The sequence below is a fragment of the Glutamicibacter mishrai genome, from assembly GCF_012221945.1.
Classification (GTDB): Bacteria; Actinomycetota; Actinomycetes; order Actinomycetales; family Micrococcaceae; genus Glutamicibacter; species Glutamicibacter mishrai.
Window position 1 is genome coordinate 748,188 of the sequence record NZ_CP032549.1, and the last position, 115,343, is coordinate 863,530.

Below are 115,343 nucleotides of genomic sequence, written 5' to 3' on the forward strand. Positions count from 1 at the left end.
GCGCGGTGAACGAATCGGTGGAACATGAACGCCTGGAAGAGGTCGCTTTGGAATACGCCGCGGATATCGCCAAGCAGTCCCCTCAGGCCATCCGCATGCTGAAGTTCGCCTTCAACCTAGCCGATGACGGCCTGGCAGGCCAGCAGGTCTTCGCCGGCGAGGCGACCCGCATGGCCTACATGACCGATGAGGCAGTAGAAGGACGCGACGCGTTCCTGGGCAAGCGCGACCCCGACTGGTCTGACTACCCGTACTACTTCTAAGCGTCAGCACCGGCACAAGGACATCTACATGGACGCACTGCATCAAGAACTGCTCACAGCCCTGGCTAACGCCGCCAACGACAACGGACCAGCGGTGGAAGTCATCATCGATGGCTCCGCCGATGCCGGCTGGCGCATCGAGTACCTGGGCAAGGAAGACCTGCCCGGCTTCGAGCAGCCGATGGCCGTGGTCCGGACTTCCGGTTCCACCGGCCGGGCCAAGCGAACGGTGCTCAGCGTCGAGGCCTTGGCTTCCAGCGCCCAGGCTACCGCAGAATTCCTGGGCTTCGAAGGCCAATGGCTGCTGGCTCTTCCCGTGCACTACGTCGCCGGGCTCAGCGTGCTCACCCGCTCGCTCTTCGCCGGCACCAAGCCCGTGATCATGGACCTGGACGGAAGCTTTTCGGCTACCGCCTTCACCCAGGCCGCCAACCAGATGGTCGAAACCCGGCGTCTGACCTCGCTGGTGCCCACCCAGTTGGCTCGGCTGCTCGATAACCCGGACCCGGACACCTTGCAGGCGCTGAAGCGTTTTGACGCCATCTTGCTGGGCGGGGCACGAGCCAGCAAGGACCTGTTGGTCAGCGCGCGCCATCATGGACTGAAGATCTTCCAGACCTACGGTTCCTCGGAAACCTCCGGCGGACTGGTCTACAACGGCACAGCGCTTCCCGGCGTGCTTCTGGCCGAGCATGATTCGCGCATCTGGGTTTCCGGTCCGATGCTGGCCGACGGCTACGCCAATGCTCCGGAAGCCACCGATGAGCACTTCGTGGAACGTGATGGCCGGCGCTGGTATGTCACCGATGATCTGGGCACCGTTCAGGGGTCGCGCTTGAGCATCGTGGGCCGCGTTGACGATGTCATCAATACCGGCGGCGTCAAGCTGTCCGCTTCGAAAATCGAGGGGCTCTTGGAAGAGTTCTTCACCCAGGCCCTGGTGGTCTCCGTCCCGGATCCCCAATGGGGCCAAAGCGTTGGCCTGGCCTATTCCGGCCCCACCAAGACCGAAGATGCTTTTGATGCGGTGCGCCGCACCCTGGGCAAGGAAGCGGTGCCAAAGCACGTGCGCCACTACCCGCAGGGTCTGCCATTGCTGCCCAACGGCAAGTTCAATCGCCGCCTGATCATTGATGAATTAGCGGTCCGGGACTAGTCTCGATTCGCCTTGCCCGCCTAATCGCGGGAAACTAGAGGGTACGAGTTTTCTTTTGCCCTGAAAGGACTGAAAGTGGCCACACTTTCCCAATGGGTTTCCGGTGCCCGCCTGCGCACCTTGCCTATCGTCATTGCCCCGGTAGTCATCGGCACCGCGGCCGCTCTGGGCGAAACCGGAACCATTCATTGGATCCGCTTTGTTCTCGCTTTGCTGGTCGGCCTGCTGCTGCAGATCGGAGTGAACTACTCCAACGACTACTCAGACGGCATCCGCGGCACCGACGATGAGCGAGTAGGGCCGCTGCGCCTAACCGGTTCCAAGCTCACTGAGCCGAAGAACGTGCGCAATGTAGCCTTTGCGTGCTTCGGCCTGGCAGCTGCCTGCGGACTGGCCCTGGTGATCATCTCTTCATCGTGGCCGCTGCTGTTGGTGGGAGTGGCCGCGATCTTCGCAGCCTGGGGATACACCGGTGGCAAGAATCCTTACGGCTACCGCGGTTTGGGCGATATCTACGTCTTCATCTTCTTCGGGCTCGTAGCCACCTTGGGTACTACCTTCACCCAGATCAATGAACTGACCCTCACCTCGTTGTGGGGCGCCATCGGCACCGGCCTGATCGGCTGTGCGCTGCTCATGGCCAATAACGTGCGAGACATCCCCACCGATAAAGAGGTCGGGAAAATTACCCTGGCAGTCCGTTTGGGCGAAAGCAATGCCCGGCTCAGCTATGTCCTGATGCTCGCAGTGGCCATCTTGCTGCCATTGCTCTCAACCGGCACCTTCCCTTGGCTCTGGCTGATCTTGATTACCTTCATCCCTGCGATCGCCCCGTCCATGTTGATGCTGCGTGAACATGAGCTCCCCAAGCTGGTGCAGGTGCTGAAGCAAACGGGCATGCTGAACATGGTCTACGCCGTTCTCTTCGCGTTGGCGATCGTCCTCAACGTGTACTTCTAAGTCGTTTCGGATCTTTCCGAGCAGCAAAAAGCCTTGGCTTGTCAGTCCATTGAATTGGAACTGGCAAGCCAAGGCTTTTCTCGTTGTTCGTCAAAGCTGGCGGCAAAATCTTTAGGCAGGCGGCTGCGTCTTGCGCTGGGACTCATCAAATTCGTCTTCGATGGCTTCCTCCGCCAGCTGCTTGCTGGTCTTATTCGCGGAGGTCTTATTGAAGGCCCGGCGCACATCCTCGTTCGCCTTGAGCCGAAGCTTGTTGAAGAACAAGTAGGAAATGGCGAAGGCGAAAATCAGGCCAATGATTCCGGCAACAAAGATTGGCCAGTTCAGGCCAAGCCACAGGCCCAGGAACACCGCGCAGAAAATGCCCAGACGAAGAACTGTATATTTCAGAAACTGCATAGCTTCAAGTCTACCGATGAAGCTGTGAACCGGATTATCACTAGAATGGAATCATGGTCCGCATTCTCATATTCGCAGCAGTAGTTTCGGTCGCTTTGATGATTTACACGTTGATCGAATGCAGCCGTGCGCCGAAGCATCTCGTGCGCTCGCTGCCGAAGTCGGCATGGGCCGTGGTGATCATCATCCTGCCACTGGTCGGCGCTGTATTGTGGTTCATTTTGGGCCGGCCCATCAACGAGCGCAACCAGCAGGCAACACAGCAAACCGCGCCGGATGACGACGAGGATTTCCTTCGACAGCTCGAAGTCTGGCGCCGCCAACAGCAGCGCGAAGCCGATGCAAAAGCCCGTGAGCAAGAACTCAAATCCCAGGCCAAGGATTCGAAGGATAACGACTCCACCTCGAAGCCCAAGCCGGACGACTCAACCGGCTCCAACAAGCCTTCACCCAAGCCGGAGGACACCGACAGCGACACTCCCGACGCCAAGGCCTAGAACCCCCCTTCCACAGCTTGCGCAGGGCAACCTGTGCCGACAACCTCAGCTCTGGGGCCGTTCCAGGCTTGGCGTCCGACTCTGCTTAAAGCAATGAGCGATACCCCATCAGGGGTATCGCTCATTGCTTATTTACTGGGTTCTAAAACCTAGACTCCGGCGTAGGAGTGCAGGCCGTCGAAGAAGATGTTCACGATGGTGAAGTTGAAGATCACGCACAGGAAGCCGACAATCGACAACCATGCCGAACGCGGGCCAGTCCAGCCACCGGTGGCACGTGCGTGCAGGTAGCCTGCGTACACAACCCAGATCACGAAGGACCATACTTCCTTTGGATCCCAGCCCCAGTAGCGTCCCCATGCGGCTTCTGCCCAGATGGCGCCGGCCATCACGGTGAAGGTCCACATGACGAAGGCGATGGTGTTGATGCGGTAGGCGAAGTTCTCCAGCGCGCCAGCACCAGGGACCACGCGCATGAATGGCAGCTTGTCGCTCTGGCCTGCCGCCAAGCGGTTCATGCGGGAGTGCTGCAGAAGCTGGAGCACGTTCATGGCGAAGCTGATGGCAAACAGCGAGGAGGCCAGCACAGCGATGGACACGTGGATCACGATCCATGGCGACTGCAAGGCTGGGACCAGGTGGCCAACTGGGGTTGGGAAGCCGATGGTAGCAGCGCAGAGCATCAGGGTGACAAGACCGGAAATGAAGGAACCCATGAAACGCAGGTCCTTGATGATGAGCACCACCACGTACACCAGAGCCACTACGAAAGCGCCGGTGGTCAAGAACTCGTACATGTTGCCCCATGGCACGCGGTGTGCCGCCAGTGCACGCGAGACCACGCCGAAGCCATGCAGAGCCACGGCCAGCCACATCAGCACTACGGCGATACGGGCCATCGGACGCTTGGAAGAGAACTCGGTGTAGTTCATCTTGTCGGTCACGATGTCGTCGCTGATGTGGTCCGCGCGTTCAGATTGACCGCGACGCTTGCGTCCGCTTCCGGCGACGGCGCCGTTGGCGCCAACCAGCATTTCCTCGTCGCGCTTGAGCGCTGCGGAGTCCATTTCCGAGATCGACTTGTTGGTCTTGGCCAAGTCCAAGGCGAAGATGATGAAGACTACTCCGTAGACCATGGCTGCCAGCAGCATGAACAGCTGGCTGTATTCACCCAGCGATTCATTAATTGGTGCTAATGCCCCAGCGTTACCCATTTACTGCTCCTTGGTTTTGCTCCTGGCTTGCCAGTGGCCAAGCCTTGTCAAAGATCTTCTGTAGTTCTGCCGCTTCGCGTTCAAGCCGTGGATCCTCGCCACGGGCCAACAGCGCATATTCGATATTACGCTTGCCGTCTTCATGCTTCAGCTTGACCCAGACGCGGCGACGTGGAGTGAACAATGAAACTCCCAGACCGAGCAGGGCCAACCCTGCGAAGATGCCGATCGGCAGCTTGCCCGGATCGTAGTTAACGTCCAAGGCCACATAGCGTTTGAGGTCATCGAAGCTGATGCTGCCCTTGCCATCTGGCAGCTGGTAGGTCTGTCCGGCTTCGAGGATGATGCCGCCAGCATCCAGCTCTCGGCTATTGAGCTTCTTCATCTTCTCGGTGTCCAGGACGAAGACGTTCTGCGGATTGCCGTTATCCAGTCCCAGGTTCCCGTAGAACGAGTTCAGGTGCAGCTGCGGGTTGATCGCATTGGGGTCGCCGGAAATGCCGAATCCATTTTCATCCACCAGTGCGGTAGGAAGCAGGAAGCCCTGGAAACCGAGCTGATCCGGCTTGGCATCGGGAACCTTCAAAACGAACATCGAGGTGTAGACCGAGTCCTGCGGAACCGAAACTGCCGGGCCCGAGTAGGAGACGTTGCCCTTGCCATCGCGCACCGTGATGACCGGGGCGTAGCCGTTGCCGACCAGGTAGACATCGGCGCCGTTGATGCGCAGCGGGTGGTTGACTTTCAGTTCCTGCTTGACCGGATCCGACTGCGCGGTTTTACGAACCTGCACGTGGGCGGTGAAATCCAGTGGCTGGCCGAAGTGCGACTCGGATTCGCGATCGAAGACGATATCGAACTTGTCCAGCTTCACCGAGTAGCCCGGGAGCTTGTCGGCGTTAAAAGTGTTACCCGGGGTGAACGAGTCATACGCCACCAGCGAGTTGACGAAGGTCTCCCCCTCGACCAGCACGCGCTGTCCGGTGTAGCCGAACGCGCCGCCGATCGCGGCCGAGACCAGCACGCCGATCAGCGAAATATGGAAGACCAGGTTGCCGATCTCGCGGGTGTAGCCGCGTTCAGCTGAGACGGACCGGCCGCTGGCATCATCGCGGCGTTCCACGCGGTAACCGCGTTTTTTCAGGATCTTGTATGAGTCCTCGATGACCTGGTCATCATCCGGGGTATCCGATTCGCCTTCGAGGATTTCATGCGATGCATACTGCGGCAGGCGATCGAGTCGCGCCGGGGTGCGCGGTGGCGGGGTGCGCAGCGCCTGTGCGTGCTTCTTTACACGCGGGATGATGCAACCCACCAGGGAGACGAACAGCAAGATGTAGATGGCGGAGAACCAGACGGAGGAATACACCTCGAACATCTGGAAACGGTCAAGCCATGGGCCGGCAACAGGGTGCTGGTCCAGATACTGCACTACCGTCTCGGGGTTGGATGCCCGCTGCGGGAAAATGGAACCCGGAACTGCGGCTACGGCCAGCAGCAACAGCAAGAACAATGCTGTTGGCATGGACGTCAGCTGGGTCCAGATCCAGCGCATGAACCCTACGAATCCCAACGCCGGAGCGTCCTGGGAGCCTTTGAGTTTCCGTTGTTGTTTCGCCATTAAATTGGCAACCTCACTTCATTGGCAAACCAGTTTTGCAGTTCTGAAACCCACGTACCCCACAGGCCGGTCACCATGACCAGGCCAAGGGCGATGAGCATAGCGCCGCCAAAACGCATGATGAACAACTGATGCTTCCGGAAGAATGCCAGTGCCTGCATTCCCCGCTGCAATCCCAGGGCAATCAGGATGAAAGGCAATCCGAGTCCGAGGCAATAGAACACCGTCAGCAGGGTTCCCCGGGCCACATTCGCATCGGTACCGGTGGACATGATCAACACCGCGCTCAGCGTCGGGCCGATGCATGGCGCCCAGCCCAAGCCGAAGGTCAGCCCCAGCACCGGTGCGCCCCACAGGCCTGCAGGCGGCTTCTTGTGGATCTTGCGGTCGCGCTGCATCCAGGAGAATCCGCCCATGAAGACAACGCCCATGAACACCACGACGAGTCCCAGAACCTGGGTGACCCACGAACCGTTGAATCTCAGCCACGCCGTCGCCTGGCTGAAGAGCACTCCGGCGGCAATGAAGACGACAGAGAACCCCAAGACGAAGAGCAGGATCCCCAGGATCACCCGCCCACGGCGGTGTTCCTTCAAGTCCGCGCCGGTCAGCCCGGTGACGTAACCGAGGTATCCAGGGACGAGGGGAAGTACGCAGGGAGAAAGGAATGAAACCAATCCCGCCAACATGGCCACGGGCGCGGCAAGTACGAGCGACCCGTCCAGGACGATGTCAGCAAATGGATTAGAACTCACCGCAGGGATCACAACTTTTCGGTCAAAGCGGTATCGATCAGCGACTTCAGCGTGCCCGGATCGACGGCGCCGATAACGCGCGCGCGGACCCGTCCCTTGCGGTCGAGAACCAGCGTGGAAGGCACGGCCTGCAGCGGCACGTACTTGGTCATGGCCAGCTGGACGTCTCCGTCGGTGTCCTGGATGGATTCGTAGGGAAGATCGAAGGTGCGCTCGAAGGCCTTGGCCGCTTCGGCTTCATCACGGACGTTAATGCCGATGAATTCAACCTTCTCGCCGTAGTTGTCGGCGATCTTCTTCAGGTCCGGCGCTTCAATGCGGCACGGCGCGCAGGCGGCGTACCAGAAGTTCATGACCACTGGCTTGCCTTCCCACTGGCTGAAGTCGACATCGGTGCCGTGGTAGGTCTTCGACTTGAGTTCCACCGGATCGGTGCGCTGGGCGACATCGTATTCTTCGACGGCGCCATCGCCGGCGATGTAGTTTTTCCCGTCACCGCTGTTGGCTTGCGCCGTCAAGGAGTCTTCCTTGCCGCTGCAGGCAGCCAGCGGAACAATGGCGGCTGCCACCATCAGCGAGCGCAGCATCGTGCGTCGGCTCAGATTGCGGGGATTAGTCACAGGATCAGTCATTTCCTTAGGCTCCTGGAATATTCGCGGCACCGGCCAATAGCTCGGGGCTTGGTTCGGTGTAACGCACGGAGACCAATTCGTCGCCTTCGAAATCAAAGCTGGTCACGGATGCCAGAGTGCATTCGCGCTGGCGCGGGTCATGCCACAGCGGCTTCTTTTCCGCGGCACGCCGGGTGACCCAGATCGGCAGCTGGTGGCTCACGATAATAACCTCGGAGCCTTCGCCATGTTCTGCCACCGCGGCGCGACGGTGCTCGTCCATGGCTTCGCGCATGCGCTGCACCTGCTGCGCATATGGCTCGCCCCATGAGGGCTTGAGCGGGTTGACCAGCAGCGGCCAGTACTTTGGCTGGCGCAGTTGGTCTGCCACCTTCGACAGGCCCTGCAGCTTGTTGCCGGCCTCGATGACGCGATCGTCAGAGTGAATTGGCAAGTTGAGCAGGCGGCTAACGGGGGCGGCGGTTTGCTGCGCGCGGATCAACGGCGAAGCGACCAGGCGGACCACGTTGGCCCCGTCTGCTTGGCGTTGTGCGAAGTACTCGCCGGCGGCATCAGCCATCTTGAAACCGAGCTCCGAAAGCCCGAAGCCGGGGATCCGTCCGTAGAGGATACGGTCAGGGTTGAAAACTTCCCCGTGGCGCAACAAATGGACGGTCGTTAAAGGCATGCTTCTAGTGTCTCAAATATTCGGTGCGAAATAGACATATTGTGTCCACCATCAACTATTCACAGCGCATGCATGGGATTCCCATATGGAAAAACCATCCTTTCGGAGGGCTTACTCACAAAGCCATGCCACTACTCTTAGTTGTAAAGGCAATTCGACCCAAAGGATGATGAAGCATGAGCAACTACGATCCGAATCAACCGGGCCAACCCTACAACCCGGAATCCGGGGGTCAGAACCCGAATCCGAACCCGTACGGTGAAAACCCCTACGCACAGCAGCCCTCCCCCTACGGCCAAAATCCTTACGGGCAGTCCCCCATGGCGCCAGGCTTCAATGAGTACCCGAACCAGGGAGGCTACGCAGCCGTGCAGCCTCCGGCCGAACGCCCGAAGACATTGCAGATCGCGTTCTTGCTGATCCTGCTTTCGGGCATTGTCGGTGCGATTGCCAGCTGGATGATTTCCACCTCGAACATGTTCGGCAACATGGTGTCCTCGCAGTGGGCCATGGTCGAGCAGGAACTGCAGACCCAGATGCAGTCATCGCCTGAGATGGCCCAGGACCCGACCCTGCAGCAGATGATGAGCAGCCCAGAGGCATTCATCTCCCAGGCCAACACCATGATGACCAGCTTCGCCTTGGTCGGTGCCGTGATCTCGGTGATCTTGTACTTCTTGGTCGGCTTCTTCGTGGGCCGTGGCGTGGGTGCCATGCGTATCATCGCCACCATCCTGGCGGCGCTCTCGCTCTTGGGCTTGTTCTCCTCGGTGCCAATGATCAGCATGTTTGCCGACAGCCAGGCTGGCGCGTTGAACGCGGTGTACATCATCGGCATCCTGCTCGGTGTAGCAGGCGTGGTCTTCGCCTGGTTGCGTCCTTCCTCGGAATACATCGCCCAGCGTCGCATGGCTCGTCGCGCCGGCTACCGGTAAAGAAAGGTCCGAAAGGTCCTCAAGGCAAGAAAAAGCGTTGTTGTTTTCGTCAGTCACGACGAAGACAACAACGCTTTTTGCGTATCCGGGAGGATCTAGCCCTGCACTGCCAGGTACGCCAAAATCTGCAATTCGGTCGACAGGTCAACCCGGCGCAAATTCATGCCGGCCGGTACCTTCAACGGCTTGGGTGCGAATGAGAGCACCGAACGCACCGAGAGGTCCGCGAGTGAATCAACCAGGTCCTGGGCTGCGTCGCCAGGCACGGCGAGAACGGCAATATTGATCTCTTCACGGGCAACCACCGTGGCAAGATCGCTGATCGATTCCACGCGCAAGTCGCCGACAGATTCGCCGATCAGGTTCGGGTCCACATCCAAGATGGCTTTGACGTTGAATCCGCGCGAGGTGAATCCGGCGTAGCCGCTCAGGGCTCGGCCGAGGTTACCGGCGCCGACAATGGCGACTTTCCAGTCCTGGTTCAGACCCAGGGTCCGGCTGATGTGCTCGGCTAGTTCGCGAACCACGTAGCCGACACCGCGAGTTCCGTAGGACCCAAGCCAGGACAGGTCCTTGCGCAGAATCGAAGGGTTCACGCCCGCTTCCTTGGCCAGCACTCCGGAGCTGGTCCGTTCCAGCCCTTGGGCTTCCAAGGCGTTGAGCGCACGCAGGTATTGAGTGAGTCGAGCCAATGTGGCTTCGGGCAGGACACGAGCTTCAAGCTCAGACATCTTGATTCTCCTGCACTTTCCATTGGGCTATTCGAGCGCGACGCGTCGTCATTCTTGTGGCTTCGACTAGTTGCTGAGCAGTCTTTCGAGGCGTTGCGGGTCGATAGTCCAGAAATCTCGAACTTGTCCGTCGATGAACAGCACCGGCACTTCTTCGTGGTGCTTGGCCAGAAGTTCGGGATGCTCGTCGATATCTAGTTCGGAGAATTCCATGTTCAATCGGCTCGTTACCTCAGCAACTGTGGCTCGTGCTGCATGGCATAGATGGCAGTCTTTTCGAACCAACAGCTGAATCTGATGCAATGTACTCACCTGACTATAATCTCACGAGCCGTAACCGCGCTTGAACTTTACGATGAAATAAACTGGGTCAAATGCCTTCCACCGATAACACCAGCGCTCAGCCTTCAGCCCAGGCACCCGGAACAGTTGCCGCTTTCTTCGATGTGGACAACACCTTGGTTCGCGGGGCCTCGCTGTATTTGCTCGCGCGCAAGCTGCGTGAGCACCGCTTCTTCCGGTTCCGGGAAATCCTCTGGTTCGCGTTGAAGCAACTGCGTTTCGCTGCCCGCGGCGAGCACCTGGGCGATATCCATCAGATCCGCGACCGTGCGTTGATGATGGTGCGCGGCATCCCGGTGGCTGAGATCGAGCAAATCGGCAATGAAATCTATGACGAGTACATCGAGCCGAAGTTGTGGTCGGGCACGGTGGCCATTGCCCGCCAGCATTTGCGTGTCGGCCGCGAGGTGTGGCTGGTAACCGCCACTCCCCTGGAAGTGGCGAATGTCATTTCACATCGGCTCGAACTTTCGGGCGCTTTGGGCACTGTGGTGGAAAGCCGAGATGGTTTGTACACCGGTGCATTGGCCAGCCCGATCCTGCACGCAGCTGAAAAAGCTCAGGCTGTCAGGACCCTGGCGAAGGCACGCGGGATCTCGCTGTCGCGCTCCTGGGCGTACTCGGATTCGTATAACGATGTCCCGCTTCTGGAAGCTGTCGGCCATCCTGTCTGCATTAATCCGGATGCCCGTTTGCGCGCCTACGCCAAGCGTCGCGGCTGGCAGGTCTATGACTTCCGCACGGGCCAGCGGGCCGCCAAGTTCGGCTTGCGTGCTGCTGGCGTGCTCGGGGCACTATGGGCTGCAAGGCGCTCAATCCTGCGCCGTTCCGGCTCTTAGCGGGTCACCGGCAGGCTGCGGATAAAGCAATCGCCACCGTTTGCAGTTGAACTGCGAATCGGTGGCGATGATTGCCTAGCGGCAAAGTGCTCGAAGTAGATTTACTTCTTGTTGCGACGCTGGTGGCGAGTCTTACGAAGCAATTTGCGGTGCTTCTTCTTGGACATACGCTTGCGGCGCTTCTTGATAACAGAGCCCATAATGGTTCCTCACAAACTAATTAAATGCGCCAACCTAAAGTATCTGCTTGCACGCAAGCAAAAGGGCAAGGTTGACCGGACGTTAAACGTTCCTTAATAGATTACCCGCTTTTCGGCCATGCTCTGACCATCGCGCGGACTATCGGCCGTAAGAACCGGTACCGTGCTGCGGATCAATAGCCGCAGCGCTGAGGTAGGATTCCACAGCGTTCTCTGGAACGCGATAGGAGCGACCGAACTGAACGGCAGGCAGATCGCCTGCGTGAATCAGCCGATAAACCGTCATTTTGGAAACACGCATCATGTCAGCCACTTCGGCCACCGTCATGAAACGGGCTCCTGCAAAATTCTGTTTATCCGTCATGCGGGATATTCTCCTGACGCTGATCTCTATTTCGTCGCGTTACTAGCGAAGGTGAACTTACACGACTTTGGATCAACATCGGCGATCTGGTTCACGTTCGCTTTGTCCTAGTCTAATCGCACTTTAGTAACTTTTGCATCACGAAACACTTCAGGACTCTTCAGAATCAAAATTTTGTTGCCGAAACGAGACAATCCGCACGGCAAGCCCCAGATCAACTAGGGGTGCCGCGCGGATCGTTGCAACTAAATTTCTTAGATCACGCCCTGTGCAAGCATGGCATCAGCGACCTTCACGAAGCCTGCGATGTTCGCACCGGCGACGTAGTTGCCTGGAATGCCGTACTCGTCAGCCGTGGCGGCACAGCTATCGTGGATGCCCACCATGATCTCGCTCAAGCGGCGCTCGGTGTGCTCGAAGCTCCAGGAGTCGCGGCTGGCGTTCTGCTGCATCTCCAATGCGGAGGTGGCCACGCCACCGGCGTTGGCAGCCTTGCCCGGGCCGAACAGCACGCCGGCATCCTGGAAGATCGCAGTAGCCTCTGCAGTGGTCGGCATATTGGCGCCTTCGGCAACCGCGACGGTGCCAGCGGCCACCATCTTCTTGGCCGCTTCCTCGCCCAGTTCATTCTGGGTGGCGCAAGGCAAAGCCACGGTGCCGGCCACGTCCCACACGCTGCCGCCTGCAACGTACTTGACCTTGCTGGTGCCCCGGCGCTGCGCGTATTCGGAAATGCGCCCGCGTTCGACTTCCTTGATCTGGCGCAGCAGCTCAAGGTCGATACCGCCCTCGTCCACGATGAAGCCGGCGGAGTCGGATGCGGTTACCACCTTGGCGCCCAGGCTCTGGGCCTTCTCGATGGCGTGGATGGCCACGTTGCCCGAACCGGAAACGATGACGCGCTGGCCGTCGAAAGACTGGCCGCGGGTCTTGAGCATTTCCTCGGTGAAGATCACCGCACCATAACCGGTGGCCTCTGGTCGAACTAGCGAACCTCCCCAGCTCAGACCCTTGCCGGTGAGCACACCGGATTCGTAGCGGTTGGTGATGCGCTTGTACTGGCCGAAGAGGTAGCCGATTTCGCGGCCGCCTACGCCAATGTCACCTGCGGGAACGTCGGTGTACTCGCCAATGTGGCGGTACAGCTCGGTCATGAAGGACTGGCAGAAGCGCATGACTTCGCCGTCGGATTTGCCGCGCGGATCGAAGTCCGAGCCACCCTTGCCGCCGCCAATAGGCATGCCGGTCAGGGAGTTCTTGAAGATCTGCTCGAAGCCCAGGAACTTCACGATGCCCAGGTAGACCGAGGGATGGAAGCGCAGTCCGCCCTTGTATGGGCCCAGTGCGGAGTTGAACTCGACGCGGAAGCCGCGGTTGATCTGGACGCGGCCTTGGTCATCCACCCATGGCACACGGAAAATAATCTGTCGCTCGGGTTCGCACAAGCGCTGCAGAATGGCGGCCTCGGCGTATTCGGGGTGCTTGAGCGAAACCGCTTCAAGGCTTTCGAAAACTTCGGTGACGGCCTGGTGGAATTCTGCTTCTCCAGGATTGCGGCGGAAGACTTCGTCGCGAATCGTAGCTAAATGCTTGTCCAAGTTTCTCTCCTCATCAGGTGGGACAGGAACAAGCGCCTGAGGAACCTCGCACCCGGCGTCACTGCCCCGTTCATGAGAATGCCACGCTGGGCACCGCGAGGAAAAATCCTCTGTTATAAATCAGAAACACGGCCGTAACGTGAATCACTGGCTATTTTGATCGGCGGTGCCCGCGAGGATAGGGCGATCAGCTAGCGGCGGCGCCCAAAACGGGGAAGCCGCTCCAAGAACTCCTGGGCCCGGCCGGTCACTTGCTCCAGTCCGCGCCCGACGCTGCGGCTGATTTGCTGGGCGGTCGGGTTGACTGCGGCAGAAAGCTGCGTGCTCGAATTCGGCTGCTGTTCGCCGGCCGGCGCTTCGGCTTCTGGCACTGGAACCAGATCAGCGCACCAGTGCACCAGGTCTTCGAGCGCAGAGGTGTCAATGCTGTAGATGCGGCGCTGGCCCGCAGCCGCCATGCTCACCAGCTGAGCCTCGCGCAAAACCTTTAAATGCTTGGAAACCGTAGGCTGCGAGATCTCCAGTTCGGTGACCAGGGTGCCTACGGCTTTTGGCTCGTTCTTGAGCGCTTCAATAATCTTGCGACGGGTCGGCTCAGCCAACGCCGAAAATACTTCATCAATTGCCACATACATAACCCTAACGGCATATGAGCATGAGGCCATTGATTTAGCGGCTGGTTCCGCAATGAAATTCCAGCCTCGAATAATTTCGGCTGAATTATCCCGGCTTAGTCAAACCAAGGATCGAGTCCGAAGAGCGGGAAAACTTCCTTGCGTGTGGCAATGATCGTGCGGTCCACAGGATCAGCAGGGTCGTACCCGACTTCCCAGTTCCGCCACCAAAGCTGAGCGTCATCGCCCATCAGGTACGGCATCGCGCGACCATAGCGTTCCAGAACATAGCGGCGGAAGGTCTCTGGCACATAAGTGCGCAGCGGTACCGGCTTGCCGGCAACAATCGCCGTCAAATGCGTCCAGGTTCGTGGCACCACGGCAGTGACGTTGTATCCGCCACCACCGGTGGCAAGCCAACGCCCCTCGCAGACATCATCGGCCAGCTGGGCAATGTCCAGCGCTGCCTGGCGCTGCGCATCAACTGACAACTTCAAATTGGTCATGTCATCATCCCGGTGGGCATCGCAACCATGCTGGGACACGATGATTTCCGGTTTGAAGGCGTGGACCAGCTGCGGAACAATCGCGTGGAATGCCCGCATCCACCCCGAATCCCCGGTCATCGCCGGCAAGGCGACGTTCACAGCGCTGCCCTGGGCCTGCTTGCCGCCAATATCGTTGGCGAATCCTGTCCCCGGGAACAGCGAAAGACCTGACTCATGCAGGGAAATGGTCATTACCCGCTCGTCATCCCAGAAGATGGATTCGGTGCCATCACCATGATGGGCATCAACATCGATGTAGACCACCCGCTGCGCGCCTTGATCCAGCATCCGCTGGATCGCCGCCGCGGCATCGTTATAGATGCAGAAGCCGCTTGCCTTGTTCTTGGCCGCATGATGCATTCCGCCAGCGAAGTTCACAGCTCGCACGGTATCCTGGTCCATGATTGCCTGGGCTGCGATGATGGAACCGCCCACGATGCGGCCGGCCGCATCATGCATTCCGGCGAAGACCGGATCATCCTCGGTGCCCAGGCCGAAATCCTCGGCAATCAGAGTCGGATCTTCGCTCACACGGCGCACTTGATCGATGTAGCTCTGCTCGTGAACCGTGCCGATCACCGCATCGCTGGCAATCTCCGGTGCGTGAATGCTCAAGTTATCGGCGTCCAGCACTTGCAGCTCGCTGCTGAGCCGATAGGTCAGTTCTAGCCTTGCCGGGTGCATGGGATGCCAGTCGCTGAATTTATACTTCAGGTACTCTTCATCCCACATGACCATGGTTGGCCGAGGGGCCTGTTGCGGATCTAACACTGTTTCAGGCTACCCGATAGTGATCTAACTCATGAATTTATGGCCCTTTCGGCGACCTTGCGATTCTTAAGGCCGGCAAGGCAAGCGTTTAGCGCCCGAAACGCGTAAATTACTAGAAGGACTTCAACTTCCGCTTTTGTTATCCACCTGTCCCGAAGAAACGGCGAGTTACAGATGAGCACTGCCAGTGATCTGGGCCCTCGGGCCCAGGCAGCTGAACTGCGCGAACAGCGTCGCAAAAGATGGCTGATGTTCCGCATGTCCATTGCCGACTTCACCGTGCGCTCCCCTGCGCGTCTGACGCTCGGGGTCTTCGTCCTGGCCATCACCATCTTCACTTCGCTGCTCGCTGCGCCGTTCTCCTCCGCCACCGGAGAAGCCACACCGCTGCACGACGCATTGTTCACCGCGGTTTCCGCCGTATGCGTCACCGGTCTCACGACCGTTTCCACGGCAGTGCATTGGTCATTTATCGGCCAGCTGATCATGCTCATTGCCGCCTTCATGGGTGGCCTGGGCATTTTGACCTTGGCATCGATCATGTCCTTGGCCGTTTCCCGCAAGTTGGGTGTCCGGGCCAAGCTCATGGCCCAGAAATCCATGGACAGCTCCGGCGCTTCCGCATTGGGCGAGGTCAGCTCGCTGCTGCGCATTGTCATTTTGACCGCCATCAGCCTGCAGGGGCTGATCGCTCTGTTCCTGATTCCACGTTTCTACGTGCTGGGCGAAAGCGTGCTGTCTTCCATTTGGCACGGCATCTTCTATGCGGTCTCGGCCTTCAACAACGCTGGTTTCACCCCGCACTCCGACGGCCTGGTCCCCTACGAAACCGACCTGTGGATCTTGATCCCGCTCATGGGCGGCGTCTTTGCCGGGTCACTGGGCTTCCCGGTCATCATGGTGTTGCTGGCTCATAAGTTCAACGTCAAGAAATGGAATCTGCATACCAAGCTGACCATGCTGGTCACCACCATCCTGCTCTTTGCCGGTGCCTTCCTCTGGCTCGTTTTCGAATGGTCGAACCCGCGCACCTTGGGCGATATGACCGTGGGCGACAAAGTCATCCACGCCTTGTTCGCCTCGACGATGACCCGTTCGGGCGGCTTCAATCTCGTTGACCAGAACGACATCCATCAGGTCACGGTCCTGCTCACCGACGCGCTGATGTTCGCCGGCGGCGGCTCAGCCTCCACTGCTGGCGGCATCAAGGTCACGACCATCGCCGTGATGTTCCTGGCCATCATGGCTGAAGTCCGAGGCGACACGGATGTGAAGGCCTTTGGCCGCCAGATCCCGCAGGGCACCATGCGCGTTGCGATCTCCGTGGTCGCCATGGGCGGTTCCCTGGTCATGGTAGCCACCGGCGCCTTGGTCACCATCGATGAATCGGTCGGGTTCTCGCGGGCGCTCTTCGAGTCCATTTCCGCCTTTGCCACCGTGGGCCTGAGTACCGGCGTGTCCCAAGAGATGCCGCCGGCAGGCAAATACGTTCTGAGTATCCTGATGTTTGCCGGACGTATTGGCAGCATCACCCTGGCCAGCGCATTGACCATGCGTCATCGCAATTCACTATTCAAGCTTCCGGAAGAAAGGCCGCTCATTGGCTGACAAGAATATTGATCACAATGCCCCAGTCCTCGTCATCGGACTGGGCCGTTTCGGCGCCTCCGTCGCTGAGACCCTGGTCAAGCAGGGCCGCGAAGTCTTGGCTATTGAACGCAGCCCGGAACTGGTGCAGCAGTGGGCCAGCACGTTGACCCACGTTGTTGCCGCGGATGCCACGAACATTGATGCGCTGCGCCAGCTCGGTGCCCAGGAATTCTCTTCCGCCGTAGTCGGCGTGGGCACCTCGATCGAATCTTCCGTGCTGATCACCGTGAACCTCGTGGATCTGGGTATCGAGCACCTGTGGGTCAAAGCCATCACTCCTTCGCACGGCAAGATCCTGACCCGCATTGGCGCCAACCACGTGATCTACCCCGAGGCCGATGCCGGCGTCCGTGCCGCGCACCTCGTGGGCGGGCGCATGTTGGACTTCATTGAATTCGATGACGGATTCGCCATCGTCAAGATGTATCCGCCAAAGGAAACCCAGGGATTCACCCTTGCCCAGTCGCAGGTGCGGTCCAAGTACGGCGTGACCATCGTTGGCGTGAAGTCGCCGGGCGAGGATTTCACCTATGCGGTCCCCGACACCATCGTGACCCGCAGAGACGTGCTGATTGTTTCCGGGCACGTTGACCTGCTCGAACGCTTCGCTGCAAGGCCGTAGGCTCCGTCCTCCAAAAACACCCGTGGCTGGTACTCCTGATTCAAGGAGTACCAGCCACGTTTTTAGTCAGCTTCCGGTTGGCCTTTAGCCAAGCTCGTCGCTCAGCTGGGCCGCGCGGGCCGCAGCTGCCTGCGTACCGGCGGCAATGATCTTCGGGATGCCCTGCTCGTCGAAGGTCTTGATGGCCTGCTCGGTGGTGCCTTTGGGGCTGGTGACGGCCTTGCGCAACTCGCCAGGGATGGCCTGCGGATCCGAAAGCATCTTGCCGGCACCTGCGACGGTGGCACGTGCCAGGTCGATGGCCAGCTTCTCATCCAGTCCCATGGCCACGCCGGCGTTAGCCATTGCTTCGGCAAGGTAGAAGGCGTAGGCAGGGCCGGAGCCCGAGATAGCCGACAGCGCGTTCTGCTGCTCTTCTTCGATGACGTGTACGTCGCCGGAGCCGGAGAGCAGTTCGGTTACCAGACGGGTCTGCTCATCGCTCACACTGGCAGCCGGGCTGATGCCTACGACACCTGCGCCAACCATCAATGGGGTATTCGGCATGGAGCGAATCACCGGCTGATCGGCAGGCAGATGCGCCTGCATGCTCTCCAGGGTGATGGCGGCGGCGACGGAAACGACGACCTTCTCGGCGGTCAATGCGCCGGAGATTTCGTCGCACAACTCGGTGATGCCCACAGGCTTCACTCCGAGGAAGATGATGTCGGTCGCTGCAGCGGCCTTGCGGTTGGCTTCCGGATCCTGCTCGCTGACAAGGACGTTGATGCCCAGTTCGCGTAGCTCCGCCGCGCGCTTATCGCTGCGCACAGTGGCGGTAATCAGCTTGGGGTCGTGACCCGAAGCGATGATGCCACGAAGGATGGCGCCATTCATCGAGCCAGCGCCGAGGAAGGACAGTTTCAGATTATTTGTTGCTTCACTCATGAATTCATTGTTTCATTGGATCGCGGTCTGAGCTCGCAGATAAGTGCTCGCGGGCGAATTCAAGGGTCTTTCCCAGCCATTCTTCTTTCTGGCCGGCATTCTTGGCTTTGCGCGTGGAAACTTCCACCGCCATGGTCCCTTCCCACTGGACATCTCGCAGATATTGCAGGGATTCCGCCACGCGTTGAGTGCCCAGACCAGGCACAAGATGTTCATCTTTTCCGTTATCCAAGCCGTCGCACAGATGCACGTGGGCCAGGCGATCGCCTAGGTCCTCCACGGCCTGCCGCGAATCCATATTGGCGATGGCAGCGTGCGAGAAGTCCCACGTGACGTGCTGGTAATTCTGCGAGACGGGATTCCAATGCGGAAGGTACATCTTGGCCTCTCGGCCACGAGCGCGCCACGGGTACATGTTCTCCACGGCAATTTTCATCCCAGTGGTGTCGATAAGGCGCTGCACGCCTTCCCCGAAGTCCTCGGCGTAGGATCCTTGCCATCTGAAGGGCGGGTGGGCCACCACGACATTGGCGCCCACTGCTTGGGCGAGGATCACCGAACGCTCGACTTTAGCCCAGGCCGAGCCCCACACCTGCTGGGTGAGCAGCAAGGTCGGAGCGTGGATAGCCATGATGGGCAGCTGGTATTTGTCCATCAGCTCCTTGAGCGCGCCGGCCGACTGGCTCGCAGCATTGCCGGTAACCAGCACTTCAATGCCGTCGTATCCAACGTCTTTGGCCATGGCGAAGGCATCATGAACACTCAGCGGATAGACTGACGCGCTGGACAAGGTGACTGGCACCTTATAAGAACTCTTCTGGTCTTCCATGCCCTGCCTCCTGTTACCGTGTCCCTCAATGAATGGGACACCTGTATCACCGGGAAAGTCTAGTTGCTCGGCTCGGCGAGAAATTGGTGTTTCTCATGAGCCAGCGCAACTTCCCCCACACCAACGCTACTACTGAGCGGTGTCGCAGAGTCAAACATCACGTGATCAAAGCGTCGCAACATCAAACCTTCACGAATTGCCCAGGGACAAATTCGCACAGATTTCAATTTCAGCGCGCTCATGGCTTCATGGGCGACAATCGCACCGGCCAGCAGCTGCGGAGCACGGATCTCCGACACGCCGGGCAGTTCCGCACGCTCGGCCCAGCTCATCGCGGTCAAGCGGTTGGTCCAGAGCTTGAGGGCTTCCCGATTCAAGACGCGCTTGACGTACGGGCCCTCATCGCTCGGAGCCGCACCAGTGATGCGGGCGAGCGAACGGAAAGTCTTTGACGTGGCGGTGGCCAAGGTCGGCTTGCCGTATTGGCGCAGCTCCGTCGCTGGGTCGCTGAGAACGTCACGGACGTAGGTGCGCAGTTCCTTCACTTCCTTGATGGAAGGCAGGTCGTTAGGCAGCCATTCGCGGGTCAGGCGGCCAGCGCCCAGCGGAACCGAAAAAGCCGCCTGCGGGAACTCATCGGTTCCCCACGCCAGTTCCAGTGAACCGCCACCCATATCCAGGTTCAGGATGGATTCGGAAGACCAGCCGAACCAGCGACGTACCGAGTAGAAGGTCATGCCGGCTTCTTCTTCGCCGGTCAGTTCCATCAGGCTCACGCCGGTCTCGGTTTTCACCCGGTCCAGCACGATTGCGCCGTTGGAGGATTCGCGGATGGCCGAGGTGCAGAAGGCCATGAAGTCCTCGACCTGGTGGCTGCCGGCGAACTTCACCGCTTCATTGATGAACGAAATCAGTTCTTGCTGGCCCTCTTCGGTGATCGCACCGTATTCGTTGAGGTAGCGCACCAAGGACAGTGGACGCTTGTGCGACGCGTAGGGAACCGGGCGGGCTCCGGGGTATGCATCGACGAGCAAAAGGTGAACGGTATTCGAACCGATATCCAGTACACCTAGTCTCATGGTGCGCTCCTCATTTGGCCGTGCAAGATCTGTTAGTCAGTCTTTTTTGCGGTGGTCTTCTTGGTCGTGGTCTTCTTCGCCGGGGCCTTCTTGGCCGGGGCCTTCTTGGCAGTGCGCTTGACCGGACCACGGGCTCGCTTATCGGCCAACAGCTCGATGGCCTTTTCGCGAGTCAGTTCCTCCAGCGAGGTTCCGCGGGGAACGGTGATGTTCGTGATGCCGTCGGTGATGTACGGACCGAAACGGCCATCCTTGACCACGATGTTCTTCTCGCTGGTTGGATCCACGCCGAACTCTGCCAGCGGCGGCACCGCGGCACGACGGCCACGCTGCTTTGGCTGCGAGTAGATCTCCAAGGCTTCATCCAAGGTGATCGTGAAGATCTGGTCTTCGCTTTCGATGGACCGCGAGTCGCTGCCCTTCTTCAGGTATGGACCGAAACGACCGTTTTGCACGGTGATCTCTTCGCCCTCGGCGTCAGCGCCCAGCACGCGAGGCAAGCTCATCAGCTTCAACGCATCATCCAGGGTCACGGATTCCACGGTCATCGACTTGAACAGCGATGCGGTGCGGGGCTTGACCTTCACAGGCTTCTTTGGCGGCTTCGGCTTGCCGTTCTTGTAGTACTCCACAGGCTGCGCAGCCAGTTCCTCAGCCGTTGGCTCCGGAATGATTTCGGTGACATAGGCGCCATAGCGGCCATCCTTCGCCACGATCTTCCGACCGGTTTCCGGATCGTTGCCCAGTTCCTTCTCGGCGACCTGCGAGGTGGCGAAAAGCTCCTCGGCCTTGGCCGCGGTCAGTTCATCCGGGGCCAGGTCTTCTGGCACGTTGGCGCGCTGCGGCTCGGTGCCTTCCGGGATGGCGCGTTCCAGATATGGACCGAACTTGCCCACGCGCAAGGTGATGTCATCGGTGACGCGAATCGAGTTGATGGCGCGGGCATCGATGTCGCCGAGGTTGTCGACCACGTGCTTCAGGCCCTCGGCGTCGGTTTCCGCTCCCTTGCCGAAGTAGAACAGGTTCAGCCAATCGGTGCGTGCACGGTGGCCCTTGGCGATTTCATCCAGGTCATCTTCCAACCGGGCGGTGAAGTCGTAGTCCACGTACTTGGCGAAGTGCTCTTCGAGCAGGCGGATCACCGAGAAGGCGATCCAGCTTGGCACCAGGGCTCCGCCGCGCTTGGTCACGTAGCCGCGATCCATGATGGTGGAGATGGTCGGGGCGTAGGTCGATGGACGGCCGATTTCGCGCTTTTCCAGCTCGGCGACGATCGACGCTTCGGTGTAGCGTGCCGGCGGGGTGGTCTCATGTCCCAAGGCCAGCAGTTCGTCGCCAGCCAGGTGCTGGCCGACGGTGAGCTGAGGCAGTCGGGTTTCGGCATCCTGGGCGGCTGCTTCCAGCGCCTGCTCGTCCTTGCCTTCCTCATAGGCGGCAAGGAATCCGCGGAAGGTGATCACGGTGCCCGAAGCCGAGAATTCGGCGACACGGCGATCGCTGGCGGTGCCCTGCAGCTTGATGGTGGCGGTGAAGCCCTTGGCATCAGCCATCTGGGAGGCGACGGTGCGCTTCCAGATCAGCTCGTAGAGCGCGTATTCGTCCTTGGACAGCGAGGAGCGCACGTCCTTCGGGCGGCGGAACATGTCGCCGGCAGGGCGAATGGCTTCGTGGGCTTCCTGTGCCGCGTCGGACTTCGCCTTGTAGACGCGTGGCTTGGACGGCACGGAGTCGGCGCCGTACAACTCGGTGGCCTGCTTGCGCGCCGCGGTGGTGGCTTCCTGCGAGAGGAAGACCGAGTCGGTACGCATATAGGTGATGTAGCCGTTTTCATACAGGCGCTGAGCGATCTGCATGGTGATCTTGGAGCTCCAGCGCAGCTTGCGGGAAGCTTCCTGCTGCAGCGTCGAGGTGGTGAATGGCGCTGCCGGGCGTCGGGTGTACGGCTTGTCCTCCACCGAGGTGACGGCGAAGTCGGTGTCCGAAAGGTTCGTCACCAGCGACTGGGCGGATTCCTGGTCAAGGTGTGCCAGCTTGTTGCGCGAGGACTTGAGCTGGCCGCGGTCATCGAAGTCGCGGCCGGAGGCTACACGGGCACCGTCAACGGCAGCGAGCTTGGCTTCGAAGGCTTCGCCGTTGTTCGTGGCAAAGTTTCCCTTGACGTCCCAGTATCCTGCCGGGATGAAGGCCATGCGTTCGCGTTCGCGCTCGACCACCAAGCGGGTGGCCACCGACTGCACACGGCCTGCGGACAGGCCACGGGCCACCTTGCGCCAGAGCACGGGAGAGATTTCGTAGCCGTAGAGGCGGTCCAGGACACGGCGGGTTTCCTGGGCATCAACGAGGTCGGTATCCAGTTCGCGCATGTTCTCCAGTGCGCGGGCGATGCCTTCCTTGGTGATCTCGGTGAAGGCAAGGCGGCGTACCGGAACCTTGGGCTTGAGCACCTGCAGCAGGTGCCACGCGATGGCTTCGCCTTCGCGGTCCGCATCGGTTGCGAGGTAGAGTTCGTCGGCTTCTTTGAGCTTGGCCTTCAGCTCGGAGACACGCTTCTTCTTGTCCGGATAGACCATGTAGTACGGCTCGAAGTCATTATCCAGATCAACCGCGAACTTGCCCACCGAGGTCTTCTTGAGCTCGGTCGGAAGTTCCGATGGCTGTGGAAGATCGCGGATGTGCCCCACCGAAGCATCAACGTCGAAGCCCTCGCCCAAATACTTGGCGATTGACTTCACCTTGGCAGGAGACTCTACGATTACGAGTTTCTTACCAGTCTTTTCCTTGGCCTTGGGGGGCACAGCACTCCTTTATACAGTACGGATTTTCAGGACCTTCGCCAGGCCCATATCCAATCCGCCATCACAGCTTCGTTCTTTGTGCCTACTCTATAGCCACATTTCCCGATGATCTTACACCGAAGAATTGCTGTGCTTTGAGCGAGGCATCTTATGCAGTTGCCTCCCCGGACGTCTGATATTCGGGAAGCAACGAGATTAAGTAGAACATACGACGCGAGTCAATACTGCGTTCCTCAGCAGTAGCCTTCGCCTCGTACTCGTAGACAAGGTCCAACATCCTGCGGTTGAACTCACGCTGTTTTTCCTCCGAGAGGAAGACCAGGCCGCTGGTGAGCATTGGCGGGCGATCCGGATCCGGGGTGATCCCGGCCTTCGCTTCAGCCTCGCGTCGCTGCACCTCAGCGTTCAGTCGCGTCCTGAATGCGTTTAATTGCACGTTGAGGTACGCAGTCTTGGCATTGGTCGAGTCGATCTGCGTGTTCAGCTCCAACCGCTCGCCGGCGGCGCGCCAGCGGCGTTCGCGAGCGTCCCCTTCGCTGGCGGCGCGAATCACATAGCCGTACTTCTCCAGAGCTCGCAGGTGATAGCTCATGGCGCTGGGCGTGAGCGCGCACAACGAAGCGAGTTCGGTTGCGGTACGCGTCGTCTGGGAAGCGAAGAGCTCATCCAAGACGATTAGTCGAGCGTCATGGGCCAACGCTCGAATGGCTTGCGGGTCGGTGATGGAGACCAGATGCGGAATTCCGCTCTCCACCGTCGAGGCAACCTCAGCCTGTTCCTCAATTGTGTTGCGTGTCATAGGCAAAAACTTTAGCGCTTGTTTCACATTTTACGAAGCATGCCGTGTAGCAAGAGGCGCTTCACTGCTTCATAAAGCAACTCGGCAAAGTCCTCTTGCCCCTCTCCGATCAACGATTCTAGCGCGTTGACTAGCTGAAACACCGATAAGTCGCCATCGCACGCCGAAACAAATCCTGCCTGCGCAGTATCAAGTAATTCAGTCCTGCGCAGCCCCGCCCCCTGGCGCAGCAGAATCACTCCAGGATGCTCGGCGCCAGGACGCTGATGGCGTTCTTCGGTGACGTCATCAGCCACCAGCAAATGCCATTGCTTGAAGTCTTCCCCGGCCTCGGCCAGCGCATCAGCCATCGTTATGTCGCGCTGCAAGGTAGGAGCCAATGGCTGCTCGACCGGGTGCGTGATCTGCTCATAGCTTTGGAGCACCGGGCGCTGGCCTTCAGGACGCCGGAAGTACACCAGGCCGAAGCCGATGGCAGCGACATTCCTCGACTCGAAATCGTCGAGGTAGGCGTTGTACGCGGCGATGTACGAGTTCTGGTCTTCGGTCTGCGATGAGTCGCGCAGCCAGGTTTCGGCATAGCCGCTGGGCGTGGTCTGCTCGCGTTCGATCACCCAGACATCCAGCTTGTCGCCGAACCACTGGCGCACCCGCGCATCCCATGCAGCATTCGAATCATCTTCTAGGCGAGGAATCTCCCAATTGGAGAGCATCTGCATCGAGCCACCGGGGTTCAGGAATTCAGGAGCCTTCTCGATCAGGGTGCTTACCAGCCGGTCCCCCGCCATGCCGCCATCGCGGTAGGTGAACCGGTCCTTGGCTCGCTCTGTGGAACTGCGCGGAGTGATAACGAACGGCGGGTTGCTGGCGATCAGGTCGAATCGCTGGCCGGCGACCGGTTCGAACAAGCTGCCCTGAAGCAGCGTGACCCGTGAATCCAGGTCCTGCGGATCGAGCTTGAGCGCGCGGTGGTTGAGCAGCAGGTTGAAGCGGGCGAATCCCAAGGCGCGCTTGGACAGGTCGGTGGCCGTGACGTGCCGGGTGTGCGAGAGCAAGTGGAAGAGCTGGATGCCGCAGCCGGTGCCTAGATCAAGGGCGCGTTCAGCGTCGGCGCGAATGGTCAGCTGGGCCAGCGTCAGTGACGCCTGCCCGATACCCAGAACGTGATCGGTGCGAAGGACCCCAGGCCGCTGATGCGCACCCAGATCATGGGCCACCCACAGTTCGCCATCGGCATCGGAGGAATGCAGCGCCAACGCGACGGTGGCACGGAACCCGTTGGCCCAGGACTCGATGAGCCCCAGCTTGAGCAGGCCCTCGGTTTTCAGTTCGCTGAAGGCGGTGTTGATGGCGGATTCAGCTGCTGTCTGGCCCAGCTGGAAGAGCCGCACCACGGTAACCAGGGCGGTATCCGGCTTCTGCCGGTCCAGGATCCGCAGCGCAGGATGAATCTGGTCTCGGGCGAAAGCCGCGGCTGCTTCCTCGCCGAGCAATTCGGCAACCGGCTCGTAGCGGTAGCCGACGTTGCCCAAATCCTTTGCAAGCAAGTCGAGCAGGGCTTGGTCGGCACTCTGAGGGGTATCGTCTAAGGCAGAAAATTCAGCGGCATTCACACCTTCCAGTCTACCTAGTCATGCAACCGCCGACAGATAGGCCATCGCGCCAAAGCGACACTAGGATATGGACATGACGCAAGTGACAGTAACCTTTCTCCAGCAGCTGAGCTCCAGCGAAGTCATCCCCGCTGCCAAGTCCCTGCCGGACACCGCCCGCATCGAACTGGCGGCCGGGATCACCCCGGAGTACTCGCGGTTCCTCTACCAATGCGTTGGCAGCGAATTGAACTGGGCCGACAGGCTGGATTCAACACGCGAACAATGGAATGAAGTGTTGCAGCGCCCCGGCTCAGAAACCTGGGTCCTGTATCTCGACGGCTCGCCCAAGGGATATTTTGAACTCGTGACCGCTAGCGGGCCCACAGGCAGCGAGGTCGAGATCTTCTACTTCGGGCTTTTCCCGGAAGCCACCGGCCAAGGCCTCGGAGGCGTACTGCTCACCGAAGCGCTGAACAGTGCTTGGAGCCTTGCAACGCGCTGGCCCGGGATTCCCGGCATCACCCGCGTGTGGCTTCATACCTGTTCCCTCGATGGGCCCGCGGCCCTGCCGAACTATCAGGCACGCGGGCTGAAGATCTATCGCACCGAAGTCGAGGATTCACAGGTGCGCGACGCTTCGCTGGGATTGTGGCCTGAACCAGCGGCATAATCCGCAAAAAGAAATCGGCACCAGCGATCCTGAATGAAAGCTGGTGCCGATGCACATTTAGTGGCGCTTTTTAGGCGTCGACGCTGCTGCAATCCGGGCAGCGGCGGAGGTTTTCGTCCTTCGCGCAGTCTTCGCAGAACAAGCGCAGGTTGCGGCAGGTTGGGTTCGAGCAGTTCTCGAACTTGTTCGTTGGGCCCTCGCAGCCCACGCATTTGCCGATGGTTGCCGCGTTCTCGGAGAACTCGGTGTGCATGCGCTTGTCGAAGACGTAGAGCGAGCCTTCCCACAGGCCTTCGTCGCCGTACTTCTCGCCGTAGCGGACGATGCCGCCCTGCATCTGGTAGACCTCCTGGAAGCCGCGCTTGACCATGAGGGCCGACAAGACTTCGCAGCGGATGCCGCCGGTGCAATAGGTGACTACAGGCTGGTCCTTCAGGTGGTCGTATTTGCCGGAGTCCAGCTCGGCCACGAAGTCACGCGTGGTATCCACCTCGGGAACGATAGCGTCCTTGAACTTGCCGATCTGGGCTTCGAAGGCATTGCGTCCATCGAAGAAGTGGACCTTTTCACCGGATTTCTTCTTGGTGTCCACCAGCTCGTGCAGTTCTTCGGGACGCAGATGCGTGCCGCCGCCGACAACACCGTTCTCATCAACTTCGAGCTCGCCTGGCGCACCGAAGGTGACGATCTCATCGCGGACCTTTACCGAGATGCGGGGGAAGTCTTCAGCGGAGCCTTCGGACCACTTGATATCCATCTTCTTGAAGGCAGGAAGCTCGCGGGTAGCTTTGACATAAGCCTTGACGGCAGAGATCTCGCCACCGACAGTGCCGTTGATGCCGTCTTTGGAGATGATGATGCGTCCGCGCAGTCCCCAGCGCTCCAGTAATGAGCGCTGCCACAAGCGGATAGCCTCTGGGTCAGGAAGCGGAGTAAATGCGTAATACAGAACAATGCGATGAATGGCCACCATACAATATTAGTAGCTTTTGGTCGCGAAACGCCGAGTAAAAGAGCAACGTCACACTGATTAGTCCCGTTTTTTCCGGTACTCCGGTAGTCCAAGAGTTTCAAGTAGGCAACGATTAGTTCAATGTCAGCAAATTCCTAGGAAAGACAAGGTAGGGTCAAATTATGGCATCAAACGCAAGCGATGAACTGATCGGCACCTGGGTAACCGGCTGGGCAGGAGCCCGTGGCTATGAAACTCGCAATGAGGGACGAGTCCATGCTGCTCTGCGCCACGACACTACTGAGGACTGGGAATACGTAATCTACGGCCCGTCCAAAGAAGAACTAGCCGCGGTCGCCGAAACCTTGAAGAAGCACCCTAATCGTCGACTGACCGCTTTCGACGCTTCTGCTGAGAACTTGGTCGCAATCGCCAACGAAGTTGGCTTGCAGGTCACCTCCGATGACGAAGCACTGATGGTCACCGAGCTAGCTGTGCACGACGTCGAGGTTCCACTGCCCGCTGACGGTTTCGTCTTCCAGATTGAACGCGACGGCACCCACGCGTACGTTTCACTGCACCCTGAGGACAACCAGGAAATTGTTGCTGCTTCGGGTCATGTATCTGCGGTCAGCGGCTTCGCCATCTTCGACCGCATCATCACCGGCGCCGACTTCCGCCGCCAGGGCCTTGGCACCTTGATCATGCGCGCTTTGGCTTCTTTGGCCCAGGAACACGACGTTGATGAAGGACTGCTGATCGCTTCGGTCGATGGACAGCAACTCTATGCTTCCTTGGGATGGACCTCCCTGGGCAAAGTCGTGATGTTCAAGGGCTAAGCCTTCCAGTATTTTTTCTCTCGCCGTATCCAGCGCATCAAACCGCTGGGTACGGCGATAGTCTTTAACTTCAGCAGTTCTTGGTTCCGAAAGGCGTCCACGTGAAGTCAGTGCGTTCTCTATTGGATCCGTATGACCGGAGCAATGACCCCGAGGCCGTGCTTCATCGCCGTTCCCGGGCCGCCAAGGATGAAATCACCAGCGACTGGCCTCAATGGTTGAGCCCTGAACTGGTCGAGACATTCCAGGGATTGGGAATCCAGAGCCCCTGGCTGCACCAGGCCCAGGCCGCCAATCTGATCCATGAGGGCCAGCACACCATAGTCTCCACCGGCACAGCCTCCGGAAAATCGATGGCCTACCTGATGCCAAGCCTGGATGTCTTGTTCAAGTCCCGGGACAGCGGATTCAATGACGCAGACTCCGCGGCATCAATCCTCTATATCTGCCCGACCAAGGCCTTGGCGGCGGACCAGCTTTCGGCGGTGCAGGCCCTCGATATCCCCGGTGTGCGCGCCTCCGCCTACGATGGGGACACGGACCAGGCGACAAGGACCTGGGTCCGCCAGCACGCGAACTTCGTTTTCACCAATCCCGATATGCTGCACCGAGGGATCATGCCGAATCATCCGGCCTGGTCGAGGTTCTTCAAGCGGTTGCGGTACATCATCATCGACGAGGCCCACTCCTACCGCGGCGTTTTCGGGGCGCACGTTGCGAACCTCATGCGCCGGTTGCGCCGGATCTGCGCACACTACGGCAACTCCCCTATTTTTATTGGAGCCTCCGCCACCAGCTCCGATCCGGAAGAATCATTCGGCCGGCTCATCGGGGCTCCAGCCCAGGCCGTCACCCATGATTTCTCGGCCAGCGGCGAACTTGTCATCGGTTTGTGGGAACCTCCGCTGACAGAACACCGCGGCGAAAACGGGGCTCCAGTGCGCCGCACGGCGATTGCCGAAAGCGCCTCGATTCTCACCGACCTCATGGCCGACCACACCCGGACCATCGTCTTCATCAAGTCGCGTCGAGGCGCCGAAACCATCGCCACGCTCACGCGCAAGCATCTTGAACGCTTTGCGCCCGAACTCTCGGTTCGCCTAGCGGCCTATCGTTCCGGCTACCTTCCGACTGAACGCCGTGAAGTCGAAAGGCAGCTTCGCAGCGGGGAGCTTCTTGGCGTGACCTCTACCTCGGCCCTGGAATTGGGCATTGATATCGCTGGGCTCGACGCAGTGGTGGTTGCGGGATGGCCGGGCACGCGTGCCTCGTTCTTCCAGCAAATCGGTCGCGCAGGCCGTTCCGGGCAGGATGCCCTGGCCATCTTTGTTGCCGGGGAAGATCCACTGGATACCTATCTTGCCCATCATCCCGAGGCTATTTTCGATTTGGGCGTCGAGGCGACGGTTTTTGATCCTCACAATAAATACGTGCTCAGCGGACATCTTTGCGCAGCAGCCCAAGAATCCCCGTTGCGTCCCGAGGAACTCGAGCTCTTCGGACCTCACACCGAAGAGCTTTTGGAATCACTGGTGCAACGCGGGTACCTCAGGCGGCGTCCGGCCGGCTGGTTCTGGACCCACCCCCAACATGCGGCGGCGATGTTCTCCATCCGTGCAGATGGCGGAGGCCCAGTGGACATCATTGACGCGGATACCGGCGCTTTGCTGGGAACCATGGATTCACCGCAAACTCATTATCAGGCGCACCCCGGGGCCATTTATGTCCATCAAGGCGCCAGCTACCACGTCGAAGAATTGGATGAGCAAAACCATGTAGTCGTGGTGACCCGGGTCAACCCCGACTACTACACCACAGCACGCGACCTGACTACTGTCGCCGTGGAAGCCGAGGAGCGCAAGAGCAGCCACCGAGATCTGAATATCCATTTCGGTGAAGTCACCGTCACCACCCAGGTCGTCTCGTTCCAGCGGAAGTCCGTCGCCTCCAATGAGGTGCTTTCCGAGGAGCCCTTGGAGCTGGAGGCCCGCGACCTGAACACCAAATCCGTATGGTTCACGATGACCGAGCAGCGACTGCTGCGCGCCGGGCTCATCGTCGACCAGTTCCCCGGTGCGCTGCATGCTGCCGAGCACGCGATGATTGGCTTGTTGCCGCTGGTTGCTACCAGCGACCGTTGGGATATCGGTGGCGTTTCCACGGCGCTGCATATGGATACCGGGCACCCGACCATCTTCGTCTATGACGCCCAGCCCGGTGGAGCTGGCTTTGCCGAGCGCGGTTTCGAACGATTTACCGATTGGGTCAGGGCAACACGGGACGCTATCGAATCATGCGAGTGCCAGCATGGTTGCCCTAGCTGCGTGCAGTCGCCCAAATGCGGCAATCGAAATAACCCGCTGGATAAAGCCGGAGCCATCATGCTCCTGGGTGCCGTCTTGGATGATGTGGAACCACGCCACCATCGGTAGTCATCTGACCTGTCTGCCTGGCTCAGCCTGATCCAGCGGAGGTGCTCCCGCCCGGGCCTTGGCCGTCGCTGAATAAAGCTCGAGGCCCAAGGCCTGGAATGACACCGGGACCTTGGCAGAGACCATGACAGTTTGCCCGTCGGGTTCGACAATGCAGGTTTCAAGGGACGCATGGTTCATCTGGGCCAAGGACCGGGCGACCTCGCAGGGATCGCCCGGACGCAATCCCCGCGCAGTGTCTGCCCCGGCCAAGGCAGCCAAATCGGCGGCGGCTGCCGCATTCATCGCCGCATGCACCGCAGCCACCCACGCGAGAGTAGCCCCGGCCAAAAGCAGAGCAACGATGACCAAGGCGGTCGTGGCAACAGTGCCGCTGCCCCGCTCAGATTTCAGAAGCGAAAAATACTGGTTCATTCGACTGCCACACTCGCCTCGCCATGGATTTGGACTCCTCCCACGATCGGGATCCGCACCGTTTTGCGAACAGTGGCCTTGGCAAACCCGCCACCTTGGGAGATAGAGAAACTGGCTTTGTCCCCTGCCAGTCGAACTCCGCTGGAGCGTGCGGTTGCCTGGTCTTCGCCGCGGGCCAGTTCCCTGGCCATGGCGCCCGCGGCCTGTTGCACCTGGATTTGTTGTATGCCCAACGTCCCCAAACACAACAGCAGTGAAAGCATCAACGCGACCGCGGGGAGCAGCACCGCGAACTCCGCGGTGCTGCTCCCCTTGTCGTCACTGAACTTCATGGCCTACAGCGACAAGGCTTTAGTGATCAAGCCCATCAGCATTCCACGCACATCACCGCTGGAAAGGATGCTGATCAACAGCCCGGCGAAAGCCACGGCTGCCAGGGTGACCATAGCGAATTCGGCCGTGGTGGAGCCTTGCTCGTCCTCCAGCTGATCCATGATCTCGCGGAATTGTCGGTTCATTGTTTTGACCTTTCTTGATTTTTCTTGTCGACGGCCTGGATACCGTTGACGATGTAATCCCACTGTCAGCCAGTTGCGGGATATCCCTCTGCGCTTCGCAACGATTTGGGTATAACTTCTTCGAGCAACCTCCGGCTGGGCACTACATGCTGGGGAACAACGCGATGATCAGCGGCACAACGCCTAAGGCGATGAACGCTGGCAAAGCGCAGGCACCTAGAGGCAGCACGAGCCGTGTGCCGAACTGCGCACCGAGCCGCGCCACCTTTTGGGTGTGTTCCCTGCGCTGCAGGGCTGCGGTATTGCGCAGTAACGTCGCGGCCGGAGCTCCAGTGGTATGAGCGAAGTGCAAGGCCTTTTGCAGGGGCGACAACCATTCAGGCGCGGCTTCCCAAGCTTTGTCCCATGACAGATTCATTTCCAGGCATCTGGCTACGCTGCGAAGGACCCGGCACTGCTCGATGCTGCTGCCAAGCAGGTCGAGGATGTCCGTGATGGGCATTCCGGAATCCAGAAGGCTGGCGCTCAAGTCCAGCACCAATTCGATGGGCTGGGGCTCGGATTTATGCTGACGCACAGGATTTATCGGACTCCCCAGCTTCGACGTTCGCCCTGAAAAACCCACGCCAAAGGCCAGGACACCGGCGAGCGCAACGCAAAGGATAATCAGCAGGTTCATGACAGAGCCTGCGCCGTCGTTGTCCGCATCAGACGCTGGCACCACACACGGTTCGCTGCCCACAGCCCAGCTCCAACAGCGACGCTCAATTGCGCAGCCCATGAAGAAGCCAGGGTCCCCAGGACATCAATGCCAACGAGCAGGCCGAAGCCGAAGCCCACCAGCGGCAGCCAGGTCAACAGTTTCGTCGTGGCCTTGGGCCCGGCCATCGCCGCGTCGAAGGACTGCTGGGCCACCAGAGCAGACTCGAGATCTTCGGCCAGCCGTTCAAGCACGTCTGCCAAGCTCGCGCCGCTGCGCTGAGAAATCTGCAGGCACCAATGCAGCCGCTGCACCGCAGAATGCTCCGTTGACGTGTGAATAATTTGCTGGTTATTCAAGCGATGGGTTGCCTGAAGATCTTTGAGTGCTTGAACGATATGCCCCGAGTCATTTTCGACCTCCAAGAGCGCGTCCACGGCGGGATAAAAACCCAGGCCGCTGCGCAGCAATGCTGAAAGCTCGCGAATGACGCGCGCGTCTTCATCCAGGGAATGATGAGCCTGATGTGGTCGCCGGTCGGAGCCTTTCAAGATCCTCCAATTTTTCGCGAAGAAGTTTCCCTGTTCCTTGCCGGCCGGCAGCCAGAGCCACAGGGCCATGGCGCTCAAGATCAAAATCAGCATGGGCTCTCTCCCGTGCCGTTCAGCTTTAATAACTGCTCTGATAGTGCCGCGGTGAGCGTGGACCCGAATTTTTGCTCCAGCACCTGATGCGCGTCTGCAGATAATGGATTGTCGCTGTGCATGTTGATCAGCGTGCGCATGCGCATGCGCCCTGAGTCATCGGTTTCCAGAGAGCCCAAGGAAATCGGCCCACGCCGTCCCCGCTCGCCGCGGCTCATATGAATGACCAGGTCCAACGCGCTTGAAGCCTGCAACGACGTGGCTTGGACACTCCAGCCCGCTAGGGCGCCAAGCGCTGCGAGTCGCGCTGGGACAGAGGCCGGGTTATTGGCATGCAATGTTCCAGCTGCCCCTTGATGTCCGGTATTCATAGCGGCGAGGAAGTCCCTGATTTCTTCTCCGCGGCATTCCCCGACAATCAGCCGGTCTGGACGCATGCGCAAGGCTTGAACAACAAGGTCCTTGAGCTGAACGAGACCGGCTGCTTCCACATTCGCCGAACGGGTCTGCAGCGAGACAGCGTGCGGGTGGTTGATCTGCAGTTCTTGGGAGTCTTCAACCACCACCAGCCGCTGTTGCGCATCTGCCTCGGCGAGCATGGCTTGGAGCAAGGTCGTCTTGCCGCTGCCGGTTCCTCCGGTCACCAGGAAATTCATCTGCCTTTGGATGACGCTGCGCAGCAATGGCGTCCAGAATGGCGGCGAATATTGCAGGACTTCGTCAAGGCCCAGTCGGCTCGCATGCTTGACGCGGATCGAAATGAGAGGGCCTCGGGTGGCAATGGGCGGAAGCACTGCGTGGACTCGATAGTTTCTCAAGCTCATATCCATGAACGGGCTAGCTGCATCCAGCCGTCTTCCGGCAAGCGTGGCCAGATGCACTGCCAATTCCCGAACTCGTTCAGCGGAAGAGAACCTGAATTCCATTAGCTCCAAACCACGCGGTGAGTCCGTCCAGACCTGGCCCTGCCCGTCAACGAGCACATCAGTGACGTCAGGGATCCTCGCGAAGGGTTCCAGGACTGATAAGCCGGCGACCTCGTGTTGCAGGGACTCCAACGACTGTGCAGCGCCCTGTGCACCCAGCGCGGCTCCGGAATCATGGACGGCGCCCGCCAACGCAATGGCATCCAGTTGTCCGCCGGAGGCCAGCGCCCGCTCCCGGACCGATTCCAGGATCTTGGCGTTCAGGACATGAGCGGTGGAGCCGTTCTCGTAGTCTTCGCTGTGCTTTCCTGTGTTCATGAGTTCTGGCCTTGAACCTGCGGAATAAGACAAAGATTGGCCAGCGACTGCCGCACACGGCGAGACTTGAAGCTGTCAAGCAACTCACCTCTTTGATCCGCTTTGATGATGCGCGATGAGATGGGGAAGGAACCCAGTATTTCTGTGCTGATCGCTGGTTCACAACGTGCGCGTTGTTCCCCGCAGAGCACTGCTTCGCCACGCTGCGGGAGGCAGGAGGCCTGCGCGGTGAAGACCTGCCGGTCAATGAATTGATTGATCACTGATTGCAAGGGGTGCGGGTAGCGCCCGGTATCCAAGACCACCAGGTCAAAACCCTGGCGCGCAGCGGCGAGCAGCCGGATGATCAGCTGTTCCTCGACGGCCTCGTGCTCGCTGGTCCCTGACCAGGTCAGCACCGAGGTGTTGCGAAGTTGCGGCAGGGTTTCGGCAAGCTGATGCGCTGCAAGCCGGCCGCCGGAGTGTTGCAGCTCTTCCCAGCCGACACCTGTGGGCGGCTTTGTGCTGGCCCGTGGCCACAGGGTTTGGGAATGCGGATCCATGTCAATGACTACGCTGCGCAGGCCAGTCAGTGTTCCTGCATGGGCAACGAGCAGAGCCAAGGTGCTGGTTCCCAACCCTCCGGCGGTGGCCGTGAATGCCAGGGTATGGCCATGGCCTGCCCGCATGGCCCACAACCCCAGGTATTCCCCGAGCCACTGACCTGCAGAAGGCAAAAGGGCCACCCGGGCTTTGGGGAATCTGCTGGCCTGCGACCATAATTGGCTGCCTTCTGATTCGAGTCCCACCAGGACATCCACTCGATGCCCGTCGTTGTTCGCCAACCCGGCCAGGTCGCTGCCCCAGAGCACCGGACCGCTAGCGGTGAGCCGAAGCGTTTCAGGGTCGGTGCACTGGATGATGCGCACCGCGGCACCCACCGCAATGGCGGCACAGGATTCGACGATCCGCGGATCCGCGCTGACGATGGTGCATACCGGTTCCTGGGTGGTTGCCTGCTCGGCTGCGGGCGCCTGTTCTGTTGGCATGACGGAGACGAGGTCATCAAGGTTCGTCATCACGAAGCGATTGTTCTTCTGCGGCTCAAGAGCCAGTGGAGTGTCGGTTAGCCATTTCATTTCTTGAGCGTCGCATCGGTGCGCTGGGTCCGGTGCAGGCTTGGGCCCGAATGGGGATATCTGCTCTGGGCACGGCACAATGTAGTTATGAGTGCCCTTGCCTTCCTTGCATCTGATCCCGATGGCTACGCTCTCATAGATCTGCGGGACAGCGATTCGGCGCACCCGCTGCGTGAAGTCCTGTCGGTATCCCGTGAAGACTTCGCGCAAGTCGTGACGTGGATCGAGGCCGAATTCGAGCCTCGCTGGGCCATGCTTCGGACCACCCCGTGGATGCAGCCGTTGATTTCCGCCGGCGTTTTCCTCGCCAAGGCCTACGTGCTCTCATTGGCACAGCGCATCATGCACCGCACTCCGCTGGCTGCCGAACAGGTCGAGGATTTCGACCTGGAACGCCCCGTTCCAGCCACCGACCGCTTTAATCAGGATGCGCTGTTTGATACGCCGGCCTTTGGCGAATCCCTGGAAGATGTCATCGCACTTTACACCCAGCAGCGCCGTGCCCTGCCCCAGGACCCGGCAGCCCGCAAACGCCTGGAACTGCTGATCCATGCCGAATCGGTGGGGGCTCTGATCGCCTGCGAAATGGAGCATGCGGGACTGTCATGGGATGAAGCCGGGCACCGGGCCCTTTTGCGCGAGCAGCTCGGCGAGCGGGTTTCGGAGTACGCCCGCCCGCCGAAGCTGGCGGCCAAGGCCCAGGAATTAGCGGCCGCGCTGAAGACTCCCGGACTGAATCCCGACTCGCCCCAGGAACTGCTCAAGGCCCTGCACAAGGCGGGGTTCGCGGTGCGTTCGGTGCGCGCCTGGGAACTGGAGCAGATCAGCCACCCGGTGATCCAGCAAGTCATGGAGTACAAGAAGCTCTCGCGCCTGGCCAGCGCCCACGGCGACATGTGGCTGGAGCAGTGGGTGAAAAATGGCCGCTTCCACCCGCATTACGTCCTGGGCACCGTGGTCTCCGGGCGGTGGGCGGCCTCCGGCGGCGGCGCCTTGCAGCTGCCCCATGCCATCCGCCAGGTAGTGCGCACCGGGCCGGGACGCACCTTTGTCGTCGCCGATGGCCGGCAGCTGGAACCGCGCATCCTGGCGGCGATCTCCAATGACCAGCAATTGCAGCAGGCCGGCCAGCAGGATGACCTGTACCAGTGGCTCTTGGATGCAAAGCTGGTTTCGACCCGCCAAGACGCCAAACTGGGCATGCTCTCGGTGATCTATGGCGGTGGCGGCGGAGCCAGCGGCACGGTGGGCGCCGCGCTGACAAAGAGCTTCCCCACGGCCATGCGCTTTGTGGAGCAAGCGGCGCTGGCCGGGCAGCAGGGCGAAGGCGTTCGCAGCTTCCTGGGCCGTGGCTGCCCGCCGGCGGATGAGCAGTGGATGCGGGCCCAGCGCGATACCGCCGATGAGGCCTCCCAGCGCTCTGCCGATGCCGCGGCCCGGGCGCGTGGGCGCTTCACCCGGAATTTTGTGGTCCAGGCGACCGCGGCCGAATGGGCGCTGGTATGGATGGGCCATGCCCGCCACCTGATCCACCAGGCCGGGTGGGGCCGGGATTGCCAGCAGGTCTTCTTCGTGCACGACGAGCTCGTCTTCGAATGCCCCGAGGAGCTGGCCGAGCAGCTGCAGCGGCTGATCCAGCATGCCGCGCTGCTGGCCGGACGCACGCTCTTTGGCGCCGCGTCCCCGCACTTCCCGGTCAGCGTCGCGATTTCCGCCAATTACGGGGACGCCAAGTAGCGCATCTGGTTTCAGGCCATGCGCAGTTCGCGCTGCTGGTTCCATTCGCGGGTCCAGCCCAGGTCGGTGAACAGCCGGTCCAGCACGATCGCGGTGAATCCCCAGATGATGCGTTCGCCGAATTGGAAGGCGGGCGAGGTGAACTTCTGCCCGTTGCGCTGCACTACCCCGGTCAAACGGTTCTTCGGATCCAGCAGCTGGGATACCGGGGCGCGGAAGACGCCGGCGCTTTCCGCAGGGTCAACGGCGTGCACCGTGGATTCGGTATGCCACCAGCCCAGCACCGGGGTGACCAGGAAGTTGGAGACCGGCAGCTCGGTTTCGCTCAGATGGCCCAGCACCTCGATGCCGCTGGTATCCACGCCGGTTTCCTCCCAGGCTTCGCGCAGCGCGGCATCGGCGACGCTGGAATCCTCCTGGTCGATGCCGCCTCCGGGGAAGGCGATTTGTCCGGCGTGCTTGCGCAGGGTGGTGGCACGTTCCACGAAGAGCAGGTCCAGGTCCTGGGCGCCGGCTTGTTCGGCGAGCGGGGCGTTGCCGGCTGCGCCGAAGAGGATCAGCACCGCGGCCTTGCGCGCCGGGTTGCCCTCAAGATCCATGTCGATCCACTCATTGGGCAGTTTCTGGGTGGCCCCGGCGGTCACCGAATGCTTGGCGATAACCTGTTTCAACTCGCTGCGTGCGCTCATGCGTCTAGTCCATATCCTTCGGCTCTCAGTTGCCTCCGGGTCGCACCTGCCTGCATTTTTGCCAGTAGATCCTCTCGCCCGGGAGCAAGCTCATACTTAAGCAACTGTTTTGCCTTGGCTGGTATTTCCTCGCCGATCCCATTCGAGGGGCACAGCTTGGCTATCGGGCAGACGCCGCAGGCCGGTTTGCGAGCGTGGCAGATCCTGCGGCCGTGGAAGACCACGCGGTGGCTGAGCATGGTCCAGTCGCGTTTCTCGAACAGCTCCCCTACCGCATGCTCGACCTTCACCGGGTCGGTTTCATCGGTCCAGCCCAAGCGGTTGGCCAGGCGCCCGAAGTGGGTATCGACGGTGATTCCCGGGACGCCGAAGGCATTGCCCAGCACCACATTGGCGGTTTTGCGTCCCACCCCGGGAAGCTTGACGAGTTCGGCCAGTTTCGGGGGCACCTGCCCGTCGTGCCGTTGCACCAAGGCAGCGGACAAGCCCAGCAGCGAGTCGGTTTTGGCGCGGAAGAAACCGGTGGGACGGATCAGTTCCTCAAGCTCGGAGCGATCGGCTTGGCTCATGGCCAGCGCATCGGGGAACCGCGCGAAGAGGGCCGGGGTGATCGCGTTGACCCTCACGTCGGTGGTCTGGGCCGAGAGCACCGTAGCGACCAGCAGTTCGAAGGGGTTCTCGAAATCCAGTTCTGGGACGGCGTAGGGGTAGGTTTCGGCCAGTACCCGGTTGATCTTGCGCGCCCGTCGCTTGAGCCCTAATTCGGTTTCCATTTTCGCTTTATTCGCCACGCATAGATCGTGTCATGTGTGCGGGCACTTTTCACCATCGGACACCGCAAGTTGATGCTGTTCGTCGCAGTGCTTTGACCGTTGGGCGCAGAAATTACCCTGATTCCCGGTACTTGGTGACACAAACCACAATCAGCAGCCCTAAAGCATGTAACTTTGATCACAGAGAATATTTCTGACTACGCGGAAGGATGCGAAGCCCGTGAGTGATTCGAAGACCTTGGATAACCTGTCGAATGAAACCCGTGCCTTTGCCCCCAGCAAGGAGTTCAGGGACCAGGCGGTCGCCAACTCTGCCAGCTATGAGGCAGCCCAGGCCGATCGCTTGGGCTACTGGGCGGACCAAGCACGCCAGGTACTGACTTGGGACACCGACTTCACCGAAACCTTGGACTGGTCGCAAGCACCGGTAGCCAAGTGGTTTGTCGGCGGAAAGCTCAACGCGGCTTACAACGCGTTGGACCGCCACGTGGAGAATGGCCTGGGCGACCGGGTTGCCATCTACTTCGAGGGCGAGCCGGGCGATACCCGCACCTACACCTATGCGCAGCTGACCGAAGAGGTCAAGAAGGCCGCCAACGCTTTCGAGTCCCTGGGCGTAGCCAAGGGCGACCGCGTGGCTGTCTACCTGCCGATGATCCCCGAGGCGGTCATTACCATGCTGGCCTGCGCCCGCATCGGCGCCATCCACTCGGTAGTCTTCGGCGGCTTCTCCGCCGACGCACTGCGCAGCCGCATCGATGACGCGGATGCCAAGCTCGTGGTCACCGCCGATGGCACTTGGCGCCGTGGCAAGCCTTCGGCTCTGAAGGCCGCCGTGGACGGCGCGCTGGCCGCGCCGGGGCACACCGTGGAAAACGTCCTGGTGGTCAAGCGCAATGCCGAGCCAGTGGAATTCGGTCCACTGGATAAGTGGTGGCACGACGTGGTGGATGCGGCCTCGACCGAGCACACCGCAGTGGCCCACGACTCCGAGCACCCGTTGTTCGTGCTCTACACCTCGGGCACCACCGGCAAGCCCAAGGGCATCGTTCACACCACCGGCGGTTTCCTCACCCAGGGTGCTGTCACCCACCGCGATACTTTCGACCTGCACCCGGAAACCGATGTGTATTGGTGCACCGCCGATATCGGCTGGATCACCGGACACTCCTACGTCACCTACGCGCCGCTGATCAACGGCGCCACCCAGCTGATGTATGAAGGCACCCCGGATACCCCGCACCAGGGCCGCTGGTGGGAACTGGTGGAAAAGTACGGCGTCTCGATCCTGTACACCGCGCCAACCGCCATCCGCACCTTCATGAAGTGGGGCCGCGAGATCCCCGATGGCTACGACCTGTCTTCCCTGCGCGTATTGGGTTCGGTCGGCGAGCCGATCAACCCCGAAGCCTGGATGTGGTACCGCGATGTCATCGGCACCAACAACGGCAAGAACGGCGAACGCAAGGAAAACCCGACGCCGATCGTCGATACCTGGTGGCAGACCGAAACCGGTGCGCATATGATCGCTCCGCTGCCCGGTGTCACCCACACCAAGCCGGGTTCGGCACAGGTTGCCGTCCCGGGCATCAGCATCGACGTGGTGGATGAGGCCGGCGAGTCGGTGGGCAACGGCGAGGGCGGCTTCCTGGTCATCCGCGAGCCATGGCCATCAATGCTGCGAGGCATCTGGGGCGATGTGGAACGGTACAAGGAAACCTACTGGTCCCGCTTCGAGAACATGTACTTCGCCGGCGACGGCGCCAAGAAGGACGACGACGGGGACCTGTGGCTGCTGGGCCGCGTGGATGACGTGATGAACGTGTCCGGCCACCGCCTGTCCACCACAGAAATCGAGTCCTCCCTGGTGGCCCACCCGTATGTGGCTGAAGCCGCGGTGGTTGGCGCCAAGGACGAGACCACCGGTGAAGCCGTGGTCGCGTTCGTCATCTTGCAGACCGAACCGGCCGAGGGCGAGGATGTCGTGGCTACGCTGCGCAACCACGTGGGCAAGGACATCGGCCCGATCGCCAAGCCGAAGCACGTGCTGGTGGTTCCCGAACTGCCTAAGACCCGTTCGGGCAAGATCATGCGCCGCCTGCTCAAGGACGTGGCCGAGGGCCGCGAGGTCGGCGATGCGACGACCCTCTCGGATTCGACCGTGATGAGCCAGATCGCCCAATCCATGGGCAAGTAGCCAATACTCAATTACTGACACTGCCGCCGTGCCGAACGTGGTTAACGTTCTGCACGGGGGCAGTGTTTTTTCTCGTTCATCAATAAACAATTGCCGCGGTTGCCGGCGCTGTGCACTAGATTTGAGTCCATGACTGAGAACGCATCACGCACGATCTTGCTGCTCAATGGGCCCAACCTGAACCTGCTGGGCACCCGTGAACCGCAGATCTATGGACATGACACCCTCGCCGATGTTGAACAGTTGGCTCGTGATACCGCAGCCACCCATGGTTTCGAATTGCGCGCCCTGCAGTCCAACCATGAGGGGGTGCTCATCGACGCCATTCATGAGGCTCGCACCAGCGCGGCGGGCATCGTGATGAACCCGGGAGCATTCACGCACACCTCGGTGGCGATCGCCGATGCAATCAGCGGCGTGCAGCTGCCCCTGATCGAAGTGCACATTTCCAATGTCCACCAGCGTGAGGCATTCCGCCACCACTCGTATGTCTCCCCCGTGGCCAGCTCGATCATCGTCGGCGCCGGGGTCAACGGCTACAAACTGGCCGTCGAGCAGCTGGCCTACCTGCTAGGCAAGTAGTCCGCCGCGGCTAGTTGGCGATGCAGTCCCCGGTTTTCACCGTGCTGCGCTGCGAGCCGCCTAGCTCCATGGCGCGTTCCATCTCTTCGAGGCTCAGCGCGAAGCCGACCTGTTCGTCGCTGCGAGACTTGGCGAAGATCAATCCGACCGCGTCGCCGCTTTCATCCAGCAGCGGTCCCCCGGAATTGCCCTGGGCTACTTCGGCGGTGAGCTGGTAGACGGAGATCCGCGACGGATCGGTGCCGTAGATGTTGGCAATGGAGACATTGGCCCGCGAGGCGATAAACGCGCTGCGGATCTGCTGCGGGCCACCTGCCGGGTAGCCGATGAACGCAGCGGCATCCCCGCGGGTCAGATCATCATCGGCCAAATCGATGGCCGGAGTTTCAAGACCCTGCACGTAAAGCAGCGCAATATCGGTCTCGGGATCGAAATAAACCACTTTTCCGCGGTGAACTTCGTCACGACCTGTCTCCACTGTGGCGGAGCCTAAACCGGCTACGACATGGGCGTTGGTCATCACCATTTCGGGTGCCACGACAAAGCCGGAACCGGTCAGGTTCACGCCGCACTGCACCGCGGTGCCCGAGACCTTGGCTGCCGATTGCGCGGCGGCTCGCTGCAGGTCCGAAGCCTCCCAATGGGTGTCCACCGGCTGGTCCACCGATGGCGCGAAGGGCTCCAGAAACGCCGGCAGGGTTTCGGCGATGACCTTGGAGCGGGCGGTGGAAATCGCCGAGTTAACGAAGGCCGGGGTGGCTGAGCGAATCCCCTTGATCAAGTTGGACTTGCCGATCTCCAAGGACAGTCGCGGGATGCCCATGCTGGAGGTGGAAAAGGCCAGCGCCCCAATGATTGTGGCGGTAATCAGCACCGAGAGCACGCCACCGGCGAAGCGGTCAGCGGAGCGCAGGAAGTCGACATTCATCCAGTGCCGGATGCGGGTGGCGATGACCCGGCCAAGTGCCTGGCCCAGGATGATCAGCACGGCCGCGGTGGCGACCATCAGCGCGACACGCCACCAGGGATTAGTCGCGAAGGTGGAAACCAGCGGGATGGCGAAGAACGCTGCAACGCCTCCCAGGATGAGGCCCACCATGTCGCCTACGGTCAAAAGGAAACCGCGGCGGAGTCCGATGATGAAAAAGGTCAGCAAAACAGCGCAGATGACTACGTCGAGCCAGCTGAAAATTCCGAGCACCAAGACTCCAATGCGTTCAAGTACTTTGTATTAACCCAAGGTACCCTTAGAAGCTGATGGATTTCTGCGAGCATATTCGCGAGTTTTGGCCGAATGAGCGTGACGTTCAACATTTTCTCGGTAAAACCACGTGTGGAAACTGTCACATTGTTACTGAATACGGCACAATGAAGTAAGCGCCTACTACTGTTGACAGGAGATTTAATGGATATCGAGGTACTGCGTCGCGCGCCACTGTTTGCGTCGCTTGGTGATGAAGTATTCGCCGCGCTCACCGAAGAATTGACCGAGGTTGATCTGTCCCGCGGTGCATCGGTGTTCCGTGAAGGCGATCAGGGCGACCGCCTGTACTTCATCGTTTCGGGCAAGATCAAGCTGGGTCGCACCTCTTCGGATGGTCGCGAAAACCTGATTGCTGTTCTTGGCCCAGGCGAACTGTTCGGCGAGATGGCCCTATTCGATCCACACCCACGCAATGCAACGGCAACCGCTGTGTCGGAAACCCGACTGGCTGGTCTGAGCCACGAGAACATGCGCAAGGCGATCCTGAACTCCCCTGAGGTCTCGATCCAGCTGCTGCAGGCTCTGGCTGCCCGTCTGCGTCGCACCAACGAGTCCCTCGCGGACTTGGTCTTCTCCGATGTTCCTGGCCGTGTTGCCAAGGCTCTGCTTGATCTTGCCGACCGCTTCGGCCGCCCGGCAACCGACGGCATCCTGGTAGCTCACGAGCTGACCCAGGAAGAGCTGGCTCAGCTGGTTGGCGCATCGCGTGAAACCGTAAACAAGGCTTTGGCTGAATTCGTTCAGCGCGGCTGGCTACGCCTGGAAGCACGCGCCGTCGTGATCCTGGACATCCAGCGTCTGCGTCAGCGTTCACGCTAACCCAAGCAAAATAGTGTGGGCCGAATATCCTTTTGGATATTCGGCCCACACTATTTTTAAGCTGAATTAGCTGACGATTAATGGCCTGCGGTAGCTTGCCATGGCCGGGATGATTCGGCGCTCATCGAGCCGAGAACTTCCAGATAATAAATGCCGTCACGCACCAATAAGTCAGGATGTTTCAAATCCAGGGAGCGTGCCCGGGACAAATACGCGACTACTCCGTTGGCGTCGGACATTGCTTCGAGCATCATTTCCACCGCGGGATAGCTGATCCTCGACAGATTCAGCCCCACGGTATTCGGCTGCCCCACCTCATCACCCAGCTCGCTGGTGTTGCGTTGCGCCAGAACCTTGCTGGCCACTTGCCAGCGGCCCCACTTGCCCTTGCCGCGAAGCAATGACGGTTCCTGGCGGTTGGGGACGGTGGCAGCGAAGTACCACGTATCAAATCTGCGCAGGGCAAAGTTGGGATTCAGCCAGTGCGAGACGGGGCGCAGCAAGTCGGTGCGCAGGCCCAGGCCGCGACGGCGGAGAAATTCGTCAAAGGAGAGATCCTGGCCCGCGATCGCTTCGCGGGCGCTCATCCACTCTTCGGGATCAGCCATTTCGACGATGGATTGCTCGTCGGTGCCGGCCAGCAGGATTCCGGTTTCTTCGAAGAGCTCTCGAATGGCGCACACGATATGCGCTTGGACCAGCTGCTGGTCCAGGACATCCATCCGCTTGGACCACTGTGACAGGCTCGGGCCGAACCACTGGTAGCTGGCCCGGTCGCTGGCTTCATGGCTGCCGCCCGGGAAGGCTACGTTGCCCAGCGGGGATCCGCCGGGCCGGAACGTCAGGTAGGTCTCCACGCCTTTGGAACAGTCCCTTACAAGGCACACCGAGGATGCGCGGCGCGGACTCCTGGGCGTGCGGGAGCCGAAGGTGAACCAATTCTCGGCTGTGGGGATCTGGTGTGGTGGCAGCTCAAAGATCCTGCGCACCATGCCGCTACGCGGCCCGCAAGGAAAAGCCTTGGCGGGCCGCATAGAAGGCAGCTGGAATGAACTACTCAAATTCCGCGATGACCTCAACCTCGACGGGAGCGTCCAGTGGCAGCACGGCAACGCCCACTGCGGAACGTGAATGCAGGCCTGCATCCCCGAGCACTTCACCGAAGAATTCGGAAGCGCCGTTGATGACTCCTGGCTGTCCGGTGAACTCCGGTGCCGACGACACGAATCCGACAACCTTCACGATGCGCTTAATGCGATCTAGGTCACCGATCTCGGACTTGATGGCAGCCAGCGCGTTCAACGCGGCAACCTGCGCCTGGGCCTTGGCTTCTTCTGCTGAAACCTCAGCGCCGACCTTTCCCACAACTGGGAGTTCACCCTTAATCAGCGGAAGCTGACCGGAGGTGTAAACATAATTGCCGGTGGTGACTGCTGGCAGGTATGCAGCAACAGGCTTGGCAACGTCTGGCAGGGTGTAACCCAGTTCGGTCAGTCGTGCTTCGACACGCGAGGAAGTCGCATCTTGCATGGGCTTTCTCTCCTTAAGGAAGTGTGTTTTGTTTACTCTTTTGGACGCTTCATATATGCCACTGGCGATGAACCGTTAGGGCCAGGAACAACGGTTACCAGCTCCCAACCATCATCCCCCCATTGGTCCAAAATCTGCTTTGTTGCGTGGATCAAAAGCGGCAAAGTGGCGTATTCCCATTTAGTCATACTGGATACGTTATCGCGTCCTTGTAAACTAGTGGGTATGGCAGCCAAGAAGTCCCCCTTTTTTGATACCGCCACCACCCTTGGGAAAGTCGTTGCATTCTTCGGAATCAGCGCCCTGTGTGGTGTGCTCGCAGCAGGCATGCTCGTGCCGGTTGCGGCGATCGCAAAAACCGGTTTGACCACCGGTAACAACATTGTTAGCGCGCTTCCGAGCTCGTTCGAAAAGCTTCCGATTTCGGAGCCTTCGACGATCCTCGACGCCAACGGCAAGACCATCGCGAATTTCTATCAGCAGAATCGCGAACCCGTGAAGATTAATGACATTTCGCCGTACATGCGCAAGGCCATCGTTTCCGTGGAAGATGAACGCTTCTACGAGCACAAGGGTGTTGATCCCAAGGGCATCGCCCGTGCCGTCGTCGGAAACCTCACCTCGTCTTCCCGTTCGGGCGCATCGACGCTGACCCAGCAGTACGTGAACAACCTTCTGGTGAACAACCAGGAGCTCACTGGCTCTGAGGAATCAACCATTTCCGGTCAGAAGGATTACGCCGCAAAGATCCGCGAGCTCAAGTACGCGGTGGCGATCGAAAAGGAAATGTCCAAAGACGAAATCCTTGAAGGCTACCTGAACCTGGTGCTGTTCTCGGGTCGCGAGTACGGCGTTCAGGCAGCAGCCCAGCGCTTCTACTCCGTTGATGCCAAGGACTTGAACGTCCAGCAGTCCGCCATGCTCGCCGGCATGGTCCAGCTGCCGAATGTCTACAACCCAATCAACAATCCAGAGCGTTCCCTTGACCGCCGCAACAAGGTGCTGGGCAACATGTACCGCACCGGCGCGATCAACAAGAAGGAATACGACGATGCGGTGAAGTCCGGGCTTGAACTCAAGCCGAGCACTTCCCCATCGGGTTGCTCTTCCGCTCAGGACAATGCATATTTCTGTGACTATGTCGTCAACCTGATTCTCAGCGACGACACTTACGGCAAGACCAAGGAAGACCGTGAAGGTCTTCTGTACCGTGGCGGCCTGACGATCAAGACCACCTTGAACAGCGAGCTGAACAAGAAGGCTGCCGCCGACGCTCGCAAGGCTATTGATCCGAACGCCAAGTCCAACAAGGACATCCACTCGTCGATCGTTTCGGTTCAGCCTGGCACCGGCAACATCTTGACCATGGCACAGAACACCACCTACGGTCCGGACAGCAAGAACTCCGGTTCAAGCACCTACTACAACTTCGCAGTGGAACGCTCGAAGGGTGGCGCTGGTGGTTTCCAGGGTGGCTCGACCATGAAGCCTTACACGACCTTGGGTTGGCTCACTGAGGGCAACCGCATGAGCGAAACCATCAATGCGAAGAAGCAGGCCTTCCAGCCCGGAACCAAGTTCCGCGCGTCCTGCCTTCCTGGTGGCACCGCAACAGTAGGCAGCAAGTGGGAGCCAAAAAACGCTTCCCCTGGCTTCTACCGCCGCATGACCGTTGATACCGGCCTGTACTGGTCCATCAACACCGCGACCGTTCAGGAAGCATTCCGCACCGATTTGTGCACCATTGCTGACTACACCAAGCGCTTGGGCGTCTTGGATCAGGATGCCGATAACGGCCAGCCGGGCCCGATTAGCCCTGCGAACCCATCGTTCATCATCGGTTCTGCCAACATCACCCCGCTCTCGCAGGCAGCAGCTTTTGCGACCTTCGCCAACAAGGGTGAGTACTGCAAGCCACGCGCCATGACCAGCGTTGTCGACAAGGACAACAACGAGTACAAGGTTCCCCAGGAAACCTGCTCGCAGGAAATCGATCCGGCCTACGTCGCAGACCTTAACGGCACGTTGAAGAAGATCGCTACCAAGCGTGTTTCGAAGGGTCGCGTTGAAGGCCCGATCGCAGGCAAGACCGGTACTAACAACTACGCCACCTCGACCTGGTTTGTTGGTTACACCACCGGCATCGCGACCGCTACCTGGGTAGGCCGCCTCAATGGCAAGGCCGCCAACGAGACGAACCAGCTGCATGGCGCCATCATCAATGATGAGCAAGCTCCTAAAATGGTTGACTCTTCGACCTATGCAGCCCCATTGTGGGTCGACTTCATGGAGGAGGCAGTCCTCCAATACGAGCGCAAGGGCTTTGGCAAGGCTGGCAAACGTCCGGCTCCGGTAGTTCCGGACACTCCAGATGGCGCAATGTCTGATGGTGAAAAGGAAGACGCAGCAGCTGCTAAGGCTCGGGCCGCCGCGGAGGCACGCGCGCGGGCTGAAGCTGAAGCGCGTGCAGAAGCTGAGGCTAAGCGCAAGGCAGCCGAAGAAAAGAAGAAGGCTGAAGAAGAGAAGCGGGAAGCCGAAGAAAAGAAGGAAGCCGAAGAAAAGAAGGAAGCCGCAGAAAAGAAAAAGGCTGAGGAAGACAAGAAGAAATCACAGAAGTCTTCCAAGCCTAGGCCTCCAAAGTCCTCCGATTAGTCGGGTGACCAACTAGCTGCTCCTGCGAAAGGCCGCGTTCAACTTTGGTTGGACGCGGCCTTTCGGTTTAGATTGGCAATAGCGGACTTCACCAGAAGTTGCCCCCGGGCACGAAAGGACGATGGCAAACAGGTCATGGTTGAACACAAAACATTTGCTGCAGCACTACGTCATGCGGCTGGCACAACTGCCTTGGCGGCCGGTGGCGCATTGGCCTTGGGCGGTGCACTCGTTGGCTATGGCATGCTGGAGACCCAGAAGTTCGGGCTTCGCCGCGAAACCCTGAGCATCCTGCCCCGAGGTGCCGCCGACATCAAGGTACTGCACCTCTCTGATATCCATATGGTTCCGGGACAGGAAACCAAGATCCAATGGCTGCGGGAACTGGCTGATCTCAAGCCGGGCTTCGTGATCAACACAGGCGACAATCTCAGCCACCGCAAGGCAATTCCTTCGTTGCTCAACGCCCTTGAGCCGCTCATGGCCTTCCCCGGCGCCTTCGTTCCGGGGTCCAACTGCTACTACGCGCCCAAGCTCAAGAACCCGTTCAAGTACTTTGCGCGCAATGATGGCATCCCGAACCCGTCTTCGCGGGACCAGCTTCCCTTCGAAGACATGCATCGGGCCTTCGGCTCCGCCGGCTGGGTGAACATGTCCAACCGCTCGCATTCAACGGTCCTGAATGGGCTGCGACTGGACTTGAGCGGCGTGGATGATCCGCACATCAATCGGGACCACTTCGCAGGCTGGCCACGCGGTTCCTCGACCAGCGACCAGGCTCCCCATGTTCGCATCGCGTTGACGCACGCTCCATACCAGCGGGTCCTGGACCAGTTCACAGAAGCGAAGGCCGATGTCATCTTTGCCGGGCATACCCACGGCGGCCAGGTCTGCATCCCGGGCTACGGCGCGCTGGTTTCCAATTGCGATCTACCAACGTGGCGCGCCCGTGGACTGAGCGATTGGGAGTACGCAGGCAACTCTGTTCCCCTGAATGTCTCCGCCGGATTGGGCACCTCACGCTTTGCGCCGATTCGCTTTGCCTGTCCGCCAGAGGCAATTCTGGTGACCCTCACCGGACGCAAATAGTCTCAAAATCATCTTCTGAATCCCGGTCTTGCATGGAATATCGTGCAGGGCCGGGATTCACTTTAAGCTCATCTGAAGCATTTCTTTCCCAAATGAGGAAATTGATTGAATTCTCTCAACCACTGACGGTAAGCTGAAGCTCTGTCTAACTTCTGGATGAATGCGGGGTACCGTGGCGCAAGCACAAAAGGTCGACTCTAAGGACCCGGTTCCTCTCTCCGCAACGCTGAAGCGGCTTTACCCGTTCGTGAAGCCGATACTCCCCCGGCTGTTCTGCGGATTCCTCTGTGCGCTCGGAGCCGGAATCGTGGCCTTGGCCATCCCGCAGGTGCTGGCATGGCTCGTGAACTCCGTGCTGCACCGAGACGGAGCCTCCTCCGAGGTCTGGATTTCCGTTGCCATTGTCGCCGCCTTGGGCTTCGTTGAAGCACTGCTGATCTACCTGCGCCGCCAATTCGTGCTGACCCCTGCCGCCGGCTTGGAAACAAAGATGCGCATCCGGTTCTACAGGCACCTTCAGCGCCTCCCGGTTGCCTTCCACGAGCGTTGGGGGTCGGGCCAGCTGCTCTCGCGCTCCATGTCGGATCTCTCGCTGCTGCGGCGCTGGCTGGCCTTCGGCGCGATGATGCTCGTCGTGGAAACCGTCACGGTCATTACCGGTTTGATCCTGATGTTCACCCACTCGTGGATTCTGGGATTGATCTACCTTTTGGGCTCGATTCCCATCGCCATCCAGGCTTACCGCTTCCGCAATAAATTCCGCGCTGCCAGCCGACTGAGCCAAGACCAAGCCGGCGATCTCGCCACAGCGGTGGAAGAATCCGTGCACGGCATCCGCGTGATCAAGGCCTTTGGCCGCGGCCCGCACATCTTCGAAGGCTTCAATACCCAGGCCAAGTCGCTGCAGGAAACCGAAATCGCCAAAGCCAAAACCCTGGCCACCTTCCTGCTCACCGTCGTCGCAGTCCCGGAAACCATTTTGGGCATCGGCCTGTTCATCGGCATTGCCCAAGTCGCCAACGGCACTTTGAGCGTCGGATCCCTGGTCGCGTACTTTGCGATCGCCGCCGTCATCGCCGGGCCTGTCGAAGGCATGGGCATGCTGCTGGGCATGACACTGAGCACCAAGACCGCGCTGGACCGCCACTTTGAAGTCATGGACGCGGCCAACGACATCGTCTCCCCCGAACAGCCCAAGATCCCGCAGCAGCGTGATGGCAGTGTGGCCCTGCGCCATGTGCGCTTTGCCTATCCCGACACCGCAGGAACGCATCGGCCGATCCTGGCCGATATCGATCTGCAGATCCGCCCGGGCGAAACCATGGCCCTGGTGGGCATTACCGGGTCGGGCAAATCGACCCTGCTGAACCTGATTCCCCGGTTGCATGAAGCGACCGCCGGCGAGGTCATGATCCACGGGCAGAACGTCAAGGACTGGGATCTCGATCAGCTGCGCACCGAGATTGCGGTGGCTTTCGAAGACACCACGCTGTTCTCCACCACCATTCGGGACAACGTTCTGCTGGGTGCGCCGGAGTCCCTGGATGGGGAAGAACGCGAAGCGCTGCTCGCTGTGGCGCTGGACGTCGCCCAAGCCCACTTCACCTACTCGCTGCCCCAGGGCGTCGATACGCTCATCGGGGAAGAAGGGCTCTCGCTCTCCGGCGGACAGCGCCAGCGTATCGCCCTGGCTCGCGCCATCGCGGCCCGTCCGAGCGTGCTGGTGCTCGATGACCCGCTCTCGGCACTCGACGTGCGAACCGAAGAACGGGTGACCGAAAAGCTGCGCGAAGTCCTCGCCGGAACCACCACCCTGATCGTGGCGCATCGCCCCTCCACCGTGATGCTGGCAGACCGCGTGGCATTGCTCCGCGATGGCCGCATTGACGCGGTGGGCAGCCACACCCACCTGTTAAGCACCAACGAACACTACCGATTTGTCATTGCCAGCCTGGATGACGAAGAACTATCAACCACCGAGGAGGCCTGAAGATGAGTAAGCCACTAGGTGTCGCCAACGAAGACTCCATCAAGCTTTCGGCTGCTGAACGCAAGGTCGTGCGCCAGCGCTCCTTCCGCCTGCTCGCGGCCCTTGCCTTGCCGCAGAAAAAGCTCTTCATCCTCACAGTCGTGTTGGTCCTGGTTTCCAATGCGGCCCGTGTGCTGTTGCCAATCATCATTGCCTTCGCCATCGACTGGACCCTGCCACAAGTCCGCGAGGGCAACTGGGGCGCTTTGGGGATCACCGGCGCGGGATACATCGCGTGTGCGATTCTCAGCGGCGTCTTGCTGGCCTGGTACATCAATTCCGCCGCAAAGATTTCGCAAGCCATGCTGCTGGATCTGCGCCAGCAGGTGTTCCGCCACACCCAGCGGCTCAGTCTTGAATTCCATGAGAACTATACGTCGGGACGCATCATTTCCCGCCAGACCTCTGATCTGGAAACCCTGCGGGAGCTTTTGGACCAGGGTGTCTCGGAATTGGCGTCCTCCTGCGTCTTCATCATTTTCACGCTGATTTCGATTTTCCTTCTGGACTGGCAAAGCGGGCTCGTGGTCTGCATCGCTGCCGTCCCGGTAGCCATCCTGTTCTTCTGGTACCAGCGCCGTTCCGAGGTCTTGTACCGTGAATCCCGTGTCGTTTCCGCCAAAGTCATTTCGACTTTCGTGGAAACCATGACCGGCATCCGCGCGGTGAAGGCCTTCCGCCGCGAACGTGCCAACGATGATAACTACCAAGAGATCGCTGAGAAGTACCGCGATAATTCGGTGCGCTCTTTCAACCTCTTCGGCATCTTGCAGCCGGGCCTGGTCCTGATTGGCAACCTCACGGTCGCAGCGCTTCTTGCCTACGGCGGATTCCGCATCATCAACGGCTCCATGGAAGTTGGTGCCATGGTGGCCATCCTCTTGGCTTCCAAGAGGCTCTTCCAGCCCGTTGAGCACATTGCGATGTTCTACTCTTCCTTGCAGTCCGCCACTGCGGCCCTGGAAAAGGTCTCAGGACTCCTGGAAGAAGAACCCACCGTGCTTGAGCCAGAACAGCCCAAGAGCATTCGCAAGGTGGCCGGCGAGCTGGACTTCAAGGATGCAGTCTTCGGCTACGGAGACGGACCCATCATCATGGACAAATTTGATCTGCACATTCCAGCCGGTCAGACCGTCGCTGTCGTGGGCCAAACCGGTGCCGGCAAATCAACTCTCGCCAAGCTGATTGCTCGCTTCTATGACCTGCGCTCAGGCACATTGAATTTGGATTCAGTGCCCATCAAGGAGCTGTCCAACAAGGAACTGCGCCAGCATGTGGTCATGGTGACCCAGGAAGCGTTCCTCTTCTCGGGTTCGGTTGCGGAAAACATTGCGTTGGGACGTCCCGGAGCTTCGCTTGAGGACATTCAGTCAGCAGCCCGCGCTGTTGGAGCCCACGAATTCATCACGGATCTGCCCGAGGGCTACGACACCGATGTGAATAAGCGAGGCGGCCGGGTATCCGCCGGACAACGACAGCTGATCTCCTTCGCCCGCGCTTTCTTGGCCGATCCCGCGGTCTTGATCCTGGATGAAGCGACCAGCTCCCTTGATATCCCTTCGGAGCGTGCTGTCCAGCGCGGCCTGCAGACGTTGCTTGGCAATCGCACGGCGTTGATCATCGCCCACCGCCTCTCGACGGTTCAAATCGCTGACCGCGTCCTAGTAGTCCACGATGGCAAGATCGCAGAGGATGGCACGCCACAGCAATTGATTGCCGATGACGGCCACTTCGCCGCATTGCACAAGGCATGGAAGGATTCGCTGGTCTAGGCAAGCCCAGATAGAAGCAGCCCCTGGCGGCTCAGAAAATTTCTGAGCCACCAGGGGCTGCCTATATGCGTACCGCCAGAACTAGGCAGTGAAGCTCTGGCCGGTCAGGCGTTCATAAGCTTCGATGTACCGGGCACGGGTCTTCTCGACAATCTCAGCGGGAAGCTGCGGTGGCTGCTCGCCGGAGTTCTTGTCCCAGCCCGATGCGTCGCTGGTCAACCAGTCGCGCACGAACTGCTTATCGAAGCTCGGCTGGGCTTGGCCTGGCTGATAGGCCTCTGCGTCCCAGAAACGCGAGGAGTCCGGGGTCAACACTTCATCGCCCAAGGTGACTTCGCCCGTGGCTGGATCTGCGCCGAACTCGACCTTGGTGTCAGCCAAGATGATGCCGCGGGCGCGGGCAATCTGCTCAGCCTGCTCGTAAAGAGCCACGGTCTTCTCGCGCAGCGCCTCGGCAACGTCCTTGCCAACGCGCTCAACGGTCTGCTCATAAGTGATGTTCTCGTCGTGCTCCCCTACCTCGGCCTTCGCCGATGGGGTGAACAACGCAGGCTCCAGGCGGGAGCCATCCACCAGGCCTTCAGGCAATGGCAGGCTGCACACGGTCTTGGAAACCTTGTACTCAGCCAGGCCCGAACCGGTGAGATATCCGCGAGCGATGCATTCGATCGGGTACATTTCCAGCTTCTTGCAGACCATGGCACGCCCGGCCACGGCTTCTGGAACATCGGTGGAGATCACGTGGTTGGCGAAGTCGCCCAGCTGCTCGAACCACCACAGGCTCAGCTGGGTCAGGACCTTGCCCTTATCCGGGATCTCGCTGGTGAGCACAAAATCGTAGGCGCTGATGCGGTCTGAAGCGACGACCAGCACGCGGTCGGTATCCTCGAAGCTCGTGCCGGCCGGCACGTAGAGGTCTCGAACCTTGCCCGAGTAGAAGTGGTCCCAACCTTCAAGGTCGAGAACTTCGGTCTGGAATCCTGCCATAAATATCTGGTCCTCTTACTTGCTTTGATCTGCGACGACAATTTCGCCGCGTTCGGCCTTCAGCGCGATATCGGTGCGCGATTGGGCACCATCCCAGCTGATCTCGGCTACGCCTGCATAGGCCGCTTTGCGGGCAGCTGCCAGGTCATCTCCCAGGCCAACCACTGCAAGCACGCGTCCTCCGGAAACAATGATGTTGCCGTCTGCATCGGTGGAGGTGCCAGCATGCATCACGTGCACGTTCTCCAGCGCGTTCGCGGCATCCAGCCCGGAAATCACTGCGCCCTTCACCGGGGTGTCCGGGTAGTTCTCAGCGGCGATGACAACATCAACTGCGGTAAGCGGCGACCAGTTCAGCTGTTCGGCATCATCAAGCTGGCCCTTGGCAGCAGCCAGCAATACGCCGCCCAATGGGGTCTTCAGGCGGGCAAGGACTGCCTGGGTTTCCGGGTCGCCGAAGCGTGCGTTGAATTCGATGACACGGATGCCGCGCTTGGTCACGGCCAAGCCGCAGTACAGCACGCCGGTGAATGGGGTGCCGCGCTTTTCCATTTCACGCAGGGTCGGGTAGGCGACGCGTTCCATGACTTCGTCAACGAAGTTCTCCGGCAGCCATTCAAGCGGCGAGTAGGCACCCATGCCGCCGGTGTTCGGGCCCTCGTCATTGTCGAAGATGCGCTTGAAGTCCTGCGCAGGAGACAGCGGAACGGCGTGCTTGCCGTCGCAGATCACGAACAGGGAAACTTCTGGCCCGTCGAGGAATTCTTCGATGACCACGGTGCCGCCGGCTGCGAAGCAGGCTTCTGCGTGTTCCAGGGCCTCATCGCGGTCCGAGGTGACCACGACTCCCTTGCCTGCGGCCAAGCCATCGTCCTTCACGACGTACGGAGCTCCGAAGTCATCCAGCGCGCTGGCAGCTTCGTCGCGGTTGGTGGCAACGTGTGCCATAGCGGTCGGGACTTCCGCGGCAGCCATCACGTTCTTGGCGAATGCCTTGGAAGCCTCAAGCTGGGCTGCTGCCTTGGTCGGGCCGAAGACCGGGATGCCGGCTTCGATCAGGGCATCGGAGACACCGGCTGCCAGTGGCGCTTCTGGACCGACAACTACCAGGTCGCTGGCCAGTTCGCGGGCCAGGGCGAGAACTGCGGCAGGATCCTGCGCGTCGATGTTGTGGGTGGTGACGTCCTGTGCGATGCCGGCGTTGCCGGGTGCGCAATGGACTTCTTTGACGTAGGGGTCTGCACTCAGTGCTCGGACAATTGCATGCTCACGGCCGCCTGGGCCAATAACCAGTACCTTCACCCGGCCGAGTTTACCGGAGAATTCGCGGGCGGATGCTGTCTGTGACATCGGTTGGACCTGTCCTGTGAACCGCACCGGCAACAGCTTTGCCCCATGCCGATGGGCAAGGGCCACTCCGCATGAATAAACTGAGGGAATGGACCGATCCGTGGATATTTCCGATTGCTCGCAGTTAGTGCAAGTGAGCCGCAATGGCGTCACCGAGTCACGGCACTATGGGGTCGCGGTGGTCCTGGATCCGGACGGCTCACCACTTTTGTCGCTGGGAAACCCTGACGCTTTAATCTTCCCGCGATCTGCCGTCAAGCCCTTCCAGGCGATTGCCTCATTACGATGCGGCGTCGCACTCACGGACGTGCAGGTGGCCCTGGCCTGCGCAAGCCACGTCGGCACTTTCGAGCACCAGGACGTAGCCCGCGCGATGCTCCAGGCCGGTGGTTTGGATGCTTCTGATCTCCAATGTCCGCAATCCTGGCCCGTTGATTCGGCAACCAGGACCCAAATGACCCTTGAGCAATTGCCCAAATCCGCGTTGGCTTTCAACTGCTCGGGCAAGCACGCAGGATTCCTGCTCGCGGCAAAAGCCTTGGGCTCTGAGACTGCCAGCTATCTGGATCCGGTTCATCCGGTCCAGCAGACGGCCCACGCGGTCCTCGAAGAGTTCTGCGGGCCGATCCATTTCACGGGCATCGATGGCTGCGGGGCCCCAGCTGTCCAAATGTCGCTGCAGAGCCTCGCCCAGGGCTTCAGGCAACTTGTCGTGTCACAGCAGGCGGAGGCGCAACGCGTTGTCGACGCGATGCGACACCACCCTTGGGCCGTTCGAGGCAAGGGCCATCCCAATACGGAAGTCATCAGGCGGACCGGGGCCATCGCCAAGCTGGGCGCCGAGGGCGCGCTGGCCGTGGCGGCGCCGAGCGGGGTGACCGTAGCCATCAAGATGCTCGACGGCTCCGCCCGCGGCACCGATCTTCTGGCCCTGTCGCTCTTGCGCAAATTCGACGCCATCGAGGAAACTCCCTACCGCGAATTGCGCGTGCAATTGCAGCCAGCGGGCGCCACTGCCGGGGCACGTGCCGCTGGACTACAGTTGGCTGGGACAGATTTCTGATTTTCACTGCCTGGCTTCAAGCCATTGCAACAGGTGAATGTGACAGTTTTATGTCATCGAAGGAAAGAGATGAATCACTAAATGGCAATCAAGCGACGCGTTGATGAAAGCGCTGGTCGTGCAGCGGTCCGCGAGTGGGCTGGAACTACGCAAGGACAAGGAAAAATAGCCCGTCCGGTGTTAGCCATGGCAGTTCGCTACCTGCTGGAGGAATTAGCCTCTCGTGCCGAGGGCAATTCGGTCGAGGTGCGCATCCCTCCCTTTGGTGTGACTCAGTGCATAGCTGGCCCCCGGCATACCCGAGGCACCCCGCCGAATGTGGTCGAAATGCCTGCTGAATTATGGCTTTGCCTGGCGACCGGGCGAACCTCATGGGCGGATGCCCTGCAAACTGGGCAATTGCATGCTTCTGGACTTAGGGCAGACTTGTCCGCGCACCTACCACTTATTGAGTACGCTTAAGGGTATGGAGCAACACCCCGCTACCCCGACATCTGCAGATCAAAGTGTCGAAGTGCAAATTCACTCGGCACCTAAATTCTGGCCATTCATTCTGACCTTCGCCGTACTCGGCGCTCTGGTTGGCCTGGTCATTGGCTTGCTCGGCGAGCCTTCGCAGGAGTACACCCGTGCGTCAGCTTCCGGATTCTTCGCGATGTTCGGCGCTGGACTAGGTGTGGGTATCGGTGCGCTGGTGTTCGTGATCATCGATCGCTTCACCTCGCGCAAATCCACCAAGCATCTGGCAGTTCCTCTGGCCGAGGACACTGACACCAGCGGACAACCAGGCTAGGCAGCTTTTCCCTTCCACTGAAAAGCGGGCGGCCGCGCACCTGGCCGCCACCACCACACAAACGGTCGGTGTCGACCAAACCAGAACATGAGAGAATAACTGACATGGCGCGTGGCGATGGATTCTTAAATCACGACCTGCTTCCAGGCGAGAAGGGGCCGCAGGATGAATGCGGCGTTTTCGGCGTTTGGGCTCCCGGCGAAGAGGTTGCAAAACTGACCTACTACGGTCTGTACGCACTGCAGCACCGCGGGCAGGAATCGGCTGGCATTGCAACCAGCGATGGTGCCCGTATCAACGTCTACAAGGACATGGGCCTGGTCTCCCAGGTGTTCGACGAGAACACCTTGAACTCCATGCACGGCCAGCTGGCTGTCGGCCACTGCCGCTACTCCACCACCGGTGCCAGCCACTGGGCCAACGCGCAGCCAACCCTGGGCCCGACCCAGACCGGCACCGTGGCTCTGGCCCACAACGGCAACCTCACCAACTCCGCCGACCTCGCTGACATGGTTCTCGCCAAGCAGCAGGCCGAAGGCGGCAAGGTCCGCGGCGAAATCGCCCAGGGAAACACCACCGACACCGCTTTGGTCACCGCCCTGCTGGCCGGCGTTGAGGGCCAGTCGCTGGAAGAAACCGCGCTGGAACTTCTGCCGAAAATCCAGGGCGCCTTCTGCTTCGTATTCATGAACGAAGACACCCTCTATGCAGCCCGCGATCCGCACGGCGTACGCCCGCTGGTTCTGGGCCGTTTGAACCGCGGCTGGGTTGTCGCTTCCGAGCAGCCTGCACTGGCTACCGTGGGCGCATCGTTCATCCGCGAAATCGAGCCAGGCGAAATGATCGCCATCGATGAAAACGGCGTGCGCTCCAACCGCTTCGCCGACGCCACCCCCAAGGGCTGCGTTTTCGAATACGTCTACCTGGCTCGCCCGGATGCCGCCATCGCCGGCCGCTCGGTCTACGAGTCCCGCGTGGAAATGGGCCGCCAGCTGGCCCGCGAGAACAACGCTGAAGCCGACATCGTCATCCCGGTTCCAGAATCCGGCACCCCGGCGGCCATCGGCTACGCGGAGGAATCCGGCATTCCCTTCACCCACGGCTTCGTGAAGAACGCCTATGTGGGCCGTACCTTCATCCAGCCTTCGCAGACCCTGCGCCAGCTGGGCATCAAGCTCAAGCTCAACGCCCTGGAGACCGTGCTGCGCGGCAAGCGCGTAGTGGTCGTGGATGACTCGATCGTTCGCGGCAACACCCAGCGCGCTGTGGTGCGCATGCTGCGCGAAGCAGGCGCCTCCGAGGTGCATGTGAAGATCTCCTCGCCTCCGGTGAAGTGGCCTTGCTTCTACGGCATCGACTTCGCTTCGCGCGCCGAGCTGATTGCCAACGGCGCTGCCGTGGATGAGATCGCGACCTCCATTGGGGCGGACTCGCTGGCTTACATCTCGGAAGATGGCATGATCGAAGCCACCCGCCAGCCACGCGAGCGCCTGTGCACCGCGTGCTTCACCGGTGACTACCCGATCGCGTTGCCGCATGAGGAACGCCGTGGCAAGAACCTGCTGGAGCGCAGCAACCAGCCAGGTTGCGAGCCCGGCCCGGATTCCGAATTCGAAAACGTCAGCTAATCCCCTTCTCCCCACTTACCTCGTTGCAAGCGGCACCGGAGAACCGGTGCTCACGACAGAAAAGGAACCCTCTGCCATGAGCGGCAATGATCAGCCAACTTCCATCACCTATGCCGGTGCCGGCGTTGACGTCGAGGCCGGTGACCGCGCCGTTGAGTTGATGAAGGGTGCGATCAAGGCGACGCATACTTCGGGTGTCGTCGGAGGCGTGGGCGGTTTCGCCGGCCTTTTTGATGTCTCCTTCCTGACCGGCTACAAGAAGCCTTACCTGGCGACCTCCACCGATGGCGTGGGCACCAAGGTGGCCATCGCCCAGAAGCTGGACATCCACGACACCATCGGCCAGGACCTGGTCGGCATGGTGGTTGACGACATCGTCGTAGTGGGCGCCAAGCCGCTGTTCATGACCGACTACATCGCCACCGGCAAGGTTGTCCCCGAGCGCATCGCGGATATCGTTCGCGGCATTGCCGAGGGCTGCAAGCTCGCTGGCACCGCACTGGTAGGCGGCGAAACCGCTGAGCACCCAGGCCTGCTGGCCGAGGACGAATACGATGTTGCCGGCGCCGCTACCGGCGTCATCGAAGCCGATCAGCTGCTGGGCCCGGAGCGCGTGAAGGCTGGCGACGTCGTGATCGGCATGGCTTCCTCGGGAATCCACTCCAACGGCTACTCGCTGGTGCGCCGCGTGATCGCCCACGCCAAGTGGGAACTGGACCGCGAGGTTGCCGAATTCGGCAAGACCCTGGGCGAGGAACTGCTGGTTCCTACCCGCATCTACACCAGCGCCTGCCTGGATCTGATCGGCGATTTGAACGACGGCGAGAACTTCGGTGTGCATGGTTTCAGCCACGTCACCGGTGGCGGCCTGGCTGCCAACCTCGCTCGCGTGCTGCCACAGGGCCTGATGGCTCGCGTGGATCGCTCCACCTGGGCCTTGCCTGCAGTCTTCTCCACCATCGCGCAGCTGGGCAACGTCCCGCAGCCGGATCTGGAGCGCACCTTGAACCTGGGTGTTGGCATGGTGGCCATCGTGGACCAGTCCGTGGCAGACCGCGCCGTACAGCTGCTGAACAACGCTGGCATGGGCGCATGGGTCATGGGCCAGGTAGAGAACCTGGATCCATCGGCCGCCGATGCCGGCTTGGACTTCGTCCAGGGCGCCAAGGGTGTTGACGGTGGCGCAGTGCTGCTGACCGGAGCCTACGCCAAGTAGCAGTTCTTGCCTGTACGCAGCAATGCACCGCACTGGATTCCAGTGCGGTGCATTGCTTATTTAATCTCGTCCAGCTGGGATAGCGCGGTTTCCAGCGGAACCCGCCAGCGCCAGGTCGCTTTCTGCTCCCCGCGCACATGTCCATTGGTGATCAGCGCTACCGGCAGTTCCCTTTTCACGAAATTCAACAGCACCTTGTAGCCGCTCATCACCGCCAGAGACGAGCCGAGGACCAGCAACGAGCTGGATTCGGCCTCCAGTGCGGTCATGAGCTCTTTGCGCTCGGCGGGGACGCTCTCGCCGAAGTACACGACGTCGGGTTTCAACGCATAGGAATCGCAGTTCAGGCAGCGCACCATGACAAACTGGTCAATCAGGTATTGCGGGAGCTCCACGTCGCCGTCAGGGTTCACCGCGGAGGGGTCGATCTCCACGGCTTCGAGGTAGCCCTTGTTGGCTGCTTCAAGGCGGAGGTCGAAGTCCCGGCGGTCCTCGCTGAAGCCGCAGTTCAGGCAGCGGACCGTCGAGAGGTCACCATGCACCGGGATCACCCGTTGCGAACCGGCTTGCTGGTGCAGGCCATCCACGTTCTGCGTAATGATGCCGGTGATTTTTCCTTCTTGCTCCCAGCGCGCCAACCGGTGGTGGATCTGGTTGGGCTCTGCCTTGTCCATATGGCGCCAGCCGACATAGCCTCGGGCCCAATAGCGTTGGCGGGCTTCGGGGCGGTAGCGGAATTCCTGGTAGGTCATCGGGCGATGTCGTTGCAGCGAGCCATTGGGTCCGCGGTAGTCAGGGATGCCGGAGTCCGTGGAGACGCCCGCACCGGTGACCACCAGGACGTTGCCTGCGTCGAGCATTTGCTGGACACCGGCACGTGCTTCGTCTTCGGGTGACGCGGGGGCCTGTTCCTCTACTATGCGCTGCATCGAGCGGATCGCTGAGTGATGGGCCATCTGGATGGCTAGCTCTTCTTTGGTACTCACGTTCCACCTCATGCTTGTTGGACACGACAAAGGCCGCAACGACTTAAAGCTAATTTAGCTTAGTCGCTGCGGCATGTCGCAAAATGTACTGAAGAGCTGTACCACTGCGTGCTCAAGGCGTGGCACTCCGAGCCAAGAACTCCCGGTCTCAGAAAAGGATCTTAATCCTCGTCGTCGTCTCGCGAGTACTTCTTAGTCAGCTCGTCGTAATCCGAATATTCTTCGTCATACGATGAATCATTACGCTCGGTATTCTGAGCATGATGATCGGACCGAACGCCCAACTCGCGTTCAAGTGCCGAAAGGTCAGTGGACGGCGAGTAGTACTTGATATCTCGCGCCTGACGCTGTGCTTTAGCCTTTTGACGGCCGCGCCCCATGGCGTGACCCCCTCTTTTCAGTAGAGTCGGGAGGTGGTCCATCTAATTAGATGAAGGCCCCCGAATATGTGATCAGTTCTTTCGTAATTAAAGGTTAACATGATTCACCGGCGAGCGCTGAACGCAACACCCGTCGATACCGCTAGACTGTCAATTAGTCCAACGACTATGTATTGAGCTGGCCAATAACTGTTTGCCCCCAACTACGAAGGAGCTCAGCAGGTGGTGGAAGAGAATCTGCCCGAGCCGCAGGCGGCTTTACCGCCATTGCAGCCCGAACCGGAAAAGCCCAAGCGGCAAGGTGGCCAATGGGCCATATTGATCATTGCTGTTTTGGCGCTGGCCGCTGCCGTGGTCTTCTTGGTGTTGCGCATCATAGATCCCCCCGCTTCGCCCGTTGCGAACAATGTGGAACGCAATGAAAACCCTGGCCTTGATGGCATCATCGCCACGGAAATGCCCCCTGCCCAATTGCAGCTCGGTGATTGCCTGCGCGGTTTCGAGTCACCCTTGGATCCGCAAACCGTGGTCACCTGCGATTCGGCGCATAACGCCCAGATGATCGGGTCCTTCGAAGTCGCAGGCACCGATTACCCGGGAGCTGGCGAATTGCTGACCCAGTCCGAGGACCTTTGCAAGTCGGTGTCGCTCGATCCGAGCGCAGGGCTGGACTCCACCTGGACCTATCACTTCTCCCGTCCTTCGGAGAGCACTTGGGACCAGGGCGACCGCGCGGTGTCCTGCTTCTTGAGTTTGAAGGAAGGCAACGTTCGCTCCTCGCTGTTGCCACCTGAAGGCACCGATGATGCCGCTGACGGCGATTCGGCAAAGCCTGAGGACCAGCGCGACGAGGAATCGAGCTCCAAGGCCGAAGAGACCACTGAAAGCTGATAAGTTCCAGAGACTACGAGAGAAGGGCATGAACAGGATTTCCTGTTCATGCCCTTCTCTCGTCTTGAACTAGCTCTTCTTCTGGACCTTCAACTGGTCGCCCAGCTCGTCGAGCGTCACCTGAACGGTGTCCCCGTCTTGCACAGTGCCAGCAAGGATTTCCTTGGCCAGCCGGTCACCGATCTCGCGCTGGACCAGACGGCGCAGCGGCCGGGCACCATAGGCAGGATCGTAGCCGGTCAGGGCCAGCCATTCGCTGGCCGCCTGATCCACGTCCAAGCTCAGCCGGCGTTCTGCCAGGCGTTCGGAAAGCAGATCGATCTGGAGCTTCACGATATTGCCCAGCTCTTCAATGCTCAGCGGATCGAAGAGGATCACCTCGTCGAGACGGTTCAGGAACTCCGGCTTGAACGAAGCGTTGACGACGTTCATCACCGCGCTCTTCTTGGCCTCGTCTTCCAAGGACGGATCCACGAGGAACTGCGACCCCAGGTTGGAGGTGAGGATCAGGATGGTGTTCCTGAAGTCCACGGTGCGTCCCTGGCCATCGGTGAGGCGGCCATCGTCGAGGACCTGCAGCAGGATGTCGAAGACCTCTGGATGAGCTTTCTCCACCTCGTCGAGCAGGATCACCGAGTAGGGGCGGCGGCGCACCGCCTCGGTGAGCTGTCCGCCTTCTTCGTAGCCTACGTAGCCTGGAGGGGCACCGACCAGTCGGGAGACCGCGTGCTTCTCGGAGTACTCCGACATGTCGATGCGGACCATGGCGCGCGGGTCATCAAAGAGGAAGTCCGCCAGGGACTTCGCCAGCTCGGTCTTGCCCACGCCTGTTGGTCCTAGAAACAGGAAGGAACCGGTAGGGCGGTTCGGATCCGCGATGCCTGCCCGGGTACGGCGCACGGCGTCAGATACGGCAGCGACGGCTTGCTTCTGCCCCATCAGTCGTTGGCCGATGATCTCTTCCATGTCCAGCAGCTTCTGGCTCTCGCCTTGCAGCATGCGGCCAGCAGGGATTCCGGTCCATGCCGAAATCACCTCGGCGATGTCGTCCGCGGTCACTTCCTCGGCCACCATGCTCGGCTGCGCAGAGCGGTCTGCTTCAGCCTGGGCCGCGGCATCAAGTTCTTTCTGCAATGCCGGGATCTCGCCATAGAGCAAGCGGGATGCCTTCTCCAGGTCTCCTTCACGCTGGGCCTTGTCTGCCTGGCCGCGCAATTCATCGAGTTTGACCTTCAAGTCGCCAACGCGGTTCAATCCTGCCTTTTCGGATTCCCATTGCGAGTTCATCGCATCGAGCTTTTCCTTCTTGTCGGCCATATCCTTGCGCAAGGCTTCCAGGCGTTCCACCGAGGCTGGATCCGTCTCATCAGACAGGGCCAGTTCTTCCATGGTCAGCCGGTCCACTTCGCGGCGCAGCTCATCGATCTCCTCCGGGGCGGAATCGATCTCCATGCGCAGTCGGCTTGCCGCCTCGTCAACCAGGTCAATGGCCTTGTCCGGCAGCTGCCGTCCGGAAATGTAGCGGTTGGACAGTGATGCGGCTGCAACCAGCGCGGAGTCGGCGATGGACACCTTGTGGTGGGCTTCGTAGCGTTCCTTGAGCCCGCGAAGGATGGCGATGGTGTCATCCACGCTAGGCTCCCCGACATACACCTGGGCGAAGCGGCGTTCGAGCGCCGGGTCCTTCTCGATGTTCTCCCGGTACTCGTCCAAGGTGGTGGCGCCGATCAGGCGAAGCTCGCCTCGGGCCAGCATGGGCTTGAGCATATTGCCGGCATCCATGGCGCCTTCCGAAGCACCAGCGCCAACCACGGTGTGGATCTCATCGATGAAGGTCACGATCTGGCCATCGGAGGACTTGATCTCTTCCAGCACTGCCTTGAGCCGTTCCTCGAATTCGCCGCGGTATTTCGCGCCGGCAACCATGGCTCCCAGATCCAGGGAGATCAGCGTCTTGCCACGCAATGACTCCGGCACGTCGCCAGCGATCATGCGCTGGGCCAGTCCCTCGACTACCGCGGTCTTGCCAACACCGGGTTCGCCAATGAGCACGGGGTTGTTCTTCGTGCGGCGAGAGAGCACCTGGACCACACGACGGATTTCGCGGTCGCGTCCGATGACCGGGTCCAGTTTGCCCGAGCGTGCCAGGGCGGTCATGTCAGTGCCGAACTTTTCCAGAGATTGGAAAGTTGCCTCAGGGTTCGGGTTATCGACCTTGCGGTCGCCGCGGATGGTAGGCAGAGTCCCTACCAGAAGTTCGCGGGTGGCTCCGAACTCGCGCATGGCTTCGCCGGCCTTGGTCTGGTCAGCAGCGAGGGCAATGAGCAGATGCTCGGTGGATACGTAGGTGTCGCCCATGTCAGTGGCGGTTTCCTGAGCGTTGCTGACCACCTGCAGAAGCTGGCGCGAGAACTGCGCTTGGGCTACGGAGCTGCCCGAGCTTGAGGGCAACGCGTTGATTGCTGCGCTGGCCTTGACTGAGAGCGAGTCAACATCAAGCCCCGCCGTTTTCAGCAAGGCAACAGCGACCGAGTCGCGCTGATCCAGCAGTGCCTTCAACAGGTGCGCAGGTTCAATCTGCGGGTTGCCTGCCGTTGAGGCGTTCATGCCGGAAGCTGAGAGAGCCTCTTGGCTCTTGGTGGTGAGTTTGGTGTCCACGCGCATCCTTTCCCTTGTTGGGTGAACCCATAAACTTGAGTGTACTTAACTCAACTCTACTCGCAGTCATCTTATTCCGCCTAGAGCCAGATTTCTGGTGATTAATTTGCTCCTTTGCCCAAGACGCAAATACTCCGCATGACACGCTGTTCACCGCGTTAGGATGAGGCATGCCGAATCCAGATTCACAGGACATCTATCAGCTCGATTACGACAGCATGGCCAAGGTGTTCATCGACCAGCACCGCCAAATGCTCATGACGTGTCTCGACGGCCTGACCGAAGAGGAAGCACGGGCAAATCTGGTTGAATCCAAGACCACGCTGCTCGGGTTGGTCAAGCACGCGACTTTCGTGGAACGGGTCTGGTTTGGCGAAGCGGCCACGGGCAAAAGCCGCTCAGAATTGGGAATCGTAGCAAACCCGGACAGATCGTTTGTCCTGAAGGCCTTGGACACCATCGAATCCGTGCAGCGCGACTATGCGCAGGCCCTCGAAGAATCCCGCCAGGCACTGGACGGCAAGACAGGAGACGACGTCTTCCCGGGAAACCGCCGCGGACCGCTGCCTGTCCGTTGGGTGACATTGCATATGCTGCGTGAATTGGCCCAGCACTGCGGACACGCGGATATCCTGCGGGAGCAGATCTTGACCGCGCGAAAGCAGCAACCCGCTTAGCCGAAGCTAGACTCGGAATATGTCACTGGCTCTCTTCCCCATTTCCACAAAGCAATTTCCAGCTTGGATGAAAAGGAGCGCAGCAGAATACCTGGCAGATCTCGTCGCCACAGGCGTGCCAGAACACAAGGCGCAAGCAGACGCGTCCGGCACGATGGAGCGCGCCTTCCCCGATGGCCTGCCCAGTCCGACAAATGCGGTCTTCATCTTGATGGACTCCGCACTAGGCAACGTTGGATATATCTGGATCGGTTGCGATTCCTCGGGAGATCCTGATTCCTGGTGGGTATGGGACATCGTCGTCGAAGCAGAGCACCGCGGCAAAGGCTTCGGCCGCCAAGCCATGATCTTGGCTGAAGGTTATGCGCGAGCCCACGGCGGTCAAACACTGGGGCTGAATGTGTTCGGATTCAACAACACAGCCCGCAGAACCTACGAATCGCTGGGCTACGAAACTATCAGCATCAAGATGCGCAAGACGCTGTGACTCTTTGAATTGCCTTCAACCCCTATTCAAGCGAACAGCAACGAAGTACATTACAGATCACAATGACATTTGAAGACAAGTTCTTTCTTTGAAACACCAGATCAAGTTAGGCTGGAAGTAAGTAAGGGAGTATTCCTAAGCGCTTGACCCGTCAGTACGTAGATCTTCATAGGTCCACCGGGTTTTGCGGCCAGCCTTCGGGCAGGTGAAGAGACTTACTCGACAGCGTGCTTACGCGCCTTACGAAAGTAGGAAACCCCTATGGAAGTTTCTCCTTTAATCTGGGCCATCACAGTGGCCGTCATTCTCGCCCTGCTCGCCTTCGACTATTTTTTCCATATTCGCAAGGCCCATGTTCCTAGCCTTCGCGAGGCAGCAATCTGGTCGAGCATCTACGTTGGCATCGCACTGATTTTCGGCGTCATCGTCATGATCTTCGGCGGTGTCGATATGGGCGCCGAGTACTTCGCCGGATACATCACCGAAAAGGCATTGTCGGTCGATAACCTCTTCGTGTTCCTGATCATCATTGCCAGCTTCCGGGTACCGCGTGAAGACCAACAGAAGGTCTTGCTCTTCGGCATCGTCTTCTCGCTGATCGCCCGTACCGCCTTCATCTTCGTCGGCGCGGCACTGATCAACCAGTTCGCCTGGGTCTTCTACCTCTTCGGCCTGATCTTGTTGCTGACCGCAGGCAACCTGCTGAAGAAGGATGACGAATCCGATGAAGCCAACAACTTCATCATCCGAATCGCCAAGAAGCTCTTCCACACCACCGACAACTACGACGGCGACAAGCTGTTCACCAAGATCGACGGCAAAAAGGTCCTGACCCCCATGCTGCTGGTCATGGTGGCCATCGGCGGCACCGACATCCTCTTCGCCTTGGATTCGATCCCGGCGATCTTCGGCCTGACCCAGAACGTCTTCATCGTCTTCACCGCGACCGCATTCTCGCTGATGGGCCTGCGCCAGCTGTACTTCCTGCTGGATGGATTGCTGGACCGCCTGATCTACCTGTCCTACGGCCTGGCCGCCATTTTGGCCTTCATTGGCGTGAAGCTGATCCTGCACGCATTGCACGAGAACAACCTACCGTTCGTCAACAATGGCGAGCATGTGGAAGTCATCGAAATCAGCACCGGCTTGTCGCTGAGCGTGATTATCGGCGCTCTGCTGGTTACCGTGTTGGCTTCCCTGTTCAGCAAGGCTGGCAAGGCGCAGACTGCCATCGGCAACCTTCGCCGTCACGCCAACAGCTACAACGATCTGACCTACACCGCAGACGCCGGTGAGCGCGAACGCATCTACCGTGCTCTGCTCGCCGAGGAAGAGCTCGTGAAAACCATGGAGAAGAAGTACCGCGACAAGGCCAAGGACGTGGATAAGATCCGCGAAGAGGTCAAGGAAGCCCATCGCCAGCACGATGAGTACCTCAGGAGCTAGCTTCCTGTTCGCCTCATGACAACGGCCGCCATCCCAGTCGGGATGGCGGCCGTTGCACGTTCGCGCTGGCTAGCGCTTCATGCCTGCAATGTAATAGTCCGAAGGAACAATGACCTTGCCTAGCGGCATCAAGGAAATCGGAATCATCTTCAAATTCGCAATGCCCAGCGGGATGCCGATAATCGAGACGAACATCGGAATAGCGGTCACTACGTGCCCGATGGCAATCCAGATGCCTGCGAAGATCACCCAGATGACATTACCCAAAGCCGAGAATGCGCCTACCGGTCCGCGATCAATCACGGTGCGCCCGAAAGGCCACAACGCATAGCCTGCGATGCGGAAGGACGCGATACCGAAGGGAATGGTCACGATCAGCAGGCAGCAGATGATGCCGGCCAAAACGTACCCCAAGGCCAGCCACAGCCCGCCAAACACCAACCAAATTACGTTGAGAATACCGCGCACTAAATCAGTCATGATTTCATTCTTCAGCCCCGCCTGCCTTTGTGCCATAGGTGATCCCCCGGATTATCCCCTAGGGTGTCCAATCCCCTACTTTCTGGCAAGCAGCACACCCCCTGGCTCCGTTAGGATTAATCATCATGAGCGAATCGAGCGATCAGCAGCGCCCAGCCCACGGCACTGCCCCCAAGGACCCGAATCTTTTCCGCGCGGAGCCAGTGTCATTTGTACGCCGCGGCAACCGCCTCCAGGGCCGCCGTGCCAGCGCGTGGGAACGCAACGCAGAGCAGTACGTCATCGAACCGCCGCGCAAGATTGCCGATACCTCGGTGGCCGACGACTTCCAGCTTGACCCCGCTGAAGCTTTCGGCCGCGCCGCACCATTGGTCGTGGAAATCGGTACCGGCCTGGGAGAGTGCATCGCCAACGCCGCCAAGGATGATCCAGAGCGCAACTACTTGGCCGTAGAGGTCTACCGGCCGGGCCTCGCTCAACTCATGCTCAAGGTCGAGTCCTTTGGCATCACCAACGTCCGCGCCGTCCAGGCCAACGCCCCAGAGGTCCTGGACGTCATGCTTGATGAGAACAGCGCCGATGAAATCTGGATCTTCTTCTCCGACCCATGGCACAAGCCGCGCCACCACAAGCGCCGCCTGATCAAGAAGTCATTCCTCGACAAGGTCTCCCGCGTCCTCAAGCCGGGTGGAACCCTGCGTCTTGCCACCGACTGGTCGAACTACGCCGAGCAGATGCGTGAAGTCCTTGAAGCGCACGCCGATTTCGAGAATCAGCATCCAGGCAATTTGGCTGGCGAAGACAGCAACCTGACCAAGGTCCGCCGTGAGGGCATGGAAGGTTTTGATCCCGAGCCTGAATTCATTGATGAGCAAGGTGGCTGGGCGCCACGTTTTGAGCGCCGCATCCTCACCAGCTTCGAGGGCAAAGCTTTGAAGGCCGGTCGCCTCGTCTTCGATCTGGCGTACACCCGCGTCGGTTAATATCGGCGTCAAAGCTCCAGAAGGGCCATGGAATCCATAGGATGGATTCCATGGCCCTTCCTTCATCCAAGATCAGCAGTTACGCCCAAGCACCCACGATGGAATATGCCGGCGTGCGACTGGAACAGCTTTCACTCGACCACGCCCAAGAGCTCGCAGAGATTGTCTCAGCAGGGCGCCTTGATGAAATCTGGTACACCTCGATTCCCTCGGCGCAGGATATGGCCAGCGATATCAAGAAGCGTTTGGCTTTGCAGGAAAGCGGAGCCATGGCGCCCTTTGCCATCATTGACCTCTCCACAGGCAAGGCTGTGGGAGCAACAACGTACCTGAATATCGATGAACCGAACAAGCGCGTTGAAATCGGCTCCACCTACTTGTCCTCGGCGGTCCAGGGCACAGGGATCAACCCGGCAGCGAAGTTCCTGCTGCTGCAGCGGGCTTTCGAGGAATTGGATTGCTATTCCGTGGCATTCTGCACGCACTGGCATAACGCGGCTTCACGGGCTGCCATCGCGCGGCTCGGCGCAAAACAAGATGGGGTGCTGCGCAATCACAAATATGATCCGGCCACAGGAACGCTGCGCGACACCGTGATCTTTTCGATTCTTCCGCACGAGTGGCCTGCTGTGCGTACCGGCCTAGAGACGCGCCTCGCACGCCACGGGCGGATCTAGCGGCCGATAGCGCGGCGGGCGGTGAACAGCGTGACGGTTGGTTCGCGTCGTTCTGGACGCATGCCGCGAGCCAGGGACACCACATCGCCACCGGAAGTGCCGGCAGCAAAAATACGGGATTGGCCTTGGCGCACTGCGATGAGTTCATTGCGCAGGTCGTTGACCTCGGTCTGCAGGTAGGCAACCTGATCTTGCAGATCAAGGATCCGCTTGATGCCTTCGAGTGAGACGCCATCCTTGCTCAACGCCTGGACTTGGCGGAGCAGGGACACATCGCGCTGCGAGTAGCGGCGCTGCTTGCCCGATTGGCGGCTCGGCGACACCAGGCCGATCCGGTCATACTGGCGTAGCGTCTGCGGGTGCATATCTGCCAGTTGAGCGGCGACGGAAATGACGAAGACAGGTCGCAGGTACTCCCCGTTCACGTTGCTTCAACCACCTTTCTACATGGCTTGTCAGCTCTACAGCCTCTAGTCTTTGAGTCTAGCTTCCCTGCCGTGCCACTTCGAGGGCACGACAGGGAAGAAAGAACCCTCTTTGTTTCAGAGCTTGGCTTTGGCGGCCAAGTCCACGCGTGGGTCTTCGCCTTCGGTTGCTGCGGCGAAGTCCTCCACGGCCTTCTTCGCGGCGTCCGAGAGATTCTGCGGAATTACCACATCCAGGATGATCAGCAGATCGCCGGTGGCCTTGGAGGTTTTCACGCCTCGGCCCTTCAGGCGCAGAGTGCGGCCCGAATTCGATCCGGCGGGAACCTTCATCGCTACCGTTTCGCCATCCAGGGTGGGTACGTGGATCTTTGCACCCAGCACGGCCTCGTCAAAGGTGACTGGCACGTGGATGCGAATATTGTTCTCTTCGCGCTTGAAGAAGGGATGCTCGTTGACCTTCACCTTGACCAGCAGGTCGCCATTGCCAGCTGCACCAGGGTGCCCCTTGCCACGCACGCGAACGGATTGTCCGTCCTTGATGCCCGCAGGGATGCGCACGTCAATGACTTCGCCGTTCTGCTCGCGCAAGGCGATGGTGGTTCCCTTGATGGAGCCCGCGAAGGAGATCGAGGTGTTCGCGGTGCGGTCCTGACCCTTGCGCGGTGGCGCGCTTTGGCCGAAGCCGCCTGCGCCGCCGCCGAATCCGCCGCCCCCGAACAGGTCGGAGAAGTCCGGCTGTCCGCCGCGTCCGCGGGCTCCGCCCCCGCCGCCAAAGAGGTTGGAGAAGATATCCTCGAATCCAGCTTGGCCGCCTGGTGCCCCGCCAGGTCCTCCGGCGGAGAAGCGTGCTCCGCCGCCCATGGCACGGATCGCGTCATACTGCTCGCGCTGTTCTTTATCCGCCAGCACCGAGTGGGCTTCGGAGATGTCCTTGAATTTCTGTTCGGCTGCCGCATCACCCTGGTTGGTGTCCGGGTGGTACTTGCGCGCAAGCTTGCGGTACGCCTTCTTGATGTCCGCCTCGCTGGCGTCCTTGGCGACGCCCAGAATGGCGTAGAAGTCTTTTTCGATCCAGTCCTGACTTGCCATCAGGGCCCCGTCCTTTCAATGCCAATTCGAAACTGCCCACTGACGATTTCTCGGCAGTGGGCAGTTTCAATTGTGTTATTCGTGGCTATTCGCCGGTTGCTACCAGTACCTGCGCTGCGCGCAGGACGGTGGTTCCCTTGCGGTAACCGTTACGCAACACCTGGCCCACGTGGTCGGCTGGAACTTCCGGAACAGCCTGGCGAAGCAATGCTTCGTGGATGTTCGGGTCGAACTCAACACCGGCCTCGTTGATGCGCTCCAGGCCATGCTGGACCAAAATGGTATCCAGCTTGTTGGCGATCGCAGCGAACGGTCCGTCGGTCAGATCCCCATGCGCCCGGGCGGCATCGATTTCATCGAGTACCGGGAGGATGGTGGTCAATACCGACTGGACTGCGCTTTCTCGTGCCACTGCCCGGTCACGCTCAACGCGCTTGCGGTAGTTGACATATTCAGCCTGCAGGCGCAGAAGGTCGTTGCGCAGCTCGGTTTCGGTCGCGCTGGCTTCGCCCTGCTGTGCCTCGGCTTCATCAACGTCGGCGCCAGCTTCGTTCAGGATCGCCTCGGCCTGGCCCAGGGCGTCAGCGGTTGGCTGCTCATTGGCGGCCTCTGGCTGGTTCTCCGACTCGGCGTCGAAGTTTTCGTTCTGGTCTTTTGCCTCGGACATATTCCCTAACTCCCTACTTCTTGTCGGCTTCGTCTTCGTCGATTACCTCGGCGTCGACGATGTCTTCATCAGCGTTTGGAGCCTGCTCGCCCTCGCCAGCAGCAGCGCCTTCAGCCTGTGCGTTGGCGTAGATTGCCTCGCCCAGCTTGGTCTGCGATGCCTGCAGCTTCTCGAACGCGGCCTTGACCTCGTCGTCGTTATCCTGCTTCTCAAGGGCAGCCTTCAGTGCGTCAACGTCGGCCTGGACCTCGGTCTTGACCTCTTCTGGCAGCTTGTCTTCGTTGTCCTTGATCAGCTTGTCTACGGAGTAGGCAGCCTGCTCAGCGGCGTTACGGGTCTCAGCTGCCTCGCGGCGAGCCTTGTCCTCTTCGGCGTGTGCTTCAGCTTCCTGAACCATGCGCTCGATGTCTTCCTTGGACAGCGAGGAACCACCGGTGATCGTCATCGACTGCTCGGTGCCGGTGCCCTTGTCCTTGGCGGATACGTGCACGATGCCGTTGGCGTCGATGTCGAAGGTGACCTCAACCTGCGGGATGCCACGAGGAGCCGGTGCGATACCGGTCAGCTCGAAGGTGCCCAGAGCCTTGTTGTCACGGGTGAACTCGCGCTCGCCCTGGAAGACCTGGATCGATACCGAAGGCTGGTTGTCTTCAGCGGTGGTGAAGGTTTCCGAACGCTTGGTTGGGATTGCGGTGTTGCGCTCGATCAGCTTGGTCATCACGCCGCCCTTGGTTTCAATGCCCAGGGACAGTGGGGTGACGTCGATGAGCAGAACGTCCTTGCGCTCGCCCTTCAGCACGCCTGCCTGCAGAGCTGCACCAACGGCGACAACCTCATCAGGGTTCACGCCCTTGTTAGCTTCCTTGCCGGCCAGGTCCTTGACCAGTTCAGCAACGGCTGGCATACGGGTGGAACCGCCAACGAGGATCACGTGGGCGATGTCCGAAACCTTGACACCTGCTTCTGCGATGACGTCGTTGAATGGCTTGCGGGTGCGCTCCAGCAGGTCCTTGGTCAGGTCCTGGAACTTGGCACGCGAGAGGTGCTCGTCCAGGTGCACTGGGCCTTCTGGGGTGACCGAGAGGTACTGCAGGGAGATGTTGGTGCTGGTAGCCGAGGACAGTTCCTTCTTGGCCTGCTCAGCAGCTTCCTTCAGGCGCTGCAGGGCAATCTTGTCCTTGGACAGGTCGGCACCCTTGGCCTTGGCCTGAGCCAGCAGCCAATCAACGATGCGCTGATCCCAGTCGTCGCCACCGAGGCGGTTGTCACCGGCGGTGGAGCGAACCTGGATGGTGGAGAAGCCGTCGTCGTCCTTGCCGACTTCGAGCAGCGAGACGTCGAAGGTACCGCCACCGAGGTCGAAGACCAGGATGAGTTCGTCTTCGTTGCCCTTTTCCAGGCCGTAAGCCAGCGCTGCTGCGGTTGGCTCGTTGACGATGCGCAGTACGTTCATGCCAGCGATTTCGCCGGCTTCCTTGGTGGCCTGGCGCTCAGCGTCGTTGAAGTATGCAGGAACGGTGATCACTGCGTCGGTGACCTTTTCGCCCAGGTAAGCCTCGGCGTCGTTCTTCAGCTTCATCAGGGTACGTGCGGAGATTTCCTGCGCGGTGTACTTCTTGTCGTCAACGTTGATGGTCCAGTCGGTGCCCATGTGGCGCTTGACCGACGAGATGGTGCGGTCGATGTTGTTGACGGCCTGGCGCTTGGCGATGTCGCCAACCAGAACTTCGCCGCTCTTCGAGAAAGCAACGATCGACGGGGTAGTACGGTTGCCTTCCGCGTTTGCGATAACGGTTGGCTCACCACCTTCGAGCACGGAAACTACGGAGTTGGTGGTTCCTAGGTCGATACCTACGGCACGCGACATAATGGCTCTCCTTTGCCTTGGTTGAAAGTACTAACGCTGAGGATTTACCCCATTGAGCGTTCTGCACTCAAGTTTACTCAGCCCGTTTCGACTGTCAAATTAACTTGAGCCAATCACACTCAACTTTGCGTTCTGCCTTGTTCAACGAACAAAGTGCAAGAATGATTCCCATGCCGAAAAATAATTTTCAGACACAGGACACGCAAGGCACTCAAGGACAATCCACCCTGCGCTCCCGGCGCCACAACCTACCGAAAAAACAGTCCTTCCGGGAGCTGGATCGCCGAACTCAAATTGCTGCAGTCGCCGCTGGAATTATCGAACTGACTTTGATGTTTGCAGCGTTGCGCGATCTTCGTCGACGCCCCGCTCGGCTGATAAGAGGGCCAAAACCCCTGTGGGCCGTGGTCAGTTGCCTCAACGTACTGGGAAGCCTTTCCTACTTCATTTTTGGTCGTCGCAAAGACCCTCAAAACTGATCTACAGGCACAATGAAACAACCCGCTCTCGCGAAAACGAGAACGGGTTGTTCGCTGTCAGCGTGGACGCTTTGGCAATGAAAACCTCGGTTGCCACACTGGCTAGATCAGATCGTCAGCCAACAATGTTCCTGCGGATAATCCCGACAGATGATCCAGTCGGAATGCTCCGATCTACTACTTAGCCGATCCCTGTGGTTCCACTAGGACTGCCGCCGTGCGCCCCGGAATAGTCAGCTCACCGGTGGCACTGTCGAACGAAGCCGACTTCACCCGGTCATCACTTCCACCCGAGAGCGCCTTAGCGAGCGAATAATCGTGACCTACTAATTCCTCAAGGGTCTGCGTGCTATCTTTCGGCGAGGCGTTGAAGAGCACCAAGGCCCCATCATGCTTACGATCAGCATCCTTGCCCACGGTATCGTCGATACGCATCACGATAATTCCTGGTTCGGCTTCGGACCCACCCAGCGGGAAGCTCACCTTTTGCTCGATGAGATCAGCTGAGCCCAAACGCAAGAGACCTACCTCTTTACGAGTCCGCAGCAAGTCCAGAGCAGCGCCTTCAGCAGCAGCCATGGCCTTTGCATCCGGCTTAAGCGCAGGGTCTTCTAATAGTGGAGCCATCAGATCCCACTTCTCACCGTTGTCCGCCTTGGGTGGAAGCCCGGAGCCAAAAGTGTTCTCCACGCCGGAGAAGTCGATGCGGTTAAACCAGTCCCCCGAGTTATAGGAATTTCGGTCCAAAGACTTTGAACGCAATAACTCGGTTCCGGCATGCCAGAACGGAACAGCTTGTGAATACATCACGGTCGCCTGCGAGAGGGTATTCATTCGCACTCGATCTTCCATGGAAGTATCTCGTGGCAACTTGAGCACAGTGAGGTCGTAGAGCGTTTCGTTATCGTGCGCGTCAACATAGTTGATCACTTCCCCCGGCTGCGAGGCATAGCCCGCTTTCGCTCCGCGGTAATTCAACTCATCACCACGGTGCACGCTGCCATCCGAAGTGAGGAACTCGAACCCTTCCAGGTTGCCAGCCAAGCCGAGCTTCACCAGGTCTGTTTCGTGGCCGAGGTCTTTCAATGCTTCCTCGGTGCTCCCATTGACCTTATTGCCGTTGGGATCCGTGCCCAAGCCAGTACCAAAGCCCTGACGGAATGTTGAGGATGAATCAACAGGACTGCCACCATGAACGGCATCGCGCAGTCGGTCATTAAAGGTCCCTATGCCGGTACCGTTCAATTGCCCTTGAGTCGCTTGATAGAAGCGAGCATTGTCCCCCACTTCCCCAAAGTTCCATCCTTCACCGTAGAGGTAAATGGACTTGCCATCCACTCCGTCACGTCCCGGTTTCAGTTCATCTAGTGCGCTACGTACCGCTTCCATAGTTTCTCGCGAGTGGTGGCCCATGAGGTCAAAACGGAATCCATCAACCTTATAGTCCTTGGCCCACACCACCAGGGCATCAACCATCAGTTTCTGCGCCGCAGCGTGTTCCGTAGCTAGGTTCTGGCAGCAGGTCGAAGTTTCGACTTTCCCGGTAGCATCAAGCCGGTGGTAGTAACCGGGCACGATCTTATCCAGCACACTGCGATCGGCTTGACCCGAGGCTGCAGTGTGGTTGAACACCTGATCAAGCACTACTTCTAGCCCCATGCTGTGCAAAGAACCGACCATTGAGCGGAATTCTTCCACCCGATTAGCGCCTTCCGGGTTCGTTGCGTATGAACCTTCCGGAGCCATGAAATGGAAGGGATCATAGCCCCAGTTGAATCCGTCTTCATCACCATGAGCGGTAACGCACTCTTGTTGTTTGCTCGAGGCTGCCGGCAGCGACTTCAGATCACAGTCCGTCTCAACACGTTGAGACTGTTCCTCCTCAATGGTGGCGATATCAAAACTTGGCAGCAGGTGAACGGTAGTCAGGCCAGCCTCGGAGAGCTGTTTGAGCTGCTTGCTTCCGGCTCCGTTGGCTCCAAACGCTCCGTAGCGGCCCCGCTGGTTCTCGGGCACCGAAGCATCTGAAATTGAGAAGTCACGGATCTGCAGTTCATAGATGCTGCGGTCCACGTCCTTTTCGACGTTTTTGGCTTTGGCCTTACGCCACTGTTTTGGCTGGTGGTGAGGATCTTCCAAGCTCACAGCCACCGAGTGGGTGGAATTAGTCGTGAGTGCTACCGAGTAAGGATCCGTCACGATGTTCGTTTCAATCTTGCCGGTTTCCGGGACAAAGACTTGGACTTCCCACCGGTACTTCGCCTCAGCCATCTGAGGCTTGCCCTTGACCGTCCACACACCGCTGTCCTCCGAATAGCTAGCAGCGTATCGTGTGGTCTTCTCCTTCTTGTCAGTAATCAGCAGTGTTGCGTTTTGGGCCGTGGGTGCCCAGAGCCTGAAAGTAGGGCGTTTCCCGGTGAAACTCACGCCGAGTTCTACATCTTCAAGCGCCTTGGCATAGAGATCATCGATAACACCAGCACTCTGGACTCCGGTGAAGGCGGTGAGTTTCTTGGAATCTCCTTCACCGTCGAATCGTGCCAAGGCCATTTGTGAGCGCAATGCAGAGGCTACGTCCTCGCGTTTAAGGTCAATACGCAAAGCTCGGTAGTCAGCAAGATGCGGGAACTTCTTACGTTGCTCTGCACTCAACCCGCCAATAACTTCTTTGAGCTCAAGTGGCTTCGCACCGGAGATCTCGTTTCCCTCCAATTTCAAGCCGGCGTCCTTGGCAGCGTAGAGGGCATAGCTTTCGCCACTACCCAGATCACGGGGAATAGCAATCGTATCTGCAGAAATCCACTGCGCTTTCATTTGACCAACGCCGTCGACTGTTTGGGTGTCAGAACCAATCTGCAGCAGGTGAGTCTTCGAGTCATAGCTGAAGCTCACCGGCTTCCCCTCGGTCACCGAGAGACTGTAGTTAGCACCTCCGGCAGCACCGTCAACGCCATAATTTTCCTCCCACCCGAAGTTATGCGACACCTTAAACTCGTAGGTGCCGGCCGGAATTTTCTCCGTAGTGAATTCGTAGGTACCGTCAGCATCTGGGTCAGCCATCAAAGTTGCCAAACAGGTTGGATCCCAGTCGGAAGCACAGCCCAACTCATCTTGAAAACTTCCCGGCAAGGTGATCATGGGACCTTGTTGATCACTTTGTACGATGTTATTGCGTGGATCGAAGAAGAACTTGACGGACCCGCCTTCGTGAGAATATTTGAGGTTGTCACCACCGGCAACGCCACCAATGCCGTAGTTCAGATCCCATGATCCGTTGATGGCTACCTTGTATTCATAGTCCCCTGCCGGGACTTCGAATTCACCAGAGTAGACTCCGCCAGGCTGTTCAGTGAGTTTGGCGGCCTCGCAGGCCGGATCCCAGTCCGTGACACAACCCATTTCGGTGTTATGGCTTCCTGGCACGGTGACCATGGAGATGTCCGATTCAACCGGTTTTTCCTTCGCGAACCCGGATACATCGTTGCCCACGGAAGCATAAGTGGAAGCGGCGCTGTGTTCACCTGCGGCATTGGTACTCACCGCACGATATTCCACCAAGGTGCCTTGTGGTAGCGATGAAACGTCGTGGAAGACTCGTGGGGTGTGGCCTTCTGCCACGCCCAGCAGGTGCCACTTCTCGGTGCCTACTTCACGCCACGACATGCTTGTCTCAGCCCACGCCTGTTCGCCTAGATCCACGGATACGGGTGATACGCCGCTGAGCCCTGCCCCAGATTTTGGAGCGGAAATCTCAGGTGTGAAGGCAGCACTGTCTACGTCTTTGTCAGCTTTATAAACCACCGCAGATAGCGCTGGCACCGTCACGTTGAGTTTAGCGTCCGCAGCACTGCTGAGTTTGCCTTCCGCGCCATAGAGCGCTGAGTAACTTGCGTCGGAGGTCAGAGTCGACAACTCAACATCAGCGGATTCTTCCGAATTGTTCAGGGCCACCAAATATTCGGTTTTCTCGTCACGGTCCACACGCGAGAAAGCATAAACTCCCTTGGAATCTTGGGCGTATAGCTCTACTTGTGCCCCTCCCTTCAGCGCTTTGTTTGATTCGCGAAGTTTAGAGAGGGCCGCGATGTGCTGATACAGCGGAGAATCACTGTCATAACGATCTTGGGTTCCGAGCTTTTCTCCAGTAATCAATTCTTGGTTCTGATAGTCCGAGACTTGAGAAGCGAACAGTGATTGGCGAGAATCCTTGTCTCCACCGGTGCCGGCAAATCCTTGTTCGTCACCGTAGTAAACCACCGGCTGGCCACGGGTCAGGAACATCAGTTCATGGGACAGTTCAACACGTTTGAGTTTCTGATTGCTGTTGTTCAGGAAGTACCCAATGCGGCCCATATCGTGATTGCCGAGGAAGGTTGGTAAGGCATCAGCTGAGGTGTTTGCCGTGGTGTAGTAGTCATCCGCCGAGAACAGCGTGCTTAGCGTTTTGGCTGAATTTCCTCCCGCGAAACCGGCAGCCGCAGATTGGAACGTGAAATCAAGGACGGAATTCATTTCCGTCTTACGCACGTAGGGCGATAGCTTTTTTGCATCGGCATCATAAACTTCGCCAAACATGAAGAAGTCGTCTTTACCCTGGGCTCGTGCATAGTCCTGAACTTGTTTGGTCCATTGTTCCCAGAATTCGAAATTCACATGTTTTGCGGTGTCTATGCGGAAGCCATCAATTCCGAAGTCCACCCAGTTTTTGTAGACCTCTGCGAAACCGTTGACGACCTTAGGATTTTCGGTCATGAGGTCATCAAGACCTTGAAAATCGCCGTAGGTGACCGACTCGCCTTCCCATGTTGAGTCCCCGCGGTTGTGATAGAGCGTTGGATCATTGAGCCAGTCGGGAACCTTCTTGACTTGATCAGAAACAACCGGGGTATAGGGGAAGGAACTGGAAGCATCTAGCTCTGGGAAGGTATCACTGCCTGCGTAGTCCGCCGGGTCAAAGGCTTGGCCCTGAGCATCCTTATAAGGAACGGAAGATTGCTCAACGTAGGAATACTTCTTTTCCTTATTATCGATGAGATCTGCGGTGTGGTTCACGATGATGTCGAAATACACCTTGATGCCACGTTTGTGGGCGTCATCGATCAGTTCGGAGAGTTCTTCGTTGGTGCCTAGATGTGGGTCGATCTGAGTGAAATCGGTGACCCAATAGCCGTGGTATCCGGCGCTGGCATCATCACCACTACCCTGAACCGGCATGTTCTTAAAACTGGGTGTGAGCCAGATGGCGCTGGTGCCAAGGCCTTGAATGTAGTCAAGCTTGGAGCGTAAGCCTGCGATGTCACCGCCTTCATAGAATCCTTTGTTCGTCGGATCAAACCCGGTGGTTAGCCGATCGCCTTCCAAACCGCCGGTGTCGTTAGCCGTTGACCCATTGGCAAAGCGGTCTGTCATGACGAAATAAAACTGCTCACCAGAGCCGGCTTGCCTGACCGGCGCAGAGACCAAATCGTCGTCAGTATCGGAATATTCTCCGCGAAGGTCCAGTGGTACAACCTGCGTCAGCCCCGTAGCCGTATCAAAGGTGAAGCGCAATCGGCTATCCGCGCTCAGTGCTAGGGGAATGTTCTCTTCGCCCCCGTCGAGTCCATAAGACGTGTCAAAGCTTTTGTTCAACGCTACTTTGTATTCATAGTTCCCCGCCGGAACTTCCAATTCCAGGCTGTATTGCCCTTCCTGGTCCGTGGATTGCAGACTGGTAGCTTCACAGTCAGCCATCCAGTCAGCGGAACATCCCAACAACGACTGAAAAGAACCGGCCAGACTCACAGAAGTTTCATCTGCCGCGGCAGGAATACTAGCCAGTGGCGCAATGGGTGCGAGCGCCAGCATCGGGGTCGCGGCCAAGGCGGTGACCCAACGACGCCAACTACGTTTATGAAGGCTTGGTGGCAGTGACTGACTGCGCACGGAGGAAGCAGCGTTTCTGCTGTTCATGAAATGCTCCATTGAATTCGAAGGTGCGAGCGGCAGGCCACACTAGGTGGCTTGCCAGTGATTCAGCCCACACTACTGAGCGAATTCCATCCAGTGCAAGCGTTTCCAACATTTACACTCGGATGCAGGTAAAACATCAAAATTTTCAGTATTTTTCCAACTTATTACATAGGAAACGCTTGCACAATCTGGTGTAAAAGTTCCGATTCTCATTTTCCGATCCGCTCGCAACCCCACCACCAAAAAGAAGCCCCAGACAGCTTTTGGCTGTCTGGGGCTTCTTTTGGGTACTAGTTCTTAGCGCCCACCGGTAGCAGGGCTTGATGCACGGCGTGGTCCACGTGAGCGGCCACCTGCGGCACCTGCAGCATTGCGACCACCGGATCGTGCTGAGCGTGAAGAGTTCGACGGACGCTCGCCATTGGATCCACGAGCCGAACGGCTTGGACGCTCAGCGTTGGCACCACGCGATGCGCGGGCTGGACGCTCGCCCTGGCCCATGGCGCCGTCGCGCTCCGGACGGCGGCGCTCGCCACCGCGGCCCTGTGCCTCACCGGCAGGCTTCCCAGCACGGGCATTTCGTCCGCCGCCACGTCCACCACGAGCGTTTGAAGATTCTCCAGCAGGCTTCTTCTTCGCCGGGTTACGCTTCTGCTGCACTGGAGCAACGTAAGGAACGTGCTCAGCAACTTCGCCAACAACCTTGGCAACAACTGGCGAATCCAGGCTGACCTTTTCAAAAGGCACTTTCAGTCCGGCCTGCCTCAGCAAGGTAGCAACGTCGCCCTGCTGATCAGGGGTGCAGATAGTGACCACGGTTCCATCCGAACCTGCACGCGCGGTACGGCCCGAACGGTGGGTGTAAGCCTTGTGCTCTGCTGGTGGATCGATGTGAACGACCAGCTCCACGCCATCAACGTGCACGCCACGAGCTGCAACGTCGGTAGCAACCAAAACCTTTGCCTCGCCCGAGGCGAAGGCTGCGAGGTTACGGTCACGAGCGTTCTGCGAAAGGTTACCGTGAAGGTCTACCGCAGGTACGCCAGCCTTGGACAAGGTCACTGCCATCTTCTTGGCGTGGTGCTTGGTGCGCATGAACATGATGCGACGAGCTGTGCCCTGAGCCAAAACACGAATGAGTTCTTTCTTATCATCGCTTGGAACCACAAATACGTGGTGTTCCATGGTGTTCACAGCGGCTTCCGGCGCATCCACCGAGTGAATGGTCGGGTTGCTCAGGTAGCGCTTGACCACCTTGTCCACTCCGTTATCCAAAGTGGCGGAGAACAGCATGTGCTGGATGCCCGTTGGCATGCGGTCCATGATGCGGCGAACTACCGGCAGGAAGCCCATATCAGCCATGTGGTCGGCCTCGTCCAGCACCGAGATCTCCAGCTGGGACAGGTCAACGATCTTCTGCTTGATCAGATCATCAAGTCGGCCAGGGCAGGCAATGACAATGTCAACACCGTCGTTCATGGCCTTTTCCTGGCGGCTCTGGGCCACGCCGCCGTAGATGACGGTGGTGCGCAGGCCGCTAGCCTTAGCCAGGGGATCGACAGTCTTGGCGATCTGGGTTGCCAATTCACGGGTTGGCGCCATGATCAATGCGCGGGGGAAGCGGGCCTTGCGGCGCTGGGGACGCTGTGCCAAGCGAGCGACCAGTGGCAACGAGAAAGCCAAGGTCTTGCCGGAACCGGTCTGTCCGCGGCCAAGAACATCTCCGCCAGCCAATGTGGATGGCAAGGTGGCTTCCTGAATCGGGAAGGGGGTTTCGATTCCGCTCTCGGAAAGGACTTTGGCAAGGTTTCCGGGCACGCCCAGGGCGCTAAAAGTTACGGACATATTCAAGCTTTCTCTCTGATTCGCACGCCACGAGCCGTGGCGCTGGGTCTCGCCGAGCCAGGAGGAAGTCCGCACCGCGCAGGGCCATCGTTCTGGCCTGCAACCACCGGTGAATCCGCACGGAATCATTCCGGGGAATCAGCTGGAGGGGAAATCTAAACTGTCGACGCATGCATCCGGTCAAATCCGGAGGTGCACAAGTATCCACTCTACAGTGCTTGAACCTGATTGGCCGGTGACCATCCCCGCTTTGCCCTTGATATGCCGGAGACTTTCACCACGTTCCCGCTACTTGCTGGCGCCAATTTTGCGTGCCAATTTGGAGGGCCACCAGACCTTTGGCCCAATCTCCTCCACCAGTGCTGGCACTAGCAGGCTGCGGACAATAAAAGTGTCAAGAAGCACGCCGAAGGCAACAATGAACCCCAGTTGTCCCAGGAACATGATGGGTACAACCCCTAGTGCGGCGAAGGTTGCTGCAAGGACAACACCTGCAGATGTGATCACGCCGCCGGTGACCTGCAGCCCGCGGCGCATGCCTTCATAGGTGCCGATCTTCAAGGACTCCTCGCGCACTCTAGTCATGAGGAAAATGTTGTAATCCACGCCCAGCGCTACCAGGAATACAAAGCCGAACAACGGCACCGAAGGATCCGCGCCAACATAGTTGAAGACATTATTGAAGACCAACGCGCTAACACCCATGGCCGTTCCATAGGAGAGCACCGTGGTGATCATCAAGAGCAATGGCGCGAGCACCGAGCGCAAGAGCAGCATCAGAATCACAAAGATCGCGCCCAGAGTCGTGGGGATGATCTTGTAGAGGTCCGCCTGCGCCGTTGCACTGGTATCGAGCTGCGTAGCGGTGGTGCCGCCAACCAGCGCTTGCGAATTGACCTGGTGCACTGCATCGCGCAGCGCAACGATAGTTTGCTTGGCCTCATCGGAGTCGGCGGCATCGGCCAGGGTCACAGAAATGAGGTTCCGCCCCTGGACCTCATACGGCTCAATTCCGCGCTCGGCAAGTGCAGGGCCGCCATTTTCGGCCTGCAGGTACGCTGAGTCAACGCCCGTCACATCAAGAGCCTTGTCCAGGGTTGCCTGGGCATCTGCTTGATCAACAATCACCGTTGCCGGGGAGCCAGTTCCTCCCGGGAAATGCTCGCCCAGCGCTACCTGGCCATCCCGGGCTTCGGAACCGCCAACCACCAGTTCGCTTTGAGGCACTCCGTGGGCCTTGAGCCCGGTGACACCCAGCACTCCCGCGGCCAAGACGACAACAGTGATCATCCAAATCGGCCGTGGATGCCGGGCGACAAATCCAGCGATCCTGCCCCACAGGCCCGCCGGGATCCCCGGGTCTTGGGGAGCGCTTTGAGGCTTGGGAGCAAACGGCCAGTAGGCGGCCCTGCCCAAGAGCCCCAGTACTGCTGGCAAGAAGGTCAGTGCGGCAATAATCGAGAAGATGATGCCCGAAGCGCCGATGGGCCCCAGAGCCTTGTTGGAGTTCAAATCCGAGAAGAGCAGGCATAGCAGGCCCACGGTGACGGTGCCACCCGACGCGACAATCGGCTCCAGCGAGCTCTTGAACGCCGTGGACACTGCCTGCCACTTGTCAGCGCCGGCGACCAAGGCTTCCTTGTGCCGTGCGACAAAGAGCAACGAGTAATCCGTGGCCGCGCCAATCACCAGAATGGAAAGGATGCCTTGGGCCTGGCCATCCAACCGGATCCAGCCTTCCGAGGCCATGAAATACACGCTCAGAATCGCGGCGCAGAGGGCAACCATCGAGGTCATCAGCACCGTGATGGGCAGCAACAACGAGCGATAGACCAGCAGCAGGATAACCAGCACCGCTACCAGTGCCACGCCCAGCAGCACACCGTCGATGCCGCCGAAGGCCTCAGTCAAGTCCGCGCTGAACCCTGCCGGTCCCGTCACGTAGGCAGTGGTGCCTTCGGGCTTTTCCGCGGCGATCAGGGAGCGCAGTTCCTCCACGCCTTCTTTGGCTTCGGTCTCGCCGGAGATTGGTACGAGCAGTTCAGCAGCTTGCCCGTCCTTGGAAATAAACGGTCCAACCACATCCCCTTCGAGGTATGTGAAGCCGGCAAGCTTTTCGGCGAGCGCAGTGACGGCAGAAGCCTCGAGTTCCCCCGTGCCGGTTAGGACCACGACGGCGGGGATCGCTTCAGAAGTTTGGAATTTGTTCTGCCATTCAAGGGCCCGGGTAGCTTCTGCGCTGGCCGGAAGGAAAGAGGTCTGGTCATTGGTCTGGACTTCGGAAAGCTTCCCGAAAGTGGGTCCGCCAAGTCCAGCCACGCCGAGCCATAGCAGAATCAAGACAGCGTAGATTCCAGCTCTTATACCTATGCTTTTTCTTTTTCTGGTAGTGGACGAGCCGTTTGCTAGCTGGGTTTGTTGTGGCACTTTCGCGTTTCCTCATTCATAGTCGCGCTCTGCGCATCGATCCTCGATGTGAATCCAACATTACCCTAGATAGTTCCACCATCGAACTATTTTTTCTGGACACGGGCCAAAACGGTTTAGGATTGCGGCTATGACTGCAAGCGACTACCAGCAGCTGGTGGTGCTCCTACAGGAATTCAGCCAGGCAACCGACCGCTATGTTGAATCCACGGGAGCGCAATTCGGCACCCACCGAACGGACATGAACGCCCTGTCCATCATCATGAAGTACCAGCAACGCGGAGCACTGCCGTCCCCCAAGGACCTGAGCCATGAACTGCAATTGAGTTCCCCCGCCACCACTGCGATGCTGGACCGCCTCGCACGCCTGGGCATGATTGAACGGCTGCGCTCCGACCAGGATCGACGAGTCATCCGGATCTCTCCAACCGACAAGGCCCGGCTCAAGGGACGCCAAATGTTCATGCCGCTGGGCATGAAAATGATGGAAGTCATCGGCACCTACAACGACCAAGAACTCCAGATCGTTACCCGCTTCATGAACGATGCCATCGCCGGGGTCGACGCTGCCCGTCAAGAAGCCGTAACGCAAAGTCCCGCGAATCCCTCGAACCCGCCAGCGGGCACTAGCATTAACCGGTGACTCTTTCACTGTGGTTTTCCCTGCTCAGCGCCTGCATCATCATCAGCTTCACTCCCGGTGCTGGCGCCATCAACACCATGAACAATTCGATGCGCCAAGGCTGGCGTGCCTCCATCTGGGGCATCCTCGGACAGCAAATCGCCTTGCTCATCCATGTAGTGATTGTCGCCGCCGGCGTTGGAATCCTGGTAGCCAATAGCCCAGCGCTCTTTGCCATCATCCGATATGCCGGAGCGGCCTACCTGGTGTATCTGGGAATCCGAATGCTGCTGTCCAAACCGGAAGTGGCCTCCGATGGAACCACCTCGGGGCGGCAGCTGACCCGACGCGTGATGCTCAACCGCGGGATCCTGGTCAACTTGCTCAATCCCAAGGCCATCGTGTTCTTCTTGGCTTTCACCCCGCAATTCATCAACGCAGATCAACCGCTGCTGGGTCAATACACGTTGTACATCGGAACGGTCATCGCCGTGGACATCCTGGTGATGTACTTCTTCTTTGCCGGAACTGCACGCACTTTCCAGCGCTTCACCGCCACCTACCGCGGCGCAAAGATGCTGAACATCCTCTTCGGGGTCCTGTTCATCCTTGTCGCTCTTCTGCTGCTGTTCCTGCACTAGCGGCATCAACCCTGAAACGTTACCGATTTATGCCCGACTTTCGGGCGCGTAGCTATCGCACCAGAGCGCTTGTGCCCATAGACTGATGCCATGTTCCGGATAATGATCGTGTGCACGGGGAATATCTGCCGTTCGCCTATGGCCGAGTACATGCTCAAAGACGCCTTGGTTAATGCCGATGTCAACGAAGTTCAAGTACTCTCGCGGGCCATCACCGACGGCGAAGTCGGCAACCCCATCGACGAGCGCGCCGCCAGCATCCTGCACAGCCATGGACTGGACGCTGCTGAGCACGTCGCCGCCCAAATCGACTCCGAAGAACTAGCCGACATGGATCTCGTGCTGGCCATGGACACCGACCACTTCGAAGAACTGGTCCCCGAGCTGGCCGACATCGATCCCTCGCAACGCCCGCAGCTGCGCATGTTCCGGTCCTTTGATCCGCAAACAGCCAGCGCCCCGCACGAACGCCAAGGAGTCTACGACCCCTGGTACGGCGACGCCGGCGACTTCCGCGAGACTTGGAAACTCATATCTGCTTCCCTGCCAGCCCTTGTAGATTACGTGCGGAGTAATATCGCTTCTCGTGGAAACCGCTAGACCAACTTTTATTGCCATTGACGGACGCTCCGGTTCAGGCAAAAGCACCTTCGCAACAGATCTAGCGCAACAACTTGCCGCCACAGCTACTGTGGCTGTTCTGCGCCTCGAAGACCTCTACCACGGCTGGCACGGGCTGAAGCGCGCCTGCGAACTCTACGCCCAGTTGCTGCCCGCACTGGCCAATGCAGAACCCGTCACCTACCCCACTTGGGATTGGGATGCCGACGCCGTAGGCGCGCCACGGGTCTTCACCCCTGCGCACTTTGTGATCATCGAAGGCGTGGGCGCGCTCAATGACCAGGCCAGCGAATTAATTGATTTCGGCATCTGGCTTGAAGCGCCCGAATCCTTCCGCCGCGACCGGGCCCTGGCCCGGGACGGTGAAACCTACACGCCGTTCTGGAGCACCTGGGCTGGGCAAGAGCAGCAATATCTCGCCAGCAATTCACCCCAGCAGAACGCCGCGCTGATCATGGAGACCGCTCAAACCCCTGACCTGCTCTCCACGCTTCAGGCAGCTTCCCGCTTCCTTCCCGCCACCATCCAGTCGCTGGGATTCCTTGCTGCTCCTGCAGGCCCAGTTCCGCTGCTGCGCCAGAGCTATCAGGCCCCGGCAGATGCCGCCGCGCTTTTCGACGCGCTCACCGCCCGGTTCCCCTACGCGGCACTGCTCGAATCCACCAGCCAGCATCTCCAGGATCCGCTTGGACGCAACCGGTATTCCCTGCTGGCCTTCTCCACCGCAACCCAGCCACCGCTGCTGACCGCCGATGCCAACGGAACGAGCGTGCAGCTGCCCGGAGCACGAGTGAACCTGGGCCACAGCTTTTTTGATTCGCTCGCCGGGCTGTGGCCCCCGAGGAATCCAATGGAGACGCAGTACCCGCTGCCCTCCTGGGTTGGCTACCTGGGGTACGAGCTGAAACGTGAAGTCGGCGCGGCAAGCCTCAGAGCAGAAATCGCGCCCGGACGGCACCGCCCCGACGCGCAGTTCTTTGCACCCGATACCATCGTGGTCATCGACCACCAGCTCTCGCAGATGCACCTGCACAGCATCAACAAGCCCGACGCGCAGACAACGATCCTGCTCGGCAACCCGCCCCAGCATCGTGCCAGCGCGCACTTGCCTGTTCCGGACTTCCACTGCGCCGACTCCGCCGCCGGATACCAAGAGAAGATCCGCCGTGCCCAACACGAAATCTACGAGGGCAACACCTACGAGGTCTGCCTGACCACCGAGCTGACGGCCCACGCCGAAGAGTTCGACCCGTTCGAAGCGTACTGCCGCATGCGGCTGTCGAGTCCTGCACCCTTCGCCCACTATCTGCGGCTTGCCGATCTTCAGGTCGCCAGCATCTCCCCTGAGCGATTCCTTGCCTTGTCCAAGGATGGGCAGCTGCGCGCCGAACCGATCAAGGGAACCCGCCCGCGGGGAATCGATGAGGAAACGGATCTGGCCCTCAAACACGATTTGGCCACGCATCCCAAAGACCGGGCCGAGAACATCATGATCGTCGACCTGTTGCGCAACGACCTCTCCCATCACGCGGTACCAGGATCCGTGCGCGTGACCCGGCTCTGCTCCGTGGAGTCCTACGCCACCGTGCACCAGATGGTTTCCACCATCGACGCGACGTTGCAGTCCCCTGCGCATGCTGCCGATGCCTTGCGCGAAGCTTTCCCGCCGGGCTCGATGACCGGTGCACCGAAGCTGTCGACCATGAATATCCTGGACGAACTGGAGGATCAGCGGGCGCGAGGCTTGTACTCGGGAGCGGTGGGCTATCTCGGGGCCGATGGCGCCGCGGATTTCTCCGTGGTCATTCGCACCCTGATATGCGACAAGCTGCCGGATCAGTCGTGGCGCCTGTCGCTGGGCCTAGGCGGAGCGATCACCGCGGACTCCATACCCGAAGATGAATGGGATGAGGTCATCACCAAATCGCGCGGAGTGCTCCAAGCGCTGGGAACCACTTTCCCTGCCGCTACTGCAAGGTAGCGGTCAAGCGTGCCACATTGTCGATCCAGCGCTGCATGCGCGGGCGGCGACGCCACTGCGACAAGGTGATTTCCGAAGAAATCTCCCGGTAGTGATTCTGCACTTCATTCACGGCATTGACCATGTCCTTGCCCAAGAGCATGACCGAGATTTCCATGTTCAAGCTGAATGAACGCATATCCATATTCGAGGAACCGACCACGGCGACATCATCATCCACCGTGAAGCACTTGGTATGCAGCACCATCGGGGCCGGGTAGCAGTGGATCCGCACGCCGGCTTCCAGCAATTGCTGGTAGTAGGACTGCTGCGCATGGTGGACCAGGAACTGATCCCCCTCTTCGCAGACGAACAGTTCAACTTCCACGCCACGCTGCGCGGCCGTGGTGATCGCATAGAGCAGCGAATCGTCCGGCACAAAGTAGGGGCTGGTGATTTCCAGGCGTTCGGACGCCGAATAGATCAGCGTATTGAACAGGCGCAGGTTGTTTTCCGTGCCATAGCCAGGACCGCTGGGAAGCAACTGGGCCAGGGTTGATCCCGGGCGCTCTTCATAAGCCAGCGGGTGGCGCGCCTCGTTCATATCCATCAGCACTTCCTGGTCGTCATCCTCTTGCCACCAGTCGGTCGCAAAGGTGACATCCAGGCTGCGTACCAGGGGGCCTTCGACGCGCAGCATCATTTCGACCCACTCGCGCCCGATCTTGTGCGAGGACTTGCGCTTGTAGCCAGGCTCGATCAGGTTCTGGCTGCCGGTGAAGCCGACTGCGCCATCGATGACCAGGATCTTTCGGTGGTTGCGCAGATCCGGGCGACGCCAGCGCCGGCCGATTAAGTCGATGGGAAGCATGGGGCGCCAGTTGATGCCCGACTTCTTCAGGCGCTTCTTCAGCTCGCCATAGCCCTTGACCCGCAAGGTGCCGAGGTGGTCGAAGAGCAAGCGCACGTGGACCCCGCGCTGCGCGGCGCGTTCCAGGGCTTCGAGGACCGGTCCCACATATTCCTCGTCATCACCCATGATGTAGAACTGGATGTGAACGTACCGGGTGGCCTTGTCGATTTCTTCCCGCATCAACTCCATCGAGGTGCGGTAATCCGAAATGACCTTGACGCTGTTGCCGCCTTCCAGCGGCATGGCACCCAGGTTGCGGTTCAGCTCCACTGCGGATTCAACCCACTCTTCCTGCGAGTGGAATTCCTCGGGAAGCTGCATGTGCTTGGTGGCGTCCATGATCCGTTCATGGGCTCGCTGCTGCTTTTCCAGCCGGCGGCGGGACAGGCGCGGGTTGGCAAAAAGCCAATACGCCAGCAGGCCGACCACGGGAATGAAGAAAATCGCCAGCAGCCAGGCCATGGCCGTGGTGGGACGGCGATTGCCGGGGACGATGCCGATCATGAAGTACCGCACGGCAAGTTCGATGGCGACCAGGATGCTCCACAGCACGCCACCGATTTGCATCAGCACTTCGTTACTCGGCAACACTATGGCACACCCCTTGGCTACGCACGATGATCGTCGCTGTTTTCGGCTCTGATCTGCGTATGACAGCTCAAATTCCTTCGCCTAGCTTATCTAAGATTCCCTGCAATGTCTGAACACCCCTGAACTCAAAGGTCACGGAAGTGGCGTGGGTTCGATAATCTGTAGGTATGAGCTCACTTGTATTCTTGGATCCGGCCTATCCGGCAGGCTACTTGGCCGACATTGCAGCACCCCAGCTTCCCGTCACCGCACAGGGAGTGACCCGCGGCGACGGGGTCTTCGAATCCATGCTCTACACCAACCAGGCCGTAAGGAAATTCGAGGCCCACCTGGCCCGCTTGGCCACCTCGGCAGAGCTGGCCGACCTGGTCATCCCCGACGCGCGCAGCTGGTATGCCGCCGTGGATACCGCCGTCGCCGACTTCGATGCCACCGGCGGTGCCGAAGAAGCCGTGGTCAAGCTCATCGCAGCCCGAGGTGAGCACGATGAGGATCCGGCGATCTGCTGGGTGACCGTCACCCCTGCCCCGGCATTGGGCAAGGAACAGCGCGAGACCGGCGTCGACGTTTTGCTGCTGGACCGCGGCTACGACTCGAAACTTGCAGAACGCGCCCCGTGGCTGATGATGGGTGCGAAGACGCTCTCCTACTCTGTGAACATGGCCGCCCTGCGCTACGCCCGCAAGCACGGCGCCCATGACGTCATCTTCACCTCGGCCGACGGCATCGTCCTGGAAGCGCCGACCTCCACGGTGCTGGTAGCCCAGCGTGATGGCGAGACCAAGCGCCTGCTGACCCCGATGCTGGAAACCGGCATCCTTCCGGGCACCACGCAGAGCGCCATCTTCGACGCGGCAGCCCAGAACGGCTGGGAACTGGGCTATGGCCCGCTGCGCCCTGAGGATCTCTACCAGGCCGATGGCGTCTGGCTGGTTTCCTCCATCCGCCTGCTCACCCCGGTGCGCACCATCGATGCCAAGCCATTGCGCCTGGACGCCGAGCTGCATGACGAGCTCAGCGCCCTGAGCGACGCAATCCGCTAGCCCCAGACGAGGTTGTAGGTGCCGGCCAGCACGGCCGCACCAATAGCCGCAGCTCCCAACACGATGCCTGCCGTAAGCACGGCGGCATCCTTGCTGGTGAATCTGGCCGTGCGGATCCAGGTCCGCTCGCCCAAACCGAAGCCTTTGGCTTCCATGGTCACCGCCAGCCGTCCGGCACGCCGCAGCGCCTGGACCAGCAAGGCCAGGCACTGCCCCAGCTTCGCCCCGATGCGCTGGGCTACCGTCCCGAAGTTGCCCACGCCACGGGCCCGGCGAGCCAGGCCAAGCGTGGAGAATTCTTCCACCATCAGCCCCAGCAGACGCATGCCAGCGAGCGCTCCAAGCACAAAACGGTGCGGCACCCGCAGCTGCTGCGACAGCGCCCCGCCCAGATCGCTGGGATTTGTGGTGGCCAGCAGCAAGATGCAGGGCAGAGCCAAGGCGAAGGCCCTCAGCCCGGTGGCGATGCCCCCGTGCACCGAGCCTTCGGTGATGCTGAAGATCCCGAACTGCGCATACACCGCTCCGCTGTCCTGGCCCACTAGCGCAATGCCCCACGCGCCGATGACCCCGGCAACCAGCAAGGGCCAGGCGCGTTGGAAGAACCGTCCCACGCTCAACCCAGCCAGCGGGAAGGCCAGCAAGGTCGCGCCGACAACCACCACAGCGGAAACCCAATCCAGCGTGGTGATCAGCGGCAAGGTGGCCGCGGCCACCGCACCCAGCTTGGCCAGCGGATTGATCTTGGCCAGCCAGCTGCGGCCCACCGGCGCATCAAGCACCGGGCCTCGCGTAATAGCTGGCGCCTGATCCGCGACGGGCGCCAAGCGGATCTCTCCGGCGGCCAGGACACTGGCCAAATGCTCATCGTGGGTCACCGCGATGATCGCGGTGCCCTTCTCCAATTGCTCCACCAGCAGTCCGGCCAGTTCCCGCCAGGTATTGGCGTCCTGGCCGAAGGTCGGCTCATCGAGGATCAGCACCTGCGGCGCTGCGGCAAGCACCGTGCCCACCGACAGGCGGCGCTTCTCCCCTCCCGAAAGGGTGAAAGGATTCGCCTCGGCAAGGTGCTCCAAGCCCAAGCGCGCCAGCAGCGAGTCGACTAGGGCGTCCACCTCGGCCGGATCGTATTTCAGCTCCTGTCCGCCGCTGGCTTTGGCGCGCTGCGGGGCGAAGGCCAATTCCTCGCGCACGCTCTGGGTGACGAACTGGTGTTCAGGCTCCTGGAACACCGAGCCGATCCGCCCGATCAGCGCCCCCGCTTTCCAGCTGAAGGGCGAAGCATCCAGCCCATTGGCCAGTGCCTCGACGGCCTGCAACTGGCCTGCTGCCGGTTGAAGCAGCCCGCCCAAGGTCAGGGCCAGGGTTGATTTTCCGGCACCGTTCTCTCCCCGGATCACCGTGGCGGTGCCAGCACGCACCGACAGGTCCACGGCTTGGGTCCGCGGCGCGTCGTCGGTGCGGGCGCTGACCAGCTGGTCTGCTTCCAACAGCAGCTCGCCCGGTGCGATAGCAGCGGTTGGCACCTGCGGCAGATAATTCGGCACCCATAATCCGGCCGCCGACAATTCAGCGCGCAGTTCTTCATCATCGATCAGGCGCTGCGGATCCAGGTCGTGGGCCACGCCTCCGCCTGGTTCCAGCACGATGACCCGGTCCATATGCCTGGCCCAGGCATCCAGCCGGTGTTCAACCACCAGCAGCGTCGCGCCAGAGACCTCGGCCGCGTTCAACACCGCGTCGCGCAAGGGCCCGATGCCCTCGGGGTCGACGTTGGCGGTGGGTTCATCCAGCAGCATCAATCCCGGCTGCATGGCCAGGATCCCGGCAAGGGCCAGGCGCTGCTTCTGCCCGCCGGAAAGCTCCTGCGTGCGATGATCCAAGGGCAGCATGCCCAAGCCGACCGCGTCGAGCGCTTCGGGAATGCGCTGGCGGATGATCACCGGATCCACCGCCAGGTTCTCGGCACCGAAGGCCACATCGTCGGCCACCCGGCTTTGCACCACCTGGGTTTCCGGATCCTGCTGCATCAGGCCGACCGGATGCTCCCGGGCGAAGGCATCGGACCCGTCGATCAGCAGCAGTCCGGTGGACTGCTCGGAGTCATCGGCTTCCAGCAAGCCTGCCAGGGCATGCAGCAAGGTCGATTTGCCGGCCCCCGAGGGGCCGACCAGCAGGACTTTCTGGCCCGCGGGGATGTCCAGATCCAGAGAAGCGATGGCTGGCTTCTCGCGTTCGGCGTGGTGCCAGCCGAAACTTCGGGCAATGATCTCGGTGCCCCGGCGGGTGTCAGCGGTGGCACCGGTATTGGCCACCGAACTCATTTTGCGGCCAGTTTTCCGGTTTCCAGGTGAGCACGGCGGCTGGCCAGGGCGCTCAGTGCGCCGGTCTTCGCCAGGCCGCGAGTGGCCAGCCATGAGAGCAGGCCGGCAACAACCAGGCCGGAGACGCCGGTGGCAACCACATGGAAGAGCTTCAGCGCCGGGGTGTATTCAACGTAGTACGCCAAGATGTAGGCCTCGGACACACCGGCGAACAATCCGGAGAACAGGCCAGCGAGCAGTGCAACACCCAGGTTCCACTTGCGGTAGCGGAACGCCGCGAAGACCAGCTCCGCGCCCAGGCCCTGGACCAGTCCGGAGATCAGCACGGTGAGCCCGTAGTGCGATCCGAGCAGCGCTTCGATGACCGCGGCCAGCAGTTCGCAGTACAACGCGGCACCGGGCTTGCGGATGATCAGCGCGCCGAGCACTGCAGGGAACAGCCAGACACCGGTCAGCAGTGCGGCTGCTGGCGGGAATGCTGCGAACGCCAGGGAGAACAGCCCGTAGCCTGCACTCCAGGCCCAGAAGATGACGCCGGAGGCAACGGCGATCACCGATGCGGTGACGATGTCGACGACGCGCCAGCCGTTGCGTTGCTTTGCTGCTGCTTGATTCATTGATGGTCCTCCTGTATCAAGGAGGGGAGATGTACGGGCTGAAGGCGCACTGCGCCCACGTCCGCATCCGAGATGCTCGACTTCCTTCGCCGGTACTAGCCGGAGCAGGTTCGAGGGTCTGCGATCTATCGCACTCTCAGCGTCTTGCGACTCCAGTTTCGAAGTCTGACGCTCCCCTGTCGGAAAATTACTGCCCACCTACCATACCGCAGGTATGCTGGGCAGAGGAACGATAAGTCACGACGTTGAAGCGAGGGCAAAATGAATACAGTGCAGAAACTTGCCACCACGGGTATTTCCATCGGCGCCGGTTTTGTCGGCAGCAAGCTGGTTGATCAGCTGTGGAAGGGTTTTACCGGAAACAAGGCTCCCCGCAAGGGCAGCGAAGAAGCGGCTGAGGCCTCGTTGCGCCAGGCTCTCGGATTTGCGATCTTCTCATCCATTGTGGCCGCCACCATCCAGGTGCTGGCAGACCGTGGCACCAACAAGGTCGTCGCGCGTTTCAGCAAGTAGTACTCGTCAAAGGCGGCGTCCCACCATGGGTGGGACGCCGCCTTTGTGCTTTCTAGACTTGTGCTTTCTAGTCTTCGGTTTTCTCCGCTTGCTTCGACGAGACGTCGGTGGCGCCGGTGGCCGGAGTGCCGCTGACCTTGTCGACGATCTGCTTGAGCTCATCGGCGTAGAGCGAGTCCTTGGCCGCGTGCTTCGTGCGGTAGCCCGAACGGCCGATCATGTGGGCCGATACCGGAGCGGTCAACAGCTGCATGCCCCAAGCCAGGAGAAGCAGCGGCACCACAGCCCAGCTGCGCAGGTGGATCGCGAGCCCGGCGAAGATCAGCAGGAATCCGAGGACCTGCGGCTTTGTGGCCGCGTGCATGCGGGTGAGCATATCGGGGAAGGTGAGCAGGCCGATCCCGGCGATCAGCGACATCAGGCAGCCCAGGATCAGCAGCACCGCGACGAGGATATCCAAGAACATCTCCATCAGGCATTCCTCTGATCGGAAACGTAGCGCGAGACGGTGACCGAGCCGATGAAGCCCAGGGTGCAGGCGGCGATGACGAACAGCAGGTAGTCCGTGTGCCGGTTGTAGACCATCTCAAGGCACAGGGCCACAGAGATGATCAGCAGCATCACGTCCAGGGCCAGCACGCGATCCAGGATCGAGGGGCCCTTGGCTACGCGGATGACACAGGCAAGGGTGGCCAGGCCGAGCATGATGCCGCAGATCCACATCACGATTTCCATCATTTCTTGCCCCTCATTCGCATCAGGTTGGGTCCGCATTCGTGCTTGATCGCGTCGAATTCATCGCGGCTGCCGATCGCCATGATCATCCGGCGTTCGATATCCCGCACCGCTTCGCGAGCGCGGTCCATATCCTGCTGGGATTCGATGTTGATGTAGTGCAGGTACAAGGTGGAGGAGCTGCGATCCACGTCAATGACGAAGGACCCCGGGATCAAGGTCAGCACATGGCCGACCGTGGTCACGATCAGGTCCGAGTCGGTACGCAACGGAACCGCGATCACGCCGCTGCGAGTCTTTTTCCCGCGGAAGACCGCCAGCTTGGCCACTTCGAAGCTGGCCACGAACACCTGGCCGACAAACCAGAAGAACAGCTGCAGGCAGTACCAGGCGTTCATGCGTCCCGAGAGCACCACCGGAGGCAGCGGGAAGAGCGTGACGATCAGCAGCGAGATGATCGCGCCGAAGATCAGGTTCGCCGGCGAGAAGTCCTGCCACAGAGCGCACCACACAAAAAGCAGCAGGGCCAGCAGCGGCCATTCCTGCTTGAGTGTCGCCCGGTGGCGCACGCCAGAGGTATCCAGCGCGTCATCAATACGCTGGTCGCGAGGTTTCAAATTCTTAGTCGGCATCGTCCCTCCTATCCAAGTGGCAAGATCGCGGTGATGTAGGCTTCACGGGCGATCAGCTCCGCGGCGACTCGTTCACAGAACTCGAAGATCGGCCCGGCAAAAATGGTCAGCGCAATGCCTGCGGCAACCAGCGATCCGGTGGCGTAGCGCATGCCCCACGGCAAGGACTTCGCTTCCAATTCCTTCGCGAGCTTCATGCCTAGGGAAGGGTTCTGCGCCCCTCCGGCAACGGTTTCGGCCGCGACCGCAGCCGCTTCGTCCACCAGTTCCTGGTTGGGCACCTCGGCATCAGCGGCCCGACGCCAGAAGATGCGGGCCCACACGCGGATGATCGCCAGCAGGGTCAGCAGGCTGGTTAGCAATCCGGCGCCCACCACAGCCCAGGTCAGCGGGTCGGCATCCTGCACTGCGGCATGGAGCAAGCCGAACTTGCCGAGGAATCCGGAGAACGGGGGGATGCCGCCGAGGTTGATCGCAGGGATGAAGAAGAGCAGCGACAGGGCCGGGGAAAGCTTGGCCAGCGAGCCGAGCTTGGTGACATTCGAGCTTCCGGCACGGCGTTCGATCAATCCGGCCACCATGAACAGCGAGGTCTGCACGATGATGTGGTGCCCGACGTAGTAGATGGTCGCGGCGATGGCCAGCGGTCCCCCGACGGCCACACCGAAGATCAGGTAGCCGATGTGGCTGGTCAGGGTGAAGGAGAGCATGCGCTTGAAGTCCGTCTGCGCCAGTGCGCCGAGGATACCGATGACCATGGTCAGCGCCGCCACCACAAGCAGCCCGGCATTGACCACCCCGCCCGGGAAGAGCAACGTTTCGGTGCGCACGATCGCGTAGACGCCGACCTTGGTCAGCAAACCGGCGAATACCGCGGTCACCGGTGCGGGCGCCGTCGGGTAGGAGTCAGGCAGCCACAGGGACAGCGGGAACACCGCGGCCTTGATGCCGAAGGCAATCAGCAGCAGCACATGCAAAATCAGTTGCGGGCCCTGGTCCAGTTCCGGCAGCTTCACCGCCAGATCGGCCATGTTCACCGTGCCGGTCGCGGCATAGGTCATGGCGATGGCCATCAGGAAGATCACCGAGGACACCACGGACACCACCACATAGGTGGTACCGGCGCGGATGCGCTCGGCGGTGCCGCCCAGAGTCAGCAGCACGTAGCTGGCGGTCAGCAGGATTTCGAACCCGACGTACAGGTTGAACAGGTCGGCGGCCAAGAAGGCGTTGGACACGCCGGCCAGCAGGATCAGGTAGGCCGGGTGGAAGACCGAGACCGGGCCGGGTTCTTCGCCGTCGGCCAAGCCCTGGCTGGTGGCGAAGAAGAGCACGGCCAGCGAGACGAGGGTGGAGATCAGCAGCATGAAGGAGCTGAAGCCGTCGACCATCAACGCGATGCCGAAGGGCGAATCCCAGCCGCCGATGTGGATGGCGTAGCTTTCCCCGCCCCACACGGTCGCGAGCATCCCGGCTTCCAGCACCAGGGTCAGGCACAGGACACCGATGGTGATCAGCCGCTGGGTGCGCACCTGGCGTCGGGCCAGGAACGCGGCGCCGGCGCCGATGATCGGCAGGACGACCGCAAGGGGTGCCAAGTCCAGAAAATTCACTCTTCCCCCTCGCGCACTGGGCGGCCTTCTTCATCGACGAATTCGGTCGTGTCCTCTGCCACCGGCGAATCTTCCTCTTCGTCGTAAGCGGTCTTCTGCGAGACCTTGATATCTTCGGTGTCATCCGCCAGTTCATCAGCGCTGGTCAGCGTCCATGAACGATAGATCATCGCCAGCAGGAAGGCGGTAACCGCAAAGGTGATCACGATGGCCGTGAGGATCAGCGCCTGCGGCAGCGGGTCCGAATATTCCTCGGCCGCCAGCCCCGATTGGAAGAGCGGGGCGACACCGCGCCGTCCTCCGCTGGTGAGGATCAGCAGGTTGATGCCGTTGCCCAGCAGCATGATGCCCAGCAGCACGCGGGTGAGCGTGCGTTCGAGCACCAGATAGAATCCGGCTGCCAGCAGCACCCCGGTGATCACGAGGAAGGTGATGTTCACGCTCATCGTCCAACTCCTGTCCGTGATGCTTCAACAAAGTCATGGCGGTCCACCGGGCTGCGTCCTTCGGAGAGCGAATCGATCTCGCTGCCCAGGGAACGCAGGACATCCTGCACCAGGCCCAGCACCACCAGGTACACGCCGATGTCAAAGACGGTGGAGGTGACGAACTTGTGCTCGCCGAAGAACCAGAATTCCATGGCGTAGGTGGTGAAGATTTCATCGCCCAGCAGCAGCGGCACGATCCCTGCCAAGCCCGCCAGGGCGATACCGCCGCCGATCAGCATGCCCGGGGCGACCCGGATCGATTCGGAGAGCTCGATGCGCCCGCCGGCCAGGTAGCGGATGGTCAGCGCCAGGCCGGCGATCAGGCCGCCGGCAAATCCGCCACCGGGGGTATTGTGCCCGGTGAGCAGCGTGTAGACCGAGAGGACCAGCACCGAGTGGAACATCAGCCGGGTGACCACTTCGAAGATGATGGAACGCCGTTCGGCCACCAAGGTGCTGCCGGCCATGAGCCAGTCCTGGTTGCCGCTGGAGGCGAAGCGGCGGGCGATCCGCAGCTCCACTTCCTTCGACTCCTTGCCGCCCATGGCTTCGGATCCCGAGTCGATGCTTCCCGGGGCCACGTCCTGGGCGCGCACCCGGCTGCCGAAGCTGCGGCCGGCGAAGATCAGCGAGGCCACGCCGGTGGCTGCCGCGGCCAGCACGGTGATTTCCCCGAAGGTATCCCAGACGCGCATATCGACCAGTGCCACGTTCACGATGTTCTTGCCGTAGCCCTCGTGGTAGGCCAGATCCGGCCAGGCCAGCGAGATGCTCGCTTCCTGCCGGGCCCCCATCATGGCGATGGCAATGTAGACCACCATCACCGCCAGGGCGATCGCCATCACGGCACGGCCCCACTTGATCCGGGCCACCCCGCCCCACAGCCGCTTCGGCAGCGCGCGCAGTGCAAGTACGAAGGAGACCAGCACGATGGTCTCCACCAGCAGCTGGGTCAGCGCCAGATCCGGGGCGCCTTGCAGCGCGAAGATCGCGACCATGCCGTAGCCGGTGACCGAAACCATCAGCACCGCCATGAAACGCTTCGGGGCGATGATGGCCACCACGGCGCCGGCGATGATGATGGCGCCGATCAGGATCTGCGCCGGATGATCGGCAATGATCCAGGTCGATGGCCACGGGGTGGCCACGGTCAGCGCGATGCCCAGCGGGATCACCAGCACCACGCCGAGGATCACTCCGAGGTAGAAGGACAGCGAACCACGCTGGGTGCGGCCGGTGATCCAAATCGCAGCCATATCCAGCGCGTTCACCGACATGCGGTAGATCTCCTCGGCCGAGGTCATCATGCGGCGAAGCGGAGCTCCGGTGTCGGTTCGGCGGCGGATCCAGTAGAAGGCCACGCCCAGGCTCACCGAGATGGCGCTCAATCCCAGTGCCGGGTTGAACCCGGCAAATGGCAGCAGGTGCATTTTGCCCGGTCCGCCCTGGGCCGCCGACCAGTGGATCATCAGCGGTTCGACCAGTTGCGGGTACACGCCGAGGAACAGGGTCAGGGCCGAGAGCACCAGCAGCGGGGCCAGGAAGATCAGCGTCGGCGCCTTGCATTTCAGTGCGGGCACCGAATGCTTTTTCACGCCGAATGCGCCGAAGAAGAATCGCAGCGAGTAGCCCATGGTCAACGCGGCGCCCAGCACCAGGCCGGCCAGGGCTATCGGCCCCCACCCGGTGTGCAGGTGCAGCGCTGATTCGTAGACCGCTTCCTTGGCGACGAAGCCGAAGAGCAGCGGGACCCCGGCCATCGAGGCGGCCGCGATTCCGGCGGCCCCGGTCAGGATCGGCATGGCCCGACGCAGTCCGCTGAGCTTGCGGATATCGCGGGTACCGGTGTTGTGGTCGATGATGCCCACGCTCAGGAACAGGGTCGCCTTGAACAGACCGTGGGCCAGGGTCATGGCCAGGGCAGCGAAGGCGGCTTCCGGGGTGCCGAAGCCGAAGATGGCGATGATGAAGCCGAGCTGGGAGACGGTGCCGAAGGCCAGGATGAGCTTGAGGTCGTACTGCTTCAGCGCCCGGAAGCCGCCGATGAGCATGGTCAGGATGCCGATGCCCACAGTCATCGGAGCCCACAGGCTGGTCTCGGCGAAGCCCGGTGCCAGGCGCGCGATCAGGTAGACACCGGCCTTGACCATCGCGGCGGCGTGCAGGTAGGCGGAGACCGGGGTCGGCGCGGCCATAGCGCCGGGCAGCCAGAAGTGGAATGGCACCAGTGCCGACTTGGAAATGGCGCCCACGATAATCAGCGCCACCGCCACATCCGTGTAGGTGCCCAGGGCGACCAGCTGGTCCGCGGAGGCCATGATCTCCGACAGCTGGTAGCTTCCGGCCTTGGTGCCGAGCATCAGGATGCCGGCGAGCATCACCAGCCCGCCAAGGGTCGTGATGATCAACGCGTTCATCGCCGAACGGCGTGCGGTGATCAGCGCCTGGTTGAAGCCGATCAGCAGGTAGGACAGGACGGAGGTGATTTCCCAGAAGACGAACATGACGATCACGTCGTCGGCGGTGACCAGGCCGGTCATCGCTCCGGCAAAGGCGACCATCTTGGCGGCGAAGCCACCGATCTGCGGGTCATCGTTCTTGAAGTAGCGGGCGCAATAGAACAGCACCAGGGCTCCGACACCCAGGATCAGCAGCAAGATGGTGGCCGCCAGGGAGTCCATGCGGAAGTTCAATCCGATGTTCAGCCCCGGGATCCATTGGATGCTGATGGATGGCGGGGCGTTTGGCGCGCCATTGGCCAGGGAATTGTCGGCGGCAAGAACTGCGGGAAGCTGGGTCAAGAGCCAGATGAATCCCACTGCAGGCACGACCGCCACCACATAAAAGGCGTTTCGTTTCAGTGCCCGGAAGAGCATCGGGCACAACAAGGCGGTCACGAACAGCGCAGTGAGAATAACTAGCACGTGTCTCCTCTGTCGACTGGGGGTTGGGCAGAGTGCGATGACCACGAAAAAATAGTCTGCACCTGTAATTTTATCAGCCGGGCGGTGGCCGATCCCGTGGAATGTGTCGTTCCGGTCATATTTTCCGCAGTTTCCGCGGTCAGCTGATTTTGGGCTTTTACACTGGAATGTTCCATTTCCGTGTGTGGAGTTCATTCAGGGTTCGAGCGCAACGGGTACCATTCGAGCATGTCGATCAATCAGCCGATGTCACCGCCGGTCAGCGAAAAATGGCTCAACAAGTACACCTGGGCCTGGGCCAGCTGGGACTGGGGCCAAGCAGCCATCAACGCGGTCATGATCACCTTCGTGTTCACCGTGTACCTGACCAGCGATCTCTTCGGCGACAAGGACCACGCCTCGCTGGTGCTCTCCCAGGCCTTGACCGTGGGCGGGCTGGCCATCGCGTTCCTGGTGCCGGTTACCGGGCTGCGCGCGGATGCCGCCGGCCGGCGCAAGCTGTGGATCGTGGTCAATACGCTGATCCTCGTGGCCATATGCGCGGCCTGCTTCTTCGTCTACCCGGATCCGGCGTTCCTGTGGTTCGGCGCCATCCTCATTGCGTTGATGTCAGTGGTCAGCGAGTTCGCCGGGGTCAATTACAACGCTGTGCTGAACCAGATCTCCACCAAGGCCACGGTCGGCAAGGTCTCCGGTTTCGGCTGGGGCATGGGCTACGTCGGCGGCATCCTCGCCTTGGCGCTGGTGCTCTTCGGCTTTGTCGAACCCATCGTGCAGTGGCCCGGTGCCTCCACCGAGAACTCTTTGAACCTGCGGTTGATTGCCATCTTCTCGGCGGCCTGGTGCCTGGTCTTCGCGTTGCCGCTGTTCTTCATCATCCCTGAATCCCCTGCGGCCAGCGCGGTGAAGATTCCGCTGAAGGATTCCTACAAGGTGCTGTTCGCGACCATCAAGAACCTGTGGCGCAGCGACCGGAACCTGCTCTTCTTCCTGTGCTCATCTGCAGTCTTCCGCGACGGGCTGGCCGCGATTTTCACCTTCGGCGGGGTGATCGCCGCCGGAACCTTCGGCTTCGCACCCTCCGAAGTGATCATCTTCGCGATCGTCGGCAACCTCGTGGCTGCGCTCGGCGCGGTCCTGGGCGGACGACTGGACGATGTGCTGGGCCCCAAGATGGTGATCTGCGGTGCGCTCATCGGGCTGCTGGTTGCCGGGGCCGGGGTCTTCCTCTCCCCCGAAGCCAGCGGATTCTGGATCTTCGGCCTGCTCTTGTGCCTGTTCGTCGGACCCGCCCAGGCGGCCTCGCGCTCCTATCTCTCCCGGCTGATCCCCGAGGGGCGCGAGGGCGAGCTCTTCGGCTTGTACGCCACCACCGGCCGAGCCGTTTCCTTCTTGGCGCCCGGGCTGTTCGGCCTGTCCATCGCCTTGGCCACTCCCCTGGTCGCTTCGGGCAGCGCCCAGCGCTTCGGCATCCTGGGCATCCTCGTGGTGCTGGCTCTTGGCTTGCTGTTGCTGCTGCCGATCCGCTCGCCGCAGAAGTCCGAGGCCTGAGCTTCTCGCGACAGGGGTTAAAACAATGGATCGGCCCCGCTTCGGGGCCGATCCATTATTTCATTTAGCTTTCGATGTCCGTTCGGTGGAAGTTCAGGTGGCTGCGTGATGCCGTTGGCCCGCGCTGCCCCTGGTAGCGGTTGCCGTACGGGCCCGAGCCATATGGGTGCTCGGTGGCGGAAGTCAGCTTGAAGAAGCACAACTGCCCGATCTTCGAACCAGGCCACAGCTTGATCGGCAAGGTCGCCATATTAGACAGTTCCAAGGTCACGTGGCCGGAAAAGCCCGGGTCGATGAATCCAGCGGTGGAGTGGGTGAGCAAGCCCAGGCGGCCTAGCGAGCTCTTGCCTTCCAGACGGGCTGCCACGGAGTGCCCGAGGGTCACCACTTCGTAGGTCGAACCGAGCACGAATTCGCCCGGGTGCAGGATGAATGGCTCGTCCGGGTCGACCTCGACCAGGCGGGTGAGCTCATCTTGTTCCACGGACGGATCGATGTGCGCATATTTGTGGTTGTCGAAAAGCCGGAAGAACCGGTCAATGCGAACGTCCACGGATGCGGGCTGGACCATATTCGGGTCAAAGGGCTCAAGCCCAATCTCACCGGACGCTATTTCTCGACGAATGTCACCATCTGAATACAACACGCCTCCAAATTTATCGTGTGCAGGCCCAATCATTGAACTCTTCGAGCAAATATGTAGGTTTTCTTATCCTCGGCAACCTCCCGATTCTCGGAAAGCCACGTTTTGTTCACCCTGGCAGTGATGGATTTCCCATTACTTCCCCAGTAATCCGGGCTATCGTTGATGTAGGGTTCGCCCCTTTTCATCACTTCGCGACACAAGGGTTTACTACATCATGCGTCTAGCCTCTGCGCTGACTGGCACCGTACTTGCCTCGGCACTGCTGCTCTCCGCTGTTCCGGCAGCGCTGGCTGCGCCTGCCGACGACCTGCCTGCGGTTGAAAGCTCTGAGCTTTCGGACGCTTCGAGCCTGCTGGCTCTGATCAACCCGACGACCCAGCTTTCGCCGGTCGATTACACCCCGACCAACCTGGTCAGCGTTGGCGGCACCGGATTGACTCTGCGGCCTGAAGCGGCGGACGCCGTGGAAGACCTCATCGCAGACGCCCGTGCGGCGGGGCATTCCATCAAGCTGCTCAGCGCCTACCGCTCCTATTCGCGGCAGGCAGCACTGTTCAACCAGTACCAGTCCAAGTACGGAACCGCATATGCTGAACGGATTTCCGCTCGCCCGGGCACCAGCGAGCACCAGCTGGGCTTGGCTGCCGACCTTGGATACACCAGCAGCCAGGCCGAGCTGAAGGAAGCATTCGGCCAGACTCCAGCCGGCATCTGGATTGCCGAGCATGCCAACGATTACGGCCTGATTATTCGCTACCCCCAGGGCAAGGAAGAGATCACCGGCTACAAGTACGAACCGTGGCATGTGCGCTACATCGGCAAAGAGCATGCCAAGGCCTTGGCTGAATCCGGTGCTGAAACGTACGAAGAGTACGTGAAGATGCTCAGTGAATCCCTCAAGGCGCCCAAGGCGGAAGCTTCGGCGGTAGCCGAGGAAGAAGAGGCGCCTAAGGAAGCTGAAAAGGATTCTCAGAAGGATGCCAAGGAAGCGGGCCACGGCGTGGTGAAGGAAGATGACCTTCTGGTTCTTCGCTTCTTGCCGCCCTACCGTGACTGGGGCTTCGGCTTCACCGAAAAATAAGGGCGCTTAGAAGAACGCGGCCAGGGCCAGGTAGACGACGGTCGGAATCAGCGACGCCACCAGTGCCATGGCCCAGTGCAGGAACTTGCCGCTGGTTTTCTGGCAGGCCCCGGTATGCTTCCTGCGGTAGATCAGATTCACGTTGGAGAGCACCCAGATAATGGTGCCGATGGCCAGCGGCGGGCCGAGCACTACCTCAGCGGGAAAGATCGAATGTGCTTCGTAGAAATCCTTGGCTTCCCGGCCCCATGTGGTCAAGGGGTCGCTGAGCACCACGAGGCTGAGCATCCAGTAGTAGATAATCCCGGGGATGCCCAGCAGCACATTCACGACGAGTAGTCGTCTCACAGTCCTGCCCTTCATCCCGGTAATGGCTTCTGCGCTTGCAAAGCATCATGAATTCTACCGAAGGCAACCGGGCGAATTCCGTTCTTCGCCACGATCTGCGCCTGTGCATCGGCTAGGAATCGCAAAAGGACTGCCAGCAGTGCAACACTGCTGGCAGTCCTTTGGTGTGGCGCTCGAAGCCTACTTGGCGCGAACCGGGATGCCGGTGAAGGTTGGCTTCAAGGTCTCAGCAAAGAAGTCCTCACCCTTGTCATCAACCACGATGAAGGCTGGGAAGTCCTCGACCTCGATCTTCCAGATCGCTTCCATGCCCAATTCCTCGTATTCGAGGATTTCGACCTTCTTGATGCAATCCTGGGCCAGACGCGCTGCCGGGCCGCCGATGGAACCCAGGTAGAAACCACCATGGGTGTTGCAGGCATCGGTGACCTGCTTGGAGCGGTTGCCCTTGGCCAGCATGACCATCGAACCGCCTGCAGCCTGGAACTGATCCACGTAGGAGTCCATGCGGCCTGCGGTGGTCGGGCCGAAGGAACCCGAAGGCATGCCCTCTGGGGTCTTGGCAGGACCTGCGTAGTAGACCGGGTGGTCCTTGAGGTACTGCGGCATTTCTTCGCCGGCGTCCAGGCGTTCCTTGATCTTGGCGTGCGCGATATCGCGAGCCACAACCAGCGGGCCGGTCAACGACAGGCGGGTCTTGACCGGGAACTTGGTCAGTTCAGCCAGGATCTCATCCATTGGCTTGTTCAGGTCGATCTTCACCACGGAACTGCCGCCGGTGCCGGTGACGCCATCGGTCTCATCGTCGTGGGCGGCGATGGCCGGGTGGTTCTCATCTGGCATGAAGCGGGCTGGATCGGTTTCCAGCTGCTCCACGAACAGGCCTTCTTCAGTGATCTTGGCCAGCATCTGGCGGTCAGCCGAGCAGGACACTGCGATGGCCACTGGCATGGAAGCGCCGTGGCGAGGCAGGCGGACCACGCGCACATCGTGGCAGAAGTACTTGCCGCCGAACTGCGCGCCGATGCCGAAGTGGCGGGTCAGTTCCAGGACCTTTTCTTCCAGCTCGGTATCACGGAAGCCGCGGCCGGTCATGGCGCCTTCGGTCGGCAGCGAGTCCAGGTACTTGGCCGAACCGTACTTGGCAGTCTTCAATGCCATTTCGGCGCTGGTGCCGCCGATGACGATGGACAGGTGGTATGGAGGGCACGCGGCGGTGCCCAGGGAACGCAGCTTCTCATCGAGGAACTTCAGCATGGAGTTCTCGTTGAGGATGGCCTTGGTCTCCTGGTACAGGAAGGACTTGTTGGCCGATCCGCCGCCCTTGGCCATGAATAGGAACTTGTAGCTGGTGTCAGCGCCGTCCTTGGTATTGGCGTACAGGTCGATCTGCGCCGGGAGGTTGTTGCCGGTGGCCTTCTCTTCCCAGGTGGTGATCGGAGCCAGCTGCGAGTAGCGCAGGTTCAGCTTGGTGTAGGCGTTGTAGATGCCGCGCGAGAGCGAGATCTCATCCTGCTCTTCGGAGAGCACGCGCTGGCCGCGCTTGCCCATGACGATCGCGGTACCGGTGTCCTGGCACATTGGCAGGATGCCTCCGGCGGCGATGTTCGCGTTCTTCAGCAGGTCCAGGGCGACGAACTTGTCGTTCGGGCTGGCTTCCTCGTCGTCGAGGATGTTGCGAAGCTGCTGCAGGTGGGCGGGGCGCAGGTAATGCGAGATGTCGTGCAGTGCGGTCTCGGCCAGCTGCTCCAAAGCCTCTGGCGCGACCTTCAGGAAGTTCTTTCCATCCGGACCGGCGACGACCTCGACGCCTTCGGAGGAAATCTTGCGGTATGGGGTTGCATCTTCGCCAATTGGCAGAAGATCCTCATAACGGAATTCAGGCATGCTCTGTCCTTGATTCAATCGTGGATGCTCGTCTGCCATTTTATGCCTTCACTCCGATTTTCCCGCATTCGGCGTTTGCACCACAGGCTTTATCACGACATGCTGTAGTACATGAGCACCGAGAACACCCCAGCTGCGCGAGATGGCCAAGATCCAACCCAAACCCCGGATGCGATCATCGAAACTCCGATGGACCAGCACCGCGCCAAGCCGAAAACCCACTTCGAAATGATGCTGCAGGCCGGTCTTAACAAACCGGAGCTCTCCGGCTCGGTCATCGGCGCCTTCATGAGCGCCGAGGTGTACTTCCTCTCCCGTGAAGAGGTCACCGAAGAGAACAAGAATGCCCAGCCGATGCTGCTGACCAACCCGGCCGGCGAAGCAGTGGTGGCCGTATTCACCACCTTGGAGCGCATCCCTTCCAGCTACATCGACATGGCGCCATACGGTGTGAAGGTCCAGGGCGCCACCGTGGTCCGCGCGCTGGAGAACACCGGCTTCGTGGTGAACCCGGGCGATGAGCTGAGCTTCGAAGTACCCGCAGATGGAGTGGCCATTTTGAAGCAGCAGATGCTGAACCAGAAATCTGGCGAGCAGGCGTAACTTTCCCCACGATTATTCGCGCCGTTTACCGGCAGGCCAGATTCGTGGGATATGCTTTTGTTGCCCGAGCCGTCATTAGGCCGCTCGGTGCACCTGCGGGCGTAGCTCAATGGTAGAGCGCTAGCTTCCCAAGCTCGATACGCGGGTTCGATTCCCGTCGCCCGCTCGCACTGACGTCGGGGTACCACCAGGTGCCCCGGCGTTTTATTTGTATCAGGCCGACCCAAGGAGCATGATGACCGGAGTCCTCGAAGGCTTCTCCATCATCTGGGTGGTCATTGCCGTCGGCTACCTGGTCGGACGCACCGGAGTGCTGGGCGATCAGGGACGCAATGTCCTGAGCCGCGTCACCTTCTTCGTGGCCAGCCCGGCCCTGCTGTTCACCACCCTGGCCGAGTCCGATCCGGTCGCCGTCCTCGGGCCGCTGTTGTGGGTGGCCGCCATTTCCGCCGCCCTCACCGCGGTGGTGTACTACCTGGCCACTGCGCGCTGGCTGAAGCGTTCAGCCTCTGAGCGGATCATCGCCGCGATGTCCGCCTCCACCGTGAACTCGGCGAACCTCGGCCTGCCCATTGCGCTGTATGTGCTCGGCGATGCGTCTTTCGCCGCACCGATCATCCTGTTCCAGCTGGCCTTGTACCAGCCGATCAATCTGGCGATGCTCGACGCCTCCACCTCGCGCCACCGCACCACCCCGCTGGCATTGCTGGTGGCCACCGCGAAGAACCCGATGATCATCGGCTCCATGCTCGGCCTTGTCATTGCGTTGACCGGATTCAAGCTTCCCTCGATCGTGCTCGAACCCATCGACCTGATTGCCGGGGCTTCGATCCCTTGCATGCTCATGGCTTTCGGCATCTCGCTGGTCGGCTCCAAGCCGCTGGAGAAGAAGTCTGGCCGCCGCGCCGACGTGCTGGTCGGCACCGCGGCCAAGCTGCTGATCCACCCGGCGCTGGCCTGGGTTCTGGCCTACTTGGTCTTCGGCTTGCGCGGAGAAATGCTGGTCGCCTCGGTCATCATGGCCGGGCTGCCCACCGCGCAGAATATCTTCGTGACGGCCTCCCGCTACAACGAAGGCGTGATCGTGGCCAAGGACACCGTGCTCATCACCACCATCTGCGCGATCCCTTTGATGATGGTGCTTGCGCTTGTGCTGGGAATTTAGTGTAACTTTTGAGCTTCGGAATAAGCGGAAGTCTCTAGACTGTTGTTAGGACTAGAGCATTATCAATCCCCTTTGAATGAGGTCACCATGAAGCGCACCGTTCCCCTGCTGGCTACTGCCGCAATTCTTGCCCTATCCCTGAGCGCTTGCGGCTCGTCGGGCGGCTCCGCTGAATCCTCGTCATCCGAGCAGAGCGGTTCGGCTTTGCAGAAGGTCAAGGATGCCGGCGTCTTGACCGTTGGCACCGAGGGCACCTACCGCCCCTTCTCCTTCCATGAGGGAAGCGACCTGACCGGCTACGACGTCGAGGTCATCAAGGCCGTCGGCGAAAAGATGGGTGTCGAGGTCAAGTTCCAGGAAACCCAGTGGGACGCGATCTTCGCCGGCCTGGACGCCGGACGCTTCGACGCCATCGCCAACCAGGTGGCCATCAACCCTGAACGCGAGAAGAAGTACCTCTTCTCGCAGCCATACACCGTCTCCGAAGGCGTGGTTGTCACCAAGAGCGATAACACTGACATCACCTCGTTCGACTCGCTCAAGGGCAAGAAGACCGCGCAGTCGCTGACCAGCAGCTTCTACGAAGCCGCCAAGGCCGCCGGCGCCACCATCGAACCAGTTGAAGGATGGGCCCAGTCGGTCACCCTGCTCAAGCAGGGCCGCGTTGATGCCACCGTCAACGACAAGCTGACCTTCCTTGACGCGCAGAAGACCAACCCGGATGACAGCATCAAGATCGCTGCCGAGTCCGAGGACAAGAGCGAATCCGCGGTCACCCTGCGCAAGGGCTCCGAGGACCTGCAGGAAGCCATCGATGACGCGCTGGACGAGCTGCGCAAGGATGGCGAACTCGCCTCGATCTCCGAAAAGTACTTCGGCGAAGACGTCAGCAAATAACCGCAGTATCCCAAGTGAAACAGTAGACTGGCTCCACACGTACCAAGCGTGGGGCCAGTCTCGTTTGTCTCGAAGGTAGCTCATGGATTCGAATTGGCAGTTATTTATCGATTCGCTCTGGCCCTTGGCCAAGGGCGCAATCACCGCAAGCATTCCGCTGGCACTGATCAGCTTCGCCCTCGGACTGGTCATCGCCCTGCTCATGGCGCTGATGCGGATCAGCAAGAACCCGGTGCTCTCGGGCTTCGCCCGGGTGTACATCTCGATCGTCCGCGGCACTCCCTTGCTGGTGCAGTTGTTCGTCATCTTCTACGGCATGCCCACCCTGGGCATCACCATTGACCCGTGGCCCAGCGCGATCATCGCCTTCAGCCTGAATATCGGCGCTTACGCCGCGGAAATCATCCGCGCCGCGATCCTCTCGGTCCCGGCCGGGCAGTGGGAAGCCGGATACACCCTGGGCATGTCGCGCACGCGCAGCCTGTACCGGCTGATCCTGCCCCAGGCCACCCGCGTGGCCATCCCGCCACTGTCCAACTCCTTCATCTCCCTGGTGAAGGACACCTCATTGGCTTCGACCATCCTGGTCACCGAAATGTTCCGCAAGGCCCAGGAAATCACGGCCTCGACCTACGAGTTCCTGCTCCTGTACTGCGAGGCGGCCGCGATCTACTGGGTCATCTGCCTGCTGCTCTCGGCCCTGCAGAACTCAGCTGAAGGAAGGCTGGAAAAGTATGTCGCCAAGTAATTCGACCCTGCTCAGCGTCACCGGCCTGCACAAGGCTTTCGGCGAGAACCAGGTGCTCAAGGGCATCGACTTCTCCGTGCACTCAGGCGAAGTCGTGGCCCTGATCGGTCCTTCGGGCTCCGGCAAAACCACCGCGCTGCGCTGCCTGAACGGGTTGGAAATCGCCGATGCGGGAACCGTCGGCTTCGACGGCGGGCCGCAGGTTCAGTTTGATGCCAAGACCAAGCCCAAGTCGGCGCAGATCCTGCGCGATCGTTCGGCGATGGTGTTCCAGGGACACCATCTCTTCCCGCACCTCACGGTGCTGCAGAACGTCACCATCGGGCCCATCGAAGTCCAAAAGCGCGCCCGCGCCCAGGTCCTGGAGGAAGCACGCAAACTCCTGGATCGTGTGGGTTTGGGGTCCAAGGCCGATGCCTACCCGAATTCGCTGTCCGGCGGACAGCAGCAGCGCGTGGGCATTGTGCGCGCGCTGATGCAGCAGCCGGATCTGTTGCTCTTTGATGAACCCACCAGCGCGCTGGATCCCGAACTGGTTGGCGAGGTGCTCAGCGTGATCAAGGAGCTGGCCCAGGAGGGCTGGTCCATGGTGCTGGTGACGCATGAGCTGGCATTCGCCCGCGATGTGGCCGATACCGTGGTCTTCATGGATGGCGGGGTGGTCGTGGAAACCGGCGCGGCGGCCCAAGTTCTGTCCACTCCGGCAAATCCCCGTACACAAGCCTTCGTCCAACGTCTTTTGCACCCGTTCTAGAAAGCATAGAGTAAAGCTATGACCCAGGATACAAATGCATTGCTGACCAGCCTCATCGAAGGCTACAACTTCCCCGGCGAGAGCCTCGAGCTAGGCGTCGCCCTGATCGGCGGCAAGCCCGAACCCACAGCACCGATCCGGCTGCCGCTGAAGATGCTCAACCGCCACGGCCTGGTCGCCGGCGCCACGGGTACCGGCAAGACGGTGACCTTGCACCTGATGGCCGAACAGCTGAGCAAGGCCGGTGTTCCGGTCTTCCTCGCCGACATCAAGGGCGACCTCTCCGGCCTGGTCCAGGCCGGCGAAGGCTCCGAGAAGCTGACCGCGCGCCTGGCGGAAATGGGCAAGGAATTCTCGCCCCGCGCCAACCCGGTGGAGTTCCTCTCCCTGGGCGAGGGAGCGCACGGCACCCCGGTACGCGCCAGCGTTGATGCCTTCGGCCCGATCCTGCTGGCCCGCGTGCTGGAACTGAATGAAACACAGGAGGAATGCCTGCAGCTGATCTTCCACTACGCCGATTCCAACAACCTTCCGCTGGATGACCTCAATGACGTGAAGGCCGTCATCAGCTTCCTGGTCAGCGAGGAAGGCGCCGAAGCGCTCAAGGGCATCGGCGGAGTGACCGCGGCGACCGCCTCGGTGATCCTGCGTGGCATCACCATCATGCAGTCCCAGGGCCTGGACCAGTTCTTCGGCCAGCCGGAATTCGATACCGCCGACTTCCTGCAGGTGCGCGAAGGCAGCGGCGTGATCAACGTGCTGGAATTGCCGTCGGTGAACCAGCAGCCGATGCTCTTCTCCACCTTCCTGATGTGGCTGCTGGCGGACCTGTTCGAGGACCTGCCTGAAGTCGGCGATCTGGATAAGCCGAAGCTGGTGTTCTTCCTCGATGAGGCGCACCTGCTGTTCAAGGACGCCACCAAGGCCTTCACCGACGCGATCATCAACACCGTGCGCCTGATCCGTTCCAAGGGCGTGGGGCTGTTCTTCATCACCCAGTCCCCGACCGACCTTCCCGACCAGGTGCTCGGCCAGCTCGGCAACCGCATCCAGCATGCGGTGCGCGTGTTCACCGCCAAGGACCAGAGTGCGCTCAAGCAGATCATCAAGACCTTCCCGGCCAACGGGGTGGACCTGCAAGAAGCGCTCACCCAGGCTGGCGTGGGCGAAGCGGTGATTACGGTGCTCAGCGAGAATGGCGCACCGACCCCGGTGGCGTGGACCAAGATGTCCTCGCCAGGTTCGAACATCGGCCCGGCCTCCCCTGAAGTCCTGGAAGAGAATATGAAGGCTTCGCCGCTGGCCGCGCGCTACGCCACCGCAGTGGACCGCGAGTCGGCCCGCGAAATGCTCGAAGCCAAGACTGCCGAGGCATCTGCACCAGCACCCGCCGAAGCGCAGCAGCAAGAAGCGCCGGCTGAAGCCCAGCGCTCCGAGGCCCCTCGCCAACGCCAGGCGCCTGCCCAGCCGAACCCGATGATGGACATGGCCATGGATGCCGCGTCGATGATCGGCCGCGAACTGCTGCGTGGAATGTTCGGCAACCGCAAGCGCCGCCGCCGTTGGTAAGACCCGCCGTTTTTTACCGGCCAGTTACAGTCTGGGGCCCGAAACCAGATAGCCTAGCTACTGATGAAGACTCCTAACTCCACGCCGATCACCGCCACCCGCTTGGCCCTTCGTTGGACCCTTGCCGCGGTGGCGGTGCTCGTTCTGGCTGTTGCCGGCATAATGATCGCCAATCGCACGCTGTTCTCCCCGGCCCACGAGGTCAAGGTCCTGCAGCGCCATCTCGCCAATGGCGAGGGCGCCCAAGCGCTGGGCCTGCTCAAGGCCCAGGTGCCGAAGGGTGACGCGGTGGCGCTGGACGGAGAGGTGCTCAAGCGCACCCAGTCAGGCATTACGGATTTCAGCACCGACAAGCCGCAGCCGGTTCAGCGCGATGGCGAACTGCGCACCGTAACCGCGCATTACAAGGCCACAGGCGTGGATCAGCAGTCCACCTTCACGCTGCGCCATACCGGCAAGTCGTGGTTGTTCTTCGATCAGTGGGAGTTCGAGCCATCCACCCTGCCCACCGTGAAGATCAAAGCCAACACGGTCAATGAAGTCAGCGTGAACGAGCAGAAGATCCCGCTGGAGGCCGGGGTATCCACCCTTCCGGTCTTCTACCCATCGGTGCTCGACGCCAGCTTCAGCACCAAGAACTTCGCCGCCGATACCCGTGGCGTGGTGGTGACCGCGCCGGCTGCTGATCCGGTGGAGATCGCTCTGAAAACCGAGCCGACCAAGGCCTTCATCTCCTCGATCAACTCCAAGGTCAAAAAGTACCTCGATGGCTGCGCCAGCCAGCAGGTCCTGATGCCTTCGGGCTGCCCCTTCGCGTACAACACCTCGGCCCGCGTTGATTCGTCGAGCATCAAATGGGACATCACCAAGTACCCGAAGATCGACGTCAGCTACTACAACGGCGCCTGGGTGCTCTCCCCGTTGACGACCAGCGCTTCGCTGACCTTGACCGAGCAGGACCTGCGCACCGGCGCCAAGGAAAAGAAGACCGTGAAGGACACCTACTCCTTCACCGCGCAATTGACCACGAGCACCTCGGAGGTTTCGGTGGTTCCGGTGGCCGGCGGCGAGCAGGGCGCGCAGTAGCTAGCGTCCGAGCAGTTCGCGGAACTGGCTGCGCAGCGGCACCGCATTGGTCTTGAACTTCTGCCAGGTGAACAGCGCCAGCAAACTGGCACCCAAGGACAGCACCGCCCCGATGGATACCGCCATCTGCGTTCCAAAGAGTTCGGCGAACCATCCCACCAGCGGCGAGCCTATCGGTGTTCCGCCCTGCACCACCATCAGGTACAGCGCCAGCACGCGGGCGCGATACTGCGAGGGCACCGACATCTGCACCATGGTGTTGCAGCTGTTAAGGAAGGTCAACGCGCCCAAGCCCACCGGGATGAGCATGATCGCGAAGAGCAGGTAATTGGGCATCCAGGCGCTGGCTAGCGCTGCCGCTCCGAAGAATACCCCGCCGCCGATCAGATAGCGCCAGCGAGGTGCCGAACGCCGGGCCGCAAGCAGCGCCCCGGCAAAGGTTCCCACCGCCATGATGCTGCCCAGGATTCCGTACTCCCCCGCGCCCACACCGTAGACTTCGGTGGCCATCAGCGCGTTGGTCAGCTGGAAGTTCAGGCCGAAGGTGCCGATGATGAAGGCCAGGAAGAAGATCAGCAGCAGGTCCTTGCGGCTCTTGACGTAGCGCAATCCTTCGCGCACCTGGCCCTTGCCGCGGGCCACCGGTTTGGTCGGGTGCAATGCGTCCTTGCGCATGAACACCAGCGAGGTGATCACCGCCAGGAATGAGCCGCCGTTGAGCAGGAAGGCCGGCCCGGTGCCGACCAGGGCGATCACCGCCCCGGCGATGCCCGGCCCTGCCAGCCTGGCCAGGTTGAAGTTGGCACTGTTCAGCGCCACGGCGTTGGCCAGGTGGGAGCCGGGGACGACTTCGGAGACGAAGGCCTGGCGGGCCGGGGCGTCGAAGGAGGCGCCGATGCCCAGCAATCCTGCCAGCACGTACACGTGCCAGAGCTCGGCGGTATCGGTGACCACCAGCAGCCCGAGGATCAGCGCGCACAGCCCCATGAAGCTCTGGGTCGCCATCAGCACGTGGCGCTTGTTGAAGCGGTCGGCGATCAGGCCCGCGTAGGGGGCCAGGAGAAGCACGGGGAGGAATTGCAGCCCGGTGGTGATGCCGGTGGCGACGGCGTCGTGGTTGGTCAGTTCGGTCAGCACCAGCCAGTCCTGGGCCACGCGCTGCATCCAGGTGCCGATATTGGAAACCAGTGCCCCAACGATCCACAGCCGGTAGTTGGGTATTTCCAGCGCCCTGAACATCTTCGTAGCCATAACTTCTACCGGATCTCTCCGGTGCCTCCCGCACTTCAGTCTAATGCGGCACAGCGGGGAATGCTGAGGTTTCCTCTGCATTCCCCGCTGTGAGGTTCATGGCAACGCGCGAGCTAGTTCACTCCGCGCAAATCGAGCAGCAGCTCGTTCTCGCCGTCGGCATCCAGCACCACTGGGATGCCCCAGTCCTGCTGGTACAGGTGGCAGGCCGCGTGATCCGGGATCTCGCCGCCGGGCTCGCCATCACAGGCCGCCGCGCGGGCGGTAATGTGCAGCACGCCGTCGGCCACCTCGGGGTTCAGCGTCAGGGTGCGGGTCAGGCCCACCGAGGTTCCGCCGCCATCAAGCAGCAGCTCTTCGGGGCTGGAGGAGATCTTCAGCTGGGTTGGGTCGCCCCAGCGGTCGTCGAGCTTCTGCCCCTTCGGAGCGGCAAAGCGCACGACGATCTCGTGGTTGCCGGCCTGGACCTTGGTCTTGGGGCGCTGGGTCTGGCTGGCACCCTCGTCGATCACCAAGGCCTCGGCAGGAATCGGGATGCGCACCAGCTGGTGGGTATTGGTCTCCACGACCAGCAGCACCGGATCGCCATCCACGGAAGTGTCCACCAGCACGTCGGCTGGTTCCTTCAGCCCCTTGGCCAGGGTGGATACGGTCTTGGTGGCCGGGTCGAAGCGGCGCACGGCCCCGTTGTAGGAGTCGGCGATCGCGATCGAGCCATCAGGCAGGACTGCCACGCCCAGCGGGTGCTGCAGGCGAGCCTGCTGCGCTTCGCCGTCGCGGAAGCCGAAGTCGAACAGGCCGGTGCCGATCGCGGTGTTCACGCTCTTGGCTTCGCCGTCCTGGACTTCGATCCAGCGCAGTGCGCTGGTTTCCGAGTCGGCGATCCACACGTTCTCGCCCGAAAGCGCCAGGCCCGAGGACTGGGCGAACCAGGCCTCGTCGGGCTTGCCGTCGTTCAGGCCTTCCAGGCCGGTTCCGGCGAAGACCGAGACGGCAGAAGTGCGCGGGTCGAAAGCGAAAATCTGGTGGGTGCCGGCCATCGCGATGATGACCTTGCCCGATGGGTGGTAGAGCACATCCCACGGGGAGGAAAGCGAAATGTTCTTGGCGTCGGTGCCCAGATCGGTAGGCTGGGTTTCCTGCCGCGCGTTTTCCGAGTCCAGCAGGCGCTGCACGCCGTTGCCGGCCAGGGTGCCCACCGTGCCGGTGGACAGGTTGACCGAGCGCAGGCGGTGGTTGACGGTGTCGGCGACGACCACGTCGTAGCCCACCTCGGCGGCCAGCTCCGCAGGCAGCGCGGCCAGGCCCTGCAGCTCGTTGAACTGCGCGGTGTCAGCATCGCCGTCGGCGTAGCCCTTGGTGCCCGAGCCGATGGTGCGCACCACTTCGAAGCCGGCATCCAGTTCCACCAGGCGGTGGTGGCCGGAGTCGCCTACCAGGAAGTTGCCGTTGGCCAGGGCGATGGCCTTGCCCGGGAAGCGCAGGTCGCCTTCGCGGGCTTCGGGAGCCACGTAGGGGCCGTTGCCGCGGTGCAAGGTGCCCTTGGCCTCGTGCTCGGCGATCAGTTCTTCGACCAGAGAGCCCAGGCCCTGGGCGTGGCCTTCGCCGGAGAGGTGCGCGACGATGTAGCCTTCTGGGTCCAGCACCACCAGGGTTGGCCAGGCGCGGGCGCCGTAGGCCTGCCAGGTGACCAGCTCAGGATCATCGAGCACCGGGTGATGGATTTCATAGCGTTCCACGGCGGCGGCCAGCGCATCCGGGTCGGCTTCATGCTCGAATTTCGGCGAGTGGACACCCACGGTGACCAGCACGTCGGAGTACTGCTCCTCCAGCGGGCGCAGTTCGTCGAGCACATGCAGGCAGTTGATGCAGCAGAAGGTCCAGAAGTCCAGGAGCACGATCTTGCCGCGCAGGGCTTCAAGGTCCAGCTGTTTACCGCCGGTATTCAGCCAGTTGCGGCCCAGCAGTTCGCTGGCGCGCACCTTGTAATTGGCGCGG

General features: G+C 60.4%; 106 protein-coding genes, 1 tRNA gene and 1 riboswitch (2 of these 108 cut by a window edge). Of the genes, 47 read left to right on the plus strand and 60 right to left on the minus strand.

Annotated features, from left to right (window positions below; all coding sequences use genetic code 11):
* The 3 genes from D3791_RS03585 to D3791_RS03595 form a co-directional block, all read left to right on the plus strand.
* Positions 1-263, plus strand: the final stretch of a protein-coding gene (locus D3791_RS03585) for a 1,4-dihydroxy-2-naphthoyl-CoA synthase (protein WP_022874239.1). It extends 700 nt beyond the left edge of the window; the window shows 263 of its 963 coding nt (coding positions 701-963); its start codon lies off the left edge, out of view; the stop codon is at positions 261-263.
* 28 nt (positions 264-291) lie between these two features.
* Positions 292-1,419, plus strand: a complete 1,128-nt coding sequence (locus D3791_RS03590; protein ID WP_172511311.1) for an AMP-binding protein — start codon at positions 292-294, stop codon at positions 1,417-1,419.
* A gap of 75 nt (positions 1,420-1,494) precedes the next feature.
* Complete coding sequence (locus tag D3791_RS03595) at positions 1,495-2,379, plus strand: 1,4-dihydroxy-2-naphthoate polyprenyltransferase (RefSeq protein ID WP_022874241.1); 885 nt, start codon at positions 1,495-1,497, stop codon at positions 2,377-2,379.
* 111 nt (positions 2,380-2,490) lie between these two features.
* Here D3791_RS03595 and D3791_RS03600 read toward each other — a convergent pair whose 3' ends face one another.
* Complete coding sequence (locus D3791_RS03600) at positions 2,491-2,778, minus strand: DUF4229 domain-containing protein (protein WP_022874242.1); 288 nt, start codon at positions 2,776-2,778, stop codon at positions 2,491-2,493.
* A gap of 53 nt (positions 2,779-2,831) precedes the next feature.
* Between D3791_RS03600 and D3791_RS03605 the strand changes: the two genes are divergently transcribed.
* A complete protein-coding gene (locus D3791_RS03605; protein ID WP_022874243.1) occupies positions 2,832-3,275 on the plus strand; it encodes a PLD nuclease N-terminal domain-containing protein in 444 nt (147 codons plus the stop codon).
* Between the two features lie 149 nt (positions 3,276-3,424).
* Here D3791_RS03605 and ccsB read toward each other — a convergent pair whose 3' ends face one another.
* Genes ccsB through D3791_RS03630 form a run of 5 tightly spaced genes read right to left on the minus strand, consistent with a single transcriptional unit; the run spans position 3,425 to position 8,164 of the window.
* Complete coding sequence (gene ccsB / locus D3791_RS03610; RefSeq protein WP_172511312.1) at positions 3,425-4,489, minus strand: c-type cytochrome biogenesis protein CcsB; 1,065 nt, start codon at positions 4,487-4,489, stop codon at positions 3,425-3,427.
* Entirely contained in the window at positions 4,482-6,110 is a 1,629-nt protein-coding gene (gene resB / locus D3791_RS03615) for a cytochrome c biogenesis protein ResB (protein WP_022874245.1), read from the minus strand. The genes ccsB and resB overlap by 8 nt, the downstream gene beginning before the upstream one ends.
* Complete coding sequence (locus tag D3791_RS03620; RefSeq protein WP_172511313.1) at positions 6,110-6,865, minus strand: cytochrome c biogenesis CcdA family protein; 756 nt, start codon at positions 6,863-6,865, stop codon at positions 6,110-6,112. The genes resB and D3791_RS03620 overlap by 1 nt, the downstream gene beginning before the upstream one ends.
* An 8-nt stretch (positions 6,866-6,873) precedes the next feature.
* The gene (locus D3791_RS03625) at positions 6,874-7,497 is read right to left on the minus strand and encodes a TlpA family protein disulfide reductase (RefSeq protein ID WP_022874247.1); all 624 of its coding nucleotides are present in this window, start codon (positions 7,495-7,497) and stop codon (positions 6,874-6,876) included.
* A gap of 4 nt (positions 7,498-7,501) precedes the next feature.
* Positions 7,502-8,164 (minus strand): histidine phosphatase family protein, encoded by a 663-nt coding sequence (locus D3791_RS03630; protein ID WP_172511314.1) that lies wholly within the window; start codon positions 8,162-8,164, stop codon positions 7,502-7,504.
* 176 nt (positions 8,165-8,340) lie between these two features.
* On the opposite strand from D3791_RS03630, the gene D3791_RS03635 reads away from it, so the two are divergent.
* The gene (locus tag D3791_RS03635; protein WP_022874249.1) at positions 8,341-9,099 is read left to right on the plus strand and encodes a DUF3824 domain-containing protein; all 759 of its coding nucleotides are present in this window, start codon (positions 8,341-8,343) and stop codon (positions 9,097-9,099) included.
* A 95-nt stretch (positions 9,100-9,194) separates the two neighbouring features.
* Here D3791_RS03635 and D3791_RS03640 read toward each other — a convergent pair whose 3' ends face one another.
* Together D3791_RS03640 and D3791_RS03645 are read right to left on the minus strand one after the other, a co-directional pair.
* A complete protein-coding gene (locus D3791_RS03640) occupies positions 9,195-9,830 on the minus strand; it encodes a redox-sensing transcriptional repressor Rex (RefSeq protein WP_022874250.1) in 636 nt (211 codons plus the stop codon).
* 66 nt (positions 9,831-9,896) lie between these two features.
* Positions 9,897-10,142, minus strand: coding sequence for a glutaredoxin family protein (locus D3791_RS03645; protein ID WP_028268356.1), 246 nt, complete (start codon positions 10,140-10,142; stop codon positions 9,897-9,899).
* A 62-nt stretch (positions 10,143-10,204) separates the two neighbouring features.
* On the opposite strand from D3791_RS03645, the gene D3791_RS03650 reads away from it, so the two are divergent.
* Positions 10,205-11,011, plus strand: coding sequence for an HAD family hydrolase (locus D3791_RS03650; RefSeq protein WP_022874252.1), 807 nt, complete (start codon positions 10,205-10,207; stop codon positions 11,009-11,011).
* Positions 11,012-11,112: 101 nt separating this feature from the next.
* Here the strand turns inward: D3791_RS03650 and D3791_RS03655 are convergent, their stop codons facing one another.
* The 5 genes from D3791_RS03655 to D3791_RS03675 form a co-directional block, all read right to left on the minus strand.
* Positions 11,113-11,211, minus strand: a complete 99-nt coding sequence (locus tag D3791_RS03655) for a 30S ribosomal protein bS22 (RefSeq protein WP_005504750.1) — start codon at positions 11,209-11,211, stop codon at positions 11,113-11,115.
* Between the two features lie 139 nt (positions 11,212-11,350).
* Positions 11,351-11,575 (minus strand): helix-turn-helix domain-containing protein, encoded by a 225-nt coding sequence (locus D3791_RS03660; RefSeq protein WP_022874253.1) that lies wholly within the window; start codon positions 11,573-11,575, stop codon positions 11,351-11,353.
* Between the two features lie 254 nt (positions 11,576-11,829).
* A complete protein-coding gene (gene gdhA / locus D3791_RS03665; RefSeq protein ID WP_022874254.1) occupies positions 11,830-13,173 on the minus strand; it encodes an NADP-specific glutamate dehydrogenase in 1,344 nt (447 codons plus the stop codon).
* A 191-nt stretch (positions 13,174-13,364) separates the two neighbouring features.
* Positions 13,365-13,802, minus strand: coding sequence for an ArsR/SmtB family transcription factor (locus D3791_RS03670; protein ID WP_028268357.1), 438 nt, complete (start codon positions 13,800-13,802; stop codon positions 13,365-13,367).
* Between the two features lie 101 nt (positions 13,803-13,903).
* A complete protein-coding gene (locus D3791_RS03675; protein WP_172512890.1) occupies positions 13,904-15,073 on the minus strand; it encodes an acetoin utilization protein AcuC in 1,170 nt (389 codons plus the stop codon).
* A gap of 207 nt (positions 15,074-15,280) precedes the next feature.
* On the opposite strand from D3791_RS03675, the gene D3791_RS03680 reads away from it, so the two are divergent.
* The gene (locus D3791_RS03680; protein ID WP_172511315.1) at positions 15,281-16,714 is read left to right on the plus strand and encodes a TrkH family potassium uptake protein; all 1,434 of its coding nucleotides are present in this window, start codon (positions 15,281-15,283) and stop codon (positions 16,712-16,714) included.
* The gene (locus tag D3791_RS03685) at positions 16,707-17,378 is read left to right on the plus strand and encodes a potassium channel family protein (RefSeq protein WP_022874258.1); all 672 of its coding nucleotides are present in this window, start codon (positions 16,707-16,709) and stop codon (positions 17,376-17,378) included. Before D3791_RS03680 ends, D3791_RS03685 begins: the two co-directional genes overlap by 8 nt.
* Positions 17,379-17,462: 84 nt before the next feature.
* On the opposite strand, the gene proC is transcribed toward D3791_RS03685, so the two are convergent.
* The 6 genes from proC to D3791_RS03715 all read right to left on the minus strand — a co-directional run bounded on the left by proC (position 17,463) and on the right by D3791_RS03715 (position 25,420).
* Positions 17,463-18,305, minus strand: coding sequence for a pyrroline-5-carboxylate reductase (gene proC, locus D3791_RS03690; RefSeq protein WP_022874259.1), 843 nt, complete (start codon positions 18,303-18,305; stop codon positions 17,463-17,465).
* A gap of 4 nt (positions 18,306-18,309) precedes the next feature.
* Entirely contained in the window at positions 18,310-19,134 is an 825-nt protein-coding gene (locus D3791_RS03695; RefSeq protein ID WP_022874260.1) for a sugar phosphate isomerase/epimerase family protein, read from the minus strand.
* A 59-nt stretch (positions 19,135-19,193) separates the two neighbouring features.
* Positions 19,194-20,213: a Ppx/GppA family phosphatase gene (locus D3791_RS03700; protein ID WP_022874261.1), complete on the minus strand. Its 1,020-nt coding sequence runs from the start codon at positions 20,211-20,213 to the stop codon at positions 19,194-19,196.
* 32 nt (positions 20,214-20,245) lie between these two features.
* Positions 20,246-23,008, minus strand: coding sequence for a type I DNA topoisomerase (gene topA / locus D3791_RS03705; RefSeq protein ID WP_172511316.1), 2,763 nt, complete (start codon positions 23,006-23,008; stop codon positions 20,246-20,248).
* A gap of 148 nt (positions 23,009-23,156) precedes the next feature.
* Entirely contained in the window at positions 23,157-23,807 is a 651-nt protein-coding gene (locus D3791_RS03710) for an ArsR/SmtB family transcription factor (protein ID WP_028268359.1), read from the minus strand.
* A gap of 23 nt (positions 23,808-23,830) precedes the next feature.
* A complete protein-coding gene (locus tag D3791_RS03715) occupies positions 23,831-25,420 on the minus strand; it encodes a DUF7059 domain-containing protein (protein ID WP_172511317.1) in 1,590 nt (529 codons plus the stop codon).
* A 73-nt stretch (positions 25,421-25,493) separates the two neighbouring features.
* Between D3791_RS03715 and D3791_RS03720 the strand changes: the two genes are divergently transcribed.
* Complete coding sequence (locus D3791_RS03720; protein ID WP_022874265.1) at positions 25,494-26,072, plus strand: GNAT family N-acetyltransferase; 579 nt, start codon at positions 25,494-25,496, stop codon at positions 26,070-26,072.
* 70 nt (positions 26,073-26,142) lie between these two features.
* On the opposite strand, the gene trhO is transcribed toward D3791_RS03720, so the two are convergent.
* Positions 26,143-27,042 carry an oxygen-dependent tRNA uridine(34) hydroxylase TrhO gene (trhO, locus tag D3791_RS03725; protein WP_028268361.1) on the minus strand — a complete coding sequence of 300 codons (900 nt, stop codon included), beginning with the start codon at positions 27,040-27,042 and terminating at the stop codon, positions 26,143-26,145.
* Positions 27,043-27,206: 164 nt separating this feature from the next.
* Here trhO and D3791_RS03730 point away from each other — a divergent pair, with 164 nt between their 5' ends.
* A complete protein-coding gene (locus D3791_RS03730; protein WP_022874267.1) occupies positions 27,207-27,863 on the plus strand; it encodes a GNAT family N-acetyltransferase in 657 nt (218 codons plus the stop codon).
* Positions 27,864-27,964: 101 nt separating this feature from the next.
* Positions 27,965-30,295 (plus strand): DEAD/DEAH box helicase, encoded by a 2,331-nt coding sequence (locus D3791_RS03735; RefSeq protein ID WP_172511318.1) that lies wholly within the window; start codon positions 27,965-27,967, stop codon positions 30,293-30,295.
* Here D3791_RS03735 and D3791_RS03740 read toward each other — a convergent pair whose 3' ends face one another.
* The 7 genes from D3791_RS03740 to D3791_RS03770 form a co-directional block, all read right to left on the minus strand.
* The gene (locus D3791_RS03740) at positions 30,296-30,709 is read right to left on the minus strand and encodes an Rv3654c family TadE-like protein (protein ID WP_172511319.1); all 414 of its coding nucleotides are present in this window, start codon (positions 30,707-30,709) and stop codon (positions 30,296-30,298) included.
* A complete protein-coding gene (locus D3791_RS03745; protein WP_022874270.1) occupies positions 30,706-31,041 on the minus strand; it encodes a TadE family type IV pilus minor pilin in 336 nt (111 codons plus the stop codon). Before D3791_RS03745 ends, D3791_RS03740 begins: the two co-directional genes overlap by 4 nt.
* Positions 31,042-31,044: 3 nt before the next feature.
* A complete protein-coding gene (locus D3791_RS03750; protein ID WP_022874271.1) occupies positions 31,045-31,227 on the minus strand; it encodes a DUF4244 domain-containing protein in 183 nt (60 codons plus the stop codon).
* Between the two features lie 142 nt (positions 31,228-31,369).
* Positions 31,370-31,906 (minus strand): type II secretion system F family protein, encoded by a 537-nt coding sequence (locus D3791_RS03755; protein WP_172511320.1) that lies wholly within the window; start codon positions 31,904-31,906, stop codon positions 31,370-31,372.
* Positions 31,903-32,571, minus strand: a complete 669-nt coding sequence (locus tag D3791_RS03760; protein ID WP_172511321.1) for a type II secretion system F family protein — start codon at positions 32,569-32,571, stop codon at positions 31,903-31,905. The genes D3791_RS03755 and D3791_RS03760 overlap by 4 nt, the downstream gene beginning before the upstream one ends.
* A complete protein-coding gene (locus D3791_RS03765; RefSeq protein ID WP_172511322.1) occupies positions 32,565-33,815 on the minus strand; it encodes a TadA family conjugal transfer-associated ATPase in 1,251 nt (416 codons plus the stop codon). Before D3791_RS03765 ends, D3791_RS03760 begins: the two co-directional genes overlap by 7 nt.
* Positions 33,812-34,933: a CpaE-like family protein gene (locus D3791_RS03770; RefSeq protein ID WP_022874275.1), complete on the minus strand. Its 1,122-nt coding sequence runs from the start codon at positions 34,931-34,933 to the stop codon at positions 33,812-33,814. The genes D3791_RS03765 and D3791_RS03770 overlap by 4 nt, the downstream gene beginning before the upstream one ends.
* Before the next feature lie 87 nt (positions 34,934-35,020).
* Here D3791_RS03770 and D3791_RS03775 point away from each other — a divergent pair, with 87 nt between their 5' ends.
* Positions 35,021-36,670, plus strand: a complete 1,650-nt coding sequence (locus D3791_RS03775) for a bifunctional 3'-5' exonuclease/DNA polymerase (protein ID WP_172511323.1) — start codon at positions 35,021-35,023, stop codon at positions 36,668-36,670.
* Positions 36,671-36,681: 11 nt separating this feature from the next.
* Here D3791_RS03775 and D3791_RS03780 read toward each other — a convergent pair whose 3' ends face one another.
* The gene (locus D3791_RS03780; protein ID WP_022874277.1) at positions 36,682-37,359 is read right to left on the minus strand and encodes an NUDIX hydrolase; all 678 of its coding nucleotides are present in this window, start codon (positions 37,357-37,359) and stop codon (positions 36,682-36,684) included.
* A complete protein-coding gene (nth, locus tag D3791_RS03785) occupies positions 37,356-38,132 on the minus strand; it encodes an endonuclease III (protein ID WP_035761640.1) in 777 nt (258 codons plus the stop codon). The genes D3791_RS03780 and nth overlap by 4 nt, the downstream gene beginning before the upstream one ends.
* Before the next feature lie 220 nt (positions 38,133-38,352).
* Here nth and acs point away from each other — a divergent pair, with 220 nt between their 5' ends.
* Positions 38,353-40,329: an acetate--CoA ligase gene (acs, locus tag D3791_RS03790; RefSeq protein ID WP_022874279.1), complete on the plus strand. Its 1,977-nt coding sequence runs from the start codon at positions 38,353-38,355 to the stop codon at positions 40,327-40,329.
* Positions 40,330-40,458: 129 nt separating this feature from the next.
* Positions 40,459-40,911 carry a type II 3-dehydroquinate dehydratase gene (gene aroQ / locus D3791_RS03795; RefSeq protein ID WP_022874280.1) on the plus strand — a complete coding sequence of 151 codons (453 nt, stop codon included), beginning with the start codon at positions 40,459-40,461 and terminating at the stop codon, positions 40,909-40,911.
* 10 nt (positions 40,912-40,921) lie between these two features.
* On the opposite strand, the gene D3791_RS03800 is transcribed toward aroQ, so the two are convergent.
* Positions 40,922-42,112 (minus strand): MarP family serine protease, encoded by a 1,191-nt coding sequence (locus D3791_RS03800; protein WP_022874281.1) that lies wholly within the window; start codon positions 42,110-42,112, stop codon positions 40,922-40,924.
* A 204-nt stretch (positions 42,113-42,316) separates the two neighbouring features.
* On the opposite strand from D3791_RS03800, the gene D3791_RS03805 reads away from it, so the two are divergent.
* Positions 42,317-42,994: a Crp/Fnr family transcriptional regulator gene (locus tag D3791_RS03805; protein ID WP_022874282.1), complete on the plus strand. Its 678-nt coding sequence runs from the start codon at positions 42,317-42,319 to the stop codon at positions 42,992-42,994.
* 77 nt (positions 42,995-43,071) lie between these two features.
* On the opposite strand, the gene D3791_RS03810 is transcribed toward D3791_RS03805, so the two are convergent.
* The 3 genes from D3791_RS03810 to sp36 all read right to left on the minus strand — a co-directional run bounded on the left by D3791_RS03810 (position 43,072) and on the right by sp36 (position 44,712).
* Positions 43,072-43,986, minus strand: coding sequence for an NUDIX hydrolase (locus tag D3791_RS03810; protein ID WP_022874283.1), 915 nt, complete (start codon positions 43,984-43,986; stop codon positions 43,072-43,074).
* Between the two features lie 61 nt (positions 43,987-44,047).
* Complete coding sequence (locus D3791_RS03815; RefSeq protein WP_022874284.1) at positions 44,048-44,524, minus strand: RidA family protein; 477 nt, start codon at positions 44,522-44,524, stop codon at positions 44,048-44,050.
* Positions 44,525-44,556: 32 nt separating this feature from the next.
* The gene (gene sp36, locus D3791_RS16950; protein ID WP_098945512.1) at positions 44,557-44,712 is read right to left on the minus strand and encodes a Sp36 family protein; all 156 of its coding nucleotides are present in this window, start codon (positions 44,710-44,712) and stop codon (positions 44,557-44,559) included.
* A gap of 37 nt (positions 44,713-44,749) precedes the next feature.
* On the opposite strand from sp36, the gene D3791_RS03820 reads away from it, so the two are divergent.
* The 4 genes from D3791_RS03820 (at position 44,750) to D3791_RS03835 (ending at position 52,066) form a co-directional block, all read left to right on the plus strand.
* The gene (locus D3791_RS03820) at positions 44,750-47,176 is read left to right on the plus strand and encodes a transglycosylase domain-containing protein (protein WP_172511324.1); all 2,427 of its coding nucleotides are present in this window, start codon (positions 44,750-44,752) and stop codon (positions 47,174-47,176) included.
* Between the two features lie 135 nt (positions 47,177-47,311).
* Positions 47,312-48,265 carry a metallophosphoesterase gene (locus D3791_RS03825; RefSeq protein ID WP_172511325.1) on the plus strand — a complete coding sequence of 318 codons (954 nt, stop codon included), beginning with the start codon at positions 47,312-47,314 and terminating at the stop codon, positions 48,263-48,265.
* Positions 48,266-48,437: 172 nt separating this feature from the next.
* On the plus strand, positions 48,438-50,255 hold the full coding sequence (locus tag D3791_RS03830; RefSeq protein ID WP_246242308.1) for an ABC transporter ATP-binding protein: 1,818 nt from the start codon (positions 48,438-48,440) through the stop codon (positions 50,253-50,255).
* Between the two features lie 2 nt (positions 50,256-50,257).
* Positions 50,258-52,066, plus strand: coding sequence for an ABC transporter ATP-binding protein (locus tag D3791_RS03835; protein ID WP_172511327.1), 1,809 nt, complete (start codon positions 50,258-50,260; stop codon positions 52,064-52,066).
* A gap of 81 nt (positions 52,067-52,147) precedes the next feature.
* Here the strand turns inward: D3791_RS03835 and D3791_RS03840 are convergent, their stop codons facing one another.
* Entirely contained in the window at positions 52,148-53,053 is a 906-nt protein-coding gene (locus D3791_RS03840; protein ID WP_022874289.1) for a phosphoribosylaminoimidazolesuccinocarboxamide synthase, read from the minus strand.
* 15 nt (positions 53,054-53,068) lie between these two features.
* Positions 53,069-54,355: a phosphoribosylamine--glycine ligase gene (gene purD / locus D3791_RS03845; protein ID WP_172512891.1), complete on the minus strand. Its 1,287-nt coding sequence runs from the start codon at positions 54,353-54,355 to the stop codon at positions 53,069-53,071.
* A gap of 148 nt (positions 54,356-54,503) precedes the next feature.
* On the opposite strand from purD, the gene D3791_RS03850 reads away from it, so the two are divergent.
* From D3791_RS03850 to purM, 5 genes are all read left to right on the plus strand, one after another.
* Positions 54,504-55,466, plus strand: a complete 963-nt coding sequence (locus D3791_RS03850) for an asparaginase (protein WP_172511328.1) — start codon at positions 54,504-54,506, stop codon at positions 55,464-55,466.
* A gap of 81 nt (positions 55,467-55,547) precedes the next feature.
* On the plus strand, positions 55,548-55,928 hold the full coding sequence (locus tag D3791_RS03855; RefSeq protein ID WP_081638022.1) for a sterol carrier family protein: 381 nt from the start codon (positions 55,548-55,550) through the stop codon (positions 55,926-55,928).
* Positions 55,929-55,980: 52 nt separating this feature from the next.
* On the plus strand, positions 55,981-56,259 hold the full coding sequence (locus tag D3791_RS03860) for a hypothetical protein (RefSeq protein WP_022874292.1): 279 nt from the start codon (positions 55,981-55,983) through the stop codon (positions 56,257-56,259).
* 104 nt (positions 56,260-56,363) lie between these two features.
* Positions 56,364-57,887: an amidophosphoribosyltransferase gene (gene purF, locus D3791_RS03865; protein WP_172511329.1), complete on the plus strand. Its 1,524-nt coding sequence runs from the start codon at positions 56,364-56,366 to the stop codon at positions 57,885-57,887.
* A 76-nt stretch (positions 57,888-57,963) separates the two neighbouring features.
* Positions 57,964-59,103 (plus strand): phosphoribosylformylglycinamidine cyclo-ligase, encoded by a 1,140-nt coding sequence (gene purM / locus D3791_RS03870; RefSeq protein ID WP_022874294.1) that lies wholly within the window; start codon positions 57,964-57,966, stop codon positions 59,101-59,103.
* Between the two features lie 56 nt (positions 59,104-59,159).
* Here purM and D3791_RS03875 read toward each other — a convergent pair whose 3' ends face one another.
* Together D3791_RS03875 and D3791_RS03880 are read right to left on the minus strand one after the other, a co-directional pair.
* Positions 59,160-60,059 carry a Sir2 family NAD-dependent protein deacetylase gene (locus tag D3791_RS03875; RefSeq protein WP_028268365.1) on the minus strand — a complete coding sequence of 300 codons (900 nt, stop codon included), beginning with the start codon at positions 60,057-60,059 and terminating at the stop codon, positions 59,160-59,162.
* Positions 60,060-60,250: 191 nt separating this feature from the next.
* A complete protein-coding gene (locus D3791_RS03880; RefSeq protein ID WP_022874296.1) occupies positions 60,251-60,469 on the minus strand; it encodes a DUF3073 domain-containing protein in 219 nt (72 codons plus the stop codon).
* Positions 60,470-60,691: 222 nt separating this feature from the next.
* On the opposite strand from D3791_RS03880, the gene D3791_RS03885 reads away from it, so the two are divergent.
* Positions 60,692-61,360, plus strand: coding sequence for a septum formation family protein (locus tag D3791_RS03885; RefSeq protein WP_022874297.1), 669 nt, complete (start codon positions 60,692-60,694; stop codon positions 61,358-61,360).
* 69 nt (positions 61,361-61,429) lie between these two features.
* Here D3791_RS03885 and clpB read toward each other — a convergent pair whose 3' ends face one another.
* Entirely contained in the window at positions 61,430-64,018 is a 2,589-nt protein-coding gene (gene clpB, locus D3791_RS03890; protein ID WP_172511330.1) for an ATP-dependent chaperone ClpB, read from the minus strand.
* A gap of 170 nt (positions 64,019-64,188) precedes the next feature.
* Here clpB and D3791_RS03895 point away from each other — a divergent pair, with 170 nt between their 5' ends.
* From D3791_RS03895 to D3791_RS03905, 3 genes are all read left to right on the plus strand, one after another.
* Positions 64,189-64,695 carry a DinB family protein gene (locus D3791_RS03895; protein WP_172511331.1) on the plus strand — a complete coding sequence of 169 codons (507 nt, stop codon included), beginning with the start codon at positions 64,189-64,191 and terminating at the stop codon, positions 64,693-64,695.
* Positions 64,696-64,762: 67 nt separating this feature from the next.
* Positions 64,763-65,182: a GNAT family N-acetyltransferase gene (locus D3791_RS03900; protein WP_246242310.1), complete on the plus strand. Its 420-nt coding sequence runs from the start codon at positions 64,763-64,765 to the stop codon at positions 65,180-65,182.
* A 261-nt stretch (positions 65,183-65,443) separates the two neighbouring features.
* A complete protein-coding gene (locus D3791_RS03905) occupies positions 65,444-66,628 on the plus strand; it encodes a TerC family protein (protein ID WP_172511333.1) in 1,185 nt (394 codons plus the stop codon).
* A 69-nt stretch (positions 66,629-66,697) separates the two neighbouring features.
* Here D3791_RS03905 and D3791_RS03910 read toward each other — a convergent pair whose 3' ends face one another.
* The gene (locus D3791_RS03910; RefSeq protein ID WP_022874300.1) at positions 66,698-67,108 is read right to left on the minus strand and encodes a YccF domain-containing protein; all 411 of its coding nucleotides are present in this window, start codon (positions 67,106-67,108) and stop codon (positions 66,698-66,700) included.
* A 125-nt stretch (positions 67,109-67,233) separates the two neighbouring features.
* Between D3791_RS03910 and trmB the strand changes: the two genes are divergently transcribed.
* Both trmB and D3791_RS03920 read left to right on the plus strand, forming a co-directional pair.
* Positions 67,234-68,091 (plus strand): tRNA (guanosine(46)-N7)-methyltransferase TrmB, encoded by an 858-nt coding sequence (gene trmB / locus D3791_RS03915; protein WP_172511334.1) that lies wholly within the window; start codon positions 67,234-67,236, stop codon positions 68,089-68,091.
* A gap of 50 nt (positions 68,092-68,141) precedes the next feature.
* Positions 68,142-68,768: a GNAT family N-acetyltransferase gene (locus D3791_RS03920; RefSeq protein WP_172511335.1), complete on the plus strand. Its 627-nt coding sequence runs from the start codon at positions 68,142-68,144 to the stop codon at positions 68,766-68,768.
* Here D3791_RS03920 and D3791_RS03925 read toward each other — a convergent pair.
* The 4 genes from D3791_RS03925 to dnaK form a co-directional block, all read right to left on the minus strand.
* Positions 68,765-69,193, minus strand: a complete 429-nt coding sequence (locus D3791_RS03925) for a heat shock protein transcriptional repressor HspR (protein WP_022874303.1) — start codon at positions 69,191-69,193, stop codon at positions 68,765-68,767. The two genes, D3791_RS03920 and D3791_RS03925, sit on opposite strands and share 4 nt — an antisense overlap.
* 117 nt (positions 69,194-69,310) lie before the next feature.
* Positions 69,311-70,285 (minus strand): DnaJ C-terminal domain-containing protein, encoded by a 975-nt coding sequence (locus D3791_RS03930; protein WP_172511336.1) that lies wholly within the window; start codon positions 70,283-70,285, stop codon positions 69,311-69,313.
* 85 nt (positions 70,286-70,370) lie between these two features.
* Positions 70,371-70,952 carry a nucleotide exchange factor GrpE gene (locus D3791_RS03935; RefSeq protein ID WP_022874305.1) on the minus strand — a complete coding sequence of 194 codons (582 nt, stop codon included), beginning with the start codon at positions 70,950-70,952 and terminating at the stop codon, positions 70,371-70,373.
* A gap of 13 nt (positions 70,953-70,965) precedes the next feature.
* Positions 70,966-72,819 carry a molecular chaperone DnaK gene (dnaK, locus tag D3791_RS03940; protein ID WP_022874306.1) on the minus strand — a complete coding sequence of 618 codons (1,854 nt, stop codon included), beginning with the start codon at positions 72,817-72,819 and terminating at the stop codon, positions 70,966-70,968.
* 170 nt (positions 72,820-72,989) lie between these two features.
* Here dnaK and D3791_RS03945 point away from each other — a divergent pair, with 170 nt between their 5' ends.
* Positions 72,990-73,298, plus strand: a complete 309-nt coding sequence (locus tag D3791_RS03945) for a PLD nuclease N-terminal domain-containing protein (RefSeq protein WP_172511337.1) — start codon at positions 72,990-72,992, stop codon at positions 73,296-73,298.
* Between the two features lie 177 nt (positions 73,299-73,475).
* On the opposite strand, the gene pulA is transcribed toward D3791_RS03945, so the two are convergent.
* The 3 genes from pulA to D3791_RS03960 form a co-directional block, all read right to left on the minus strand.
* Positions 73,476-79,250, minus strand: a complete 5,775-nt coding sequence (gene pulA, locus D3791_RS03950) for a pullulanase-type alpha-1,6-glucosidase (RefSeq protein ID WP_172511338.1) — start codon at positions 79,248-79,250, stop codon at positions 73,476-73,478.
* Between the two features lie 297 nt (positions 79,251-79,547).
* Positions 79,548-81,095, minus strand: a complete 1,548-nt coding sequence (locus D3791_RS03955) for a DEAD/DEAH box helicase (protein WP_172511339.1) — start codon at positions 81,093-81,095, stop codon at positions 79,548-79,550.
* Positions 81,096-81,383: 288 nt separating this feature from the next.
* Positions 81,384-83,435: an MMPL family transporter gene (locus D3791_RS03960; protein ID WP_246242312.1), complete on the minus strand. Its 2,052-nt coding sequence runs from the start codon at positions 83,433-83,435 to the stop codon at positions 81,384-81,386.
* Between the two features lie 217 nt (positions 83,436-83,652).
* Between D3791_RS03960 and D3791_RS03965 the strand changes: the two genes are divergently transcribed.
* The 4 genes from D3791_RS03965 to D3791_RS03980 all read left to right on the plus strand — a co-directional run bounded on the left by D3791_RS03965 (position 83,653) and on the right by D3791_RS03980 (position 87,387).
* The gene (locus D3791_RS03965) at positions 83,653-84,165 is read left to right on the plus strand and encodes a MarR family winged helix-turn-helix transcriptional regulator (RefSeq protein WP_022874311.1); all 513 of its coding nucleotides are present in this window, start codon (positions 83,653-83,655) and stop codon (positions 84,163-84,165) included.
* Positions 84,162-84,785, plus strand: a complete 624-nt coding sequence (locus tag D3791_RS03970) for a LysE family transporter (RefSeq protein WP_172511341.1) — start codon at positions 84,162-84,164, stop codon at positions 84,783-84,785. The genes D3791_RS03965 and D3791_RS03970 overlap by 4 nt, the downstream gene beginning before the upstream one ends.
* 90 nt (positions 84,786-84,875) lie before the next feature.
* Positions 84,876-85,385 (plus strand): low molecular weight protein-tyrosine-phosphatase, encoded by a 510-nt coding sequence (locus D3791_RS03975; RefSeq protein WP_061954316.1) that lies wholly within the window; start codon positions 84,876-84,878, stop codon positions 85,383-85,385.
* Complete coding sequence (locus tag D3791_RS03980) at positions 85,372-87,387, plus strand: chorismate-binding protein (protein ID WP_172511342.1); 2,016 nt, start codon at positions 85,372-85,374, stop codon at positions 87,385-87,387. The genes D3791_RS03975 and D3791_RS03980 overlap by 14 nt, the downstream gene beginning before the upstream one ends.
* On the opposite strand, the gene cls is transcribed toward D3791_RS03980, so the two are convergent.
* A complete protein-coding gene (cls, locus tag D3791_RS03985; RefSeq protein ID WP_022874315.1) occupies positions 87,374-88,846 on the minus strand; it encodes a cardiolipin synthase in 1,473 nt (490 codons plus the stop codon). The two genes, D3791_RS03980 and cls, sit on opposite strands and share 14 nt — an antisense overlap.
* A 191-nt stretch (positions 88,847-89,037) precedes the next feature.
* Here cls and D3791_RS03990 point away from each other — a divergent pair, with 191 nt between their 5' ends.
* Entirely contained in the window at positions 89,038-89,913 is an 876-nt protein-coding gene (locus D3791_RS03990) for an aminodeoxychorismate lyase (protein ID WP_022874316.1), read from the plus strand.
* Here the strand turns inward: D3791_RS03990 and D3791_RS03995 are convergent.
* Together D3791_RS03995 and D3791_RS04000 are read right to left on the minus strand one after the other, a co-directional pair.
* Positions 89,910-92,237: an ATP-binding cassette domain-containing protein gene (locus tag D3791_RS03995; protein WP_172511343.1), complete on the minus strand. Its 2,328-nt coding sequence runs from the start codon at positions 92,235-92,237 to the stop codon at positions 89,910-89,912. The genes D3791_RS03990 and D3791_RS03995 overlap by 4 nt on opposite strands.
* Complete coding sequence (locus D3791_RS04000) at positions 92,234-92,854, minus strand: ECF transporter S component (protein WP_022874318.1); 621 nt, start codon at positions 92,852-92,854, stop codon at positions 92,234-92,236. Before D3791_RS04000 ends, D3791_RS03995 begins: the two co-directional genes overlap by 4 nt.
* A gap of 64 nt (positions 92,855-92,918) precedes the next feature.
* Positions 92,919-93,042: riboswitch (TPP riboswitch) on the minus strand.
* Between the two features lie 73 nt (positions 93,043-93,115).
* Between D3791_RS04000 and D3791_RS04005 the strand changes: the two genes are divergently transcribed.
* Positions 93,116-93,367 (plus strand): DUF4235 domain-containing protein, encoded by a 252-nt coding sequence (locus D3791_RS04005; protein WP_022874319.1) that lies wholly within the window; start codon positions 93,116-93,118, stop codon positions 93,365-93,367.
* A 67-nt stretch (positions 93,368-93,434) separates the two neighbouring features.
* On the opposite strand, the gene mnhG is transcribed toward D3791_RS04005, so the two are convergent.
* Genes mnhG through D3791_RS04035 form a run of 6 tightly spaced genes read right to left on the minus strand, consistent with a single transcriptional unit; the run spans position 93,435 to position 99,759 of the window.
* Positions 93,435-93,839 (minus strand): monovalent cation/H(+) antiporter subunit G, encoded by a 405-nt coding sequence (gene mnhG, locus D3791_RS04010; protein ID WP_172511344.1) that lies wholly within the window; start codon positions 93,837-93,839, stop codon positions 93,435-93,437.
* Positions 93,839-94,105, minus strand: coding sequence for an MrpF/PhaF family protein (locus D3791_RS04015; RefSeq protein ID WP_022874321.1), 267 nt, complete (start codon positions 94,103-94,105; stop codon positions 93,839-93,841). Before D3791_RS04015 ends, mnhG begins: the two co-directional genes overlap by 1 nt.
* Positions 94,102-94,734, minus strand: coding sequence for a Na+/H+ antiporter subunit E (locus D3791_RS04020; protein WP_172511345.1), 633 nt, complete (start codon positions 94,732-94,734; stop codon positions 94,102-94,104). Before D3791_RS04020 ends, D3791_RS04015 begins: the two co-directional genes overlap by 4 nt.
* Before the next feature lie 8 nt (positions 94,735-94,742).
* Positions 94,743-96,347: a Na+/H+ antiporter subunit D gene (locus tag D3791_RS04025; RefSeq protein WP_022874323.1), complete on the minus strand. Its 1,605-nt coding sequence runs from the start codon at positions 96,345-96,347 to the stop codon at positions 94,743-94,745.
* Entirely contained in the window at positions 96,344-96,793 is a 450-nt protein-coding gene (locus D3791_RS04030; protein ID WP_022874324.1) for a Na(+)/H(+) antiporter subunit C, read from the minus strand. The genes D3791_RS04025 and D3791_RS04030 overlap by 4 nt, the downstream gene beginning before the upstream one ends.
* Positions 96,790-99,759 (minus strand): Na+/H+ antiporter subunit A, encoded by a 2,970-nt coding sequence (locus D3791_RS04035; protein WP_172511346.1) that lies wholly within the window; start codon positions 99,757-99,759, stop codon positions 96,790-96,792. Before D3791_RS04035 ends, D3791_RS04030 begins: the two co-directional genes overlap by 4 nt.
* 246 nt (positions 99,760-100,005) lie before the next feature.
* Between D3791_RS04035 and D3791_RS04040 the strand changes: the two genes are divergently transcribed.
* On the plus strand, positions 100,006-101,310 hold the full coding sequence (locus tag D3791_RS04040) for an MFS transporter (RefSeq protein ID WP_052165172.1): 1,305 nt from the start codon (positions 100,006-100,008) through the stop codon (positions 101,308-101,310).
* A gap of 64 nt (positions 101,311-101,374) precedes the next feature.
* On the opposite strand, the gene dcd is transcribed toward D3791_RS04040, so the two are convergent.
* Positions 101,375-101,956, minus strand: coding sequence for a dCTP deaminase (gene dcd / locus D3791_RS04045; RefSeq protein ID WP_028268371.1), 582 nt, complete (start codon positions 101,954-101,956; stop codon positions 101,375-101,377).
* Between the two features lie 214 nt (positions 101,957-102,170).
* Between dcd and D3791_RS04050 the strand changes: the two genes are divergently transcribed.
* Positions 102,171-103,037, plus strand: a complete 867-nt coding sequence (locus D3791_RS04050; RefSeq protein ID WP_172511347.1) for a M15 family metallopeptidase — start codon at positions 102,171-102,173, stop codon at positions 103,035-103,037.
* Positions 103,038-103,043: 6 nt separating this feature from the next.
* Here the strand turns inward: D3791_RS04050 and D3791_RS04055 are convergent, their stop codons facing one another.
* Both D3791_RS04055 and D3791_RS04060 read right to left on the minus strand, forming a co-directional pair.
* Positions 103,044-103,385 carry a hypothetical protein gene (locus D3791_RS04055; RefSeq protein WP_152485454.1) on the minus strand — a complete coding sequence of 114 codons (342 nt, stop codon included), beginning with the start codon at positions 103,383-103,385 and terminating at the stop codon, positions 103,044-103,046.
* A 180-nt stretch (positions 103,386-103,565) separates the two neighbouring features.
* A complete protein-coding gene (locus D3791_RS04060) occupies positions 103,566-105,272 on the minus strand; it encodes a fumarate hydratase (protein WP_028268372.1) in 1,707 nt (568 codons plus the stop codon).
* Between the two features lie 111 nt (positions 105,273-105,383).
* On the opposite strand from D3791_RS04060, the gene D3791_RS04065 reads away from it, so the two are divergent.
* From D3791_RS04065 to D3791_RS04100, 8 genes are all read left to right on the plus strand, one after another.
* Complete coding sequence (locus tag D3791_RS04065; protein ID WP_022874331.1) at positions 105,384-105,875, plus strand: SseB family protein; 492 nt, start codon at positions 105,384-105,386, stop codon at positions 105,873-105,875.
* A 95-nt stretch (positions 105,876-105,970) separates the two neighbouring features.
* Positions 105,971-106,041, plus strand: a tRNA-Gly gene (locus D3791_RS04070).
* Between the two features lie 69 nt (positions 106,042-106,110).
* Positions 106,111-107,040, plus strand: a complete 930-nt coding sequence (locus D3791_RS04075; RefSeq protein WP_172512893.1) for an AEC family transporter — start codon at positions 106,111-106,113, stop codon at positions 107,038-107,040.
* Between the two features lie 87 nt (positions 107,041-107,127).
* Positions 107,128-107,937, plus strand: a complete 810-nt coding sequence (locus tag D3791_RS04080) for an amino acid ABC transporter substrate-binding protein (protein ID WP_022874333.1) — start codon at positions 107,128-107,130, stop codon at positions 107,935-107,937.
* A gap of 82 nt (positions 107,938-108,019) precedes the next feature.
* Entirely contained in the window at positions 108,020-108,685 is a 666-nt protein-coding gene (locus tag D3791_RS04085) for an amino acid ABC transporter permease (protein ID WP_172511348.1), read from the plus strand.
* Positions 108,672-109,439 carry an amino acid ABC transporter ATP-binding protein gene (locus D3791_RS04090; RefSeq protein ID WP_061954288.1) on the plus strand — a complete coding sequence of 256 codons (768 nt, stop codon included), beginning with the start codon at positions 108,672-108,674 and terminating at the stop codon, positions 109,437-109,439. Before D3791_RS04085 ends, D3791_RS04090 begins: the two co-directional genes overlap by 14 nt.
* 18 nt (positions 109,440-109,457) lie before the next feature.
* Entirely contained in the window at positions 109,458-111,008 is a 1,551-nt protein-coding gene (locus D3791_RS04095) for a helicase HerA-like domain-containing protein (protein WP_172511349.1), read from the plus strand.
* Between the two features lie 63 nt (positions 111,009-111,071).
* Positions 111,072-112,094, plus strand: a complete 1,023-nt coding sequence (locus D3791_RS04100) for a hypothetical protein (RefSeq protein ID WP_172511350.1) — start codon at positions 111,072-111,074, stop codon at positions 112,092-112,094.
* Here D3791_RS04100 and D3791_RS04105 read toward each other — a convergent pair whose 3' ends face one another.
* Both D3791_RS04105 and D3791_RS04110 read right to left on the minus strand, forming a co-directional pair.
* Positions 112,095-113,345 (minus strand): MFS transporter, encoded by a 1,251-nt coding sequence (locus tag D3791_RS04105; RefSeq protein WP_022874338.1) that lies wholly within the window; start codon positions 113,343-113,345, stop codon positions 112,095-112,097.
* A gap of 113 nt (positions 113,346-113,458) precedes the next feature.
* Positions 113,459-115,343: the 3' portion of an NHL domain-containing thioredoxin family protein gene (locus D3791_RS04110; RefSeq protein ID WP_425483141.1), read on the minus strand. 20 nt of this gene lie beyond the right edge of the window; the window shows 1,885 of its 1,905 coding nt (coding positions 21-1,905); its start codon lies beyond the right edge, outside the window; its stop codon occupies positions 113,459-113,461.

Bases quoted from the DNA above. Each gene is read 5' to 3' on its own strand.
- D3791_RS03590 (WP_172511311.1), top strand. From the start codon at position 292: ATGGACGCACTGCATCAAGAACTGCTCACAGCCCTGGCTAACGCCGCC.
- D3791_RS03600 (WP_022874242.1), bottom strand. From the start codon at position 2,778: ATGCAGTTTCTGAAATATACAGTTCTTCGTCTGGGCATTTTCTGCGCG.
- D3791_RS03605 (WP_022874243.1), top strand. From the start codon at position 2,832: ATGGTCCGCATTCTCATATTCGCAGCAGTAGTTTCGGTCGCTTTGATG.
- ccsB (WP_172511312.1), bottom strand. From the start codon at position 4,489: ATGGGTAACGCTGGGGCATTAGCACCAATTAATGAATCGCTGGGTGAA.
- resB (WP_022874245.1), bottom strand. From the start codon at position 6,110: ATGGCGAAACAACAACGGAAACTCAAAGGCTCCCAGGACGCTCCGGCG.
- D3791_RS03625 (WP_022874247.1), bottom strand. From the start codon at position 7,497: ATGACTGATCCTGTGACTAATCCCCGCAATCTGAGCCGACGCACGATG.
- D3791_RS03630 (WP_172511314.1), bottom strand. From the start codon at position 8,164: ATGCCTTTAACGACCGTCCATTTGTTGCGCCACGGGGAAGTTTTCAAC.
- D3791_RS03635 (WP_022874249.1), top strand. From the start codon at position 8,341: ATGAGCAACTACGATCCGAATCAACCGGGCCAACCCTACAACCCGGAA.
- D3791_RS03640 (WP_022874250.1), bottom strand. From the start codon at position 9,830: ATGTCTGAGCTTGAAGCTCGTGTCCTGCCCGAAGCCACATTGGCTCGA.
- D3791_RS03650 (WP_022874252.1), top strand. From the start codon at position 10,205: ATGCCTTCCACCGATAACACCAGCGCTCAGCCTTCAGCCCAGGCACCC.
- D3791_RS03655 (WP_005504750.1), bottom strand. From the start codon at position 11,211: ATGGGCTCTGTTATCAAGAAGCGCCGCAAGCGTATGTCCAAGAAGAAG.
- D3791_RS03660 (WP_022874253.1), bottom strand. From the start codon at position 11,575: ATGACGGATAAACAGAATTTTGCAGGAGCCCGTTTCATGACGGTGGCC.
- D3791_RS03675 (WP_172512890.1), bottom strand. From the start codon at position 15,073: ATGGTCATGTGGGATGAAGAGTACCTGAAGTATAAATTCAGCGACTGG.
- D3791_RS03680 (WP_172511315.1), top strand. From the start codon at position 15,281: ATGAGCACTGCCAGTGATCTGGGCCCTCGGGCCCAGGCAGCTGAACTG.
- proC (WP_022874259.1), bottom strand. From the start codon at position 18,305: ATGAGTGAAGCAACAAATAATCTGAAACTGTCCTTCCTCGGCGCTGGC.
- D3791_RS03695 (WP_022874260.1), bottom strand. From the start codon at position 19,134: ATGGAAGACCAGAAGAGTTCTTATAAGGTGCCAGTCACCTTGTCCAGC.
- D3791_RS03700 (WP_022874261.1), bottom strand. From the start codon at position 20,213: ATGAGACTAGGTGTACTGGATATCGGTTCGAATACCGTTCACCTTTTG.
- D3791_RS03710 (WP_028268359.1), bottom strand. From the start codon at position 23,807: ATGACACGCAACACAATTGAGGAACAGGCTGAGGTTGCCTCGACGGTG.
- D3791_RS03720 (WP_022874265.1), top strand. From the start codon at position 25,494: ATGACGCAAGTGACAGTAACCTTTCTCCAGCAGCTGAGCTCCAGCGAA.
- D3791_RS03730 (WP_022874267.1), top strand. From the start codon at position 27,207: ATGGCATCAAACGCAAGCGATGAACTGATCGGCACCTGGGTAACCGGC.
- D3791_RS03740 (WP_172511319.1), bottom strand. From the start codon at position 30,709: ATGAACCAGTATTTTTCGCTTCTGAAATCTGAGCGGGGCAGCGGCACT.
- D3791_RS03745 (WP_022874270.1), bottom strand. From the start codon at position 31,041: ATGAAGTTCAGTGACGACAAGGGGAGCAGCACCGCGGAGTTCGCGGTG.
- D3791_RS03750 (WP_022874271.1), bottom strand. From the start codon at position 31,227: ATGAACCGACAATTCCGCGAGATCATGGATCAGCTGGAGGACGAGCAA.
- D3791_RS03755 (WP_172511320.1), bottom strand. From the start codon at position 31,906: ATGAACCTGCTGATTATCCTTTGCGTTGCGCTCGCCGGTGTCCTGGCC.
- D3791_RS03760 (WP_172511321.1), bottom strand. From the start codon at position 32,571: ATGCTGATTTTGATCTTGAGCGCCATGGCCCTGTGGCTCTGGCTGCCG.
- D3791_RS03765 (WP_172511322.1), bottom strand. From the start codon at position 33,815: ATGAACACAGGAAAGCACAGCGAAGACTACGAGAACGGCTCCACCGCT.
- D3791_RS03770 (WP_022874275.1), bottom strand. From the start codon at position 34,933: ATGAAATGGCTAACCGACACTCCACTGGCTCTTGAGCCGCAGAAGAAC.
- D3791_RS03775 (WP_172511323.1), top strand. From the start codon at position 35,021: ATGAGTGCCCTTGCCTTCCTTGCATCTGATCCCGATGGCTACGCTCTC.
- D3791_RS03780 (WP_022874277.1), bottom strand. From the start codon at position 37,359: ATGAGCGCACGCAGCGAGTTGAAACAGGTTATCGCCAAGCATTCGGTG.
- nth (WP_035761640.1), bottom strand. From the start codon at position 38,132: ATGGAAACCGAATTAGGGCTCAAGCGACGGGCGCGCAAGATCAACCGG.
- aroQ (WP_022874280.1), top strand. From the start codon at position 40,459: ATGACTGAGAACGCATCACGCACGATCTTGCTGCTCAATGGGCCCAAC.
- D3791_RS03805 (WP_022874282.1), top strand. From the start codon at position 42,317: ATGGATATCGAGGTACTGCGTCGCGCGCCACTGTTTGCGTCGCTTGGT.
- D3791_RS03810 (WP_022874283.1), bottom strand. From the start codon at position 43,986: ATGGTGCGCAGGATCTTTGAGCTGCCACCACACCAGATCCCCACAGCC.
- D3791_RS03815 (WP_022874284.1), bottom strand. From the start codon at position 44,524: ATGCAAGATGCGACTTCCTCGCGTGTCGAAGCACGACTGACCGAACTG.
- sp36 (WP_098945512.1), bottom strand. From the start codon at position 44,712: ATGACTAAATGGGAATACGCCACTTTGCCGCTTTTGATCCACGCAACA.
- D3791_RS03820 (WP_172511324.1), top strand. From the start codon at position 44,750: ATGGCAGCCAAGAAGTCCCCCTTTTTTGATACCGCCACCACCCTTGGG.
- D3791_RS03825 (WP_172511325.1), top strand. From the start codon at position 47,312: ATGGTTGAACACAAAACATTTGCTGCAGCACTACGTCATGCGGCTGGC.
- D3791_RS03835 (WP_172511327.1), top strand. From the start codon at position 50,258: ATGAGTAAGCCACTAGGTGTCGCCAACGAAGACTCCATCAAGCTTTCG.
- D3791_RS03840 (WP_022874289.1), bottom strand. From the start codon at position 53,053: ATGGCAGGATTCCAGACCGAAGTTCTCGACCTTGAAGGTTGGGACCAC.
- D3791_RS03855 (WP_081638022.1), top strand. From the start codon at position 55,548: ATGGCAATCAAGCGACGCGTTGATGAAAGCGCTGGTCGTGCAGCGGTC.
- purF (WP_172511329.1), top strand. From the start codon at position 56,364: ATGGCGCGTGGCGATGGATTCTTAAATCACGACCTGCTTCCAGGCGAG.
- purM (WP_022874294.1), top strand. From the start codon at position 57,964: ATGAGCGGCAATGATCAGCCAACTTCCATCACCTATGCCGGTGCCGGC.
- D3791_RS03875 (WP_028268365.1), bottom strand. From the start codon at position 60,059: ATGGCCCATCACTCAGCGATCCGCTCGATGCAGCGCATAGTAGAGGAA.
- D3791_RS03880 (WP_022874296.1), bottom strand. From the start codon at position 60,469: ATGGGGCGCGGCCGTCAAAAGGCTAAAGCACAGCGTCAGGCGCGAGAT.
- D3791_RS03895 (WP_172511331.1), top strand. From the start codon at position 64,189: ATGCCGAATCCAGATTCACAGGACATCTATCAGCTCGATTACGACAGC.
- D3791_RS03900 (WP_246242310.1), top strand. From the start codon at position 64,763: ATGAAAAGGAGCGCAGCAGAATACCTGGCAGATCTCGTCGCCACAGGC.
- D3791_RS03905 (WP_172511333.1), top strand. From the start codon at position 65,444: ATGGAAGTTTCTCCTTTAATCTGGGCCATCACAGTGGCCGTCATTCTC.
- D3791_RS03910 (WP_022874300.1), bottom strand. From the start codon at position 67,108: ATGACTGATTTAGTGCGCGGTATTCTCAACGTAATTTGGTTGGTGTTT.
- trmB (WP_172511334.1), top strand. From the start codon at position 67,234: ATGAGCGAATCGAGCGATCAGCAGCGCCCAGCCCACGGCACTGCCCCC.
- D3791_RS03920 (WP_172511335.1), top strand. From the start codon at position 68,142: ATGGCCCTTCCTTCATCCAAGATCAGCAGTTACGCCCAAGCACCCACG.
- D3791_RS03930 (WP_172511336.1), bottom strand. From the start codon at position 70,285: ATGGCAAGTCAGGACTGGATCGAAAAAGACTTCTACGCCATTCTGGGC.
- D3791_RS03935 (WP_022874305.1), bottom strand. From the start codon at position 70,952: ATGTCCGAGGCAAAAGACCAGAACGAAAACTTCGACGCCGAGTCGGAG.
- dnaK (WP_022874306.1), bottom strand. From the start codon at position 72,819: ATGTCGCGTGCCGTAGGTATCGACCTAGGAACCACCAACTCCGTAGTT.
- D3791_RS03945 (WP_172511337.1), top strand. From the start codon at position 72,990: ATGCCGAAAAATAATTTTCAGACACAGGACACGCAAGGCACTCAAGGA.
- pulA (WP_172511338.1), bottom strand. From the start codon at position 79,250: ATGAACAGCAGAAACGCTGCTTCCTCCGTGCGCAGTCAGTCACTGCCA.
- D3791_RS03955 (WP_172511339.1), bottom strand. From the start codon at position 81,095: ATGTCCGTAACTTTTAGCGCCCTGGGCGTGCCCGGAAACCTTGCCAAA.
- D3791_RS03965 (WP_022874311.1), top strand. From the start codon at position 83,653: ATGACTGCAAGCGACTACCAGCAGCTGGTGGTGCTCCTACAGGAATTC.
- D3791_RS03975 (WP_061954316.1), top strand. From the start codon at position 84,876: ATGTTCCGGATAATGATCGTGTGCACGGGGAATATCTGCCGTTCGCCT.
- cls (WP_022874315.1), bottom strand. From the start codon at position 88,846: ATGCAAATCGGTGGCGTGCTGTGGAGCATCCTGGTCGCCATCGAACTT.
- D3791_RS03990 (WP_022874316.1), top strand. From the start codon at position 89,038: ATGAGCTCACTTGTATTCTTGGATCCGGCCTATCCGGCAGGCTACTTG.
- D3791_RS03995 (WP_172511343.1), bottom strand. From the start codon at position 92,237: ATGAGTTCGGTGGCCAATACCGGTGCCACCGCTGACACCCGCCGGGGC.
- D3791_RS04000 (WP_022874318.1), bottom strand. From the start codon at position 92,854: ATGAATCAAGCAGCAGCAAAGCAACGCAACGGCTGGCGCGTCGTCGAC.
- D3791_RS04005 (WP_022874319.1), top strand. From the start codon at position 93,116: ATGAATACAGTGCAGAAACTTGCCACCACGGGTATTTCCATCGGCGCC.
- mnhG (WP_172511344.1), bottom strand. From the start codon at position 93,839: ATGGAGATGTTCTTGGATATCCTCGTCGCGGTGCTGCTGATCCTGGGC.
- D3791_RS04015 (WP_022874321.1), bottom strand. From the start codon at position 94,105: ATGATGGAAATCGTGATGTGGATCTGCGGCATCATGCTCGGCCTGGCC.
- D3791_RS04020 (WP_172511345.1), bottom strand. From the start codon at position 94,734: ATGCCGACTAAGAATTTGAAACCTCGCGACCAGCGTATTGATGACGCG.
- D3791_RS04030 (WP_022874324.1), bottom strand. From the start codon at position 96,793: ATGAGCGTGAACATCACCTTCCTCGTGATCACCGGGGTGCTGCTGGCA.
- D3791_RS04040 (WP_052165172.1), top strand. From the start codon at position 100,006: ATGTCACCGCCGGTCAGCGAAAAATGGCTCAACAAGTACACCTGGGCC.
- D3791_RS04050 (WP_172511347.1), top strand. From the start codon at position 102,171: ATGCGTCTAGCCTCTGCGCTGACTGGCACCGTACTTGCCTCGGCACTG.
- D3791_RS04060 (WP_028268372.1), bottom strand. From the start codon at position 105,272: ATGCCTGAATTCCGTTATGAGGATCTTCTGCCAATTGGCGAAGATGCA.
- D3791_RS04065 (WP_022874331.1), top strand. From the start codon at position 105,384: ATGAGCACCGAGAACACCCCAGCTGCGCGAGATGGCCAAGATCCAACC.
- D3791_RS04075 (WP_172512893.1), top strand. From the start codon at position 106,111: ATGACCGGAGTCCTCGAAGGCTTCTCCATCATCTGGGTGGTCATTGCC.
- D3791_RS04080 (WP_022874333.1), top strand. From the start codon at position 107,128: ATGAAGCGCACCGTTCCCCTGCTGGCTACTGCCGCAATTCTTGCCCTA.
- D3791_RS04085 (WP_172511348.1), top strand. From the start codon at position 108,020: ATGGATTCGAATTGGCAGTTATTTATCGATTCGCTCTGGCCCTTGGCC.
- D3791_RS04090 (WP_061954288.1), top strand. From the start codon at position 108,672: ATGTCGCCAAGTAATTCGACCCTGCTCAGCGTCACCGGCCTGCACAAG.
- D3791_RS04095 (WP_172511349.1), top strand. From the start codon at position 109,458: ATGACCCAGGATACAAATGCATTGCTGACCAGCCTCATCGAAGGCTAC.
- D3791_RS04100 (WP_172511350.1), top strand. From the start codon at position 111,072: ATGAAGACTCCTAACTCCACGCCGATCACCGCCACCCGCTTGGCCCTT.
- D3791_RS04105 (WP_022874338.1), bottom strand. From the start codon at position 113,345: ATGGCTACGAAGATGTTCAGGGCGCTGGAAATACCCAACTACCGGCTG.